Below are 115343 nucleotides of genomic sequence, written 5' to 3' on the forward strand. Positions count from 1 at the left end.
AACGGCGGCAGGTCCTGGGTCAGCGAGCGCACGTGATGCTCGATGATCTTGCGCTCGGGTCGGCTGCTCTCCTCCCACTGCGACTCGAACTCCTTGGCCAGCTTGATTAAAACGTCGAGCAAGTAGGCAATGGAGCCGCGGGTGGTGCCGATATTGGTCATGAACAGCACGGTGTTGCGCGAGGTCTTGTTGATCTGAATACCGTACTTGTTCATCAGGTATTCGTTTTTGAAGGCGTCGCCATCAACCCCGGTCGCGCCGATGGCGATGGTCACCCGGGAGGGGTCGACCACGAACTCGTCGCGGGCCCACGCCTCCTCCATCTTGTCCCAGCCGGTCACTGGATCGTAGTAGGACTCGACGCCGGATTCGCGGTAGGCCGCCGGCACCATGTCGCTGTTCTTGAGCACCTGGAAGTACTTCTGCAGCAGCGGATGGGTATAGAGCTGCTCGCGCAGCGACAGCGCCGCCTCCACCTGGGCATGGACCAGCTCGAAGCCCTCCATCTCGGCCTGCATGCGCCCGACATCCAGTGACGCGATGATCTGATAGTTGGGCGAGGTCGAGGTGTGGGTCATGTACGCCTCGTGGAAGGGCGCCTCCACCTTCTGGCGAAAATCCTGATCGTAGACGTGGATCATCGAGCCCTGGCGCAGCGAGGTTAGTGTCTTGTGGGTGGAGTGGGTGGCGTATGCGCGGATACGCACCGTCTCGGGGTCGGGCATCAGGCGCCGGTCGAGCCAGGTGGCGTCGTCGTCGGGGTCGAGCTTGTCGAACTCCGCCTTCCAGGCCGCGTACTCCTCCTGGTAGGCCTCGCCGCGATAGGTGTCGCGCAGCGTACGGGCGGCGTGCATGGCGGTACGCGGGCGATAGGTGGGGTTGAAACCGGCGAAGGCGAACCACGCCTCATCCCACAGGAACACAAGATCCGGCTTGATCGCGAGGCACTCCCCCATCACCCGGCGCACGTTGTAGACGATACCGTCGAAGGTGCAGTTGGTGAGCAGCAGCATTTTGACTTTGTGCAGCTGGCCGGCGCGCTTGTAGCCCAGCAGGGTTTTCTTGATTTCGCGCAGCGGCACGGCGCCGTACATCGAGTAGTCATCCAGCGGGTAGGAGTCGAGATAGCTCACGTGGGCGCCGGCCAGCACCATGCCGTAGTGGTGGGACTTGTGGCAGTCGCGGTCGATCAGCACGATGTCCTGGGGCTTGACCAGCGCCTGCACCACGATCTTATTGGCCGTCGAAGTGCCGTTGGTGACAAAGAAACTGTGGCGCGCGCCAAATGCGCGAGCGGCGTACTCCTGCGCCTTTTTGATCGGCCCGTAGGGCTGCAGCAGGGAGTCGAGCCCGCCGGAGGTGGCCGAGGTTTCAGCGAGAAAAATGTTGATGCCGTAGAAGTCGATCATCTGCCCCGCCCAGTGGGAGCGGGTGATCGATTTGCCCCGGGAAATGGGCATGGCGTGGAAAACCCCGGTGGGCTTTTTGCTGTATTCGCGCAGCGCGTCGAAGAACGGCGTGCGGTAGCGATTATCAATCGCCCGCAAGATGGTGTGGTGCTGCTCGATGTAGTCCGTTTCGCGGTAGAAAATGCGGTTGAAGTGGCGAATATCGCGGCTCGCCGTGGCCTCGACGTCGCCACTGGTGACCAGGAACTGATCGATCTCGGGGCGCAGCTCGTTGATCATTGAACTCAATAGGATGCTGCGTTCGGCTTCCGTCTGATGATCAAGGTGGCTCTCGGAGAGCCCCTCCAAGTAGTTGCGCAGCGCGCTCAAGTTGTACTTGGACTTGTAGGGGAACTCGTAGCGGATCAGGCAGGCCTGGATGTTGGGATTGACCAGCACCGCGATCAAGGCGTCCTCGAAGCTTCTCACCGTCACCACGTCGTAGACGAACTTGTCCTCGGGGCGGCGCATGTTATAGAACGCCTCGCGCACCACCTCCTCTTCCTGGGCCGAGAGATTATCGACGATCAATAGCTCAAAGTAGGGCTGGGCCGAGCTATTGGAGGCGGGATGGCCACGCCTAAGCTGGTTGAGGGCATCCAGGGTTTCAAGATCCTCGGCGTCGGCGTCGCTATCGGAGAGATCGACGTGACGGCGCCGGTAGGATTCGCTGATCAGCGCCCGCACCAGACGTTTGACCACCTTCTCGAGCAGAACGTACTCGCCGTGGTTGAACAGCGACCAGAGGTGGCGAAAATCCTCCTTGGAGGGGAAAGCGTGGTAATCCTCGATAATTTCCAGACGCGTCAGTTTTACGTCGACGGCCTTGACCAGATTCCTGACCCGGGCATCGTCTTTCATGCGCACCAACTGGCCGAGGTCGCGTTTGAGCGCGTTCCAGGTGTCGGCTCGCAGCTGGGAGATCTTGTGGTAAAAGCCCAGGGCCGTGTAGGGCGTTTCAGTGTGATTGCTCTCTTGCATGGCGACACCCCTGTGTGGTGATAACGAACGATGCTTGGCGTTTGGCTTTAGCCTGCGTTCAAATTGCGCACGCCGTAGCGCACCCGTATCTGTTCCTCGGGAAAGTGATCGAAGCTCAGATCCAGCCATCTGCCCGGCCAGTGGAACTGAGCGCGCCCCTCGCGGGGGCGATAAACCGCGGTATAAACGGTGCCCAACCCCCGGGCGTAGTCGTGGCGAAAGAGCGGTGGCGACGAGAAAGCGTCGATCAAACGCGCCTCGGTGGTCGCTTCGTCGTCCACCAAAATTGATAGTTGGCGCTCGCGGATCAGCGTCTCCGAGGCCAGGGCGTGGGCATACCACTCGATTTTTTTCTGATGGTTGGTGGCCACCGGCACCCGCCGGATACTGGCGCGCTGATCGGGGGCGATCATGGCCGTCACGTAGCGTTCGCAGGCGTCGGCCACCGTGATGTTGTACGCCATGTGCGTGGGCACCCGGGAGAGCACCGCGGCGGCTTCGGGCACCGTTTCGCAGAACTCAAGGAGGTAGCGCAGGATGATCGGCGCGCCGAAGCCTTCGCCCACCACCTTGCGGCCACCAAAGGCCAGCGACACCGAAAGCCCCGCGTCGTTGATGCCGTCGAGCACGCCCCACAGGCAGTCGGACATGGCGATCACGCCACGACCGTTCCAGCGCGTGTAGAGAATCGTGCCCTCGCAGAGCTCCGGCGGGTAGTCGTAGTTGCGCGCCAGCAGCGTCGAGCCCGGCCTTGTGAGCACCGCTTGGGAGCAGCCGGTGATGTAGGGGGGCGGCTGATAGAGGCTAAGCAGGCGCGCGGCAAGGTCGCCCCCACCGGCGAGCTCGCAGAGCTGCCGGTAGGTGCCGAGCAGCTCCGGCATGTGGTGGCTCATCGCGTTGTAGCACGCCAGATACGCCGGCCGCTCGCGCTCCCCCTCCGCCAGGTACCACTGGGCATAGGCGGGCCAGTGGTAGTGAAACAGCGACTGCCACTTGGGGCCTGGAAGCGCCTCCTCAACGCTACGAAACGTCAGCGTCTTGTCCACCTCAGCTCCCTGCCCGGGGCCCGAATTGAGCCCCGCGCCGTGCATGTTCACAGAATTTTGAAGTTGCCACCGCCAATGGCGTGACTGACGGCAACTTCCTCTACGACAGGATCGGCAAGCGCCTGGCCGGCATACTCGCCGCGAATGCCCTCGATCCAGGCTTTGGCGCGTTCGTTGAGATTGAAGTCGTCGTCCATGAGACGCCCGCGGGTGATCAAAATGCCCAAATCCGCGCCTTCGTAACGGAAATCCCCCGCCCCACTGATGCGCAGGAAGAAGGCCTCTTTCTCGTTTTCGGCGGCGTGCGGATGGTAGCTGTAGTGGTCGTAGCTGATGCTGCCATTATCGCTCATGCGCCATACGCCGGTCTTCGGCGCCTGGGTCAGCAGATCGACGCTCTCGTCGGTGTGCTTGATCACCAGCTGGCTCCAGCTATCCACGCTCTCGGGATGCGACCAGCGCTCGTTGATGTCGTCGATATCGAGATCGAAGTCGAGATCCGAGAACTCAAGCAAATGGAACAGGAACAGCGGAATGTCGGAGTGGGCGAACGCCGCCACATTGGTTAGCGAGCTCGCACCGGTGACGCGCGGATTGAGTTCGCCGAGATAGACTTCGTCGGTCTCCATATCGATCAGGAAGTCGAGCTCGAAATAGCCACGATAGCCCTCATCGCGCAGCGCCTCGCCAAACTGGAAGGTGTACTCCCGCGCCTTGTCGCGTACTTCCTGGGTGAAGGCACCGGCGAACATTTCGTTGCCGCACCAGCCGCCTTTGTAGGGTGTCAATGACTTGAAGCCCACAAGCTCGGTCATCAGCGGACCCACGACCGTGCCGCACCGGGTCGCACACGCCTCGATGGCCGAGCCGCGGCAGTTAATGCGCTTCATGATCTTGACCTCGGGCTCGGCCTCGATCTCCTCGGCATGCTTGTAGTAGTCATCTTCGCTGGCGATGAAAAAGGTGGTGTGGCCCGAGTCACCGAAGGCGGTTTGCACCACCAGGTCGGTACCGAGATCCTTACTCACCGAGCAAAGCTCCTGATAGCTGCCCACTTTGGCCAATACGTTGGGCACGCTGGGGACCCCAGCCTTGTTGCCGATGCGCACGGTCTCGATCTTGTTGTCCATGCGTTGGCGCAGCGCCGCCGGCGGAAAGGCAATGTTAAGCCCCAACTGTTTGCAGATCGCTTCGGTGTGCTCATCGAACATCAAAAAGGCGGCCGTGCCGGCGCTTTCTCCGTCGGCTCGCCCCTTGAGGAAGTCGATGACCTCCTTGTGCTCAAGCAAGTAATTGTTGATGTCCTCAATGCTCTCGAAATCGCGCGGGAACTTCTCCTTGGGCACAAAGACGTTGCGCTGCTGCCCCTCAAAGCAGTCGATATAGTTGATATGGCGAAAGTTGCTCACCCAGTCGCCAATTCCCAATAGATTGAAATTGGTGGCCGAGATGAAATAGATAGGCGCTTTGTTGTTGCGAAAGTGACGACGAACATCGGCAATGGAGGTAATGCTGCTCATGGCTGAGACTCCTTGGGTGGCGGACAGGGGCCGCGCCCCTTCCCGGGTACCTTCATGGGCCCTTTCCCGGGTTTTCTGCGCAGCAGAATCCCGGGGACTTGCCGGCGCGCCAGAGTCGCGCGCGGCTTTACTATCCTGCCCCAGCCCCAGAAGCCGGCGCAGCAGATCCAGCAGAAATTTCATCGCTGCCCTCCTTGTACCGCCCTCGACCGGATTACCGCGCCGGGGGTGTTTACACGTCGGCACGCACCGGCTTGGCCAGCGGTCCTAGGGTGTCTAAGAAGGGAGAGGAGCCTGTCTCGCTTTGGTAGAGCGTGAAATCCACTTGCCGGTCGCGAAAGCTCTTGAGCGGTTGGCCCAGGCCACGCAGGCCGGTCTCGCGCTCGCGCCGCACCCGGTTGAGGTCGATCTCGATGGGCATGACTTCCTCACCGATACCCGCTTGATGAATGACATCGCCAGACGGCCCCACTACGATGGAGCGACCATTGCCTAGCGCGCCGGCGCCGTTGATGTCAAAGAAGTAGCACTGGTTAACCGCGGCATTGGTACGCGCAATGGAGAGTTCCACATCGCGATCGATGGTATCGGTCATGGTGGGGTGCAAAATCACCTCGGCCCCCATGGCCGCCAGTGTGCGCGTGGTCTCGGGGAACCACATGTCGTAGCAGATCGACACCCCGAAGCGCCCCACCTCGGGAACATCAAAGAGGACAAACTCGGTGCCGCTCTCCACCCCGGCCTCGTAAGGCCGAAAGGGAAACTGCTTGCGATAGCGGGCGATGACTTGCCCTTGCGGATTGATCACCGAGGTGGTGTTGAAGATGCCCGCCTCGGTCTGTTCGAACATCGAGCCGGGAATCAGCCAGATACGGTACTGCTCGGCCAGGGCGCAAAAGCGCTGCTCGACGTCGCTCGGCAGCGGCGTGGCGTGGTGCGGTGAAGCGCCCAGCGGCAGAAGCTCGCTAAAGAGCACCATCTGCACCTGGGGAAAACGGTTCATGAGCGCATCGACGCGATGGCGCATGGCATCGGTATTGTCGCCGTGGTGTAGGGCATGCATCTGAACACCGGCAATGGTGAAGTAGGACATGGTCATCTCACTGTTAAAGCACGTCAGGCGGATACGGCCATCTTCTGTTTTTGGTGTTGTGATGTTTATGGCGTCTACTTTCATATTCGATCGTTTAAACGTTTAAGTCCAGAATTACGCGGCGGCTGCATCCTGAACATCAGCGCGACGCACGCGGCGAAAGTGGTTAGGCTGAAGGTATCGCCGCGACAATTTTCCGGGAGATTGCCTTATGGGGTCACTCAAAGCGGGCCTAGCCCAGGGGTGGTATCGCTTTAGTCACAGGATGTCGCCGCCTGTCTTTATTGGCTCGGCGCTGTGCGTCATTGGCTTCTGCATTTTTGGCGGTTTTTATACCGCCACGGCAAGTGATGCCTTTTCTCAACTGCAGCAGGCTATTTCACGCACCTTTGGCTGGTACTACGCCCTGATCGTCACCCTGTTCGTGATCTTCACGCTTTGGTTACTGGTAAGCCCCTATGCCAAGCTGCGCCTTGGGCCGCCGGATTCACGCCCCGATTTTAGCTATCGGGCCTGGTTCGCCATGCTGTTCAGTGCCGGCATGGGCACGGGCCTGGTGTTCTGGGGGGTAGCGGAGCCGCTCTATCACCATGCCAACCCGTTTTTGGCCGAGGGCGGCACGCCCGAGGCGGCCAAGGAGGCCATGCGTTACACCTTTTTCCACTGGGGGCTGCACCCGTGGGCCATTTATATTCTGTTTGGCGCCTCCATTGCGTATTTCCATTTTCGTCACGAACTTCCCCTCGCCCCAAGATCCATTCTTCACCCCCTGATCGGGCGCCATATCAACGGGCCCATCGGCCATGGCGTGGATATTTTGTGCACGGTGGGCACGCTGCTGGGCGTGGCGACCTCCCTGGGGCTGGGGGCGATGCAGATCAACAGCGGTCTCGCGCAGTACCTCGACCTGCCCCAGCAGACCAGCGTGCAAGTCGCCATCATCGGCTTGATCACCCTGGTGGCCACGCTGTCGGTGATCTCCGGTATCAGCGCGGGCATTCGCCGGCTGAGCCTGATCAACCTTTCGCTGGCGTTTGGTTTGATGCTGTTCGTGTTTTTTGCGGGAGAGACGATCTATATCCTCGAAACCCTGGTGGGATCGCTGGGGATGTATCTGCAGAAATTGCCGGAGATGAGCCTTTGGGTGGAGTACACCGAAAACACCGACTGGCAAACCTCCTGGACCATGTTCTACTGGGGGTGGTGGATCTCCTGGTCACCGTTTGTTGGGGTGTTTGTGGCCCGGATCTCCAGGGGGCGCACCCTGCGCGAGTTTATTCTTTCGGTGATGCTGGCCCCCACGCTGGTCACCTTCGTCTGGCTGTCCGTCTTTGGCGGCTCGGCGATTCATATCGAGCTTTTCGGCAGTGGCGGGCTGGGTGAGGTCGTGCAAGAGGACGTGTCGCTGTCGCTGCACGCGCTGCTAGGGGAGCTGCCGCTGGCGGGGGTGACCATGATGGTGGCGACCCTGGTGATCGTGCTGTTCTTTATTACCTCCTCGGACTCGGGCTCGCTGGTCGATGACATGGTGACTTCCGGCGGCCACCCCAACCCACCGCGCGCGCAGCGGGTGTTCTGGGCCGTCTCCGAGGGCGCCGTGGCGGCGATCTTATTAATCGTGGGCGGGCTGCGGGCGCTTCAGGACGCCTCGATCTCCCTGGGCTTTGTGATGTCCTTTTTGCTCATCGCGATCTGTTTGGCGCTGTATCGCGCGCTGCGCTCGGAACGCCCCTTGACGCGCGCCGACAGCCAAGCGCAATTCGCGACCATGCCCTGGAGCCAGCGCTCTTCTGGCTCGGAAAAGCACCGGTCATGACCGTTGGCGTTTCTGACACTCACTGATGTTGAAAAACATCGCCGGTTGCGACAGTTTGATTGTCAGCTACGATGAATACTCAGCACCGGCCATTCATCAAGGTGTGCAAAAGCAGCACCCTAATGAGGAGGAGAGCGTATGAGCATCAAAAATACCGCAACGGCACAGTGGAAAGGTGGCCTGAAAGATGGCGGTGGCAGCCTGTCGACCGGCAGCGGCACGCTAAAGGATGTTAGCTACGACTTCCGCAAGCGTTTTGAAGGCGCCGAGGGCACCAACCCCGAAGAGTTAATTGGGGCGGCGCATGCCGGCTGCTTCTCCATGGCGTTCTCGATGATGCTGGAAGAGGCGGGCTACCGCGCTGACAGCATTGATACCGAGGCGACCGTTACGTTGGACCCGGAAACGCTCGCGGTCACGAACGTGCATCTCGTCACCCGCGGCAAAGTGCCGGACGCCGATCAAAGCGCGTTTGAAGAAGCGGCCAACGGCGCCAAAGAGAACTGCCCGATCTCCAAGCTTTTAAACGCTGAGATCACCTTGGAGGCGACACTGGAAAACTGATCGCCCGATTAACCCGTCAAGCGTCGGCACAACACCCTGCCCCTTCGACACGCTCAGGGTGACCGGGGGTTGTGCCATTGAGTCGCTAAGCGGATGACCGGGGGTTGAGCCCTTGGCTGTGAGTTGTCTCGTACAGCTGCCAGTCGTTTGAGGTAATAGGCTTGGCGCCCTGCTCGGTGACGACGACCGTATCGCTGAGCCCCACACCCCACTGCCCCGGCACGCGCAGACAAAGCGGCAGGTGAAAGACCATATTGGTTTCAAAAGTGCGCTTTTGCCCTTGGGCAATGTAGCCGGTGCCCTCTACCCAGCTGGGCGGGAACTGTGCCCCCACCGCGTAACCAAACACCCCCGAGAAAAACAGCCGCTCACGCTGCGGCGCGAGCAGGGCATCGGCGGCGCGCGCGGCGTCATCGAAGGTATTGCCGGGACGCAGGGTGCTGCAGAGCGACTCAAACAGGGCACGGCAAAGATCACGGGTGGCCACCAAGTCAGCGTTGGGGCGACCTGTGACGGCGGTGCGCATCATGGGTGCGGTATAGCGTTGATAAGCGGCGCCGAACTCCAAAAATACCGGCTCATTCGGCTGAATCACGCGCCGCTTATGGTTGACGTGAATGATCCCAATTCGCGGCCCGCTGGTGACAATCGGCTGCAGGCTCATAAACTCGCTGCCGTTTTCCAGCAGCGCTTGCGCGCCGGCGGCGGCCACCTGGTTATCGCTGATGCCAGGGCGGATTACCGCCATGGCCGCCTCCAGTCCGGCGGCGGTGATGCGCGCGCTCTCTTGCAGCATGTCGAGTTCGGCCGCGCTTTTGACGATGCGAATCGCATCCAGCAGATCACCCGCCTCGCAGAAGCGCGCTCTGCCTAACACATTCGCCAACGCCTCCATCACGCCAACGCGAAGGCCGCCGCTGCCGCCATCGATGCCAATTCGCCCACACGCCGCCAGCATGTCGGCGAGAGGCGTGGTGATTTCATCCGGGCTTTCCCAGCGATAGCCGATAATCTCGTCCACTCGGGCGGTGACCACCGCCGCCCCAGTCTCAATCGACGCCACTTGCAGCACCAAGCGCTCCGGGGTGCAGACCAAGCAGGCGTGCACCGAGACCTCAAAGGTGTGATAGCCGCTTAGGTAGTTGATATCGGCCGGGTCGGTCAGCAGCAGCGCATCGAACCCGCGATGGGACATGGCTTGGCGTACCTTCGACACGCGCTGTTGATACTCTGAGGCAGCAAAGGGCAGCTCGCTTTGGGCTAACGACGCGGCCAGGGCGTCACGGTACTGGTGGTAGTCCATTGTCATTACCTCCGAGAGTGGTCAAGTCCGTATAGGCGCCCTCAATGGCCCCAAGCGTATCCGTTTCGCGGGGTTAGCTGGTCACGGTAATCGATGTCCAAGGCGGCGTTGGGCAGGGGGCATTCATAAACAGGAAAGGCCGACTCATACAGCACCGCCTTCGCCCCCTGATCTCCGCTGAGCCGTTTTAATCGCGGGAAACTTTTGCGCCCGAAGATCGCCGGCACGCCCCGTCTCCCCTGATAAAAAGCGCAGACAATCGCGTGCCCGTCGCTATTGTGTTGGTTGAAGGTGGCCAACAAGCGCGCCAGGTCACGGCGCTCAAGCGCGACCTGATCCGCGAGTAGCACCAGCACGGCAGCGTAATCGGCTTCCAGCGCGTGAATGCCGGTGACCAACGAGGCCGCCAGCCCATCGGACCAGCGGTCGGCGTAAAGGAAGGAAGCGCCGGATAGCTCCCCCCTCTCCTTCGCCGCCATGAGCGCTTGATGCCAAGCGCCGCTCACCACGTAAACATCCTCAGGGAGCCATTCGCCAGCCTGGTCGATGCGTTGCTGAAGCATGGGGCGACCGCCCACGTCCGCCAGCAGCTTGCAGCCGCCAAAGCGTGAGCTGGCGCCAGCGGCCATGATAAGGGCAGCCATGGGTTTCATAGCTCTGAAAGCGCCCGCCCTCGTCTTACCCGCACGATATCCGCCATGATGGCCAGGGCGATCTCTACCGGCGTCTTGCTGCCAAGGTCCAGGCCGATGGGCATGTGAATACGCGCGATCTCGGCGTCGGTCAGCCCGCCCGTTCGGCGTAGCCGCTCGGCCCGAAGCTGCGTCGTTCGCCTTGAGCCCATCACGCCAATATAGCGGGCGGGGGTTTTGACCGCCTCCATGATGGCCAAATCGTCGATGCGCGGGTCGTGGGTGACGGCCACCACCGCCGTTGACGGCGTACAGGCATCGGGGGTGGCGATGTAGCGCGAAGGGAGCTGGGGAATAAAGTCGACCCCCGCCGGGAGTGACATCTGCCGGGTGACCTCCTCGCGGGGGTCACAAAGCACCACTTGGTAGCCGAGGCTAAGGGCAAAATCGGCACAGGCCGCCGCCACCGTCGAGTAGCCTGCTAGGATCAACTTGGCGATGGGGCCAATACGCACCTTAATGACCTCTTCGCCCTCCTGCCACGCCACGCGCGGCCCGGTCGGCTCAATCTCCGCCAGCCAGCTTTTGCCATCGGTCAAGCGGATATGCCGCGCGCGCTCCTGCTCGCCCGAAAGCGACGCCTTGAGTTGCTCAAGGTGAGTCAGGTTTTCGGGCGTCGCGGCCAGCCGCTCCACCAAGACATCGAGAATGCCGCCGCAAGGCAGGCGAACCGGCGCACCCTCGACGGCATCGTGTTGGTCGCCATAGCGGACGATGACCGCCGGCAGCTCGTACTCGCCGGCGGATAGGCGCGCCAGAAAGTCCTCCTCAACGCAGCCCCCCGAGAGCGACCCTACATGCTCGCCTTCCGCATTAGCGACCATGAGCGAGCCGGGCTCCCGGGGAGACGAGCCAAAGGTGGCAATCACGGTGCAGAGCCATACCGTTTCGCCGCGTTGCTGCCACTCAATGGCTTGCTCCACCACCTGATAATCCAGACGCTGCATGGGCATCAGCTCAGCTGGTTGCCAACGGGAAGGCGCCGGATACGTTTCCCGGTGGCGGCAAAGAGGGCGTTGCAAAGCGCCGGCGCCACCGGGGGAAAGCCCGGCTCACCGACACCGCCCATGGCCTCGTTGGGGTTATCGATCAGGTGCACATGGAGCTCTTTTGGTGCATTGGGCATGCGGGGTATCAGGTACGTATCGAAGTTGTCCTGCTGGGCGACGCCATTTTCGAAGGTCACTTCGCTTTGCAGGGCGACGCCAATGCCCATCACCACCGAGCCCTCCATCTGCGCCCGGATACGCTCGGGGTTCGCTTGAGGGCCGCAGTCGAAGGCGATGTCCGCCCGGTGGATGGTCACTTCCCCTTCATTGTTCACTTCGACGTCAAAGACAACGGCGGTGTAAGAGACAAAGCTGTGGTGGAAGGCAAGACCGAGACCCCGTCCGTCGCCGGTTTCGCGCCCCCAGCCCGCTTCATCGGTGGCGCGCTCGATCACCCGGCGCATGCGGGCCACGTCAATGGGATAGAGGGCAGGGTCTTCACCGTAGTTCCAGCCATCGCCCACGGTCAGGTTGTGTATCTCCCGATCCGGCCCCAGCAGTTCCAGCACATAGTCCCGGTGGTCCCTACCGGCCTCGACGGCAAGCTCATGGGCGAAGCTCTGAATCGCCCAGGCGTGAGGCAGGTTATACACCGAGCGGAACCAGCCGATACGCACATGGGCCGATGCCGGCGGGTTCTCCAGCCGAATCGCCGGAATATCGAACGGCATGGTGTTGAAGCCCATCCCCAGCTCGAACTCCTGCTTATGCTCGGGGTCCGGGGCAAACAGCGAGGCGATACTGGGTGAGAGGGTGCGGTGGCGCCAGCTGGTCGCTTTGCCCTCGCTGTCCAAGCCCGCTTCCAGGTGGTCGACGGAGACCGCGTGGAAGTAGGCGTGCTGAATATCGTCTTCCCGCGACCACTGCAGCTTGATGGGCCGGCCCTCGAACGCCTTCGCCACTCGGGCTGCCTCGATCACGAAATCGGGTTTCGACTTGCGCCCGAAGCCCCCGCCGAGCAGGGTTTGGTGAACGGTGACGTTCTCTACGTCCATCGCAAGCTCCCCCGCGATGCCCTCTCGGGTCGCCCGGGGGTTCTGAACCGGCGCCCAGGCTTCGGCCTTGCCGTCCTTGATTCGCACCACCGCCACCGGCGGCTCCATGGGCGACTGCGCCATATGGGGCATGTAATAGGTGGCCGACACCCGTTTGTCAGCCTCTTGCAGAGCGGTCTCGACATCGCCGGTCTGACGAACGACCTTACCGGGGGATTGCGCCACCTGCTCCAGGGCCTCACGGTAGGCATCGGAAGTGTAGTCGGCATTATCGCCCGCCGCGTCCAAGTCCCACTCGATCTTAAGCGCCCGGCGACCTTCCATGGCGGCCCAGGTGTTGCTCGCCACCACGACCACGCCCCCGAGCGGGTTGAACGCCCCGGGCGGGTCGACGCCTTCAATGCGCAATACCTTGTTCACGCCAGTAACGTTCAACGCCTCGCTATCATCGACGCTTTTGACCTTCGCGCCATAAACCGGCGGACGGGCCACCACCGCGTAGAGGGTGTCCTCTAGGTCCACATCGGCCCCGAAAATCGCCTGGCCGGTGACGATGTCTTCGCCATCGATAGCTTTGGGATAGGCGGATTTGAGCTCGCCGTTGATCAGGCCGGACTCCTTGCCGATAAAGCGCAGTTCGCTATCGGCCTTGAGCACCAGGGCGTCGCGATTGGGCACTTCCAGCTCGCGCGCGGCGCTGGCAAGTTCGCCAAAGCCAAGCTCACGGCCCGAGGCGGGATGCACCACCTTATGGACCTCGGCCCGCACCTCGTGGACCGGCACCTCCCACTGGTTGGCCGCGGCCTGCTCAAGCATCTGTCTTGCGGCGGCGGCCGCTCGGCGCATGGGGTCATACCAGTGGCGCATGCTGCGGGAGCCATCGGTATTCTGGTTACCGTACTTCTCCTGATTCGCCTCCGCCTGCTGCGCCCGCACCTGATCCCAATCCGCGCCTAGCTCGTCGGCCGCCACCATCACAAGGCTGGTGCGGATGCCCTGGCCCATCTCGGCCCGGTTATTGACGATGGTGACCACGCCATCGGTGTCGATATGGATAAACACATTGGGGTCATCCACCCAGCCCCCGGGCATGGCGCCGGCGCCAAACTGCGCCTGTTGATTGGCAAAGCCGAGATCCCAGCGGGCGGCGAGCAGCAGGGCCGAGCCCGCCGCCATGCCTTTCAAAAGATTACGGCGGCTGACATTGGCGAGCAGCAAGGTATCGTTTAACGGCGTCTCGTTTGATCGGCTCATGAGTTGGCCTCCTGGGTTGAGGCACGCTCAATGGCCGCCAGAATGCGGTTATAGGTGCCGCAGCGGCAGAGGTTGCCTGCCATGGCCTCGACAATTTCCTGGGTTTGTGGCGCCGGTGTCTGCTTCAAAAGCGCCGTGGCGTTCATGATCTGGCCGCCCTGGCAGTAGCCGCACTGCGCCACGCCTAAGTCCAGCCACGCCTGTTGGACTCTCTTGCCGACGGCGTCATCGGCCATCGCCTCGATCGTGGTGATATCGCTCCCCTGGACCGTGGCAACGGGCGTCACGCAGGAGCGTGTCGCCTCACCATCGACATGAACGGTGCAAGCACCGCACTGGGCGATACCGCAGCCAAACTTGGTGCCTTTCATTCCCACCACATCGCGAATGGCCCAAAGCAGGGGCATATCGCCGGGAATATCCAGCTCGTGCTGCTCTCCATTGATAGTCAGGTTAATCATTATTATCTCCGATCCTTCATTTGAATGGGTACATGCCTGATCGGGCCATCCCGCCAAATATTCTTGAGTCTAGTCGCGGTGCGCGCGCTCTACCATTTTTCACCACGACGCGGACATAAACGCGTTCGTTTTTGCCGCCAACGTCAAACGCCACTCCCGCACAGGGCGGCAAAAATTGAACTAAGGTGAGGAAACTAGTTGAGAGAAAGCGACTAAATCGCCATCCGATCACCTGCAGCAGATAGGAGAACAATTTGAGCCATTTTTTTACCCTCTGGCATGAAGCCGCCACCACCAGCCTCGGCTTTTTCTGGATGGCGCTATGGGCGTTCGTGCTCGGCTATATCATCAGCAGCCTCATCCAAGTACTGGTGACCCGGCAACGCATGCAGCAAGCCATGGGTAAGGAGGGGCCGCGCAGCATTGCCCTGGGCACCTTCTTTGGTTTCCTTTCTAGCTCCTGTAGCTTCTCGGCGCTGGCCACCACGCGGGCGATTTTCAACAAGGGCGCCGGCCTGGCGCCTTCCCTGGCGTTCATGCTCGCCTCCACCAACCTGGTCATCGAGCTTGGGATGGTGATCGCCGTTTTCCTCGGTTGGCAGTTCGTCGTCGGGGAGTATGTCGGCGGTATTCTGCTAATCCTGGTGACGTGGCTACTGGTGCGTATTACCCGGCCCCGCCGGCTAGAGGCGCACGCGCGTAAAAAAATGGAGGATGGCGATACCCAGAGCGACGGCGAAGGCAAAAGTTGGAAAGAGAAAATCACCACCCAAGCGGGCTGGCAGCAGATTGGCCAGACCTACATGATGGAGTGGCAGATGGTCTGGAAGGACGTGCTGATCGGCTTCACCGTCGCCGGGATCATCTCCGCCATGGTGCCCCAGAGCTTCTTCGAGGCCCTGTTTATGGGCGCGGGCGGCGAGAATGCCGCCAACCCCGGTTTTATCGCGGTACTGGCGCAGACGTTGGTGGGGCCGCTGGCGGCTTTCTTCACCTTCATCGGCTCCATGGGCAATATCCCGCTGGCCGCCGTGCTGTTTGCTCAGGGGGTGAGCTTCGCCGGCGTGATGGCGTTTATCTTTTCCGACCTGGTCGTACTGCCCGTGCTCAGAATTAACGCCTCCTACTACGGCTGGAAAATGGCGCTGTATATTCTCGCCCTGATGCTGGTCGGCATCGTCAGCGTCTCCCTGGCCATGCATTACGCCCTGGCGCTACTGGGCCTTCTGCCCGACTTCAGTGGTCAGATGACAATGGCAGAGCGGGAGTTTTTCCAGTGGAACTACCAAAGCGTTCTGAACATCCTCTTCCTGGCCGCGACCGCCGTGCTGGTTGGGTTCTGGCGACAGGGCCAAAAACAGCACGCCCATCACCATGAGCATCACGACCACGATCACGGGGGCGCCTCGATGACCGATAAGGTGCTGCGGGTGTTGGTGGTGATCGCGCTGCTCTGGTTGATAGGCGGTATCACCATTCCCCTGCTGTAAAACGCAAAGCGGCGATCTTAGGACAACGCCACGGTACGCAGGCGCGCGGTTAAGCGCTGCAGGAGGCCGCTGCTGTGGCGCCACGTGTGCCAGTAGAGCGGCACGTGGAGCGCTTGGTCGACGACGCTAATAAGACGACCTGTGCAAAGATGATCCTCCACCTGCATCTGCGGGATCATCCCATACCCCACGCCGGCGAGGGCCAACCGTACAAAGCCTTCCGATGAGGGGCAGAGGTGATAGGGAAAGCGCCCGTGGTAGCCACACTGGGCCAGGAAGCGGTGCTGCAACTGATCGTGCGGGCCGTAGACGATGGCCGGCGCTCGCGCCAGGGCGGCATCGTTGACGCCGCGGGCAAAGTAGCGCTCACGGTAAGCCGGGGTGGAGAGCGGGTAGTAGCACATCTCGCCTAGCGGCTCGCAGCGCGCGCCGGCCATCGGCTGCGGTGTGGCGCAGAGGCAGGCGGCCACGTCGCCGGCGCAGAGGCAGGCGGCCACGTCGCCGTCGCGCATCCGTTTAAGGCCGACCTCCTGATCCTCCACCACCATATCCAGCAGCACGCCCTCCTCCTGACACAGCGGCGCCACGGTATCGGCCCACCAGGTGGCCAAACTGTCGGCGTTGATGGCGATCCGCAGCCGCGTGGCCGGCTCGTCAAGGGTGGGCAGCGACTCACGCAGATCGCGCTCCAGCAGCACCACCTGCTGGTAGTGGGTCAGCAGTTTCTGCCCCGCCGGGGTAGGGGCAAGGTGCGGATGGCGTACCAACACCGGGTGCCCGAGCCGCACTTCCAGGGTTTTGATGCGCTGCGAGATCGCCGACTGCGAGATGCCGAGCACCTCCCCCGCGCGTTCAAAGCCGTCGCACTCCACCACCGTGGCGAGCGCCTGCAGCAGCTTATAGTCGAGCACTGCGTCTCCTTTTCATAAGCAAAGCTAATACAGCATTAGTATTATGATTTTTCTCCATACATGCCAGCCGGTAAGCTGCGCCTTCGACAACCTGACGGCACACGGAGGCGTTTTATGTGGGAGAGCTATCTCACCGGATTAGTGGTATGCGGCGGTATCATCATGGCGATTGGCGCGCAGAATGCGTACGTGCTCGGCGTGGCCGTTAGGCGCGAGCACCACTGGTGGTCGGCGGGGCTGTGTATCAGCGCCGATATTGCCCTGCTGAGCTTGGGTATGTTCGGCGTGGGGGCGCTGCTCATGGCGCTGCCGAGCGCCATGGAAGTGATGCGCTGGCTGGGGGTTGCCTTTCTCAGCTACTTGGCCGCGCTGGCGCTCTACCGCGCCGCCTATGGTCGCCAGGGGCTAGACGCCGACACCCAGCGCGATCGCAGTGTCGCCCAGGTGCTGCTGGCCACGCTCGCCGTCACCGTGCTCAACCCGCAGGTCTACCTGGACACGCTGCTGCTTATTCCCGCCATTGGTGCCCAGCAGGAGAGCGCCCCGACCTTCGTCGCCGGCGCCGTGACGGCCTCCATTGGCTGGTTCTGTCTGCTCGCCTGGGGCGGGGCGGCGCTCTCCCCCTGGCTCTCCCGCCCGGTCGCGTGGCGCACGATCGACGGCGTGATCGGCGTTATGATGGCTGTGATCGCGATAAAGCTGGCACTGGGGAGCACGCTAATGGCATAGAGCGTAGGCGTAACGATGGCAAAAAATCCTTAGGGCGGTGCTTGTTGTAGTATGGGGAGAGAACGTTCAGGCTGGTCATTCCCACTGGCGAATCCACCTAACAGCTTAAGTCTTTATACCCATAAGGATTGTCGATGAACGATGAAGTGCGTCAGCTGGAAGCCCAACAAGATATCCACCGACTCATATCGCAACGCGCCCCATTGCCCGAAACGCTGGACGCCATCGCCCAGTGGATAAAACAGCGGCTACCCGATGCCATCGTGACGTTCATGCTTTACGACGCGCAGGACGGCACGTTAAGCCTGTTACCCAACCCGCGCTTTTCCGCCCACTACCATAAAGCGTTGCAGAAGGTTCGCGTTGCACCCGATGTGGCGTCCTTCGCCACGGCGGCCCATGAGCGCAGCCCGGTGTTCACGGTGGACATCGCCGCCGACCCCCGCTGGGAGGGTTTCCGCGACGCCGCCCTTGCCGAAGGGGTTCGCGCGTGCTGGTCCAGCCCCGTGATCGCCCCCGACGGGGAGCTACTCAGTACCTTTAGCGTCTACTACGCTACGCCCAGAATACCCACGGCGGATAGCGAGCAGCGACTGCATCAAGCCGCGGCGCTGATCTCGTTGGCCTTCCTGCGTGAACGCGATACCCAGCACCACCGTGAGCTCACGCAGTGGTACCGGTCGCTGTTCACCCACCATCCCGATGGCGTCTATGAGTTCGACCTGGAAGGCCGTTTTTTGCGCTGCAATCCGGCGCTAGAGCAGATGACTGGTTACCCCGAATCCCACCTGCTCGGCCAGCACTTAAGCCGCTTCATCGAACCTGAAGACCGCGAGATGACCTTGGTGTATTTCAACATGGCCGCCCTCGGCGAGGCGGTGACGTATGAAACCCGCGTCACCCATGCCGAGGGTTACACCTGTTACCTGGAGGTGATCAACTTTCCCGTGGTCTTGGATGACGAGATCGTCGGCGTCTACGGCATCTGCCGCGACATTACCCAGCGCAAGCGCCAAACCGATGCCTTGAGACGGCTCAGTCGCGGGATCGAAGCCAGCCCCAACGGGGTGTTAATGGCGGATGCGCGCGAACCCGATATGCCCATCGTGTACGCCAACCCGGCCTTTTTGACCATGACCGGCTACGACCTCGATGAGGTACTAGGCATCAATTGTCGTTTCCTGCAGGGGCCGGAGACCGACCCGGACGCCGTGGACAAGATCCGCACGGACATCCGCCAGCAGCGCGATGTCCGCGTGACACTGCTCAATTATCGCAAGGATGGCACGCCGTTCTGGAACCAGCTGGAAATCAGCCCGGTATTCGATGACGACCAGGTCTGCAGCCACTTTATCGGGACTCAGCAAGACATCACTGAGCGAAAAACGCAAGAAGCCCATATCGCGCATCAAGCGACCCACGACCTGCTGACCGGGCTGTACAACTTAACGGCCTTTACCCGTCTGTTAGATGATGCCTTTCAGCGTAGCCTGAAGAAACCGGAGCTGCTGGCCATGATGTACCTGGACATGGACGGCTTTAAGGCCATCAATGACGGGCTAGGGCATCATGTCGGCAACCAGGTGCTGAGCACCATCGCGCAACGGCTGGAAACGCTGCTGGGCTCGGACGACGTGTTGGCACGCCTGGGTGGGGATGAATTCGGTATCTTGCTGGTCAATTATGGCAGCCGTGATCAAGTGATTCAGCTGGCCGAGCGTATTCTCGTGGCCTTGGCACAGCCCGTCGAGGTGGACGGTCAGCTCATTCAGCTCAGCGCCAGTATTGGCATCGCCTGCAACTGCGTCCCCCTAGAGCAGTCCCACGAACTCGTCCAGCACGCCGACCTGGCCGTGGAGCAGGCCAAGCGTCAGGGTCGCAACACCTGGCAGTGGTACGCGGGGCGCCAGGCAGAGAGCTCTCGGCATAGCGTGATGATGCGCCACGAGCTGAACACGGCGTTACTCGAAGAGCAGTTCGAGCTTCACTATCAGCCCCAGGTGGATGCCTCAAGCGGCGAACTCCGTAGCGTCGAGGCGCTGGTGCGCTGGCGCCACCCGACGCGGGGCATGGTGTCACCGGGGGAGTTCATCCCCTTGGCCGAACAAACGGGGCAGATCATCCCGTTAGGGCGTTGGATCCTGCAACAGGCTTGCCGCGACATCGCCGAACTTCGCGCCAGCACGGGCCGCGAACTGCCGGTGGCGGTGAACATTTCGTCGCTGCAGTTTTGCCGCAAGGGCTTTTTTGAGGAAGTTGAAGAGGCCTTGTCGCGTTCGGACCTACCGCCGGCACTGCTGGAGCTGGAAATTACCGAGAGTGTGCTGCTGGACGGTGCCGAACCGGTGATCGAGCTCATGGAGGCACTCAATACGATGGGGGTACGGGTCGCGATTGATGACTTCGGCACCGGCTTCTCAAGCCTCAGTTACCTGTGCGACCTGCCCGCGCACAAACTCAAGCTCGACCGCAGCTTCGTGCAGAAGGCCCAGCAGGACCATCGTATCGCCGCTATCGTGCAGGGCGTGATCACCATGGCGCACCATATGGAGATGATCGTGGTCGCCGAAGGCATCGAGACCCGTGAAGAGCAGCAGGATATGGTACGACGCCGGTGCGAGTTGCTGCAGGGCTTTCTGTTCTCGCGGCCCATTCCCTTGAACGACCTGACGACGTTACCGGAACAGCTTCCCGCTTATGCCTGACCACATCGGCCTGACCAACCGTCATGGGCTCGGGCAGCAACTCGGTCAGCCTTGGTGCTGGGCACCGATACCTTGGAACATCTGGCGAAGGTCGACCGTTGAACGCTCGCCGATGTCGGCGAAGTTCGCCTCCAGCCAGCGGGTGGCGGTGGTTCGTCCCATGTCGCGTAGCTTAACGAGAAATTCCCACTCGGCATTCATCTTCGACGACGCTCCCAGGGGGTTCATCTCCGCTTGGTTTTCCACGATATGCACCCGCACCTGACGATACTCATCGGGTGAGAGCTTGCCCTGACAGATCAGCCGGTCGACAAAATCGATCGCCCGCAACTCCTTGAGCAGGCTGCTATTAAAGCTGATCTCGCTCATGCGGTTCTGGATCTCTTGGGGGGTCTTGGGGACGCCCTTGCGCTCGATGGGATTGATCTGAACCACCAAGATGTCGTCGGTGTCGGTCTCGCCGTGAAAGGGAAACAGCGACGGATTGCCCATGTAGCCACCGTCCCAGTAGGGCACCCCATCGATCTCGACCGCCTGAAAAAGATCGGGCAGGCAGGCGGAAGCCATCACCATGTCCGCTGTCAGCTCCTTCCGCGGGAAGACCTTGACCTTGCCGGTTTCCACATTGGTGGCGGAGATGAAAAGCTTGAAGGCAGTGCATTGGCGTACCATGGCAAAATCGATGCTCTCTTCTACCAAGTCGCGCAAGGGGTTGATGTTCATCGGATTGAGCTGATACGGCGAGGCCACGTGGGCGAGCGCGTTCATGGCGTGATACACGGGGTTGTTCTCCAGCCCCCAGTGGCCCATCAAGAGATCGATCGGCGTCCGTCTTAGCGGACTGTGCCGCGCGCTTTCGCTCATGCTCCGCCAGAAGTGATCGAGAGCCGCACGCGCTCCATCGGGGCCGTCGCGGGTGAAGCCATCGGCCAGCGCCACCGCGTTCATGGCGCCCGCCGAGGTGCCCGAGATCCCCGTAATCCGCAACCGTCCATCCTCCAAAATCCGGTCAAGAACCCCCCATGTAAAGGCGCCATGCGCACCGCCACCCTGAAGAGCGAGGTTAATGGGTTTGGATGTCTCTGCCATGTTATCGGTCCTGTCAGGTGTGGATGTGGGAGATGGATGTATCCTGCCATCTGTTGTTCGGACTCAGCATCAATGGCATTACGCCAAGTGCGGGGTTTTTGCGTTATGGCGCGGTGGGCGCGCCACGATAAGCACAAAATAGCTTATTTCAGCGCCTCCAAGGTGGTCGCGACTGCATCAAAAAGCCTCTCCAGCTCGGCCTCGGTGGTGCCAAACGGCGGGCCGAATTGCAGCGTGTCACCGCCATAGCGCACATAGAAACCCGCCTCCCACAGCGCCATGTGCGCATCACGGGGCCGAATGGTGGGGTCACCGTCGCGCGGGGCAAGCTGAATCGCCCCGGCTAAGCCGTAGTTGCGGATATCGACAATGTGGGGGCTGCCTTTTAGAGCATGCAATGTCTGCTCGAAGGACGGTGCGATGGCACTGACCTGGGCGGGAAAGTTCTCGCGCTCCATGAGTTCAAGCGTGGCCAACCCTGCCGCGCAGGCTACCGGGTGCGCGCTGTAGGTGTAGCCATGGGAGAACTCAATGGCGTGCTGGGGGCCACCAGCGTGCATGAAGGTATCGAAAATTTCCCTTGAAGCAATGACCGCGCCCATGGGCACGGCGCCGTTGGTGATCTGCTTGGCCACGTTCATGATATCCGGCGTCACGCCAAAGGCTTCAGCGCCGGTGGTCGCCCCGCTGCGGCCGAAGGCGGTAATGACTTCGTCAAAAATCAACAGGATATCGTGGGCGGTGCAGATTTCGCGCAGCCGCTCTAGGTACCCCTTGGGCGGCACGATCACTCCCGCCGAGCCGGACATCGGCTCGACAATAACGGCCGCAATGCTGGAAGCATCGTGCAGGGCGATGTGATCAAGCAGTGCATCGGCCAGTTCAGCGCCGCTTTCGGCCTGGCCACGGGTAAAGGCGTGCCCCGCCTGAAGGGTATGCGGCAGGTGCGTTACGTCCATCAGCTGGCCGTAGTGTTTGCGGTTGCCGCCGATACCGCCCAGGCTGGTACCACCGATGTTCACGCCGTGGTAGCCCTTGGCGCGGCCAATCATGCGGGTTTTCTCGGGCCGACCTTTCAAGCGCCAGTAGGCTTTGGCCATTTTGACCGCGGTATCCGCCGCCTCCGAGCCTGAGTTGGTGAAAAACACGTGATCAAGCCCGGTGGGCGTAAGGCTTGCGACCTTTTCCGCCAGCTTGAATGCCAGCGGGTGACCCATTTGAAAACCTGGGGCAAAATCGAGCGTACCCAGCTGTGATGCCACGGCTTTTTGAATCTCTTCGCGGTTATGGCCGGCACCGCAGGTCCATAGGCCAGAGAGCGAGTCAAACAGCTTACGACCCCGATTATCGATGTAGTACCGCCCTTCGGCTCCGGCTATCACGCGCGGGTTGGCACGAAAATCGCGATTGGCGCTAAAGGGCATCCAGTAGTGCGAGTTGAGCGCGCTTCCCGAGCCGGTTTCGTCTTTTGAAAGCCCCTGTGAAGCTTGGGTTGTTTGGCTGCTTGCTCTCAGCATGATGTCCGCTCCATCCTAGAAAACCGTGTACTCGGCCTATTGATCAATAGTGTATGGACTATCTGAGAACGTAAAGGGGCGGGAGGGGCAAATCGCGTGGGCTAAAAAAAACAGGCAATGCCCTACCAGGATGGAAAGGCATTGCCCTTAGTTCTAAAAAAAGCGTTACCCCTTAGACGTAAAAATCCAAATCCTCCTGGGCTTTCAGCAGATCCCGCATCTTGATGGGATCATCACCGAAGAAGAAGACCAAGCCCCAGTGCGTGCCGAAGGCTGAGCGGTCGGGCACCGTTTCTTCAGTCGGTGCGACCAGTTCGTGCGACTCGAAATAGGGGTGCTCGATGCACTCTTTGGGCATTTCCAGTTTGCTCACCACACGGCGGCGTGGGTACACGCCGAAGCAACCTGCGTACCCCTTGGCATCGACCACTTCGCGGGGGAAGAAGGCCTCCACTTCCTCTTTCGTGCTTTTCGGGTCGAACACCAGCATGGAGGCCTGATAGGCGTTAAAGCCGTAGGCTCTCTCGATCAGCTCGAATGCTTTAAAACCGGGTGGACGATAAGCGACCTCGCCAAAGTACATCTCTCCGTCAGCCGTGACGAAGTACTCGGGGTGAATCAAGCCGAACTGAATATCAAACGTTTTGATTAACAGCTCAATCTGCTTGGTGATCGCATTGCGCCAGCTCTCAAGCTCGTTGGTCGCGGGAACAAAGACCGAGTAACCCAGCGTCACGTATTCGGAGATATTGAGGAACTGGATTTTGCCATCGTGGATCCACGCCTCGACCGCGAACTCCCAGCCATCGAGGTGACTCTCCATCAATAGGGGGTACTCCTCATCCGGAATCAGGTCAATTTCTTCCAGCGTGCGAATCATCCGGTGGCCGAGGCAGCCGGCCTTGTCGAAGGCCTTGACGTGAATCGGGTCGTCCGGGTCACCGTCGAGCTTGAGCAGTGTCTGATTGACGCGTTTCATAAAGCGAACGACGTCTTCTTTCTCGTGGGCCTCCTCGAAGATGCCGACGCGAATACCGCCAAGCTGGGCACGCCGTTTCATCAAGGCCTTGTCGCGAAACAGAATAGACTGCCCGTACATACGCGGGTTATCGAGGAGTACCGAGTTAATGGCACCGGACCACTCGACGGTTTCCTCAAAGAGCGGTATCGCCACATCGACGCCTTCCGCCTTCAGCTTTTCGGCGATCTCCATGGAGCGATCGTTCAGCCGGATAAAATCCCACTGGATATAGGGGATATTGTTGGCGGTACAGAAATCCTCGGCCCAATCAGGGGCCACCACAACGTAGCGGCGATCAAATTTTTGTGCTGCCTTGATCGCGTTGAGGCTCCAGCCCAGCAGGGCGATATAGCCTTTGTTCGGATCCTTGGGGGTCTCGGTGCCTTTTACCGAGTCCAGCTCAGGATCACGCCAAGAGGCGACGGCTTCGGATAGTTGCTCGGGTAATTGCTTTTCTGATGTTATCGACATTCGATGCTCTCCTTTGCTGGTTAGCCCAAGCTGACGGCACCGACAACTTAAGGCGCCCTGGATAAACATAACCGCCGTCAGTGGTGTGCAGAAACATTGCTCAGAAGCGGTTGAGTCAGCCAGCATGAGGGAAGTTTTCAGCGCGCCCACCCAATTAAAGCTAGTTTATCCCCTGACAAATGGCAATTTAGCGCTAGCGCACCTAATGCAGGACAACAGAACATCATTCAACGCTCTGATTCAGGAGGTTACATGGAACGACAAGATCCTATCGTGCGCCGATCGACGCCGGTGGTCACCCAGCTTTTGATACTCAACGGCCTGGCCTTTCTTGCCTTGAGCACCGCGCCTCAGCTTCTTATTGAGCACTTTGCGCTCTGGCCCATTGCCGACCCGGCCGCTATCCAACTACCCGATCGCCTACCGCCAGGGGAGTTCAGACCCTGGCAATTGGTCAGTTACGCCTTTATGCACGGCGGCTTTTTGCATCTCGCCATCAATATGTTCGTGCTGTGGATGTTTGGCCGGCCCATCGAGAGCCAGTGGGGGCCGCGCTACTTTCTTGCCTTCTATGTCACCTGCATCGTCGGCACCGGCCTTGTGCAGCTTTTCATCGCTTCAAGCGGCCTCATGCCCCCGGCGCCCACGGTAGGCGCTTCCGGGGGTGTTTTTGCCGTCCTTCTGGCCTTCGGTCTGAGGTTCCCCAACCAGATGGTGATACTGCTCATTCCACCCATTCCCATGAAGGCGAAATACTTCGTGATCTTCATCGGGCTTGTTGAGCTTATGGCCGGCGTCTTCGGGACATCCCCCGGCGTTGCCAACTTTGGGCATTTAGCCGGCATGGCTTTCGCCGGCTTGTTTATCCTGCTATTTCGTCAGCGCCTGAACCGGCCGGACTGAGTACTGCCACTGCAACGATCCTGTCCACGGTTTTAGGCGCTCGATATCCGATTTAGCCGGTCAAAAAATGGCCGTTAAAACTCTTCCCAATCGTCCTCCGCGGTTGTTGCCACCGGACGCTTGAGTTCGGGGCGTTTGTGAGGTACTTGTTCTGACCGCGATGTGGGTGCGGGGCTGGAAAGGGCCGGCTGATGTTGGAGTGTAGCCGCGCCACGACTGCTCAGAGCATTGCCATCCAGCACGAAGCTACTGATGATCTGCGAGAGCTTCTCGGCCTCCTGGCGCAACTTCGTCGCCGTGCGAGTGGATTTCGACACCATGCCGGCGTTTTGCTGGGTCATGGTGTCCATCTCCCCAACGGCGGAATTGATTTGATGAATCCCGGCACTTTGCTCCTGAGCGCCCGCCGTGATCTCCCCGATCACGTCGTTGACCTCGCTGACACGCGTGAGGATCTCCTTCATCGTCTGTGTTGCGCTGTCGACGATTTTCTTGCCGTGACGCGAGTGCTCCACCGAGGCATCGATCAACCCGCGGATCTCCTGCGAGGCATCCGCGCTGCGCTGGGCCAGCTTGCGCACCTCTTGCGCCACAACAGCAAATCCTCTGCCATGCTCACCGGCGCGGGCAGCTTCCACCGAGGCGTTAAGGGCGAGAATGTTGGTCTGGAAGGCAATCGAGTCGATCATCTCGATAATGTCGCCAATGCGTGAGGACGAGTCGTCGATTTTCGTCATTGTCTCCACGACCTCTTTCATCGCCGCATCGCCTTTGCGCGCAACGTCCGCCGTGTTATCGGCGATGCGGCTAGCGGTCGTGGCGTGCTCGGCGCTGTGCGATACCGTCGAGGTGATCTCCTCCATCGCGGATGAGGTTTGCTGTAGATTCGCCGCGGCCTGATCGGTACGGGAGGCGAGTTCTTCGCTGCTTTGAGAGATGTCCGCCGACGCCCGATCTACCGCTAGCGCCGTGTCCCGAACGTTAACGAGTGTGTGCTGCATGTTCGAGAGAAAGCCGTTAAACCGCGCCGCGAGATCGCTAATTTCATCATTGCCGACCACCGCAAGACGGCGCGTTAAGTCCCCGCGCCCTTCTGTGACACTTTGGGAAATATCGGTGATGTCGGTTGCCGCGTTACGAATGCGCGTCACGATGCGTCGCGTCGACCACAACACGCCCGCGATCACCAAAAGATTGATCAAGGAAGCAATCACGAACGTCCGTATTAGGTTCTCTCTCAAGTTGGCCGCATACTCCGCTCCGATAGTGGCGATCGTCGCCTCGATATCGTTAGCGTAGACACCCGCACCAATCACCCAGTCCCACTCGGGCACTGGCACCACGTAGCTGTATTTGGTTTCCTCCTCGCCGGTCACCGGATGGGGCCAGGCGTACTGATGTTCTCCGCCCCCCTGTTGCGCCACGTCGCGCATATCGCGCAGCGGCTCTTCCCCATTGGGGCCTTTCACATCCAGCATATACGTGCCTTCCAGCGAGGGCTTGGGCGGCTGGACCCGCATGATGCCCTCATAGGTGTAGGCAAAAACATAGTTATCATCATCGAAACGCATGCTACGCAAGCGCGTTGCGGCCAGCTCGCGGGCTTCGGCTGTATTGCCTTCTGTTTGCATGATGCTATCGACCAGCGAGTGGGCCATTTGCACTACATCTTTCACGCCTTCTTTGCGCGACTCCAGCAGTTGCTCGCGCTGCTCAGCGACCCGTTCACGGTTATCCCGCACCTGCTCCATGGCGACCAACCCCAGGATGCACCATCCCGAGATTAGCAATGGAATGATTGCCAGCAGCAGTATCTTTCCCTGCAGGTTGAGAAGTCGGCGTTTATGTGGTGAGCGTGACATTTGTCATCCTTGTTATTTTGTTCGTTAAGACATTAAAAGGGTATTAATGGCCCATTTTGATGGCTGTAGCAATAACAGCAATACGACGGAAGTGGTGTGCTCTACGGGAGAAGCAGGTGAGCGCTAAAAAAGCGGCAGTGTGGCGGGGCATACGTCCGTTTAAACGGTTCACCATCGCAACGGCTATCGCGGGGTTTCATTCTACTGGACACTTCACGAGATGGGTAACTATCGCTGCGAGCTCCCCTCTCTGCCAACATCTGACGTCACCCTGGATAAGCTCTTTGAGAGTTCGCTTTTGCAGCGCCAACGCCTGAAAGCCAAAGCCAACCAGCAGCTGGCTGAATGGATGGGAGTGCACTGACAACTTTTGTGTCAAACCTTGTGCCAAAAAATAAGGGCCTACGCATTAACGTAAGCCCTTGAAATCATTGGCGCGCCCAGGCAGGATTTGAACCTGCGACCCTCGGCTTCGGAGGCCATTTTTGGAAGCTACAATTTTTCCGCCATCACCGGCAAAAACCTTAAATAACACAATAAAATCATAACCTTAAAGAAAAAATAATCGTCAAACGATTTTCATCTTTAAGCCAATTAACACCAAGATGTGCCCATTGGCGACAAAAAGTTGGCACATAGCGTGACTTTTTCGCGTCTTGTTTTTGACCACATTTGACCCTTGGCCACCAAGCCACATGTGACCTGAAATCTGATCTTGCTGTGCGTTAAACACACATAGCTCTTCCACTGAAAAGCTACGCATCATACGCACCACCTGCCCTACTTGCCACCGTGCTAAACTCATCGCCAACGACACAAGCGAACAGGTTTATCATGGGAGACCTCAATGTCATCTGCTCAACGCCGTAAACTTCCCATTGGCATTCAGTCCTTTGAGAAGCTGCGCAAGGGTCAGTATTACTACGTCGACAAAACGCCCTTGATTCACACCATGGCTGAAACGGGCGGTTACTATTTCCTCTCCCGCCCGCGACGGTTTGGTAAAAGCCTAACGCTGGATACGTTGCGCTGCCTGTTTGAAGGCCATGAAACCCTGTTTGAAGGACTTTATATTCACGATAAGTGGGACTGGCAGCAGCAACACCCGGTATTACGCCTCAGTTTCTCCAACGGTGTGGTTAACAGCCGCCAGGACCTGGACGCCAACATTCGTTATCAGCTGCAACAGCAGCGAGCAAACCTGAAAATTGAGACACCGCCGCCTGAGCGAATTGCCGACGATTTCGCCAACCTGATCGAGCACGCCCACCATGTCCATGGGCAACGCGTCGTGGTGCTGATTGATGAGTACGACAAGCCCATATTGGATAATATCCTCGACGCTGACAGGGCTCGCGAACTTCGCGAGGGGCTGAAAAATTTGTATAGCGTGCTCAAGGATGCCGACCCACACCTGCATTTTGTGTTGCTGACGGGTGTCTCTAAATTCAGCAAGATCAGCCTCTTTTCGGGGCTGAACAATCTGCGCGATATCACGCTTTCATCTGACTATGCCGCCATCTGCGGCTATACCGACCACGATGTCGATACCGTCTTTGCACCGGAGCTGCCCGGGCTTGACCGTGAAGATATTCGCCGCTGGTATAACGGCTACCGCTGGGGTGGGCAGGAAGTCCCCAGCGTTTATAACCCCTTTGATGTGCTGCTATTACTAGAAGAGCGTAAATTTAGCCCTTACTGGTTTGAGAGCGCTACGCCCACGTTTTTGGTGGACTTGCTGAAAGCACGCGGTGTGTTTACCCCGCAACTTAGCACCCTTCAGGCCAAGGCACAGTTGTTGGGCCGCTTTGATGTCGATGACATCGCAACTGAGGCACTGCTGTTTCAGACCGGCTACATCACCATCAAGGATATGCAGGAGCCGATGGTGGGCTACCAGCTGTACTCGCTGGGGTTTCCCAATCGGGAAGTGGAAAGCAGCCTGAACGAGTTTCTGTTGCCCGTTCTGGGTATCCCAGACAGCGAAGCGCAAACCTATCAATTGGCGCTGTTTAAGGTACTGCATGAGCATGATCTAGCAGGGCTGGAAGCTCACCTCAAAGCCCTCTACGCCGGCCTGCCCCACGACTGGTATCGCAACAACCCCATTGCCCAATACGAAGGGCATTATGCCAGCGTGTTCTACAGCCACTTCGCGGCACTGGGCGTGGGTGTGACAGTGGAAGATGCCAGCCACCGGGGTAAAGTCGATATGAGCGTCGACTTCTGCGGGCATATTTACCTTTTCGAGTTCAAGGTCGTGGAGCAGCAGCCTGAGGGAAAAGCACTGGAGCAGATCAAAGCTAAAGGCTATGCCGACAAACACCGTGCCAGTGGCAAGCCCATTCATCTCATTGGCGTGGAGTTTTCCAGCATTGAGCGCCAAATCGTAGCGTTTGAGGTGGAAACGCTGACCCCCGACGCAGGCTAAGCTCCACTTCATCACCTGTCGCAAGTCGTAAGCCATTCACGCAGGGAGGCCTCAATATCATCTGCTCATTGTCAGACACTGCCCAGTGGCATTCAGGGACTGGTGCATATTCCGCCCTATCATGACCGCCCATTCCGTTTGAACGTGACCGCATGTTCCGGGCGATGGTGACCGCGTATTCCGTTTTATCGTGACCGATTTTGGGTAGTTTTCCGGAATACTCGGTCACGTCCCCCCTGGAATCACATCTAACACGCTGGAATTCTTCAACTTAATTCGGCATACCTTTCTTTTTTATCACGAGGAAGTGCGAATGCCGGCTGCGAGGATTTCCATGCGACAGATCATCGAGGTCTTGCGCCTCAAGCACGACGTAGTCCTGAGCCACGACCGCATTGCTCGCGCTTGCGGTCTCTCCAAAAGCGTGGTCGGCAAGTACGTCAGCCAGCCCCAGGAAGGGCATCACCTGGCCGTTGCCCGTGGGCGCGGATGAGGCCCGACTAGAAGCGTTGCTGTTCCCCGTCAAGACTCCACCCTCACGCTTTGCCGAGCCGGATTACTTCCAGATCCACCATGCACTCAAGACCAAGGGCGTTACCCTGCAACGGCTCTGGGCCGAGTACACGGAATGCCACGGTGACAAGGCCTACCGCTATAGCCAGTTCTGCCACCACTAACGTCTCTGGCGGGGACGGCAGCGACGCACCATGCACCAGGTTCACCGGGCCGGTGAGAAGGTCTTTATCGATTAATGCGGACCGACCGTGCCGGTGGCGAACCGGAGCATCGGCGAGATACGTAAGGCCCAGGTCTTTATCGCCGTGCTTGGCGCCTCCAGCTACACCTTCGCCGAGGCCACCTGGAGCCAGAGCCTGCCGGACTGGATCGCCTCCCTCCAACGGATGCTGAAAGCAATAGAGCCAAGATGACAATCAGTGGCAGGCTGATTGCCAATTGGTACAACTGCCACCCAAGGGGTGCAGCCAATAGCAGCACAGTTAGCATCGTTAGCCGCAATTACTTCAGGTAGGAGGGGGCTACAGGCTGGAAATTCGCCTCCTGCAGAGGAGTAAAACGGTCTGGTTCAAGTACAGGGTTTGCCTGCTCGGTCATCAGCGATTCTGCCATTTCGTGACTATCTGTGGGCTATCGCACCCAGGTCATCAGGTGCTGGAACTGATCGCCAGCGAGAAAGCTAGCTCAAGGGTTAACCGGGCTGACGCTTTCCGCTTGCAGCAGGCGGCCCGTTTCTCGCGAGAAGCTGAATTGGCCTTCCACTTCCACTTCCTTGCCCAGATGCGGGGCAATCAGTTCGTGCGGTTTGATTTCCACCCGGTTGAGATCAACATCTTCGATCCAGTAATGCAGCGGCTCATCAAACGAACGCACCCGGCCCGAAGTGACCACATTTTGCGTATCATGGGCACTGATCCTGCCCAGTAACAGTGGACACCTCAAGAATGTCATACGCTACGATGAGGTGAACCATGGCAAGATCGACAACATCAATGAAGAAAAAACCATATACCCGTTACTCAGATGGCTATCGGCAAGAAGCATTAGCGCTTGCTGATCGCATTGGCGTTGCAGCAGCGGCTCGTGAACTGGGAATACACGCGAGTCAGCTCTATCAGTGGCGATCTAAAGCACAGCTGCAGCAAGACACATCTGAGCGAGAGCGGTCGTTGGCAGAAGAAAACGCCCGCTTGAAGCGTCAACTAGCCGAGGCGAATGAAGAGCTGGCCATCACAAAAAAGGCCGCGGTGTACTTTGCGAAAAGCCTGAAGTGAAGTACGCCTTTATCCACCGTCATCGTCAGGCTTTCAGTATTCAGCGTATGTGCCATGTTGTCGGGGTCGCTCGAAGTGGCTATTACGCTTGGCGGCAGCGCGGAGGAGCATCGTCCCCAAAACGCAGCCAGCAAGCCATTATCGATCAGCACGTGGCCAAGGCTTATCACCAACGCAAGGGGCGCTCAGGCGCTCCGAGATTAGCACTGGACCTGCGCGATGACGGGATGCCGATCAATCGTAAGACAGTAGCTGCCAGCTTGCAGCGTCAGGGCTTGCGCGCTAAAGCAGCCCGTAAGTTCAAGACCACCACGAACTCACGGCATTCGCTGCCAGTCACACCGAATCTACTAGAGCAAAACTTCACGGCCTCAGCCCCTAATCAAAAGTGGGTGGGTGACATTGTGCGCCACGAGGCGCTTTGGAAACGTGCAGTGATGAAAGAGCACTGCCATGGGTCTGTCGCAGCAGACCCATAGAAGCTGAGGGCAGCTCGACCTCCGGTACGGGAGTAAGAGCGGCAAGCAGCCCTGACAACGCGGAGTCGTGCTGGTACTGCCAGACAGCGCGGGCTCTGCTAGCGAGACAGGACGGTGTACGAGAGAAACCCGTGTCATAAAGCCCCTCAAGAGAGACCCACCCGCTCCAATCTGGCGGATATGGGCGGGGTTGCGGTGCGCATTCCTGAAGTTCAAGCTCAGGGAGAACTCGCCTTCCGAAGTGTGTCGACGGTTGGCGAGGCCATGGTGAAGGCCTGCGGCGTAACCATGGCGAAACCGCTGGGGCATAGCGGGGCACCAAGCCTGACAAGCGTTTCCAATGTGAACGTGGGAACCCCATCGTCGGTCCCTCGCCGTCATGCGATGGCAGGGAAAGCGCGTAGCCAGCCGAGGCCGACGATGGGGGGCGGAGGATCCGTAGTAGTCCGAGGACGCGAAAGCCGTCTACATGGCGAAGGGGTCCAGCAAGGTTGCATGCCTAATGAAATTCAAGGAGGTCGTTGGTGAATACCGATGCACTGTGGCCCAGCCTGATGTTGGCGGAATCACGGGTACTTGGACTCCAGAAGAAGCTGCACCAGTGGGCACTGGCGGACAGCCAGCGTCCCTTTGATGATCTGTTCAACCTGGTATGCGACCCGGCCTTCCTGAAGGTGGCCTGGCAGCGCGTCAGGGGGAACAAAGGAGCGCGAACCGCCGGTGTGGACGGTGTAACCCCCTGCAGTATCGGGGATGATGCCATTGACCTGTTGAAATCGCTACGAGCTGAGCTCAAGGCACAACAGTTCAGGCCACTGCCAGTCCGTGAGAAACGGATTCCCAAAGCCAACGGCAAAGTTCGGCGGCTTGGGATACCGACAACACTGGATCGTGTGGTTCAAGCTTCCCTAAAACTGGTACTGGAGCCAATCTTCGAAGCGGACTTCAAGCCATGCTCCTATGGCTTTCGCCCGCATCGACGAGCTCAGGACGCGATTGCCGAGATTCACTTCTTCACCACCGCTCAGCGGAACTACGAGTGGGTGTTCGAAGGTGACATTCAGGCATGCTTCGACGAGATCGACCATACGGCTCTGATGGAACGTGTGCGTCGACGCATCGCCGATAAACGTGTGCTGAGGTTGATCAAAGCGTTCCTGCGGGCTGGCATTCTCCAAGAGGATCGCCAAGCACGCGCGACCATTACCGGTACCCCTCAAGGCGGAATCTTGTCACCCGTCCTTTCCAATATTGCCTTGTCTGTACTGGACGAGCACTTCACTCAGAAATGGGAAGCGCTCGGGCCTGAATGGACGCGGGCCAAGCGTCGTCGAGCGGGAACCCCCGTGATGCGGCTGGTTCGCTACGCGGACGACTTTGTCGTGTTGGTTCATGGACACCGCGAAGACGCAAACGCACTGTGGCAAGAGGTGGCAGAGGTATTGGCTCCGATAGGGCTTCGGCTCTCACCGGAGAAGACAGGAATCTGCCATATTGACGAAGGGTTCGACTTCCTTGGCTGGCATATCCAACGCCGGCGCTGGCGAGGTCGCGGCGAAAAGCGAGTCACCTACACCTATCCGTCTAAGAAAAGCTTACAGACGGTAATAGCCAAGGTGCGCTCTCTGACGCGTCGGAACAAACATCGAACACTTGCCGACCTTCTTCATGCTATCAATCGCGTGATGCGAGGCTGGTGTCAGTACTTCCGGCATGGCGTGTCCGCCAAGACATTCAGTTACCTTGATTACTTCGCTTTCTGGCGAGTGGTTAACTGGGTGCGTAAGCGGCACCCCAAGCAGGGATGGGGAAAATTGATCCGTCGCCACCTACCCGGGTGGGTACTGCGCGACGGACGAGCCGAGATGTTCCGCCCCGGCCGGGTCGAAGTGACTCGATACCGGTACCGGGGAGCTCGGATCCCGACACCTTGGGCAAGCGACAAACTGGCATAACCTTGTGGAGAGCCGGATGCGGTGAGAGTCGCACGTCCGGTTCGGCGGGCGGGCCGGGGAAACCCATCAGCTGAAAAGCTGACAGGGCGTCCCGGCCCGACCCAACACCTACTTGGCGACGGGCGAAGGCTGGCGTTACCTGGCAGTGCTCATTGATCTTTACTCTCGTAAAGTGGTCGGTTGGGCAATGAGTGAGCGTATGACGGCCGATCTTGTTTGTGACGCGCTACAGATGGCGCTATGGAAACGCAAAATGCCCAAAGGCGTGATAGTCCATTCGGATCGAGGTAGTCAGTACTGTTCCACGCGTTACCAATCGCTGCTTACCCGGCATGAGCTTACGTGCAGCATGAGCGCCAAAGGCAACTGCTATGATAATGCCTGTGCCGAAAGCTTCTTCCACAGTCTCAAAGTTGAAGCGATCCATGGGGAGCAATTTAAAACGCGAAACGATATGAGGCGCCAGGTGTTTGAGTACGTCGAACTGGACTACAACAAACAACGGCGGCACAGTGCTATTGGGATGATCAGCCCAGAGGCCTTCGAAGCCCGAATGATCGCTTAAACCAGTGTCCACTGTTGCTGGGTAAGATCAGTCATGAGGTAGGTCTGTATAGAGGGCTTTGAGGGGAGTTTTCAGGGCACTGAAGTCATGGCGTTGCAGAGTACGAAACAGCGTCAATCGTTCTCTGGGTGGCTCTCGTACGCCGAGTACCGGTAAAAGGGCTTGATTGAGGCTGGTTTCCACTCCGTGGTTGGGGTAGCCGAGAGTATAGAGCCAGTAGCCGGTCATGGGCTCTTCGACTGCATGCACGTTGAGGTAACCGGTCTGGAACAGCAAAGCTTACGTAGCGATATGATCGACATCGAAGCGCCCCAAGAGCTCGGCTTCTGTCTGCAATTGACTCAACGCCGGCGTGAAGATGCCGCGTTGCTTAAGCAAGTCCACCAGAAAGGTCGGCGTGGCGCTCTCAAACCAGTAAATGTTAAATTTGCGCTTTTCTAACAGCAACAGCACGTCAAAAGGGTTGTAGACGGCTTCAACGTCCTGCCCACCCCAGCAGTAGCCATTGTACCTGCGGCGAATCTCTTCCCGGTCAAGACCAGGTAACTCTGGTGCAAATACCGCACCAATATCGTGGTCGGTGTAGCCACAAATAGGCGCGAGGGGCGCATCCAGCGTAATGTCGTTCAGGTTATTCAGCCCTGAAAGCAGGCTGAACTTGGAAACGCCGGTCAGCAATATGAAATGCAGATGCGGGTCGGCGTCCTTGAGTACGCTATAGAGGTTTTTTAGCCCCTCGCGCAGTTCGCTAGCCAACTCAGCGTTGAGCAGGTTATCCAGAATCGGCTTGTCGTACTCATCGATCAGCACTAAGACGCGTTGCCCATGAACACGATAGGCGTGCTCGATCAGGTTGGTAAAATCGTCGGCAATCCGCTCGGGTGGCGGTTCTTCAATGCCCAAGACGTTTCGCTGCTGCTGCAGTTGTTAGCGGATGTTGGCGTCCAGGTCTTGACGGCTGCTGACCACACCGTTTGAAAAACTGATCCGCACCACGGGATATGTGGACTGCCAGTCCCACTTGTCGTGAATATAGAGATCCTTGAACAGGGCTTCACGGCCTTCGAATAGGCAGCGCAGGGTATCCAGCAGCAAGCTTTTGCCGAACCGCCGTGGGCGGGAAAGAAAGTAGTATTTGTTTTGGTTCGCGAGCTTCTCAATAAACGGCGTTTTATCGACTTAGTAATAATCGCCTTCGCGGATATCTGAGAACGTTTGAATACCAATAGGCAACTTACGCCGATGACATTGAGGCCTCCCATGATATACCTGTTCGCTTGTGTCGTTGGCGGTGAGTTTAGCACGGTGGCAAGTAGGGCAGGTGGTGCGTATGATGCCTCAATTTTCAGCTGAGGCGATATGTGTGTTCAACACGCAACCAGAGCAGTTGCCAGTGTCAATGGCGAGTTGGCTAAGGGGTCAAAATAGGTCGCGGAAAAATCACGCTATGTGCCAACTTTGTATCGCCAATGGACGCATCTTGGTGGTAATTGGCTTTAGGATGAAAATCGTTGAGTGACCATTTTGTCTTTAAGATTATGATCTTATTGTATTATTTAAGGTTTCACCGGTGGCTCGCCCGAAAAATTAATCACTAGGAATGGCCTACGAAGCCAGGGTCGCAGGTTCAAATTCTGCTTTTTTTTATTTTTTGTTATAGGTCTTTTGTAACACTTGTTTACTCATACTCAGCATTTTGGATCACTTGCCTAAGCGTCGTGGCGTAATGGGGGTCATGTGCTTACTGTAGCGCTGTTTTTCTTTGCCAATATCCTGTTTTGCCTGGCGTATATGGTGCGCGATATGGCTTACCTGCGCGCGATTACGATTCTCGCCGCGATCAGTACGCTACCCTATTTTTATTTTCAAGCCACGCCTCTCTACTCGGCGATGGTGTGGCAGGTCGCCTTTATCGTCATCAATGCCTTCAACCTAACCGTTCTGCTGCTGCAGCGTCGCCCGGTAAAGCTCAGCGACGAGGAGCAATGGCTTAAGCACACCACCTTGCGTTTGCTCAAGCCGCGCAAGATTCGGCGCCTGATGCAGCGGGCTGAGAGATATGAGGTGCCTTCTGGCGAGCACCTTATCCATCAAGGACACGAACTGAATGCCCTGCTGCTACTGCTCTCCGGCGAAGCCAGCGTCAAGGCCGATGGACAGCGACGGGCGATGCTACAGCCGGGCGATTTCGCCGGTGAAATGAGCTTTATCAGCGGTAAGCTCACCAGCGCCGATGTCGTCGCCGAAGCCCCGGTGCGCTATATCGCCTGGCCGGCATCCACCCTAGAGCGGCTTTATCAGCGCGACCCCGAGCTGAAAGACGCCCTGCAGGGGACGATAGGCATGGACATGGCCAACAAGCTGACGCGCTAACCGTACCAAGGCGCTTTGCACTGAGGAAATATTGTTGCCCATCCTATTAGGCATTAACACGAATAAGCCTATATGCTGAGTGCAGACAAGCGTAATTAGGATGCTTTATGGACAAGACCGCTTGTGACGGTGACATTACCCGGATTCGTCAACTCAACGAAATCGGCATTGCGCTCTCCTCCGAGCGTGACCATGACGCCTTGCTTGAGCGCATTTTCACTAGCGCGCGCGAATTAACCGGGGCGGACGCCGGCACGCTCTACACCGTCAATGCCGAAAAGCAGCAACTCTCGTTCGCGATCGTGCAGAACGACACGCTAAATATTCACCTCGGAGGGCTTAGCGATCCGGTAGGCGATCAATTCCCCACGATTTCGTTGCACCAAGCCGATGGCTCGCCCAATGAGCATCTCGTCGTCGCCTATACCGTCTTAAACGACTGCACCGTCAACATTGAAGACGCTTACGCAGCGGAAGGGTTCGATTTCTCGGGCACCCGGCAATTTGACCAGGCCACGGGGTACCGTTCGCGCGCCTTTCTCACCGTGCCCATGCACAACCACGAAGGGGATGTCGTGGCGGTGCTGCAGCTGCTCAACAAACATACGGCTGATGATATCGATGGCACCTTCAGCCAGGCGGATCAGCATATCGCCGAATCGCTGGCCTCTCAGGCCGCCGTCGCCATCACCAACCAGCGCCTGATTGCCGAAATGCAGGCGCTGTTCGACAGCTTTACCCGCGTGATCGCCACGGCGATTGATGCCAAATCCGCGCACACCGGCGCCCACTGCCGACGCGTGCCAGAAGCCACCCTGCTGCTGGCGGAAGCCACGCACCGCTCAACGCGCCCTGAAGTCGTTGACTTTCATCTCAGTGACGGGGACCGCTACGAACTCAAAACCGCTGCCTGGCTGCATGATTGCGGCAAGGTCGTCACGCCCCACCACGTGATGGAGAAGTCGACCAAGCTTGAGGGGCTATTCAGCCGCCTGCCCATGGTCGAGGCGCGCTTCGCCGCGAAACAGCAGGCACTTGACGCGGCGCAGCTACGCGCCGAACTTGAGGCTTATCGCCAGAGTCAGCCCTTCGCCGACAGAGAACGTCAGCGTTTTGCCGCTCAACAGCAACAACTTACCGATGACATAGCGTTTATCCGCCAAGCCAATACCGGCGGTGAATTTATGCATGACGAGGATATCACGCGCCTCCAGGCCATCGCTGGCAAGACCTGGCAAGACGCCGATGGCCAGCAGCAACCGCTGCTGACCGCCGATGAGCTAGAAAACCTCTGCATTCGCCGCGGAACACTCAATAAGAACGAGCGCAAAATCATTGAGGGCCATATGACCGCCACGCTCGACATGCTCAATGAATTGCCATTCCCCAAGCATTTACAGCGCGTGCCCGAGTACGCAGGCGGCCACCACGAGCGCATGAACGGCACTGGCTACCCCAAGGGGCTCACCCGCGAGCAACTGTCCCTACCGGCCCGCATGATGGGCATTGCCGACGTTTTCGAAGCGCTCACCGCGCCGGATAGGCCCTACAAAGCGCCGATGAAGCTCTCTCAAGCGCTAACCATCATGGGCCGCATGGTCGAAGACAACCACTTGGACCCTGACTTGTTCGCCGTGTTTGTCGAGGAAGGCGTGTACCTGGATTACGCGCGTGAATACCTTGCCGATGACCAGTTTGATACCGTGGATACGGCGTCGCTACCGGGATTGCCTGCCACACTATCCGTCTAGGTCTACGATTCACGCTTATGCAAAAACACTAACCAAAGATACTAACAACGCTATGCACATTCATTCTCTTGGCGCCAGCGGCGGCCTGGAGCCACAGCAAGGCACCAGTGCGTTTTACCTACCGCCCCATACGCTCATTGACGCGGGCACAGGGGCTTCGCGGCTTAGTGACACCGCTCTATCCTCACTGAGCAGCATCCTAATCACGCACGCGCACCTTGATCATATCGCCAGCCTCCCCCTGCTGATCGACACGCAGTTTGAAGCCCTTGTCGAGCAAGAGCGCACTCTAAACGTCTATGCGCTGCCGGAGGTGCTGGACGTGCTGAAAGCGCATATTTTCAACGGGCATGTATGGCCTGACTTCACTCGCCTACCCTCGGCCGATACGCCGGTCGTTCGTCTTGTGCCTATCCATTTATGGCAGCCGTTTGCCTTGCCCGCGGATGCTGGCATCACCTTGCACGCCACCGCTTTTCCCGTGACTCACGGCGTCCCCACCTGCGGCTACTGCATTAGCGATGGCACCTCCCAAATGGCCGTTTCCGGCGATACCGGCTTAAGCGAGACCACTATTGCCTCGCTTAACCGCTTAGGCGCGCTGGATCGTTTGGTTATTGAATGCGCATTTAGTAACCACCTGGATCACCTGGCAGAAATCGCCCACCACCTAACGCCGCAGCGACTCGCCACCCTGCTCGATGGCCTGGATACGCTGCCGAAAGCGCTATGGATCACTCACTTAAAGCCCAAACAGCGGGAACGTATCGCCACCGAGCTACGCCAATACCTTCCCCCCACCCTAAACTGGGTACTGCCATCATGAGGAATGCTATGCCGCTCAATGTCTCCCGACTCACTGGCCGCCGCTTTTTTGGCACTCTGTTGAGCATGTCATTCGCCTCTTTGGTCTGGGGCTACCAAGCCGAACTCGAAAGCGCCCAACAAGCCCTCGCCCAAGACGACAACCAAGGCGCTTACGCGCAACTGCAAGCGCTTGAAATCGAGCACAGCGGCGCCCCTGAATTCGATTACTGGCTGGGCGTGGCCGCCCTGCGCGCGGGCGAGCCCAGTCACGCGCTGATGGCGTTGGACCGGGCGATTTTACGTCAACCCAACCACGCCGGCGCCCGCATGGAGCGGGTTGCCGCGTTACTACAACTTGACCAGCGCCGCGCTGCCGAGCGTGAAATCGAACAGCTGCAAGCGCTTTCGCCACCGCCCGAAGCGCAAGAGGCCATTGCCCGGTTTCAAGCTGTGATTGAGCAGCGCCGCCAAGCGGAAAGCAGCCCGCAACACCAAGCCCGCTTAGGGGTGGATCTCGGCTATGACAGCAATCCACAGCGGTTTCCTGACGAAATCGCCATCGACCCGCTGCAGCCTGATTTACGCCAAGTGTTTGACGAGCTTATCGAGATGGGCCTTGAACCCAATGGCGACCCCTCGCAGTTCGACGAGCGGGTATTCAGCAGCGACGCCAGTACCTATCAACGCCTACAAGGCAGCTACCAGGGTGTTTTCCCTATCGATGAACAGTCCCGCTGGCGAGTCAGTACCACCGGCCAAGCGCAGCGCTATACCGAAGAAGCCGCGCAAGATTACGATCTCACCCTCGCCCAAGCCCAAGTGGGCTATCAGCGTGATTTAGAAGCGCAACGCGTGTTGACGCTGCGCGGCTCGGCGCTACAGGGGTGGAGTGGTCAACAGCAAAGCCGCTTGCTCACCCGCTGGGGTACCGCGGCCGATCTACGCCAGCCCATCGGCTTAGACAGCGAACTCACCTGGCAGCTCGGCGCGCAACATAACCGCTTTAGCGCTTCCAACAATAATTACGATGCTGGCCGTATGGGTATTCAATGGGCGACCAACCACGCTGATTTCCGCACGCGTTTAAGCGCGCAATTTGAGCACGAGTGGGCCGATAGCGACCGCGATGGCGGGGACCTTATTCAAGTGCGCCTTGGCGCCGGCTTGGATTACCCCATTAATGACCAACATCTGATTCGCGCCGATCTCAACCACCGAATCCGCACCTATCAAGATGACGGCTTCGCGCTCTACAACGACTTTTCGCCCACTGAGCGTCGCGACCGCATTTGGCAAGCGCGGCTGGCATGGCTTTACCAGCTCAATAGCGACTGGCTAGTGGAAGCCAGTGCCGATGCTGAACGCCGCCTTTCCTCGATCGAGTTCTTTGACACGCGCCGCTACCAAACACAGCTAGGGCTTCGCTACCTTTTCTAACGGGGATTGTTATGAGTTTATTTCACAAGCGCCCACTGGCCCGCGTCACCTCGCTAAGCTTGGGTAGCCTGGCGCTGCTACCCTTCCCTTCCTTTGCCGACACACCGGCTGGGCGAGTGATGTTCGTTCACGGCGACGCGACCATCGAGCGCGACGGCGAGCGCATGCCCGCCGAGCGCGGCGCGGACTTTTTCGCCGGCGACACCTTTCACACGGCCGACGCCAGCACGTTGCAGCTACGCTACAGCGACGGCGGCACCAAGGCCATTCGCCCCGGCAGCACCTACACCCTTGAGCGCTACGAACTCGACGAAGACTCACCGGAAGACTCAGAACAAAGCGGCGAGCTGCTGCGTGGCGGGTTGCGCGCGATTACCGGCGCCATCGGCCGCAACGCCCCGGAAAACGTGACGCACAGCACCCCTGTTGCCACCATGGGCATCCGCGGCACCAGCTTTCAAATTCTGCACATACCCGAAGGCGGAAGCGACGCCCTGCCCGGCGTCAACCCAGGCAGCTACCTTTACGTCGAAAGCGGCATGCTGGCCATGTCGACGGATGCCGGCGAAACCTTGATTCGCCCCGGGCAAGTCTTCTTCTCACCATCGCGCGATGCTGCGCCACAGCTAGTGCCTGGCGGAATCAACATCTTTGAGCAGCTTGATAACAACATGCCGCAAGGCAGCGAAAACGAGAGTGAGGAAACACCTTCAACAGATGCCGCCCAAGGCACCGAACCACCAGCAAGTGACACCAGCCCTACGACAACAACCTCCACGGAAGGCACGTTTTTTGACAACGCCGAGCTAACCTCCGTCGACACAAACGAGTTGCAGGAGACCCAAAGCGAAACCGAAATTGACGTGTCACTGGCAGAAACAGAACAAGACGCAGAAGACGCCATAGAATCCGCGCCCGAGCCAGAACCTGAGCCGGAACCAGAGCCAGAGCCAGAACCAGAACCTGAGCCGGAACCAGAGCCAGAGCCGGAACCAGAGCCGGAACCAGAACCAGAGCCGGAACCAGAGCCAGAACCAGAGCCAGAGCCGGAACCAGAGCCAGAACCAGAGCCAGAGCCGGAACCAGAGCCAGAACCAGAGCCGGAACCAGAGCCAGAGCCGCCAGCTCAGCAGTTAGGTTTCGAGCCCACTGAAGAAATGGGGGCCACTGAAGCCATGCTCACCCAGGGTGCGAGCGGCAGCGACCCGACCGTGCTGGGAGAGGCCGGTGAACTCTTACTCACCACTGGCGGAGAGAGCAGTTACGCGCCGCTCTCGGCAAGCAATACCTATTGGAACGACCAAGAAAAAGAGACAGAACAGCCAAAAGCGCTAACCGCTGCGGAGATTTCCACTACCGAAGGTGAGTTGGCAGAACGCCTGCAGACCCAGGTCGGCGCCGCGCCCGCCAACTTCCAGACGATCTCGCTGGGTGAGCGTGACGCCACGAACGGCAGCGCCACCGACATCTACTGGGGCCGGTGGAACAGCAATGATATAGCCCGCTTGAGCGGCGACTACGAAAGCTTCGTGAAAGAACTGGGCGAGGTTGGAGATCTACACTACGTCGGCAGCAATCAAATACTCAACATTAATGAAGTCGAGCCGCTGACCGCGCAAAATAACATCAGCTTCTCACTTGTCACTCCCGGTGAATTGACTACCAAGGGAGAAGGTGAGTATGAAGATTTAAAGGTACTTAAGGACTCAAAATTCTTGCTGGTGGATGAAGGTTCTGAATTGCAGGCCCAAGCTCAGTTCTATCTGGGGAGTGGTGTCGAGAACAGTGGCGGTGTCTATTCAGCACGAGCAACCAAATCATGGATGGATTTCAAAGACGAACAAACGTTAACATTCCCCACCCCAGCAAGTGATGGTCAAGAAGTCGAGACTGGCACACCGCAATTAATCAATGATGGGGAAAGCGATACTACTTTTGCTAATCCCGTTCATGGTGGCCACTTCACCTCGCGCTTTATAGGCACGCGTGATGCTCAAGAAGGCAGTGTCGACGGCGTGATTGGCAACCTCTACGCCGAAGTCGACGGCGGTGACCGCAGCGCATACGGCAGCCTGGGCTTCGGGCGTGAGCCAGCACCCGAGGCTTGGATCGACTTTCCGCCCACTTACAGCAACAGCTTAGCCCCCGAAGCCTACAGAGAAACTTTAAACAGTTTTTATCAGCAAAATATCGCCCCCACCGAACAAGGCAGCCAAGTCGTGACCAATGGCAACGTGGTATGGGGCTACTGGGACCAGCAAACGCCTGAACCTTCTGCGCCTGATGGCAACACAGTGAGTCAAAACATTCCGTTTATCAGCGCGTCCGACGAATTAGCCAGTAGCACAACACTGAGAGAACAGGCGCTCACTGCCCTCAGCGACTCGCTCACCGGGGGTGTCACCTTTAAATGGAAAGGCGGTACCGGCCTAGTACCTAACAGTGGTGATGATGATATTATCCACATTTTAACCGACGACAGCTTTATCAAGGTAGACAGTGACGGCCCTAAAGTTGAGATTCACCTGAAAAACTACGGAGTACTGCAAGGGTATGGCTCGCCCTATGACTCGTCCGAAGAAGAAACCTACCCCCTCAATAATATATCACTGGATAAATTATCCTGTGGCAGTAATGGCTGCTTTGATGGCGGTGAATTCAACGGCAAGTACATCGGCAAAGAAGCCGCCGGTGTCATGAGCTTAATTGAAGCATGGGAGGGTGGTATAGAAAATAAAACCAACGAGCATATCGGCACCGGCGTGTTTGAGCGGTGAGAAACACGCCAGCACCCTTCGACAGGCTCAAGCACCCTTCGACAGGCTCAGGGCGATCGGGTCTGTTGAACCTCACTTCTCCGTATGCGTCCAGACGCCGTCCCAGTCTGCCGGGGGCGGCTCGGTTTTAAAGTGTTCGATCCGTTCGAGGTACATCTGCGTGGGGGCGTTTTCCAGATCGGGTAGTGCCTTGAAGGCGCGCTCGGCGGTTTAGCGCTGCCGGCTGGGGTCTTGTGAAGAGGCTTGCTACGATTACGCCTACTAGCGGCCAGTCGGTCAGTCATCCGCTTTACGTTGGCTGGCGACCGTCTATCTGCTGCCGCCGGCATAGTGATAAGAGCTGATGGCTTAAATGTGACAAACTATGTTGTCCGACATCAACAGCCAGAAAGAGGCGCGACGTATTTTGAGTAAGCACCTCAGTTTCACAACTGAGTCGCATCAGACGCGGAAGCATCGAGCATGCCCCACCACCAGCCTTCGGTAGCACCACCGCGGATTTGGCTGCTCCCCATCGCATCTGCGGTGCCACGTACCTGGTACGACTACCTTGATGCTCAAGAGCGTGCGCGCGCTGATCGTTTTCTAAACCCTGCGGATCGATCGGCGTTCATTGCTGCGCATGTGATGTTGCGCGCGCTTCTCTCATCATGCGGCACGCGTGCGCCGTCGGATTGGACATTCACCGTTGACGCTAATGGCAAACCACGGATTGCCGACGACAACGCTCGCAGCTTTCCTTCTTTCAACATAAGCCATACCGCAGGGCTTGTCGCTGCCATCGCGGATCCCGCCGGGCGAGCGGTTGGAATTGATGTCGAGCCGTCTCACCGAGTTATCGACCCAATAATGACGCCTTGGGTATTGTCTGGAGAGGAACGCAAGCACTTTACCCGGCTGGACGAAACCGCTGCTGGCGATGAACTTCTGCAGCGCTGGGTGTTGAAAGAAGCGCTGGCAAAGGCCACAGGCCAAGGGCTTGCTATGGATGTTACGCGCATCGAGATCATACGCTTGTTCCCTCCAGCCGTGTTTTTTGAGCCGGATGAAGTGCTAGGACATGCCGATACGTGGCATCTTGAAAATTGGCGCGCTGAGGGCAGGCATCAGGTGGCCGTAGCGGTTCAATGCGTTCAGGGGTCATCACCGACCCTGACCAAGCGAATGCTGAGCGAGGATGCGCTGAGCCACCTACTGCACTCTTATAGTTAATACCGCCTGGCGAGATCAAGTCTATTGGTCTATTGGGTTTCAGTTACGAGCGCCGGGATGTAATACCATTCATCAGGTCTCCGCTCACGGTTGGAGCACCAATACCCGCGCGTAGTATGCGAAAGAACAAATCGGGCGTAAAAAGCTCACGTTTGGTGATATTGCGTGCCCCGTAGGCAAGCAAACTGTCGGCAACCACGGGGTCGCGGGTGGCAGCGGCATAAAACAGACGTTCTAGCAATTTGAAGCGGCGACCCTGTGCGTAATCGACCATGTGGTGTTCGTAGCCGCTTAAGCGGTCACCGTGATGCTGACGATAGGCCATTACGCCGGGCATTGGGTCCAGCCCTTTCTTAAGCGCTACACGGGTTGCATCCACCAGCCATTCGGCAGACTGAAAGGCAAAGCTGAGTCCGGATCCCCAGAGCGGGTCCGTGACCATACCCGCATCGCCGATGAGGGCGACCCCGTCTTCAAGAGGTGTGCGATTGTGGCTCACCAGCCGCTTGGCGACTATCGGCTTTCCGAGGGGTTGGGCAGCGCTGAGGTCGGGAGCATCGGGCAGACGTGAGAAAATCTGCCGCAGATCATGATCGGGGCGCTCGCCGAGGTGTAGCGGGGAGTCTCGCGTTGGCAGCCAAGCCAGCACCGTGATGTCATCTTCGTTAGGAAAGGCATACGCGCAATCTGGGTCGAGGAACCACATCTGCGATTCGGTGCCTGTTTTCATGACGACACCGCGATAATACGAAAAGTATCCAATGCGGTTATTCGGGTATACCCTGGCATCAACCTCGGTAAACTGAGCAACACGTGAGTTCATGCCATCAGCCCCCACCACCAAGGGCGCGCGCGCTTCCACCGGAACGCCGCACTCATCGGCACGAACGCCCGTTATGCGACCCGCTTTGCGCAATAGGGCTTTGACTGGGCAACCTAGCCAAGCTTCGACACCCGGCGTAGACAACGCCGCTTCCCGCAGTATAGGGTCAAGGCGTTTACGACGAATGCTGTAGCCGCATGCTGCTTCGTCAGCGTGGCGTTTTCCTGATTCGCGTATCCACCCCCAGCGTGTCCACATGCGGACGCTGTTGCGCACAGCGCCTTCTTCTTCTAGTGCATGCGTGAGGCCGAGTCGATCCAGTGTCGGCTTGGCACTCGACTGGATAAAGTGGGTGCAAAAATTTTTGCTTGCATCAATATTTTTGCGACGTTCGAACAGCGCAACATGCAGGCCCGCTCGCGCATACATTATCGCTGCCGCACATCCTGCAGCACTGGCACCTACAATAATGACGTCATGAGTTCGCGACTCCATACAATCAATTCGCCTTGTCTCTATCTTTAAGCTTTCTGTGATATCTTGTAATTTAGTACTTTAATCTTAAAACCGATTTTGTTACCACTGCAACGGGCACACGTCAACATCAACCTGCCATTTGACATGTCATGGATAGAATTGAATCGCAATACCCACCACCGGCTGCACTCGGAACAGAGTTATCACTTTGGGTAACGCCATATGGCACACTCGAAACGCAACCGCCGGACAATCAACCAGACGCCCAGCCGGTGGTTACGCTTCCTCCTGTTTATCCTGAGTGGCTAGGCAGCCCGAGTTTTCGTAAACGCCACGGCAGCCGCTTCGCTTATGTGGTGGGTGAAATGGCCGGCGGCATTGCAGGCCCTGCGCTTGTTACGGCAGCGGTTCTCGCGGGCTGTGTAGGGTTCTTGGGGGCGGCCGGCCTGCCGTTGAACGCCATTGCCGACGCCATTCGGCGAATTCGATCCGAGCTTGGCAGTGACCAGGCTTGGGGCGTTAACATCATCCATGATCCCGGTGCTCCACATGCCGAGGAAGCCCTGGTTGACCTGCTGCTTGACGAAGGGGTGACCTGTGCGTCGGCGTCGGCATTCATGACCCAAAGCGACGCCTTGATTCGCTATGCAGCCACCGGCCTCACCCGCACGGCTGACGGGCGCCCACAGCGTCATAACAGGCTAGTGGCGAAGGTGTCACGGCCCGAGGTCGCTAGACACTTTCTGGCGCCCCCTGACAAGGCCCGTTTAAAAGCATTGGTCGAGGCAGGACGTTTGAGTGCCAATGAGGCTGCCATCGCGGCCGAACTACCGTTGGCGTCCGACCTTACCGTCGAGGCGGACAGCGGAGGTCATACCGATAATGGTTCGCTACCGGTGCTACTCGCTTCCATGTTGCAGCTACGCGAGTCGATAGCAAGAGAGTCCGGGATAAGCGAACACGTATGCATTGGAGCTGCTGGCGGCTTGGGGACACCGGATGCGGTGGCCGGTGCTTTCGCGGCGGGCGCCGATTATGTCGTGACCGGCTCGATCAATCAGGCTACCCGCGAGGCGGATACATCTGATCGCGTTAAAACCATGCTCTGTGACGCCGATATTCAAGACGTGACGATGGCGCCAGCCGCTGATATGTTCGAACTAGGGATACAGGTTCAAGTGCTCCAGCGGGGAAGCGTCTTTCCTGGCCATGCTCGTCGGCTTTACCAGCTTTATACCGAGTACGGCGGGATCCAGGATATCCCCGCTACCGAACGTGACTACCTGGAACGTCATGTTTTTGCCGCGCCGCTGGAGACCATTCGCCAGCAGACAGAGGAGTATTTCGCTGAGCGTGATCCCGTTCAGAACGAGCGTGCTCGACGAGACCCTCACCATCAGTTGGCACTGGTACTGCGCTGGTACCTTGGCCGTTCAGTACGATGGGCTCGCAGGGGTGATGACGAGCGCCGCGCCCATTATCAGATCTGGTGCGGGCCTTCCATGGGGGCCTTCAACCGTTGGGCGGCTGGCTCGTTTCTTGCATCGCCTGATGGCCGGACGGTCGGACAGGTGGCATGGAACATCATGGCGGGGGCCGCTCGAATCACGCGGTTGATGCAGCTACGTTCTATGGGCGTTGACCTCCCAGCCAATGCATTCGTTGTCCTGCCCCAACGCTATCGACTGGGACAGGCCATTCATAAAAAAAACGAATAAGAGGGGGAAGTATGTCGCCAATTCGACGTCCAGCTGCTGCTATTGTGGGAATTGGCAGCCTGTTTCCCGGTTCATCTGATACGGGCGGCTTTTGGCGAGACGTCGTGACCGGCCGTGATTGTTTCAGGGAAGTACCATCGAGCCACTGGCTGGTTGACGATTATTTTGATGCGGATCCGTCGGCCACGGATAAAGTCTATGCTCGACGTGGTGCCTTCATTGAGCCGCAACCTTTCGAGCCATTGGCATTCGGTATTCCTCCGTCCATTCTATCCTCTACCGACAGCGTTCAAGTGCTGTCGCTGATGGTTGCACGCCGCGTGCTTGAAGAAGCAACGCGCGCTGGCGCCGAACTGGGACGTGACCGCATCGGTGTTATCCTTGGTGTCACCGGGACAACGGAGTTATGCAACCACAGCAGTGCACGCCTCCAGCGTCCGATCTGGGTGAAGGCGTTGCGTGAAACCGGCATGCCAGAGGATCAGGTACAGGTCGCCGCCGATCGCATCGCTGAACATTACATTCCATGGCGCGAAGATACCTTCCCTGGTTTATTGAACAATGTCGCGGCGGGCCGGATTGCCAATAAACTTGACCTCCACGGCACCAACTTCACCACCGACTCGGCTTGCGCCAGCTCTTTTTCGGCGTTGGCCGCGGCAGCAGACGAGCTCGCTATGGGTCGCGCCGACCTGATGATTGTCGGCGGTGCCGATACCATGAACGATGTCGCTTCGTTCGCTTGTTTTTCTGCCACCCCTGCCTTATCACCGACGGAGGGTTGTCGACCGTTTTCCGTTAACGGTGACGGTACATTGCTCGGTGAGGGTGTGGGCTTGATTGCGCTGCGTCGCCTGGAAGAAGCCGAGGCGGAAGAACAGCCGATTTATGCCGTCATCCGGGGGATCGGGTCAGCATCGGATGGCCGCGGGGTCAGCGTTTACGCGCCTCACTCCGAGGGCCAGGCACGCGCGCTGCGGCGTGCTTATGATGAAGCGGGCTTTAGCCCACGGACGGTTGGTCTAGTCGAAGCCCATGGCACGGGCACTCGTGCGGGTGATGCCGCTGAGTTCGCTGGCTTGCGAACGGTCTTTCGTGAGGAAGACCTTGACGGGAAACAGTGGTGCGCGCTCGGCTCGGTCAAGTCCCAGATTGGTCATACCAAAGGCGCTGCAGGGGTGGCTGGGCTGATCAAGGCTGCGCTTGCGGTCAACGCAGGAATCCTGCCGCCCACGCTCAAAGCAAAACCCGTCAACCCGGGTCTTGAACTCGACCAATCTCCGTTCCATATCGCGCATCGGCCACGTCCATGGATCAGTGATGGCTCGACACCTCGTCGGGCGGGCATCAGCAGTTTCGGTTTTGGGGGCAGCAATTTCCATGTTGCGCTCGAAGCTTATCATGGCCCTCGGGGCCGGCAACCGCGAGTACGTGCGCTTGGCAGTGAGCTAGTTGCCGTGTCATCCCATTCAGCCGATGCACTCGTGGAACACGTAAGAGCACTGGCAGCACGGGAGCGCCTCGACCCCGCTTGCATGGCCCGCGAAACGCAACGGGCTTTCCATTCAAGTGACACTGTCAGGCTGACGCTGATCGCGCGTGGCGATAGCGATGCCATCCGCCAACGGCTGGAGCGAGCAGCATTGCGCGTAGAGGAGGCACCTAACACGTCCTTTGAGCTGCCGGATGGCACGCATTATGGCGCCGAAAAAAGAGAGCCTGGAAAGATTGCTTTCTTGTTTCCCGGCCAGGGCAGCCAGTATCTGTACATGGGGGCCGGAGCGGCGATGCATTTCGATGCGGCTCGCGCTGTCTGGGAGGATGAGGCCAAACGTGCCACGGCAAGGGAGGAAGAACGCATTGATGCGTTTGTATTCCCACCACCGGCTGACACCGAGGACGGCGAAAAAACTCAAGAGGCTGCTCTACGCGATACACAGCGCACGCAGCCGGGCATTGCCGGTGTGAGCATGTCGCTTTTAGCACTGCTGCGTGCGTTGGGTCTTCAGCCTGACCTTGCCGCCGGCCACAGTTTCGGCGAAATTACGGCGTTACACGCTGCTGGCGTTCTGTCGGCGGCCGATACCTTTGCTCTGGCCCGAGCTCGGGGCAAGGCAATGGCAAGCGCTGCGACGGCAAGCGGTGAGACCGGTGCCATGCTGGCGGTGCAGGCCGACGCAGCCAGCCTGGAAGAAGCGCTCACTCAGCAGGGTGCGGTCGATATCACAGTGGCCAACGTCAACTCCCCAACGCAAACGGTGTTGGCTGGCCCAGAAGCGGCTATCGACCATGTGGCCGCATTCTGTGCGGACCTGGGCATGAATGCCGTGCGGTTGCCGGTTGCCGCCGCTTTTCATTCGCCTCAGGTGGCCCCGGCGAGCGATCAACTCGCGGCTGAACTGGCCTCCATGGACATACATTCGCCGACACTACCGGTGCTTGGTAATGCGGACGCCGACGCCTACCCTGACGCGCCTGATGCCATCCGTGACCGGCTGGCGAAGCAGCTAACACAGCCGGTGCGTTTCGCCGACCAAATCGAAGCGCTCTACGAGGCAGGTGCCCGCACCTTTGTCGAGGTCGGCCCCGGCCAGACCCTTAGCCGGTTTGCCGATCAGTGCCTGGGGGAGCGCCCCCACCGTAGCATTACGCTGGAACGCCGCGATGATACCGACATGGAGGCTTTCTGGATCGGTGTGGGACGCTTGCTGACCGCCGGTGTCAATCTCGACCTTGACGCTTTGTGGGAGGAATACCACGAACCGGAGGCTCCGCCTGTTTCAGGGCCGGGGAGTGTTTTCGTCTCCGGTACCTTGTATGGGAAGCCCTATCCACCAAAGGACGGTGCGGCGGGTATTCCCGGCCCAAATGCCGCTGCCGACCAGCCAGGGCTTTCCACCCCGACGACTCACACCGAGCCAAAAAACCACCCAAAAACTGAGCCAAACGCCGCAATAATGGATCCAATTTCATATACGGAAGATGATCACCGTGCTGGTTCTGCCGACACCTCGTCCCGACCTTCATACCCGCCGGGGGATGCCGCTCAAGATGTCTCCCCTCCTCACTCGGCACCTGCCTCGCGAGATGCAAGCGCCAGCACTATCGGGGCGGTTCACCGGGAACTGCTGGCGGCGCATACGGCGTATCAAGAGTCGACCGCAGCGGCGCACGAGGCTTTTCTGGCCATGATGGAGCGCAGCCTAGCCGGCGCACCTGCGCCATCTGCCGCTGTGTCGCCCACAGCCCCTGCACCAGGCAATGAACCGCCACCCCGCCATGCTGCCGTTAACCACTCAACAGCCGAGGAGGCGAATGCTCCCCGTGAGCGCGCGGATACCGTACCCACGGAACCGCACCTGGCGCCGGCCGCACAGGCGAATACGCCGGCCCCTTCATCCACAGAGGTGGCGGAAGCGCCAACGGATGCCATGGCGGTTCTGCGGACCGTCATCGCCGAGAAGACCGGTTATCCGGAAGACATGCTCACTCCCGAGCTGGAGCTTGAGGGCAGCCTGGGGATTGATTCCATCAAGCGCGTGGAGATCTTTGCGGCACTGCAACAGCGACTCCCCGGCATGCCAGCGGCGGAACCTTCGGAAGTGGCCGGTTTGCGCAGCCTCGCCGAGGTCGAGGGGTTCTTATCGGAACGCATGGGTACAGCCCCCGTAAACGAGGCTGAATTCACAGCGGCGGTGGAGGCGACGCAACAAGCACAGGGGCCATCAGCGGAACCCACGACCAGCGGCGCGGGCGCTGTGATGGATACGCTACTTGCCGTTATCGCTGAAAAGACCGGCTATCCGGTGGACATGCTGGAACCAACGCTGGAGCTGGAGGGTAGCCTTGGCATTGATTCGATCAAGCGGGTGGAGATTTTTGCGGCGTTACAGCAACGATTACCCACCATGCCGAGCGCGGAACCCAGCGAAGTGGCGGGGCTGCGTACCCTGGCCGATGTCGTGAGTTTTCTTGAAGGGGGCGCCAGCGACGGTGAGTATAACGCTGACACAGCAGCATTGGCTTCGTCGCCGGCGTCATCCACTGTTCCTAATACAACACCCTCGGCATCGCCTTCGCCCTCTATTCCTGAACCAACGCTGCCGACGCGCGCCGTCCCTACTCTGACATCAGCGCATGCGTCAGGTGAGCCTATGCCCGCTCTGGCAACGGCTAAGACGTGGCTTATCCTGGCCGACCATCAAGGCGTCGCCTCAGCCTTGCAACGGTTAATCGAAGCTGAGGGCGGCAGCGTGCAAATCATCGACCTGGACACTGAGTCACTTCCCGAGCACCCCCCATCGGCGATGGTGTATCTGCGAGGCATCGAGACGTTAGCAAGTCCCTGGGAGGCGAGCCAGGAGCTTCAGCAAGTACTAGCGTTGGCGCGCAAGCTCGCTGCTCACCCAGAGTCGCAACGCTTATGGGTGACGGTTCAAGACACTAATGCGTTCGGTCTTGGCGACAGCTCGAACGCTGGGAGCGCGCTTCAGGCGGGCCTGGCCGGTGTCAGCAAGACGGCTGCTAGCGAATGGCCGAGTGCTGGCGTCAAGAGCCTGGATATGGCGACAGACTCCGCCGAACCTCAGGTATTGGCAGCTCGTCTTTGGTCGGAAATGCAGACTGGCGGTCGCGACGTCGAAGTTGCCATCAATGGGAATGGAGACCGCTACACCATACGCGCAGCGTCCAGCCCTTCACCAGTGGCTGATAAGCTTCCGCTGAGCGAGGGGGAGCTAGTGGTCGTGACCGGCGGTGCCCGGGGCGTAACCGCAGAGTGCGTGCTGGAACTCGCGGGTCGGGTGCCGGCGCACTTCCTGCTGCTCGGCCGAACCGAACCGATCGAGGAACCGGCCTGCTGTGCGGGTATCAATGACCTCGCCGGTCTTCGCCGTGTGCTGGCCGAAGCGGCCAGTAAACGCGGAGAGCCACTCTCTCCTGCAGCAATTGACCGTCAGGCACGTCATATCCTGGCCGGGCGCGAAATTCTGACCAACATCGACCGTATCCGCGCCACAGGTGCCCATGTGGAATATCAGGCTGTCGACGTCACGTCATCGGAGGACGTTCAGGCGGCCGTCAACGCGGCCAGGCGCAACCACGGTCCCGTTCGGGGCGTTATTCATGCGGCTGGGGTAATCGCCGACCGGGCGCTTGCCGATAAGACGCCAGTTGAAGCCGCGTCGGTAATCGATACCAAGCTGCAGGGCTTCGCATCCCTGCTAGCCGCCACCGGTGACGATGAACTGCGCTTGCTGGTTGTCTTCTCTTCGGCGGCCGCGCGCTACGGAAACGCTGGCCAAGCTGATTACGCGGCAGCCAACGAAGTGCTCAACAAATGGGCTCGAATTGAAGCGGCAAGCCGTGGCGATGACTGCGTGGTCAAGTCTTTTAATTGGGGACCCTGGAATGGCGGTATGGTTGATGAGGCGTTAGCCAGGCATTTCCGCGAACGCGGCCTAGCGCTGATCGAGCCTGCTGCGGGGGCGCGTCTCATGGTGGACGAACTGGCCGCTGGTGATGCTGACATTGAAATCCTGGTCGGCGACGCAATGCCGAATCAAACCCATTAATGGTCATAGCTCATGTACGCTGAACCGATCGCTATTGTTGGCCGGGGGTGTGTGCTTCCAGGAGGAGCGCATGATCCTGAGACATTCCATCGGCGACTGATGAAGGGAGCCGTCGATATCGGTACGGCGGCCGCTGCCGTTAGCGGAGCCGATACGCATTCCGGCCATATTCATGGTTTTCCGACCGCAGCGCTATCGCCGGGTGCCGACGAACTTGCGCGTATCGATCGCTCTGCACTGTGGGCGCTGCATGCGCTGCGTGGTGCCATGGCGGAGGCCGGCGGGACTGCGGAAGGGAGAGGACGCAGCGGGCTTATCCTGGGCCATCTGGGTTTTCCAACCCGCGCCTTTGCGGATTATGCTACCCAGATTTGCCTGGGAGAAGCGCCTGGTGATCCGCTGCGGCGCTTTACCACGGGCCTTGTGACACGCCTTCTGGCCGAACAACTTGGGCTGGATGGCGACACGGTGTCACTTGACGCTGCCTGCGCGACCAGCCTGTATGCGATTAAACTTGCCTGCGACCGTCTGCGCGACGGTAGTCACGACATGGTCCTGGCTGGGGCGGTTAACGGCGCAGACGACGGGGTATTATTGGCGGGTTTCCGGGCGCTGGGTGCGCTCAGCGCAGGCGAACGCAGCCGCCCGCTAGACGGTAATAGTGACGGCCTGCTGCCGGGTTATGGCGCAACCGTTTTTGCGCTGCGTCGGCTGCGCGATGCCAAAGCCGATGGACAGCCCGTGCTCGGCGTCATTCGAGCGATTGCGCTGTCCAACAATGGCAACCGCGGCAGTATGCTGGCGCCTGTAGAACGCGCACAGACGCAACTGCTCACTACAGCGTTGGCCCAGGCGCAACTATCTCCCAAGGATATCGGCTATGTGGAGTGCCATGCCACGGGAACGGAGCTCGGCGACCGCATCGAATTACAGGCGTTGGGGAGTGTCTATGCGAAAGACCGTGCACTGGCAGTCGGGTCGGTAAAGGGCAATATTGGGCACCTGATGACCGCCGCTGCCGGTAGCTCCCTTATGAAAGTGCTGGGCGCTTTCGAGCATGGTGTGCTGCCCCCGGTTGGGGGACTTGAATCCCCCCTCGCAGCGGCACAGGAACTCGGCCTGAATGTGGTCGATCGTGCCCGCGACTGGCCAGCCGAGCAACCTTTTAGAGCGGGTGTGAGCGCTTTCGGCCTGGGCGGACCGAACGCACATCTGCTGGTGGAAGCGTACGGTGCCGAGCCCGCCACCACAAGCGTTGCGGTGCCCTCTGCGCCAGCGGCTCGGGCGCCGGTGACCATCACCAGCCTTGGGGTGGTGACAGGAGGCGCCGAAGGCTGCGACGAGTTCGCGCGGATGCTGTTCGAGGAAGCGCCGGCACAGCCAGCGACGACCGTTGACCGGATTCGCTTACGCCGTGAAGGTTTACGTATACCGCCCGCTGATCTCGACAGGGTATTGCCACAACAGCTGGCCATACTGCAGGCGGCAGAGCAGGCACTGGCGGAAATGCCATTGCCGGATCCAGACCGTATTGGCATCTACGTCGGCCACACCTGTGACGGCGAGAATGCCCTTGCACCAGCACGCCATTTGGGCCGTACGCAGCAAACCGACCGTAACCGGATTGAGGTGACGGCGGCGACCATTCAAGGGCTGATTCCGAATCTTGCTGCCAACCGACTGAACTTCCAGCTGGGTGCCAATGGTCCGGGGTTTTCTTTGTACGACGAGGAAAGTGCCGGTCTCCAGGCCCTGGAGACCGCTTGGCGGGCACTCGACGACGGGGACATTGACATTGCCTTGGTTGGCGCTGTCGATCTCGGTGCCGAACCGGTGCACGACTCGGCGGCAAGGGCGTTATTGCCGGCGCATTTGCAGCCCGCCGGTGATGCCGCCGTGATGTTGGTACTTCGTCGGAGCAGCGATGTCCAGGGCGATGCCTGGGCGCGGCTCGAAGATGCGCCCCCTGGGTCTTTGAGTAGCGATGGGGAGTTATCTCCTCTGCGGCTTGCCCTTGACATGTCCGCATCTGGGGCCACGTCTGATTCGGATCACATCACCTCACGCATCGGCCATGCTCATGCCGCCAGCGGTCTACTACAGATCGCCACGGCGGCCGTATGCCTTGCCGCCCGACGCACGCCGGGCGGTGCTCCATGGGTGCCGCCGCCAACCGGCAGCCATGCGGAGGTAAGCGTTCAGGGACTGCGTGACAGCAAGCAAGTCTGGTACCTGAGTGTCGGCGGTGCTCCGCGTGCACTTGCGCCACCGCCACGCCATTGCGTGGAGCGGTATGCTGCCAAGGATCGCGCGGCGCTGGTTGATGCTTTGTCACGGGGTGCCACGGGTGGCGAGGGGGAGTTTCGCGCCGCTATCGTTGCGCCCTTAGAAGCGCTGGACAGCCGCCGTCGAGCATGGATAGATCGCTTCGCCGAATCGCATTCCCCCGCTGCGATAGACCTTGCATTGCCCGGTTGTCATTATGCCGAAGGCCCGATTCACGGCAAGATTGCCCACGTCTTTACCGGCGGCGCCTCTGCTTACCCTGGCATGGGGGCCGATCTACTGGCGGCATTTCCAACGCTTGCTGCCAATGCCGGCAAGACGCCGCTAGTCACCGGTGGGGCCATGAGCTTTTATGGTCCGGAGGCCGAAAACCGGGCATTCTCGTGTGAAGAACAGCTAATGGGCACGATCTGGCTGAGCCAGGCGCATTCATGGATGGTACGCAAGCACCTTGGTTTGCGTATGGACGCGGTACTTGGCGTTTCTTCGGGTGAAACCAGCGGGCTGATTGCGGCCGGTATATGGCGCGACGAAGACGGCATGTTGAAACGCATCCTTGATGCGGGCATGTACGGCCATTACCTGAGCGGCCGCTTTGATGCCGCCAGGCAGGCCTGGGGACTCCCTGAAGGTACGATGGTCGACTGGCGAAACTGGTTGATCCTAGCGCCGCCAGAGAGGGTCGCCGAGGCTTGTGATGGGGAACCGTATGTCTACGTCACCATCATCAATAGCCCGCAAGATTGTGTCATCGGCGGCGACGCCGCTGCTTGTCAGCGGGTTATCGAACGGCTGGGGCGCTGGCGCGCAATGCCACTGGGCCACGACCTAGTCGTTCATTGTCCCGCCGTGGAACCTGTCGCCGAGCTTTGGCGTAGCCTACATGATGTGCCTGTCGGTGAGGCTTCTGGCATTGCCATCTACGGGAATGCGTGGAACACCCGTTATACGCCGACGCGTGCTCATTGTGCAGAAGGTTCCATGCGCCAGGCCCTGACCACGATTGATTTCCCTACGACCGTTCGCCAGGCTTGGGAGGATGGCTGTCGAGTGTTTATTGAGCATGGCCCGCGTGCGGCACTGACCACGGCGATAGACCGTATATTGGGCACGCGTAAACATCTTGCCGTATCGGTGGATGGCGGTCCAGGCAGCGATATCAATCACCTCTTGAACAGCGCAGCACGGCTGTGGACGTATGGCGTTCCGATGAACGAAAACGCTTTTACGTCTGAGCCTCTGAAAGCCGAACCTGAACTGGCCGCGGCACCTTGGGAATCGTTGCATGAGCTACCCGTGCACAAAGCGCTTCCCGTAGCCCATAGCGAGCTGCTGGCTATGCCACCACACCATCGATTCATTCGGGCGGGCCAACGCGCACCGATACACCTCGACCATGAGCGAGAGATCATGCTGACGCCCCCCAACCAGACAGCCCCCGATACTGACGACGGTCTTGATGCGTCGGCTTCTGCCAAGCCATACCCGTCTACCTGTGACTCGCCCAGATCGCATGCGCCGCCATCGAATCCTTCGGTAGAAGACGCGCGTGCAGCCACTCTCGTCGAACTCGCACGGTTGCATACGGCTTTTCTGCAACGCCGCCAGCAGTTGCATGAAAGGACACTGGCGATCAGTGAAATGCTGCGCGACCGCATGGATACAGCCACTTATGACGACATGCAGCATGGTTCGGGACCGTCACAGGAGACCGCCACGGCTATCGAAAGTGTACCTGAGGATATACCTTGCCCCTCTAGCATACCATCAGCACCGGATGCATCGCGGCAGGATACTAAAGCCCCATCCAGGCCAGCTGCTGACGCGCAGGCATTATCCAGCGAATCGCCAGGGCCCCGAGCGATCGACAGGGATCGTTTGCTGGATCATGCCTATGGTCGCATCAGTGATGCCTTCGGCGAGCCCTATCGTTTCCTGGATCGTTATGAACGACGCGTGCGGTTACCTAACCCGCCTCTATGCCTGTTAGATCAAGTGGAGTCCATCGAGCAGACTGAGCTGAAGATGGACTTGGGCTGGATCATCAGTTCGATTACTCCACAGCCCGACGATTGGTATGTTCATCAAGGGCGGATGCCTATTGGCATGTGTATTGAAGCCGGCGGTCAGCCTGCGCTAGTCCTGCTTTCTCGTGCGGGCGTTGATCAGCAGAATGCAGGGCGGCGAATGTTCCGCCTACTCAATTTCCGTGGTGTCCTTCATGCGGCGCTGCCAGCAGCCGGGGAACGATTGGAGTTTCGCACCCAACTGACGGGGGATACGACCTTTGGTTCTGCACGGTTGATAACGTTTGCATCCGAGGCGTTACGTGATGGTTGCCCCGTTATGGAGGTGGACTGGGCAAAAGCGGGGTTCTTCACCGAGGAAGAGCTTGCCAGTTCCCACGGGGTCGGTTGGCATCCAAGCGATCACGCGCTTTCTGACAAGGCAAGGCGGGAGCCGACGCCAAATGCCAGTCAGCGGCGGACCTTTGATCGCAACCAGGTACGTGCTCTTGCCGAAGGCCGTCCGTCAGATTGCTTCGGGGCCGACTTTGGGGCGCCTGAGACACCGGCACCCCTGCACCCAAACCCCGACGGTCGCTTCTGGCATGAGGTCAAGGCTTTCGAACCACACGGCGGCGCTTTTGGTCATGGCTTGCTACGGACTATTGGTTATTATGATCCGTCTGACTGGGTGTTCGACGCTCACTTTTTGAACGACCCCTGCCTGCCGGGAACGTTGATGTCCGAGGGCTGCATGCAGGCCGTGGGCTTTTTGATGACCGCGCTTGGGCTGACTCATGATTACCCCGGCGCTCGTTTTGAACCGGTCAGAGGACAGGGCTTTGAGTGCGTGTGCCGCGGTCAGGTCACGCGAGACACTCGGTGTTCGGCCTATGAAGTTCACGTTCAGGAAATCTATCATGACCCGTTACCGGTGGTGCAGGTATCTCTGATCGCTTGGGCAGATGATCTGCCAATCTTCATGTGTGAGCGTTTTGGCATGACGATGGTTTACGACGATGTCCAAGCAGCCTTGGCCCCTCAGCTGTCAACTCCCGGTGCTATGGCAGGCCTGCGTTTAATTCACCATCGACATGCTAGGCACGGTCAGGCACCGTGGCGTTCAAGGCATGCGCCACAACTGCTACCACCTAGCAACGTCGTTCAGCCTGTTACGGATTCGGGGGTATGCGGACGCGTTTCGTGGCTACCCAACGATACTGTTGCCGCAATAAACCGGCCCGAGGCCATCGCATGCCTTGCCGCGCGTGATCATGTGGCCGCCCACCTAAACCTTAATCCGGCAGCACTGGCGCTTCACCGGGGACACGAGCAGCGCTGGCTGGTGCGGAGTCGTCATTTCGCCTTCAATCATCTTGATGTCATGGTGACGCCAGAAGCGAACGGCTGGCGGGTGACGGAGAGGCCCGCCGATGGCCCGTATAACTCACGCTTGCGCCGTGAGGCCTCGACGTTGATGGGTGAGGATGCGCGCACGCCGGTCAATGAGGTCTTGCAGGCGCTGGCACGCCGTTTCGTCGGAAATATCGTCAGCCATGCGCCGGATGCCTTCATCGGCGGCCGCCATCGTCCAATGCTGATTCTTGCCAACCATCAAACGGGGGTTGAAAGTGCCCTTGTCTCTGCGTTGGCGGGTATTCTGACCGGTCTGCCTGTGACGGCGGCAGCCAAGGACGATCATCGCCATTCGTGGTTGGGCACGCTCGCCGAACTGGCCCGCAGCGAAACGGAACGTCCGCTAGTCGAGCTGGCCTTCTTCAAGCGTGCCGATCCTCAGGCCATGTTGACATCAATGCAGGCGTTGCTGCAGCGACTTCATACTGAAGGGCGCTCACTGATGGTTCATGCCGATGGCACGCGTTCACTGCATTGCCGGCAGCCCCCTGTCAGGCAGGTAAGCGGTGTTCTGCTCGACCTTGCGGAAGCCGCCGATATGCCCATCCTGCCGATACGCCTTGTTGGTGGGCTGCCAATTGAGTCGCCACCCGATGATCAACGCCTGGAATTTCCAGTAGGGCTTGGCCGTCAGGATATACATATCGGACGGCCGATAGAGCCTTCAGAGCTGGCAGGCCTTCCCCTGGCTGAGCGACGCGAGCGTGTGTTGTCAGCGTTATGCGATCTGGGTCCGGATTGGCGCGCCGAATGCCCCACACCACCCGCAGAGGCCGCCTTTGCCGAACGCGTCGACAGGATCCAGCGTACAGCAGGTCTGCAAACGGAACGTGCCATCACGTTAGCGGCCGTATTGGAAGCGGATACCGGAATGCCTGAGCTGGAGGAGGTTCTCCATGCCATGGCGGATGGAAAATCCGCCGGCATTGCGTCACCCCATAACCTGTCGGCGCTTCGCGATTGGTTCACTGCAGGCTGCCGCACGGCTCAACTAAATAAAGGAAGCTCATGAGTAAACAGCCCGTTTGAATTCATGCCGTCACAACAAGTATCGGAGAACTTTATGTATGTCCGTGCCTCTAACCTGCTACTTGCCTGGCTGCTGTTTGTCAGTGTATCGGCGCACGCCAACGTTATCGCTGAGCTTGCCAACAGCGCACGCGTAGAGCTTTCCAGCCACGCCGATTATTTTACCGAAGACCCGCCGTCTTCGAGCCGTGATGTAGATGAGCGTCGTCTTTTTGTATTGAATCGTCTTGAGGTAGACGCCTCGACATGGGTAGGTGAAAACTGGGCCGTCGATGTTGGTGCTTATGTGGATGTGAGCACGCCTCGTCAAGGCGAGCGTTTCAGTAATTCACCCACAGACGATGATCCGACCGTTCCCTATTTTGACCTTACCAGACTGGCGGTTCGTTACGACACCTACGAATACGCTCTGTTGCTCGGCAAGTCGGACGTGTCGGTGGGTGCAACAGACCTTTACAGCCCGGTCGATCGCTTCGAGAGTACGAACTTCAGTAACCCTCTTCATGCGATCGACAGGGGGCGGTGGCAGCTCAGCTATACGCGCTACCTTGAGAACAGCCAGTTACGCTTCTTTGCACTACCGATCGCAGAAGCGGGTATTGGTCCTCCTGAAGACTCCCGCTGGCGAAGTGCGGCGGGCAGCGACGTGTTCTTTGATCAGACCACCCAGGGCGAGATGCAGCTGAGGAACAATCACCCTCAACATTGGGATTACCTGCTTATGTGGGACTGGAGCATGGCCGGGGCGGATTTCTTTATGGGTGCGCACCACGGCAGTTCTGCTTATCCGGTGGCACGACAGCGTCAGGCGCCGACGCCTGTCAATCCGCAGCCAGATCTGATTATCGAGTACCCCAGCGCCACATCAGGCATGGCTGGTTTTGTTGCGACCTTCGATAGTTTGAGAGTACATGGCGAGTTGCTGCATCAGAACGTTGAGGGGGACCGCGACCAAAGCCTTTCACGCTATGTGCTGGGAGGGTCATACCGAGAAACGGAGTGGGCCAACAGGCTTGACCTCAATGAAGTCAAACTGATGCTTGAGTACTCCGATGAGGTGATTCACGACGAACAGGATGCCGAAGGGTATGTGCAAGATAGCCGGCCTGCGCGCCCTTTCCCTCAGACGCTGTTGGCGCGCCTGGACGTTATTGTCGACGGTGAACTCACCTTCTGGGGGGCTATCAGCGACAATTTCCGCGAGGGTGATGGTAGTTATATGCTCGGGGCCACTTATGATTGGTCGGACGCTTTGCAGCTTGATCTGCGTGCGGTCAGCTTTTCGGGGGATGACGGTACCCAATTTGGCCGCTGGCGTGACAACGATCACATCACCGCGGGGCTGCGATATACGTTTTAGATTAAACGTCGACACTAGGCGGGTGGCCTACCCTATGGCTACTCAATGCCTTGTGCCTTAACACTGTGATTGACGACAATGCCTTACTCTATATTGGTTAAAAACCGATCACCATCAAGCCGCCATTGACCCGGGATGAATCCCCCCGCCAGGGGCACGGCATCACCCATTAAATGGAGACCGTCTTCGCTGATCGTTACGTCGGTCAGTGGCATGGGCCGACCAAACCGGTCGGGGCGATAATCTCTGGGGGTTACGGTGCTGACCCAGCCACCGCCACGCGCATCGATCAGCGCCGGCAGCGGCCTGAGACCGTGGCGGTCGGTAATGTGGCGCCGCCATTCGCTGTCCACCGTTTCGCCGGGGCACACCAGTTGCTCCAGAAACCGGAAGTCGAGCGGATCTGCCTGTTGGCCCATCCCACGCAGCGTCTCGGTATCGATCAGTGCCGTATGCACTCGCTTCATACTGAGTTCGCCTACCAGACGACTGCCCGTCAGGGGCTCTGGCATGAGGACAAGTCGGCAACCACAGAGTATTGGCAGCAGCATACCACCAAGCAGACCGGCAGCATGTGTCACTCCGTAAGAGGTCAAGACGGCATCCGGTGGGTTGAACGCCAGACATGCCGCCATGCGAGCACGGTTCGCGAGCAAATTCTGATGCGTCAACACCATAGGTTGGCCATCATTACCTGCAAAAGGCAGTACGAGTGCGGGGCTGCTTGGGCCTTGAATGGCGCTACGCCTTGGTTTTGATGAAGCAGGCAAGGCGGGATCAATATCGTGTGGGGTCAGACCGGCCTCTTTAAGCGCTTCATGCGAAACTAATTGCGGAGTCTTTGCTGATAACAGAATATCCTTTGCAGCCGCCGCCTGACAGCTTTCGATCCAGATATCTATACCGTCATCCGGATCAAGCGGCACCACCGCCCTGCCCTCACGCCAAAGTGCCATTACTGTAAGAATAAGCGCGATACTTGGTTTCATTGCGACGGCAACAGCGGAGCCGGAACCTGTGGGCAACCCGGCGATACCCCGCCGCAGGCAACGGCGTATGCTGCGCACATCGATACTGAGGTCACCTTCTTCCACCAACACTTGTTTTGGCCGCAATACGTATCGACACAGATGCTCGAAGTGGGTCGTCAGATTCTCCTCAATATGGGTGCCAATAACTTGCGCCTCCAGCATGGCATCTCCAATAAAAGATTTAAGCGCGGCGCGGCGTGCCGAACCGCGAAGGTCTTTCGGCAGATCGGGATATCTTGGCGGAAGAAATGTCAGACGCAGCTTGGGGAAAAAGTGAGAGCGGACTCTGCCCCTCAGGTGACTGAATGGGCTGTATTGTAGCCCTTGTGCATAAACAGGCAACACCGGCACTTTTTCCTGCTGGGCCAGCACGGCCGCCCCGATATAAATGCGTGACAGAGACCCATCTCGCGTCAAGCGACCTTCGGGAAATATCTGACAACTGGCACCTTGGCGCAGTGCCCGTGCCATATCACGGATCGCAAAGGATTCGTTGGTATCAATAATAATGACCCGATGACGCTTTGCCAGCCAACCGCCATAGCCGCGCCTGCCCATCTGACCATTGATGGTGGTGATCAGCTCGGGCGGGAACAGGCAGCCATAGAGAGGGCCATCCAAGAACGACACGTGGTTAGCCGCAAGCACCATCGGTTCGCGTGTCACTTGCTCCATATACTGCGCACCACGAATTTCTGTGCGCCAGCCGTAGAAGATGAGCATACGGATGACCCAACGATGAACTCGCGCACTGAGCCCAAGGGGGAATCGTGATGGCGACATTTAAGCCTTACCTAATCTGGTTAAGTGTTGCTGCCAAACGCTGGCCAAGCACTCTGCTGATATTGCGGAATAGTTTTAACGAAATATGGGGGTAATGACGCAAACGCTGCTGCGTGGATTCCTGCGTAAACACAAGGACGGTAATATCCGTGGCCGCTCCCACCGTTGCAGTTCGGGCGCAACGATCTACGAATGCGATCTCTCCCACGATGGCACCTGGGTGGATCGCCGAAATAAAGCGAGGATGACCTTCTTGGTTGCTGACATACACCTCTGCCCGCCCTTCAAGCAGAAGATACATCTCTTGTCCCTCGGCGCCTTGCTCAATAAGTTGAGTACCCGCCGGTAGTTCGTGCAATTCGGATAGCAAAATGAGCTTCTTTATCTGCCAGCGACTCATTCCCTGGAGTAGCGGGCTGTTGTACAACACGTCCTCTCCAACCCGCAAGCTGAGTATCTGCCAGAGGCCAACTGGGCGGGTGTGGCGCAAGATCATTGGCATCAGTAGTAGATCGGTGAGCATGGCGGTTACCATGGCGGTCGCGGCCATCAGGCCGAACGTGACGATAATCGAGAACTCCGAAAAAGCAAACAGCGCGAAAGCTGCACCAAGAGCAAGCGTCGAGGACACCACAGGCATGGCCTGGGATTGCATGGTGCGCGCAACGGCAACGTCTTCATTATCGGTCCTACGGCACTCTTTTGAGTAACGTATCAACATGTGCATGGTATCGTCGACGGCGATGCCAATGGCGAGCGCGGCCACGATGGCAGTCGAAATAGTCAGGGGGGCCTCAAGCAGTGCTAATCCGCCGTAAGCAACAAGAATAGGGAAAAGGTTTGGAATAAGGGATAGCAAACCCGCGCGCAATGACATGAACAACAGGGACATGACGCCAAACACAGTGACCAGTACCAGCAATAGCGCCCAGAACTGACTCAGGATCAAATCATCCGCAGCCTGATTAACCATCAGCTCAAGACCGACAAAGTCCACGTCTATATCATCATGCCCTGCCAGCACTTGGTCGACCTTGTCCTGCAGATCTGCTATCGCCCGATTGGCCGCGGTCGACTCCGTGAGATTGTGCCTGACCACGATATTGGCCATCGTACGATCGTGATTGATATAGCGCTCGATATCTCCGCGCTGGAAAAACAGTAAAAACTGCTGAATCAGTGCATCGTTGTCCGGTACTGTGAATGCATCCGGATCAGCACTCATCTTCTGATTGATCAGGCGTATTAGTTGGGCCAGTGACATCGTTGCGTCAAAACGGTCGTCACCCTGAACGACATCCACCACATCTGCGCTCGCCTGAAGCAGTTCGGCTGAATCAAACTGACCATTGCCATCGGGTATATCCAGGGTGATGAAAAAGGTCTGTGCGCCGCTTAATGTCTCGTGGAGTTTTTGTGTATCTTCGACGATGGCCGCATCATCGTGAAAAAAGCCGAGCGGGTCGTTATTCACTTCGAGTCGAGGCAGATTCATGACGGCGGCTACCGCTACGGCAATAAATGCCGTTACCATGAACCGGCGACGTTCTCTTCCAATACGCACCATGGTTTGACCGATCCAGTCACCGATTAGGCCCGTTTTGGTGGAGCTATCTTCATTTTGGCAGTCCCCGCCGTTATCCACCCTGGGCGTCATCTCACGGGTTCGAACAGGACGCCGTGGCCCAAAGGTGCGCAGCAACATGGGAACCAATAGGGCCGTGACGAAGATATTGAATAAGATACCTGCGGATGAGGCGATCGCAAACTGACGCAAAATGATGGTGTCCGATACTAACATTGCCAGGAAGCCAACTGCTGTCGTGCCGCTGGTTATCAGTACTGGGGTGCTCATGCGTTGCGCCATTGCAGCGACTGCGCCAGCACGTCCCCCTTCTGGATGCTCATGCAGACGTTCGAGATACGCGGAGACGAGGTGGACATCTTCCGTAGAACCGATGACAAGCAGCAGCGCCGGAAGCATGGACGTCAATAACGTTACCGGGATGCCCATCCAGCCCATGAAGCCAAAGGTCCAGATCACGCTAACCAGCGAAGTGATCAACGGAAGCAATGCAAACCCCGGATTACGCAGGAACACTAGCACGCTGAACATCAGGGCAATGACGGAAAGACCACCCAGAACAACCATATCCCGGGACATACCGTTTTCCATTTCATAAGCAATGCGTGCGCGCCCGATCTGGAACAGGTCGTCGTAATCTCCTTTCAATGGCTCAAGTAGTTCGCCAATTTGCTCGTGCGATCGAGCGGTAACATTTTCGTTTGTATTGTCCGCCACGCGAACGCGTACATTGATCGCCATTGCTGGGCGGTCTGCACTGATATAATTACCCACAAGTAGCGGGTTATCGCGTGCGATATCCCGCTGCCGCTCAGCCTCGGCCACCGTCTTCGGGAGCTCGGCAATCGTGGGCCCGGTTTCCAGTGCATTGTTTTCATCGCGTACGTTGGACACGCTAAAGAGGCTATCAACCCGCTCGACGGTATCTAGCACGGCAATGTCATCAACGAGATTGCGCAACCGAGCAATATGTTCAGGGGTGAAAAGATCAGCGTCCTCTATATAGAGGACAGTAGTATTGTCTGAACCGAATATTTCCGTGACTTCGTCATAGCGCTGCTTATCGGGACTGGAGTCACTTATCAACAGCGTGATCGCCGTATCAAACGTGACCCGCGGTAAGCCTGTCGCCATGAGAGCAGTAAGCACGGCGAGGATGAACAAAGTAGCCTTGCGATGGGCGGCAGAGAACTGCATCAAGAAATTCATCTAAAGGAGTATCCGGTCTTGGGCGAGTCGCTAACCCTGAACGACATATTCAGCGCATGTAACGTCCACTGGTCACAAAACGCTTCTCAAAGGTCCTGTTGGGCACATCTTCAGGATCTAGTGACCGCTCTAGGCTTTCCACCCTAGTTTGATGATCTTCCCGGAAATTTTCCATCAGTGTGACATCTGGCCGCCACATTTCATCGCGACCTTCGACCTTGTGTTGTTCCTCAATGGTCATGCGTTTAAGGTGCTCGCCAGTGCGCTCTTCGTAGTAGTCGACTTGGACCACCGTGAAGTTGTCCTGATCGATACGAATCTCACGTGATTCGTATCCAGTGTTCACACTGTCATCAACGGGTGTCACCCGCAGAACAAAAAGGGCATTGCCATTTTCGTCACTTTCGTCATCTAACCGTTGGTATTGGAAATTGTCCATATCTTCCGAAACCAAGTCTTCGTAGGTGAAATCGGTACCCATGAAATAGTTTGAGCGTCCGCCTGATGATACTCTGCGCAATTCTCTTCCCATGGCCGGTAGGCGAGTCCACTGTTCATCATCCGCGTTACTGTGTTGCCATGTCAGCAGTGCGGTACCACGCACCGACGCTGGCTCATCAAACACAACCAGGTATCGGTAATTCTCGTCTTCTTGGAGACGAGAATATCGGCGCACACGGCGCTCACTCTCGTTACCATTGGCATCAATCAGCGTCATGCGCTGATGTTCAAGCTCATGGTCAGCATCATGTCGATCACGCACTTCATCCATGACTTCTCGCCCCGTCATTTCGGCCGCGTTGGCCATGACAGCGGCTGGTGTGGCTAGCACAATAGCCAGAAAAATGCTTATCAGTAGTTGAGACCTGCCGATGGCTATCTTGATTTTGCTTGTGCTATAAGTCATTAAAATTCTCCCGATGATCTACTGATAGTATCCTGAGCCCTGTTGGCCCACATCACAACAAGAGCAGATAAAAGCGACAGAGATGAAGTGAACATAGCCAAAGCAAATAGAACCCGGGGTATATAAGCCGCAGGAGACATGACTACTCCTTGCGCAGCTAGCGCCCCCACTAGCGTTGGCAGCGCCCCCATAAGCGCACCGGCCGCTCCTCGATCCATTTCTCCAACTGCCTCAATAATAGCAGCCTGGGTATAGGGAAATGCTATGCCAACACCCACCACGGCAATGCTGACGGGCGCAAAGTACAAAGCGGGGTGACCAGCAGGCAGTAACATCTTTAACAACGGTACCAATACCATTATGGCTAACAAGGCTAGCAAAGATCCCGATACGATGGCCCGGAGCGGCGCTACCTTATAACGCCCGAAGACGGCCAAGCCAATGCCCAGGGTCATTGTGAGTATTGGCACCAGCATGCCAATTCCAAACGTGGTGGGTGGCTCACCATTTATTGCCAGAATGTGAGGAAGGGCACTGACGAATGCCATGAGCCCACCATAATGCAATGAGCCGTGTAATAGCCAAGTCGCCACTGTTGGGGCTCGCAAGACACGGACAAACGCTGCAATGCCCGGCCGGTCGCGGCAATCGACTTCCATGGTACACTCTTGCTCTGGCAACCATTGCATGGTCGCGAACATCGCCATGAAGACTAGAATGGCTTGAAGCCAAAACAAAGAGCGCCACCCTAAGTAATCGACCATCCAGCCTCCCACCGGCGGCCCTAGCAGAAGAGCCAGTATGCAGCCGATGGTCACCACCGAAACAGCTAGAACAGCAGCCTTGCCTGAGAAACGGTCTCCGATCACGGCACGACTGATCACAAGCCCCGAGCTGGCCGCTGCCGCCAGCAATGTACGCCCAATAATCAACCAAATAACAGAGGGTGCAAACAGGCATATCATGCACCCTGCGATACACAGCACCTGCGACACGACCATGACGGGTTTTCGGCCGATCGCGTCGGCCGCTGGCCCCACAATGAGACTGGCTACGACAACCCCTAGCATTGCCAGACTGATACTCAATTGCACCAGGCCTATGCTGCTTTCAACATCAATGGCGACAGAGGGCAGTGCTGGCAAAAAGACAGTCAGCGAAAACGGACCGAGAAAGGCTAGAAACGCCAGCGTGACCATGATGCTGACATTTATAGCTTTCATCCCATCACCATTTGGACAGAATAGGCAAAAACGCCCAACGGTACAGCGAACATCAGGCTATCCACTCGATCTAGCAGCCCGCCGTGACCTGGTAGCAGTCGGCCAAAATCATCAACGCCGACGCTACGCTTGATCGTTGATGCGACAAGGTCGCCAATGATACCTGCACCCACCAGCAGTGCCCCTAAACCGATAGCGATAGCAATACCGACACTCTCCAGGCCGTTGCTCAATAAGAGAGAAACTGTAATACCAGCGGCTAATCCACCGATCGCTCCTTCAACCGTCTTGCCTGGGCTGAGGCGCGGCGCAAGCTGATGCTGGCCAAAATACCGACCAAAAAGTAATGCGAATGCGTCTGATATTTGAGGAACCAGAATGATCAGTGCAGTCAGTAGGTAACCATCTGGATACTGTCGCATAACCCCCAGCAGCATCGCGGGCAGTACGATCAGGATCAGTCCTGCAGCCAGTGCGACTACAGAGCTGGCAACTGACACACTGTAGGGCGGGCGAAGCGCGAATAGTGCACTTGGCAGCAACGCTAGGGATAATGCCGCCATCGCTGCCATGGGACCAAGCGGCGCAAAAAAAATCGACAACCCTGCTGGTAATGCGAGCAATAATGCGTGCCGCTCGCCGACAACCGTCAGCAATTCTGCTACAGCGACTGTCGTACACACCGCAAGAAACGCAAAGTACACCCATCCGCCAGCGGTAATAGCGATACCGAGCGTAAGTGCCAGTACCCCAAGACTCACAAACCGACGATGCAGATTGCCCTCATCTCGTCTCTTTTCCCGATTGACTGCCCTTGTACGCATGACACGCACTAGGACAGCAGAAAGGGAAAACGCGCCGATTAACGTTCCAAAAACTGCTGCTGCCTCTTGCGGAGGCGGCAAATCAAGCAGGGGCGTGGTGACTGAAGCGACCAAGGTCATGTCGCGCGTTGCGCAATCAGTGCATACATTGGATAAAACCCGACATATAACAATAGCGCAATGGTTAACAATAGCCTTGTCGGATCAATCACTATGGCAATGCAAGCGATCACGAATGGCCAGCGGGGTATTTCTCCTCGCAGGAGTCGTTTCGGCAAGTCGTTATAAGGTATGCGACTGACCATTAGCAGCCCTAACATCAACAGGACAAGTGAGAATAGTGATGTTGCATACCCGGACGCTATGTCTATGCCCGTCTGCCCATGGACGACTAAAACAAGGGCAGCCACCAACATGGCGGCAACAACACTTGGCAGGCCTGAGAACATCGCATCGCCATTCTCTTCGCTGGAAAACCGCCCTAGACGCAACAGGCCACACATTGCAAAAATACCTGCCGCCACAAGGACCAGCGGGTCTCCATTCGCCTGTGCAAGCACGAGTAATGTCGGCAAGACAACAAAGCATATGGCATCGGCCAATGAGTCGAGGGATTGACCGAATTTCGACGTGGCTCGTAACAAGCGTGCAGCCAGGCCATCAGCAATGTCGAATGCCCAACCAACAAAAATGAGACCAGCCGCAATTGGCAGTGCCGACTGGCCGGCCAGTACCAGTACGGCAAGACCAACTATTCCACAGCCAGCATTGATCAATGTCAGTACAGTGGGGAGTTGATTGCGGATACTACTCACCTGGCTCACTTAGTTCACCTGGCTCAATTAGTATGTCCCATCGGCTCATAGAGATAATCCTTCAAAGTCGGAATATTGCTATGCATCAATAATTTACCCTCTGAATGGCAAAGGCTTATCACCATCTATTCCTGACGACTTTTTCCGTGCTTACTGTAGTGCGACAGGGTGACTGGCTTTGGTATTTGATTGTCGGGTTGATCAAACACGCCACGGACTTCAGCACAAGCCCAGCGTTTCTGACATCCAATACAGGTCGGGAACCGATGCATAGGGGAAAGGTTTTCAGGCAGTTCGCGGTTCACATCACGGAATGCCAGGATGTCTGTAAAACGATCTTCACGTTCAGGGGTGAAACCGTAAAGTTCGGGATGATCTTTCCGGGGATTATGGAAAGTACCAAAAACCATATCGAAGATTGGCAAGTCCGCAAAGTTACACGTCTTACCCTCACGCTCATGATGGTGCATGCGATGCAGCTCAGGCCTGGGAAAAAAGCCAACGAATCCCAACCAGTATGGTGTGCGCACATTCCAGTGCTGAAAAAACGACAGCCCACCACGGAGGAATACATAAAGAGCACCAGCAGCTGGTGAGCAACCCAGCAGAAAATAGACAATGATCGCGTTAAAGAATTGAGCAAAAAGTTGTTCAACAGGGTGTCTATATAGGGCCGTCACTAACTCTACCCGGCGCGGAGAGTGATGAAGCTGATGAAAAACACGCCATAAAAACGCATTTCTATGACGCCATCTATGCCACCAATACTCCCAGGCAGTGGAAATAAAAAAGGCGACGAGTAACTGGACGATCAATCCGCCAGGGTCATTGCCGACCCATTGGGCAAGTGAAAACATCGATGCGCTCTGTGTCCAGGCTATCCATGACATGCCCATCAACCAAGCAATCATAGCGTTACTTGCAACAAGCAAGATAAGCCGAGGCCACCAGGCTCTTACCCGCGGCAGACCGTTTGCAGGCCATAATCGCTCACAAACCAATAGAGAAAGAAAGGAGACAATAGCGAGTACAGTCAGCATAAATCAGTCGTTAGTTCAGTGAAGACGTAAAAAAACATTATTTGCCAATGTAACCTAGCAGGTGACTTAATTTTCTGTCAATGATGTGTTACCAACTGCCAAGTCAGTTAGAATTGTGTTTTTTGGGCTTTCATCAAATGTCTCAAATGTTTTTTGGTCGTATAAGCTGATAATGCTGGCACAATGCTGCTGCTTCGCATAACCTCATTTCCCCTTATGCGTCCAGACGCCGTCCCAACCTGCCGGGGGCGGCTCGGTTTTAAAGTGTTCGATCCGTTCGAGGTACATCTGCGTGGGGGCGTCTTCCTGATCGGGTAGTGACTTGAAGGCGCACTCGGCGGATGCAAAATCCGCTGCTTGATAAAGATCCATCGCCTGCTCGAAGGCGGTGTGCCACTCGCGTTGTGATTCGCTAAGCGAGTCCCAGCGGCTAATCGGTTCTAAAATCCATAGCGGGGTGCCACGCCCCTTCACGCGGACTTTATCGAGGCGGCGATAGCACCACCCGGGCGCCTGCTCGGCGGTGGTGTCGCTGACGATCACGCTCACGCCATACGCCTTGGTCAACCCTTCCAAGCGCGAGCCGAGATTGACGTTATCGCCCATCACCGTATACGCCATGCGAAAGCTGGAACCCATGTTGCCCACACTCATCGGCCCGGTGTTGAGGCCCACACCCATTGCCAGTGCGGGTTTGCCCTCGGCGGTAAACTCGTGATTGATGGCTTCCAGGGCTTCTAGCATCGCAAAAGCACCCTCAAGCGCGTGTTCTGCATGCTGTTCATCGTGCAGCGGCGCGCCCCAGAACGCCATAATGGCATCCCCCATGTACTTGTCGATGGTGCCGTTGTGCTGATGAATCGCGCCGGTCAACGGCGTTAACAGCCGGTTCATCACCTCGGTCAGCTCTGCGGGGGGAATGGACTCAGAAAACGCGGTAAAGCCGCGCACATCGGAGAACAGTACAGTGAGCTCGCGCTCCTCGCCCTCTAGGCCAAAGCTTTCGCCACTATCCACCATGTCCTCCACCAGCTCGGGAGGAATGTACTGGCCAAAGCGGTCAGCGACCCAGCGTTTTTGCTGTGTTTCACGTAGAAAGTTCATCGCCAAATGCCATAGCATCTGCGCCACCAGCAGCACCAGCAGGCCCGCGATAGGCAGTGCAAGCCCTTGATACCACGCCCAAAGGTTGCCGCCTACCGCGGTGGCCAGCAGCACGCCACTCAACAGCAACAACAACGGCGCATTTAAGCGGGGATATAGCAGCACCATGATAAGCCCCAGCACACTCAGGCTAACCAGCTCAAAGCCAAGCACCCAGGGCGGCTGCGCCTTGAAGCTCTGGTGCAGCATGCCGGCCAGCAGGCTCAAGTTAATCTCCGGCCCGGGGAAGACCGCCCCGACCGGCGTGGAGCGCAGATCCATCAGCCCCGGCGCGGAGGCACCGAGTATCAACGTTTTTCCCGCCAGCGCTCCCGGCTCAAGCCGGCCTTCCAGCACATCCACCGCCGAGATGTAGTCGAAGTGCCCGCGCGGGCCGTACCACGGCACCAGCCCCGCCCCCCGCGCATCCACGGGGATTTCAAAGCCACCCACGTCCAGCGCTTCCAGCTGAGCGACTCCCGCGCCTTCGCCAATCATGGGGGTAATGGTGGGCTGACCCAGCATCGCGAGTAGCATCGCCAGCGGTAAATTGGGGTATAGCTCTCCCTCCCAACGCTGCAGCATCGGGACACGACGAAAGACCCCGTCATCATCCACGCGCGGGTTATCGAAAAAGCCCGCGCCGAGGGCGCTCTGTTGCAGCATGGGCAGGTTGGCGGTGTAGCGCTCAGGCGTGGGGAACGGCAGTTGCGAAGAGGCCTCCACGGTAGCCGGCGGCGGTAGTTGCCCCACCGGCGGCGGGTCACTCGGTTGACGCGAGGCCTGAAAATAGTAACCCAGCACCACCGGATAATCGGCCAGCGTGCTGGCTAACTGCTCATCCCCGTCCGCAGGCGGCGACACATCGCGCAGTTCCGGGTAGTCGCGCGTCAGCGCTTTCCAGTGCTCCCGCCACAGCGAGGCCTCAGGCTCGGCAAACACCACATCAATGCCCAAAAGTCCCGCGTCATACTCGTTAAACAGCGTCTCGATCAACTCGGCGAGCGTGGCGCGCGACCACGGCCACTGCCCCACTTCAAACAGGCTGCGCTCATCGATATCGATAATGGCCAGCGAGGGGTCCTTCTGCCCGGAGAGCGTGCCACGCACCTTAAGGTCATACGCCTGCCACTCTAGGCGCTCCAGCATAGGCAAGGGCATCCACCCCACTCTTTCCGCCAGCAGCAAGACAACAATCAGCGCACCGCCAAGATATTGTAGCCAACGCCAATAGCGGCTCTTGATGGAACGGTGCTGTTGAGAAGAGCGCTGTTGAAAAGAATCAGTCGACACGCCAAGGACCTCGCTGCCAATGTAATGACAACCTAGCACGCCGGGCGCGTTAAAACGCAAACGCCTCGACCAAAGGCCAGAGCAATCGCACGGGAATAAGGTTCCACGCACCAGCCAACTTCTATCTGAAGGGGATCTCCACCGGCGACTACCAAGAGGCATTGGCCGCGCTGCTGGGTGATCAGGCCAAAGGCCTTTCGGCGAACACCGTGTCTCGGCTCAAGAAGCAGTGGGAGGACGAGCGGCAGAAACGCGACCTATCAGAGCAGCGCTATGTCTATTGGTGGGTCGACGATATCTACAGCAAGGTGCGCATGGATGACAGCCTGTGCCTGCTGGTGATCATCGGTGTAACCGAGCATGGTCGTAAAGAGCTGGTGGCCGTTGAGGATGGACGACGGGAGTCGGAAGCCAGCTGGGTAAAACTGCTCACGGGACTACGGGAGCGCGGACTCACCCAGGCCCCCAAGCTGGCGATCGGCGACGGTGCCATGGGGTTCTGGGCGGCGTTGAGCAAGCTCTATCCGGAAACGGATCACCAGCGTTGCTGGGTGCATAAGACGGCCAATGTACTGAATAAGCTACCGAAATCCGTGCAGCGCAAGGTCAAGGCTGACCTGCACGAGATATGGATGGCCGAGACACGCGTTGATGCCCACAAGGTGTTTGATTGCACTGTGAAACGCTTTGACGCCAAGTACCCCAACGCCATGGCGTGCTTGGTGAAAGATCGGGAGGCACTGCTGGCGTTCTACGACTACCCAGCAGAGCACTGGTTGCATATCCGCACGACTAACCCGATCGAATCAACCTTCGCCACGGTTCGCCTGCGGAGTAAACGCGGCCGGAACTGCGGTTCTCGAGCAACGACCTTGGCGATGGTGTTTAAGCTGCTTCAGAGCGCCCAGAAGCGCTGGAAGCGGATAGCAGGGTTCAACAAACTGGAACTCGTCGTGAATAACGTGAAGTTCCAAGATGGTGAGCCTTTAACCGATCAATCAGACAGCAACGCCGCCTAAATGGCCATACACAAACATTGACGATAACTCGCTCGACATGAGCCGTGTATTTTCGCTCGATATCGGCATCGATAACCTTGTCGCCATCACCTCCAACCAGCCGGATTACCGTCCTGTTCTGATTAAGGGCAAGGTCATCAAGTCGATTAACGCGAAGTACAACAAAGATAAGGCGGCATTAGCCAAGAAAGGCAAAAAGCGTCACATCCGCTCGAAAGTCGGGAAACGCCATGCGCGCATTCACGACTATTTTCACAAAGCCAGTCATTGGATGGTGAGCGAGTGAGTACGCACCCGCACGGGCAAACTGGTCATTGGCAAAAACCCAGGGTGGTAACAGGGCGTGAATATCGGTCGCGTCAATAACCAGAAATTCACCGCGATCCCCTACACCAAGTTGATCGAATTGATCCAGTACAAGGCGGAGGAACGGGGCATCGAGGTGGTATTGATGAACGAAGCCTACACCAGCAAAGCCAGCGCCCTGGATCTCGACCCCATCCCCGACTATGACGAAGCACGCAAGCGCAAACCGACCTTTAGCGGTAGGCGCATCAAACGAGGCCTCTACCGTACCGCCTCGCGTCAGCAGATCAATGCAGACGTAAACGGTAGCGCCAATATCATGCGAAAAGAAATCGGCAACGAGTGGATCACCGATCACCTCCGAGCAGATAAGGGCGTTGTGGACACGCCCATGACAATCACGCACATCGATGCGCGGTTGTCATTAGAAGTTTGCCACCGCGCAAGCGAAACCACGTCTAACGGCTTAGCCGCGTAGGCGTGGTAGTTCATGATAGGTTATTATTATCAACGATAAGTAATCGATTAAGCTGTTGTTTTAATATTTTAGAAGGCTCATGACCTTGCGCTGACGCTTCTCTCAGCCAATTGTAAGCGGTGTATATTTCACCTTGGAATAAATATCCGCTGGCAAGTTGGAGCTGCGAAGGAATATGTCCGAAAGTGGCGGCTAGTTCACGCCATTTTTTCGCTGACACATGGTCAACAAACTCAGGATATTCACCCTCGAAAAAAGTGGCTAACCGTGCCATGGCGTCGGGTTGCTCTTCTTTTGCGGCTTGAGATAAATACCAAATACCATTTTTGATATCTCCATGCGACGCATTTGATGAAAGGCAATAGATACCTAAGTTATAAGCTGCTTCAGATGACCCCAACTGCCGTGCATAAACAAAAAGTGACAATGATTTTTCACGATCTTGTTGCACTAAATCCCCCCACCAATAGTGACAACCCAGTCGGTTAATTGCACCAGGATGATGTTGACTGCACGCATCATAAAGTAGGGCAATCGCCATAGACGGTGAGTGATCGACCCCCTTGCCTTTGAGATACAGTAATGCGAGGTTATAAATAGCATCCAAGTGCCACTTTTTAGCTGCTTGCTGCCAGTACTCAGCGGCAACGGCTACGTTTGGTGGCTTATCGGCACCATTGTATGCACGAAGCCCCAACATGAAGTTCGCCTCACTATCTCCCTCTTCCCCAAGCGCTTTTAGCTCATGAAGAAATGACTGCTTGAGCTGATTCACGTTTGTTACCTGAGGACCTGAAGAGCTAGGCTCAGGGTTGATAAAATTCAAACGGTTTAAGTCACTAAAGTGCATAAAAAAGCTCCAGCTACTTCGTCGGATTCTGCGCAAGATACCCGGAACTTTGAGTGCCGGGAGGGATAACGCATTGCCCATAGGGCGACTGGGTTACGCCACTGCCTGTCCCGCTCCTCCTGTTGTTGGCTAATGGATGAATAGTATTAGGTGATAACCATAGCCACCATCCTGCTGAATCTGAGTGCAGTGCATGTACGAAATCCCTGACACGTAGTCGTGTTCTGTCTGGATGTCATAGCTGTCATTTTTACGCACCGCGATACGGATGTCGAACTACTGGCGCTTGTACTTGGTGCGGCTACCACTAGCCCCTGTCACCACGGTGGCTTTGAGCGCAATAAATAGCGTCCAGCGCGTGTCCTTGACCGCATTGTCATCGGGAAAGGGTTGCTTGAGCTGGCGCTGTAAGCACTCCAGCTGTACGTCTGCTGACAAGCCGTTGGCCTTGAGGCGCTTTTTCAGCGCTTTGCCGATGGCGTAAAGTCCGCCGACGGAAACGCTTCTTGGCCTGGTTGCTAACGCGTTTTGAGCCACCGCGCGAGCTCCTCACCACGTGCTCTAATTCTAGTGGCATGTCGGAGGCTCCAGAGAAAGCACTCTCCCAGTCCCATTACTCGCGAACCCCGTAGCCGAGCAGAGCGCCTTGCTAGTATTCAACGCCTCTGATCTCGCGGTTGTCGTTCAAACCGCACCAACGCATAATTGATCGCAGTGATCAGCGCCTGCTTGCCTAGCCGCTCCATCCTCGCCATGACGGTATCCATGATGCTGTATGCCGTGTGGCAACCAGCCGGTTTTGTGCGTCCGGTTGTCGAAACGCAGCGTTCGGTAGCGCAGGTTCTTTGACCGGCGACGGCGGCGAAAGCCACGACGCTGCTCCGATGCTTTTTGGGTCTGGAAGCAGCGATGCACCAGATCAAACAGATACAGCACATGGCGCTGGCCATCGTACGGTTCACGCATCAGCGCCAGTCCGGTCGTTTTGATGCCAAGGTTAATGCCAAAGCAAAGAGCTTGTGTGTCAACGCCCACCCAAGCTTGGAGCAGAATCACCGGCAGCGTTTACGCACCACGTCGCTCCCACGCGGCAGTAGCAAGCTTGCGCGCTTTTCGCTACACGGCATTAACGGCTGCTTGTGTTTATCTAGTACGAAAACCGTCATGCGATTTCCTCCTTAACCGTACCCTTACGGGTCTCGTGTCGCGGGGCGTGCGCCCCGTCTCCCCTCGGGAATGTCGATAACCGGCTCCTGCGTTTCCGCAGCGATCAAGACCTTCGGCGTTTTACCTTGCGCCAGCATGATCCCGACCTTCCAGAGCGGCAGGCTGAGGAAGCACCTGCCAATGGGCTTTGACGACCTGTTATCAACGTAGCGGCTATACCGCCCGCTCTCCCTGGTCAACTAGGCTTGTTGTCACAAGCCTCTCCTTTCAGAGAGGTAGTTGACAGCATTCAACATTGCACGACGTCTATTTCGTCCTCTGTGATAAACGGATAATTCGCCTTATCGTAATTTTTTCATGAGGATGAGACTTTGATGTATGTGCGTTATCGCACAGACGTCACTTACTTACTAACAGTTAGCGGTTTTCCCCGCTGTTTGATAATGAAACGTCAACAGGTCCTAGTCCATAAGGAATCTTTTCTCGCTGTCGGCATCGCCCTCTGTCTGACGCTTGAGCGTTTCAGCGAGGCCTTCTAGCTCACTGGACGTATCCGACAGCTCCTCAGCCAGATTGGACGAATTTTGAGCAACTTGTTGGAGTTCGTGGTTCGAAGCACTAATCTGCTCAATTCCATCTGCTTGCTCTTTTGTGCTGGTAGACACGCCCTGAATCAAGGTCGAAACGCTTTCAATCTGAGGAATCAGCGCTTTAATGCGATCCGTGGCCTTGTTGGCAATCTCGATTGAAGCATTCGATGTCTTGGAGATGGTTTCCGCAGCTTTTCGGCTTTCTTGCGCTAGTTTTCTGACTTCCTGTGCCACCACGGCAAACCCCCGTCCCTGCTCGCCTGCCCGCGCCGCCTCAATAGACGCATTCAGTGCCAACAAGTTGGTCTGGAAAGCAATGTTATGAATCAGAACAATTTTGTCCGTAATGTCTTGCATGGCTTCACGGGTTTTCTCAACGTCCTGGCTGCTCTCAGATGCTTCTTTGACTAGCTGACTGGCCACAGACTCTGTCTGCCTTGCACTGTCGGCGTTTTGGGAGACAGAGGCTGTCAGTTCTTCAAGCGATGATGAGGTTTGCTCAATCACCGAGGCCTGCTGAGCAGTCGACGACGACAAATTGCTCGACGCTGACGATACATTGACGCTGAGGTCAACCACCTTGCCGGTGACGCCAGCAATTTCCTGGAGAATGTCTTGCTTTTGATATTGGAGTTTTTTCTTCATCTCTTCGCTTGCTGTCAATGCTGTATGCGCATCCGTGAACTGCCGTGCCATGCCGTTGACAATCAGGATCAGAATAACGGTTTCAACCACCAGATACGCAGCATGCAGCATGATGATATTGAAGCTGGCTTCAGGCAGCACCCAGACACCGGCACCTTGTGACTGCATGAACCAAAAGCTTAGATGGTGGACGGTCGCTGTTACCGTGCCTGCTAAAATGACCCGCCAGTCCTTGTAAATCAGCAGGAAGGCGAGAAGCACAAAGAGTCCGAAGTGAAACTCAATAATGCCGTGCATTTGATGGATATGCAGGCCTGTCAGCACCATGAATGATATGCCGATGTATAATCGAGTCATCAGCTGGTCAGCATGAGCGTATACGAGATACACACCGAGCAAAGCGGTAGGCAAGCCAATTAAAACAGCCTCCCACCAAGTGTTGTTAACGGGCGCGAGGCCAAATCCAAGGGCAACAAGCAGGCCGAGCACCCAAAGCATTTTGCGGCTAGAGCGCGCCCAGTCATCGCTGAAGATGGCAGGATTAAGAGGGGTTAAGTTAAGCATTACTTTTGCTGCTCTCAGTAGGAAGGACAAGGGAATTTTCGGATTTTAAAAGTGCGACTATATAGACGGCCAGTCGCAGTAACAGCCGAAGCTGGAAATGTTCAACCATGGCACAACAGATTCTTTCGCTATCATATCTTCGAGAATAATATCGACAGGGCTATCGTTGTCAGCAGTGCAAAGCGCCCCATCACTAAAAGGACCAGAATAGATCAGATCATGGGTCTCGTCGGTAATAATGGCAGAAGGGCTGCTGATGCCATTTATGGTGTTAACCACCATTGCCTCAGCGACCCCTGGGAAGGTATTGAGTGCATCTGCTTTTTCGTTTTCGCGGGGCACTGCGACAACAAAACGAATCCCTTCCGGCGCATATTCAGCAATAATATCTTTAATGTGTTTGATACTGAATCGGCTACAGGGGCAGCCCTCATCCCAAAGAATGACGAGGTGCTCTTGTGTAACAGGAACGTCTGCAGCCGGCAGGTTATCTGCGACCTGTTGAGCAATGTCTGCTGAGAATTGTGCCAGGGTTTCAGCGTCGGCCCCTTCACCAAACGCGCGTAGATCCTTGAACATAAAATACCAAAACAGATAGACCATCGTAATGGCCCAGCAGGTCACAAGGAGCGTTAAGCCCAGCGTTCTTTTTGATGGGGTTTGCATAGGCTGGCTGATCCAAATGACGATGATAAATAAAGACGAGTATGCTCTATTGTCGGCTTATAGGTCATAGTGAATTGATTTAAATTTGCGCATCAGGCCCATGAAATAGAGCATTGCATTTTGCTGCGCCTCTTTTGGTGGTTCACAAAGCAGCTATTAGCTGTCGGCAACTCTATCGTTCAATACATTATTATTGTTTTCTATCTTTGCATATCAAGCATTCTACTTATTTTTCTTTTAAAGCAATCACTTGTTCGACGGCAACTGGCCACGTTGTGCCAATAGACGTTTAAACGTCTCCGCTCTTAACGGCTTACTATAATAATAGCCTTGTCCAAAAGGACATCCCAGTTCCCGCAATGCTTCCCCTATCTCGGCAGACTCGATACCTTCGGCTAAGACATCAGCGTCCAGCGGAGCTGCCAGCATGATCACCGCTTTTACAAGATCACGACTGAAGGCATCGTCAAGAAGATGAAACACGAAACCTTGATCAATTTTAATCTCATCAACCGGGTATTGTTGCAGATAGAGCAATGAAGAATAACCGGTACCGAAATCATCTAATGACAACCGTACGCCCATATCGCGTAATGCATTCATTTGTGAAAGTAGGGTATCAGAGGCTTCACTGAAAACACTTTCCGTCAACTCTACCACTAGCAATTCCGATGCTATGTCGTACTCTTTTAATACATGCCTAACTCGCTCTGGCAAATCGCCATTTTGAAACTGGATGAGTGATACGTTAATAGAGATGCTGACCGGATCAAAGCCTGCATCACGCCACTGTTTTAAATGCTGGCAAGCATTGCGTAATACCCAGTCACCAATGGGAGCAATCAACTGACTCTGTTCCGCAATAGGAATAAAAAGGCCAGGCGACACAAAGCCTTTCACGGGGTGATGCCAACGTAACAACGTCTCGCAGCCCATAAGCTTCTGATTTGCTAAATCCACCTTCGGCTGAAAATAAAGCTCAAACTGGTTTTCTTCGAGCGCTTGACGCAACTCACGAGTTAACTGGATACGTAGCTGGCTCGCTCTTTTGAACTGGTGATCATAGGCGACCCAAGGGGCAGACAGTACTTCTCGGTGTTGGAAAAGCGCGCGCTCCGCTTCACGTAAAAGCTCTTGGATAGAGCGCTGAGATGTATCAAGCCGCGTAAAGCCTACACGGACCGACAGCTCAATAACGGTTCCCTCCAGCTCGATTGGCATCGTCAGCGCATCAATCAACTGCTCAAGATTTTTTTCTAACGTAATCTCGCTTTTTCCATCAATAGGCAACGGTAAGTACAGCGTAAACTCATCCCCTCCAATGCGACCGGCAAGCCGCTGTTGAGCACTTCGTTGCATCAGTCGACGACTGAATTCAATCAGCAGGGCGTCACCAGCATCATATCCATACGCATCATTAATATCACGCTGCCCCATGATATCGACCATCACGACCACCCCTTCAGGCTGCCACCCTTCTTTTTCTATATATGCTTGCAGCTCTCGGGCAAAGCCAACACGGGAATAAAGCCCTGTTAATGGATCCTCAAAGGCAATACGGCTAAGTTCTTTCTCAGCTCTTTTAATAGCCGTGATGTCTTGCTTGATCGCGACGAAATTCGTTATTACCCCAAGGTCGTCTTTGAGAGGCGCGATCATTTCTCGCTCCCAATAAGGCGTGCCATCTCGACGGCGATTTTGTATCTCCCCCGTCCAAACATGCCCCGCTTTGATTGTCTTCCACAAGTCGCGATAGGTTGCTTTTGATGTATGCCCGCTCTGGATACGTGCTGGCGTGTCGCCTTTCAACACATCGCGCGAGTAGCCTGACACCTGCTCAAACGCCCGATTGACATATTCAATATGGCCATTGAGATCAGTAACCGTGATAGGTGCCGGACTTTGTTCTGTGATGTAAGCCAGTCGGCGCAGCTCTTGCTCTCGCTCACGTCGTCGAGTGACATCCTGAAGCGCGCCCCTTACGCCAATAATACGCGCGTCCACGCCCAAAATAGGTTCACCAAGCGTACGAACCCACACACGCTGTCCATTAGCCGATAAAATCTGCAGTTCTTCATCGTAGGGTATGCCCTGCTCAACACACGCAGTGAAACACTGGCGTATTCTTTCGCGATGCTCAGGAATATAGTATGCAAGGGCTTGACTAAAAGAAGGTGAATAGCCGTGCGGCATACCGTGAATGTCGGCAACAACATTCGACCACTCAATGCGATAGGTACTGAGGTTGATAAACCAACCGCCAAAACGAACGGTCTTCTCGGCCATTTTGAGCAACTCGGCCTGACGCGTGAGTTCATCCTGGGTGACGGAAATATCGGTAATGTCGTTTTGCAGGGAGATATAATGCGTCACGCGTTGCTGCTCATCGCGAATGGGGCGAATACTCCAGCGCACGCGATAAGAAGAGCCGTCCTTACGGTAATTAACGGTTTGGCCATCGAAAAAATCCGACTGTACAAGTGATGTGCGCAGGCGGCTCAACACGCTACGGTCCGTCTCAGGCCCTTGCAATATTCGTGGCGTTTGACCAATCAGCTCATCTTCTGCATACCCCGTCTGCTTACAAAATGCCGCATTCACATACACAATTTCAGGACCGGGCGGCTCAAGTTGCGCCGTCGTCATAAGCACTGCACCGTAGGCTTGGTCGATAGCGTGACGGAATAAGGTATCTTGCAAGGCCAGCATATAAGCTCCATCTGCTGCTTAGTCCACCACGCGCCTAGCGCAGCCGACGTCATGATTAGGCTGCTAAGGTGCGACGATGATCGTATCTCGTCCTAAGTTTTTTGCGCGGTATAGCGAGTCATCTGCGCGCTTGATGAGTGTGTCGTTGCTCTCTTTTGAGCTAGGGTCACATCCGCACTGCGCCACACCAGCGGAAAAGGTAAGCGTCAGTCGACGAGGTGAAAAGCGCATCACGCGTATTTCTTCACATACACGCGCTATCGCTTGGCGTGCTTCTTCTTTGTCAATTCCCGGCATTATTAGCATGAACTCTTCACCGCCTAAGCGCACCGCACTGTCGCTGTTACGCAACCCTTGCATGAAAAAGTGGGCAAACTCCACCAAGACATCATCGCCCACATCGTGACCGTGGGTGTCATTAATGCGTTTAAAATGATCGATATCTAAGATGGCAATACACAGCACAGTACCATAGCGGTGACAACGCTTTTTTTCAGAAGTGAGTCTTGCAAGCCCTGCTCGACGGTTTAATAGCCCGGTGAGTTCGTCGTGGTGTGCCAAATAATCCAGCCGGTTTTCCAGGCGCTTACGGTCAGTAATATCATTAATGTACGTGATTTTATAAGGCTTTCCATCTTGCCCCGCAATAATGGTGGCATACGCCAAGATGGTACGGCGACTGCCGTCTTTGCGTTGAACTTCCCATTCTTGTCCCGACGTTTCTGCTGCTAAGTCGCGAAAACACTTGTCATGCAGTGCCGTTAACGCCTTCCGCTGCGGTGTGGTCACCACCATGGTAAAATGCTGACCAAGGAGTTCCTTTTCCTGGTAACCGTAAAACTCACAATAAGCCTGGTTCACCATCATAAAATACCCGTCGGCATTTGTGGCGCACACGCCAATCGGCGCCGCATGAATCATACGACTCATGTTGTCATCGGCAGGCAAAAAGTCTGAGATAGTATTCATTAGCGGAGGCATTACGAGGCACCTGTTACATCGGGATCTGATACAAACAGCGTGCTGCCTATTGGTGGCAACGTCACTGATGGTAGGCGCTCCATTGCAGCGAATGCATGCTCAATATCCGCGTCTGTTAATACAGCTTCAAAAGCGGGCCGAGCAAAAAAGAAACCTTGCTGCAAGGGAATCCCCGCTTGGTATAACCACGTTGCCTCTTCAGCGGTTTCCACTCCTTCTGCTACCAGTGTGATGGGCAAGGCAGCCGCTAACTGAATTAACGACGTCAGCAGGACCTGGCGCCTCTTATCGGTATCACATCCCATGACCAGCGACCGATCAATTTTTAGCTTATTGGGGTATAACGTTGTTAGCAGATCCAAGTTAGCGTAGCCGTTGCCAAAATCATCCAGTGCCACGCCAAACCCCATCGTTTTATACGCGTCAATAATGTCGCGGATATGATCACGGTTCGGGACCTGCTCAGTTTCAGTGATCTCGAAAACTAAGTTATCAGTGGGCCAGCCCACCCGGCGTGAAACCTCTAAAGTCGCTTGAATGCAGGCCTCAGGCTCATACACCGCATTTGGCAAAAAATTGATGGAAAGCGGTGTTTTCATGCCCAACTCACTCGCAAGCTCTATGGCTTTAACACGGCACGCTTGGTCAAAACGGTAGAGTAAATCGTCTGTGACAAGGCCAATGATATGCCCCGCGGACTCTCCGTTGATGCCACGCACTAATGCTTCATGGGCGTGAATCACACGCTGTCGCACATCCACAATCGGTTGAAACGCCATGGTAAACGCAAAAGGCAGTGCACCCTCGCAGCGCTTGCAACGTCCTTGTACCCTTGCACATTGGCTCATGACCTTTATCTCCTAGAACGGTGTCATCCACAGTGGCGCCATAAGGCATCTGCTAATCCACTCAATGAAACTGCCTCGTTAAAAGCGCGACCACATAAGCAAAATGGCTTAGCTCAAATCTATACAAAACCTTTACATAAAGAAAGCGTTTTCCGTATGTCGAGGGTATGATTTGGGGTAGTCTAAGGCGTTAAGCTTATTTATACCATTATAGTATGAGCATAATGCTTAGTAGCATAAAGGGTGCCATTTTTAACTTTATTCATCACGGCAACGGTAGCGCCATTATTTAGCGCTTTATGGCACGTAATGCGCGTTTTTGGCTATCTGACGTCTTTTTGACGGTTAATGAGGCAGTATTGTTTTTAAGCGCTTATTTTTTATCGCGTTTTGACATAGGTAGCGACCTCTTGCCCACGACCTGTCCTCGGCTTTTATCCGATGATTGTCGTACGCCGGTGAAGTAACTGAGATTAGTTGGAGAGCGGCTGCAGTCGTCGGATGCGTGAAGTAAGCGAGGCCACCACGTATTGGCTGCCACGCCAATACGTATACGGGTTTGGCGAGCTTTTACCGTGAAGGTCGCCGCCACGTTCAATACCTACTCACGTCTAGTATCTCCCCCACTTTCCACAGCGAATTCTATAACTACTTGAGTGGATGATCGTTGTTGGTCACGAGTAGCACGTATGCCCGTTGCTGGTGACGTCGCGCCCGGTACGTGGACGCCCCAAGGCGAGCGGATAGCACAAGCTTACTTAGATCGCTGGGCCTGCGAGGAGAGGTACCGGGTTCACTAAGCAGGGCTTTGACCTGGAGGGTCGCTTCACGACACTGCAGAATCTAGTGGCGCTGGCGCGTTTGGCCTGGGCGTTGCTAGCGGCCTATCAGGGTCGAGCACCGGCGTTGGTGAAGCACGGTAAACGCCAAAAGCGACCTAAGCGGCTGACCCTCCCGTTCTACAGCCGGCAACGGGGCTCGCAACATTTGTTTGCTAGGTAGAACCATCTACTACCACCTGTGGCAAAGCCCCTCTGGGACCGAAGAGCAAATACCGAGACTGTTCTCAATTTCTGGGAAGTTATACCGATGACGCGACAAAAAATGGGGAGGCGCTGGTCAGCTTTATTTCTTAAATTTTGCTTTGCAATTACCGCTCATGCACATAATACAGTAGTGTTTCCTGTCCTCGTGTTTGGTACCTTTAGCGATAGCAATGCCGCAGCTGTTACAGAGCAGGGTGCCAATGCCTTTTTCAAATTTTACAACTGCATGTTCGTAGCTCATATAATGCTCCACGAAGGCCGAGAGTAATAGCGTGTCGGAGAATTCCGCCCCTCATCTCACTTCTGATCAGACGGTATTATCGGCCATCAGTTCAACCGCCGCTGATTCTGACGAGTCATCAAAAAATTCGGTGCTATGCGTCACAGAACCTCGCTTTATTCATCACGCCGACGGTAGCATCGTCATTTAGCGCTTTACGAGTACGTAATTCGCCCACTTCTACTAATAGACACATTAAGGATAATGGCGCGGGTTATCGAAGCGTCGCTTTGCCGACATAAAGATTTCGGTGATTTTCAACCCAGTTGTCCAAATAGCCGCGCTTATGCGACTTGTTTATTGCGCTCGATACGACGCGGCCACTTTCAGAGAATTGATCAGCTTCGCCAGCAGCCCCTCAGTACTACAGCCATAACTAAATCAATTACATACACTATAGCTTATTTAGCTACGGCTGCAGTACCTAGAGTTATTTTTAACGTAAGTATATTTGCCCCTGCTCATGAAGAATGCGGCAATCGTTGGCGTCATGATAACGATCCTCAGATACATTATTAGAATTTACGCCTGGCCCATCAAAACGCGGATCATCGCACTCACCGTCATTGGCCCAACGGCTGGTGTTATCGCCCCATTCAATGCTATCAGCTGCTGCTGATGAAATATCGAAATCTGGCGTCCTTTCGGAAATATACAAGGTAGACTGAAGATAATCACCAGAAGCTACATAATTTCCCAACCAGATATTGTAGTTACCTGAAGGAGGGTTTTGCCATTGAAGCGCTGGGTTAGTACCAGAAAAATCATCATTGCAGTGCCAATTACCCGCTGCATCAAATACCACAAGCGTAATATCATCTTGTGATTCCGCAAAAATTGAGAGCATATGGTCGCCTGCCTGATAGTTAAGATCCAAGTCAGGCGAGTTGCTCACGTATCCACGGCAATGTGAACCCACCTCACTCGCAGAACGGCTTCCACCCGCAACTAACGCAGTGGCGTGCGGATCTGGATAAAAGTTTGCAGACAAATTGATAGTGCCAGAAATAGGCTCCTCCTCCCAATTTAGCGCCAAAGCAGGTGACGCTAACGCTAATAACAACGACACGAGTACGACCGAATCAATACACTGACTACCCATAATGCTTCCTTCCATATCTCGAGTTTTGATTGGCAATTTTCCTTTTTCAGCTGGCGCTGCGCCCTGGTCTTGCTGGGCATCGTTTCAGACAAGCCTTCGTGAAGCAGCCCGCCATCAGGCATTATGCGACGCATAGCGCTAAATTCGTAGGGATACGCCAACCTTAACTTAACACCTAAACCTGATTATTTGCTGCAAAGCACATGTACTCGCCTAGAAAGTGTCTTTCATTTGAAAACTTACTGTCCTTCAAATGAAACAAGCCTCTGTTGAAATGCTCCTCACTATCCGGCGACGGGTGGTTTTTCGCCTTAGCCACCGCCTCAACACTCATCGATGGAGCAGATCATGTTGCGTAAAACAATCGTCACAATGGCCTTGTCAACGATCGCCATGCAGGCACAGGCCGCGCAGGAAATCCAGTGGTGGCATGCGCTGGGAGGACAACTCGGCGAAACCGTCGAGAAGATGGTGGCCGAGTACAATCAGTCCCAGGACACCTATGAGGTAAAGCCGGTCTACAAGGGCAACTACACCGAAACCATGACCACCGCCATCGCCGCCTTCCGCGCCAACGAGCAGCCACATATCGTGCAGGTGTTTGAAGTAGGCACCGCCACCATGATGAACGCGCAGGGCGCCATTTATCCGGTCCACAAACTGATGCAGGACGCCGGCAACCCAGACTTCTCTTCCGAGCCTTACCTGGATGCGGTTGCGTCCTACTACACAACGCAGGATGGCAAGCTGTTGTCGCTGCCGTTCAATTCGTCGACACCGGTCATGTTTTACAACAAGGACGCCATGAAGCAGGCAGGGCTGGATCCGGACCAGCCGCCACAAACATGGTCTGAGCTAGCGGACATGTCACGGCAGATTATCGACGCCGGTGGCGCTACGTGCGGTTTCACGACCGGCTGGCCCTCCTGGATTCAGATCGAGAACATGTCCGCCTGGCACGACAAGCCGATCGCCACCCAGGCTAACGGCTTCGGCGGCCTGAACACGGAGCTGTTGATCAACTCAGGCTTCCAGGTCGAACATTTGCAGAACCTCACCGATTGGCAAGAGGACCGTACCTTTGTCTATGGCGGCCGCCGCGGCGATGCCAATCCGCTGTTCATGAACAGCGAGTGCTGGGTCGTGATGAACTCTTCCGCTTACTACGACACCTTCGCCGAGGGCACTGATTTCGACTGGGGCGTGGCCATGCTGCCCTATTACACCAACGAAGTGGAAGAGCCCCAGAACTCCATCATTGGTGGCGCCACGCTATGGGTGCTCAACGGTCACGACGAGGCGGAGTATGAGGGTGTCGCCGACTTCTTTGGGTACCTGTCCAGCGCCGAAGCACAATACTTCTGGCACGACAACACCGGCTATGTGCCGATCACGGACGCCGCCTTCGAACTCGCCAAAGAGCGCGATCTCTACGCCAGCAAGCCCGGCAAGGACGTGGCCGTGCAGCAACTCACGCTGAACCCGCCAACGCCCAACTCAAAAGGCCTGCGTCTGGGCAACTTTGTTCAGATCCGCGATATCGTCGAGCAGGAAATGGAGAACGTCTTCGTGGGTAACAAGACCCCCCAGGAAGGCCTGGATGACGCGGTCACCCAGGGCAACAAGCTGCTGCGTAAGTTCGAACGCGCCAACGATTAAGTCCCTCATCGACGAGGCGGGGAGGCGGCCCTTGACTGGGCCGCCCCTCACCCTTCCGAGAAGACGAAACCATGCACAAGAACATCACCTTTAACAACCGCTGGCTGCCCTACCTGCTGGTCCTACCACAGATGGCCGTGACCATCGTGTTCTTCATTTGGCCGGCGGCGCAAGCGCTTAAGCAGTCATTTCTGGTCGAGGACGCCTTCGGACTGTCGTTCGAGTTCGTCTGGTTCGACAATTTCATTGAGCTGTTTACCGACCCCGCTTACTACGGCGTCATGATCAATACCGCCTTGTTTAGCCTCGGTGTCACGGCGGTCACCATGGGGATAGCCCTGCTGCTGGCCGTCATGGCCGATGGTGTGCTCCGCGGCAAGCGCACCTATCAGCTACTGCTGACCTGGCCTTACGCGGTAGCCCCGGCGGTGGCTGGCGTCCTGTGGCTTTTCCTGTTCAATCCCTCCAATGGCGTTCTGGCCTTGGCCTTGCGCGCCATCGGCTACGACTGGAATCACTACCTCAATGGCGGGCAGGCCATGGCCCTGGTGATCACGGCGGCGGCCTGGCCGCGCATCGCCTACAACTTCATTTTTTTCCTGGCGGCGCTGCAATCCATTCCCCGCTCACTGATTGAGGCGGCCGCTATCGACGGCGCAGGCCCCGCCCGACGCTTTTTCAGTGTGATCTTTCCATTGTTGTCACCGACCACTTTTTTCCTGGTGGTGGTCAACGTGGTCTACGCCTTCTTTGAAACCTTCGGCGTGATTCACACCGTCACTCAGGGCGGCCCCGGCACCGCCACTGAAATCTTGGTCTACAAGGTGTTCAAGGACGGGTTCATCGGCCTCGACCTGGGCAGCTCGGCGGCGCAGTCGGTGGTACTGATGGTGATCGTCATCGGCCTCACCGCCATCCAATTCAGGTACATCGAACGCAAGGTGCAGTACTGATGGTCGAACGACGCCCTCTGTGGGCCTTTTTCACTCATACCGTGCTACTGCTCGGCCTTGTCGTGACAATCTTTCCGATCTATGTGGCCCTGGTCGCCTCCAGCCACGACACCACGACCCTGATCGCCGGCGTCCCGATGACCTTCGGTACCCACTTCGTCGACAATTATACGCGCGTCATCCTCGAAGGCACCGCCGCCCCCGGTGCCGCGCCGGTAGGGCCGATGCTGATCAACAGTGCGGTCATGGCGCTGGGCATTGCGGTGGGCAAGATCGTTATCTCCATCTTGTCTGCCTTCGCTGTGGTCTACTTCCGCTTTCCCCTGCGCATGGTGTGCTTTTGGCTCATCTTCGCCACCTTGATGCTGCCGGTGGAGGTGCGCATCCTGCCCACCTACGAAGTGATCGCCGATCTGTCGATGCTCAACACCCACGTTGGCCTCATCGTGCCTCTCATCGCATCGGCGACCGCCACGTTCCTATTTCGTCAGTTCTTTCTTACGGTGCCCAATGAACTGGTCGAGGCGGCACGTATCGATGGCGCTGGGCCGTTGCGGTTTTTCAAGGACGTGCTTCTGCCCTTGTCACGCACCAACATGGCGGCGCTGTTCGTCATTTTGTTTCTATATGGCTGGAACCAGTATCTGTGGCCGCTTCTCGTGACCACCGACGAGAGCATGTACACCATCGTCATGGGTATCAAGCGCATGATCGCGGTGGGCGATGACGTGGTCGAGTGGAACCTCGCCATGGCGGCGGCCATCCTCGCCATGCTGCCCCCCGTGGCGGTGGTCGTGATCATGCAGCGCCTGTTCGTTAAAGGCTTGGTCGAAGTCGAAAAGTAAACACAAAGGAAGACACGAGAAATATGGCCTCCATCACACTATCGGGCGTCCGTAAGTCCTACGGCACCACCCAGGTCATCCACGGTGTTGACCTGACCATTGAGGACGGCGAGTTCGTCGTTATCGTCGGTCCCTCCGGCTGCGGCAAGTCGACCCTGCTTCGCATGGTGGCGGGGCTGGAGGAAATTACGGAAGGCACGGTCGATATCGACGGGCATGTGGTCAATCGCCTGGAGCCCAAAGACCGCGATATCGCCATGGTGTTCCAGAACTATGCACTCTACCCGCACATGAGCGTGCGTCAGAACATGGCCTATGGCTTGAAGATGCGAAAAATGTCCAAGGCCGACATTGAAAAGCGCGTGACATGGGCGGCGGGCGTATTGCAGTTGACGGATCTGCTCGACCGCCGACCGGGCCAGCTCTCGGGCGGTCAGCGCCAGCGTGTTGCCATGGGCCGCGCCATGGTGCGCAGCCCCGCTGCTTTCCTGTTCGATGAACCGTTGTCCAATCTGGATGCCAAGCTGCGCGTGCAGATGCGCCTGGAGATTAAACGCCTTCAGCAGGAATTGCGCACCACGTCGCTCTACGTCACCCACGACCAAGTAGAAGCGATGACCATGGCCGACCGTTTGGTTGTGATGAATGGTGGAGTGGCTGAGCAGATCGGCACGCCCATGGAGATCTACGAGCGCCCGCGCACGGTCTTCGTTGCGGGCTTCATTGGTTCTCCTAACATGAATTTCCTGCCTGCTCGACTGGATAGCGGAATGCTGGCATTGGGGCAAGGGCTGCGTGTGGCATGCCCCCATGCGCCGGAAGAGGCAAACGGTCGGGACGTGACACTGGGCATCCGGCCCGAGCATTTGGTGGTGGCCGAGCAGGGGGAACCGGCCGACGTCCAATTTATCGCTCACATGGTGGAGCCACTAGGTGCCGAGACACTGCTCCACGGGCGCTTCGACGGCGTCGAGGCCAATGTCGCCTTGCGTCTGCACGGGACGCCGGACGTGCAGCGTGATGCGCGCTTGCCCCTGCGTCTGCGCCCTGATGCTCTCCACCTGTTCGATCCTGCCAGCGGCGTGCGTCTGACTGAATGACCGCGTGCCCTTATTGCCCCAAGCACACATAACCACGGATCCCTTGTCATGCCCTCACCAACATTCACCATGCAAACGCCGCCTGCTGTAATGGGCCATCGGGGCATACCCAGCCTGGCGCCAGAAAACACCTTGGGTGGTTTTCGCAAGGCGGCCGACGTCGGAGTGCGTTGGATTGAATTGGATGTCACCCTCTTGAGTGACGGCACACCGGTCGTTAGCCACGACACAACCACCGCGCGCTGCGGGAATCACGCGACTCGACTCGATCAGCTGACGATTGATTCGCTGGACGGTCTCGACATGGCCGCTCACGTCGAGCATTGGCCTGCCGAACCCTTGCCGCTGCTAGTGGATACTCTGCGCCTACTCTCAACGCTAGGCATGGGGCTCAACCTGGAAATCAAAGACTACGGACTGCCTACCGCTGATGTGGTCGCCGCCGTGGTTAATGCGCTACAAAGCACCGATTTCCCTAGTGAGACCCTGATTATTTCAAGCTTTAGCCTTAACTTACTGGCCGAAACCCTAAACCAAGCGCCGCATGTGCGACGGGGTTGGATTATCACTGATCTACCCAACGACTGGCGCACCGAGGCCGAGCGTTTGGCACTGTTCAGCCTGCATGCGGATTGGCGCCACCTCAACCCACAACGTGTGCAAGCAATCAAACAGGCGGGCCTCTATCTTTATGCCTGGACGGCCAACGCCCCGTCAGAGGTAGCCTCACTCTGGCACTGGGGGCTCGATGGCGTGATTACGGATTATCCTCAGCGATTTATGACGACCCATGAAGCTAAATGACCGACAGGAGCGCATTCTTGCCTTGCTAAGCGCTCAAGGCGAGTTGGGAGTGGACACCCTGGCCGATGAGTTTACGGTAAGCGCGCAAACCATACGCAAAGACCTCAACCAGCTTTGCGAGATGGGGAGAGCCCGCCGTGTGCATGGAGGCGTTAGCTTACCGGCCAACGCCCTTAACCTCTCCTTCAATCGCCGCCAACAGCTCCATGCCGACAGTAAACAACGCATGGCCGAAGCCCTGGCAGCGCGCATCCCGGATGGAGCCACCTTGATGCTGGGAATTGGTACCACGGTGGCCTACCTGGCGCGTTGCCTGTCAGGACATAAGCGCCTTCGGGTGCTGACGAATAACCTAAATGTCGCCGGTATTCTCGGGGAACAACCCGATACCCACGTCCTCGTCATGGGGGGCACACTGCGCCATCACGACCACGACGTGGTGGGGGAAACCGTCACACGCAGTCTGGATCAATACCAGGTGGATATCGGCATTATTGGTGCGGGCGGGCTCGACCCAGACGCCGGCGTGTTGGATTTTGACCCGCTGGAGGCAGACGTCAGTCGCGCTATTTTACGTAATGCTCGCCGACGCGTGTTGCTTGCCGACGCCAGTAAATGGAATCGCCGCCCCATGGCGAGAGTCACCGGCTTTGATAGCATCGACCAGCTCGTATGTGATCGCCTGCCCGATAACGCCATCTATTCCGCCCTCCATGATCAGGGCGTTGACATCATTCACACCGAACCAAACCTATGATGCCCATTGCTGACAACTTCACTTCCATTCGCTATCTACTGACCGATGTAGACGATACGCTCACCACGGATGGTCGCTTACTGCCCGAGACACTCTTGGCCCTATATCGCCTAAGTCATGCCGGCATTGAGGTCATACCGGTCACCGGCGGGTGTGCGGGTTGGTGCGATCAAATGATCCGACTCTGGCCCGTGCCTGCCGTGATCGGTGAAAACGGTGCTTTTTATTTCGACCGCGACCGCATCGGTAAGGTCGAATACCATAGCTGGGATACACCCGAGGCAGGGTTTGCCAGCCAGCAACGATTGCTAAGCATTGCTGAAGACGCCATGGCGCGTGTTCCCGCGCTTCGGTTAGCAAAAGATCAACCTTACCGGCTCTTTGATGTCGCGCTTGATCACGGTCAGGATGTACACGGCATATCAACAGTTGACATCGACAGAGCACTGGCAGCATTTCGTGAAGCAGGGGCGAATGCACGCGCTAGCTCCATCCATATAAACGCTTGGTTCGGTGACTACAGCAAGCAGGCAATGGCGCAGCGCTTACTACAGGCCAAATACGGCTTAGACGAAAACGCCATTCAGCAACATGTCGCTTTTGTCGGCGACTCTCCCAACGATGAACCCCTGTTTGCTTACCTGACATATACGTTTGGTGTCGCCAATATCGGCCGATGGTTAGATCGCATGACACACCATCCACGCTATCTTCTCGCGCAACGCGGAGGAATCGGCTTTACCGAGCTTGCGACCTTGTTAGTGCAAACGCAAAGGGCTGAGACGTAAATCGATATCGTCACGTTAACGCCAATTTTTTTATCCCGCCTCTCTCACTCGGTCACGGCCTTCAGCCTTGGCCTGATAAAGCGCTGAATCGACGCGTTTGATCATAGAGACAATTAGCTCATTTGGACGAGCCTCAATAACACCCACGCTGGTCGTGACATGTCCTACCACCGGAAACACCGTGGCAGCAACCGCCTCGCGTAGCTTTTCCGCAAGCTGTAAGGCTTGGGCAAGCGCTGTCTCGGGCGCCAACACAATAAATTCTTCCCCACCCCAGCGGGCACATAAATCGGTAATACGTAGGTTCTCACGCAACACGTTGGCAAAGCACACCAATACTTGATCGCCGACATCGTGGCCGTGGATGTCGTTGACAGGTTTAAAGTGATCAATATCGAGCATGATCAGCGACAACGGGCGCTGGTAGCGATGAGAGCGCGCCATCTCCAGCTCCAGACGCCGATCAAAACTCAATCGGTTAGCCAGCCCCGTCAAGGTATCCGTATTGGCAATGCGCTCAAGTTCCTGCTCATGCTTAACGCGCCGAGTAATGTCTTTGCCCACAGAAACATAGCGCACAATACGCCCCTGCTCGTCTTTGATGGGGCTGATCGTTTGTTCAACATAGCGATGATCTCCATCCCGCGTTTTATCCAAAAACGTGTCGCGAAAGGTCTCACCGCGCGTCAGGGTATCCCACATGTTGCGATAAAACTGGGCCGAATGATGGCCAGATTTGAGCAGCCGGGGGTTTTGCCCGATCGCCGCGTCGCGCGCATAACCCGTATAACGCTCGAACGCCTGGTTGACGTACTCAATATCCCCTGCAGCGTCCGTAATGACCACGCTATCTGACGACATTTCAATCGCACTGGACAGCAGCCGCCTTTGTCGCTGCTCTTCTACAGAAAGGGTGATGTCCCGTTGGATCGACACAAAATGGGTAACGGACCCCGCCTCATTGCGAACCGGCGAGAGGTTCCACTCCACGTCATAGGGAGTGCCATCCTTACGGTAGTTTACCGTAATGGCGTCAAAAGGCTCACCGGCTTTCAGGGCCTCTCGCAGGCGTTGCAGCATCGCGCGGTCGGTTTTTGGCCCCTGTAACAAACGCGGCGTGGTACCCAGCAGCTCTTCACGCTCATAACCGCTCATGCGCATCATGGCCGCATTAACATAAATAATGGTTGGCCCAGGAAGATCAAGTTCAGCTGTGGTGATCACAACGGCATTGAACGACTGTTCTACTGCGGTTTCCAGTAACTGCAGGTATTCGGTGTCTCTCATAACGCTCTCTGACGTTGTCTCTTGTCACCTGACGGCAATCGGGTTACCGGAGAATATAGGGAGAGCTCCCATTGCGCTGCTTTAACGTCAATATGAAGCTGTTTGCATTAAGTAAATCCGCTGCAAAAAATAGCGGGCATAGCCTCAAGCGGCTTTGGCCGGGCTAACAAAAAACCTTGCACGTAGGCGCAGTGCCGTTCACGTAAAAAGGCCATCTGATCTCGGGTCTCCACGCCTTCCGCCACGACATGCAACTTGAGGGTTTTGGCCAGCACGATCACCGACTCCGTAATAGCAGCATCTTCAACGTCATGAGGTAGGTCACAGACAAAGGCACGATCAAGTTTTAAGGTGTTGACTGGGAAGCGCTTAAGGTAACTCAGCGATGAGTAGCCGGTGCCAAAATCATCAATGGCCAGTTCCACGCCGAGATCGCGCAAGGCCTGCATCGTCTTAATCGCGCTCTCAACGTCGTCCATCACCATGCTTTCGGTAATTTCCAACTCTACTTTCTGGGGCGGAATAGCACTCTCATCCAACGCGGCACGTACCGCCTGAATAAGCCCCGGCTGACGGAACTGGCGAGCAGATAAATTAATGGCAATTCCAGGCACATGACCAAGCTGTTGACCTAAAGACATGGCATCCATACAAGCGCGGCGAAGTACCCACGCTCCCAACGGCACAATCAGGTTGGTTTCCTCGGCCAGAGGAATGAACTCGGCGGGTGATACCATGGTATCGCCACGCGGCCAGCGAATAAGCGCTTCCATGCTAGTAAAGCGGTGTGTCGTAAGATCAAGCTTAGGCTGGTAATGAAGCATGAAAGATTCTTCCGCCACCGCTCGGCGTAAATCGCTTTCCAGCCGCAAGCGGGCGGCACTGTTTTCGTTCATGCGTTCGGAGAAAAAGCGCAGCTCGCCACCCCCATCCGCTTTGGCCCAAGTCAACGCGGTTTCTGCTGACCGAACCAATGCGTCAACGCTCGCGGCATTATCGGGAAAAATACTGATGCCAATGCTAGCCTGGAGAAAAATATCGTCGAGGGTTTCTGAGCCCGCTTGCAACGCGAATGGCTTGCTTATCGCATCCAGCATGCGCAGCGCTGCAAGCGTGGCATCCTCAGGTGTTTTAAGGTTATTGAGAATCACAGCAAAATCGTCCCCGCCGGTGCGGGAGACAACGTCAGGGTCGCGCTCAGAGGCGTGGTGTTGACGTGCAACGAGATCGGTGCGTCGCACCGCGGCAGTCAGGCGTTCAGCGACCTCCATCAGCAGTTGGTCCCCAACGGGGAAGCCGAAAAAATCGTTGACTTGCTTGAACCGGTCCAAGTTCATCAACAAAACGCCCACGCACGTTTTTTGCCGGCGGGAAATCTCAAATTCGTGCTGAAGACGATAACGAAACAAAGAACGGTTGGGCAATTGCGTGAGCGCATCGTAATATTGCAAGCGCTCAATTTCCGCTTCTGAGGCTTTTTGCTGCGAAAGATCGTAAAACATTGCGACGAAATTGCGGGTTTTACCCTCTTCGTCTACTAACCGATCGATACTCATTAACTTGGGAAATACCGTACCATCCTCATGGCGATCCCAGATTTCGCCCTCCCAGTGTCGATCTTTTTCAAGTGCAGCCCACATCTTGCGATAAAATTCAGGCCCATGCCGACCGGACTTGGAGATCGACGGCTTTTTGCCCATCACATGCGATAGCTTAAAGCCGCTCATTTTTTCGTAGGCGGGATTAACATACAGAATGCGGTTATCCGCATCGGTGATCACTACGGCGTGGGAGACACGCTCAACCACGCGGTTAACCAACTCCAGTTGCTCGATGGTTTTCTGGTGGCGTTTAATCTCTTGCGCCAGCGCTGCCGAGTTATCCGTCGTTTCTCTATCCGAACCCGCTCCGTCCATGACGTCCTCTTCTTGCCACTTCATACTTGCTGTTTCTGACCATGATGTGCGTGCTTACCCGCTAGGTATGCATACCCTTAAGCCTAACCTTCGGCGTAGGTGCTTTAGGAAAAGCGTCAAAGAAAAACGCAACGCATTGAAAAAGACCCCAGAAGTGGCGCTGCTTCTTGGGTATTCGTCAAATTTCACCCAACTCACGGCATGAATCGCCAGCACTCTATACCACCCTTGCGGCTGGATACAGTGCTATGTATATAAACATATCATCTAAAAAACGATGGCAGGCTAAGAAAAGCGGACGTTTGCCCAGGCAGTAACGTGTCGTAACAACCCATAAGCAGTTCATTTCCCAGTGGTTGGTGTGGAAAACAGAAACGGCTCATACCGCCCAGCAATACGAGACGCCGTCGTATCGGACTAAGCAAAACATGCACTTCATTTGACTTACATCAAAAAGATGAGGGTCTAGTAACGCTTTTGCACGTTAACAGTGCGCCATTTTTATACAGGCATGAAGACTAGATCAAATAAAGCTGTACAAATACTATACGTTAAGTAATATAATATGCTTACACGACAAACATCTGAACAAACCGCAACAGGATCACTTTCATGCTGAGTTTTGCACGCCTCAAGGTTCGCCATCGTTTAATGGCCGGGTTTGGAGCCCTTCTGGTTATCTTTAGTGCGCTCACCGTTGTCGGCATTGACCGCGTCAACACGATTGACCAGCGGTTGTATATGATCAATGACGTCAATGGCCGGATGATGCGCCACGCGATTAACTTTCGCGGCAGCGTGCATGACCGTGCGATTGCGCTACGCGACATTACCCTCGTCAGTGACACCCAAGAGGTTAATGATCTGGTAGAACTTCATGACCGCCTGGCCAACAATTATCGCCAAGCCGAAAACAGCATGAACGACATGTTCGAGAACTACCCTGAAACCATTTCCGAGCGCGAGCGAGAAATGATCGCCGAGATTGACCGCATTGCTCAGCGTGGCCGTGATCTTGCTCAAGAGATTATTAGCGAGCGCCGTGATGGAGACTTTATCTCCGCGCGTGAAATTGCCGTAGGTGAAGGCGGTGATACGTTTGCCGAGTGGCTAGATGCCATCAATGTTTTCATTGACTACCAAGAAGCGGAAACCGCAGCAGACACCACTATCGCCCGCAGCGTGGCCAATAACTTTAGCCAACTGATGATTACATTAACCTTGATTGCCCTTGTTTTAGGCACAGGGATTGCCGTATTTATTTCCCGCCAGTTAGTGAAAGAACTAGGCGCAGAACCGCGTGAAGTACGTGCCTTCGCGCAGGCCGTCGGTCAAGGAGATCTTTCCATCAAGCCCAAGCTCGCCCCGAACGATAACAGTAGCATTATGGCTGCACTGGCGAGCATGGTAGATCAATTACGTGCTCTTGTTACCCAAGTTCAGCACTCAGCGGGCACTGTGGCGAGTAATAGCCAGCAAATAGCTGAAAGCAATAATGGCTTGGCCTCTAGCATGGAGCAGCAAGCAAGCGCTCTCGCCGAGACGGCCTCCGCCATGGAAGAACTGCACAGCACGGTGGAGCAGAACGCTGACAATTCGCAACAAGCAAGTCAGGAAGCCAGCGGCGCTTCCAGCACGGCTAAGCGTGGCGGTGAATCCGTCTTCCAGGTCACTGAAACCATGAAAGCCCTGAACGAAAGCTCACAGGAAATTGCCGGTATTATTTCGACGATTGACTCAATCGCCTTCCAGACCAATATCCTCGCGCTCAATGCCTCTGTGGAAGCGGCGCGGGCGGGTGAGCACGGGCGTGGGTTTGCGGTTGTTGCCCAAGAGGTCCGCAAGCTTGCCCAGCGTAGTGCCGATGCTGCCAAAGAGATCACCTCTCGCATTACCAGCAACCTCGAACGCGTCAAGGATGGCGATAAACAGGCAGAAGAAGCCAGCAAAGCCACGGAAGAGATTGTCGCCGCCATTGAGCGTGTCACAAGTTTTATGCAAGAAATCAGCAACGCCAGCGTAGAACAGAGCAAAGGGGTTAGTGAGGTCAACGATGCTGTGACCGACATGGACCGTGTCACGCAAAGCAATGCGCTTAGCATTCAAGAAGGTGCTCAATCCGCCACGCAGCTGCAAAGGCATGCAAGCGAACTGTTAAGTGCTATTGAAGTGTTCAAGCTGCCAGAACACGACCAGGCACCTGCGTTACCTAGGCATTGATACGCTTTAGCCCCCTAGCCCTCACTCCAAAGAGTCAGGGCTAGGCTTCTCGAATAGTTAAAAAGTAAGCTATTTAAGCCGTGCCAATAGGTGTTTAGCATTACGGCATCCTGCCCTGAGTGCAGTACTGACTGAGGTGCTATGAGAAATCCTGGCTAAGATAGTATATGCTATGTGTTTAGTAGATTAAGCACTAAGCACTGCTGATCAGAGTGAAATAACCATCAGGAAATACTAAGGATGTTGTATGTTCGTTCGGAAGTATCGCCTTGCATGGATTCATGGCTTTGTTGACGGCGAACAGGGTAAACGTCACCAGACGCTAAAAGGTATTCCCGGCTTTCGCTACACAAATGGCTGGATTGAAGGTCAAGCAAAGCGCCACGGATACACTTACGGTTTAAGCGATGTCACCGAAGGTGAGATAGAAGCTGCCCGTCGCAAAAGACAACCCGAACCGCACCACCCTTGGGACGGTATCAGCGGGACGTTCCTATGAAAAAGTCACATACAAAACACAACCCTGGGTTACAGGGTGGCTTTATGAGCCTCACTCGCTAATATAACTACGTTGTTTCTTTTTAGCCTTGCCTAGGCAAGTTAAAACCGCCTCGTAATCGCCATATTTGGCTTTCACGTCTTCGTCGGATGCGCTTGCAAGAGAGGTGACACTCTGCATAACAGTCCAATCGCCCGGTGTGGCGATGCCGCGCTGCATGGTGGTCTGCAGCGTATCCAGGGCGCGAAGTTCCTCATCGGCATATGTTTTGTTGGCCCCCTTCGTCACTGTTACCCAGGCATGCGGCGTTTTCTCACAGGGGGTATCGCTTGCCATCGTGTTCTTTCAGGACGTAGCTTGATGAGATCCATTCAGCTGACTGGGAAGACTTTTTTATCATGCTACGTTTACGTTCCTACACTACCTTCTTACTGACACTTGCGGTAACAATTAGCCTGCCAGTCCTCGCCCAGACCCATAGAGTTTCTCATGCCGAAGAGAAATGGAGGCAGGGTACCTCTTTTCCTCAACAGCAACTGCCGGATGCATTCGGCAATACCTATCAACTCCCATACCCCGGTATTCGCCATGTGCTTTTCACGGCCGACATGGACGCCAACGACCTGATTGAGCAAAGCTTTGGCGAATTGGGCAAAGGTGATTTTACAGCTGCAGGCCTTGTGTATATAGCCGATATCAGTGGTATGCCCGACCTGGTTGCTCGCCTCTTCGCGATTCCCGCATTGCGTGACTATCCTTTTCGTGTGCTATTGGCCCGCGATGCCGATCAGGTCCGTCTGTTACCGCGGGAAGAAGGCGCCGTCAGCGTGATATCGCTATCGCCGGAAGGTAAAGTTGAACGGCTGCAATTTATCCGTAATGAATCAATGCTTAAGACATTGATGATCCCGTGAATGACCATTGTCAGGTTTTGGATTGTTCTTCCGGCGAGGCTTCCACCAGCTAATCTGGCAACACCTACCTTTCAGCAAAAAATCATGAAAACCTCGCTTAATGCGCGGGCGGGGAGATAAGTAGGTAGCGCGCTAGCGCTGCTCGGGTTGATCTTCGCCACTTATCGATTTTTATGGATATAAATACAGCTAAAAAGCCACAATGCCATTCTAAACGCCACCAAAGTCCGCCTCTACCTGACGTCTGAAAAGGCAGAGTTTCTGAGCGCCTAGTTCAGCGTTGTGCGGTTTATGCACAATATAGCGAGCCCTACCAGGATCAGCCTGTGTATGAAATTTACCACGACTTGCTAGCAAGGGATCTCTCTAGGATCGCTTAGTACGCGGTACAGACAGCTGCCTGACGTCGAGGAGAGCAGTGACCGCCGCCCTCAAGGCGCGCCTCAACACCATGCCGTGCCACGCATCACGGCAAGGGCCGCCAATGAGGCGTGGACGTGGGACATCAGTAAATTGCCCACGCAGCGGCGCGGCGTCTACCTCAATCTTTACGTGGTGCTGGATCTTTACAGCCGATTTATCGTGGCCTGGATGGTCTCCTGCAATGAGAGTTCGGCGCTGGCTCAACAGCTCTTCCAGGAGGCCGTGGATCGTTACGGCATCCCGCATGGAGCGCTGACGCTCCGCCAGGATAGAGGCTCACCGATGACCGCCCGGAGCTATCTGGGCCTCATGGGGGAGCTGGGAGTGACGTGCAGTCACAGTCGCCCGAGGGTGAGTAATGACAACCCGTTCAGCGAAAGCCAGTTCAAGACCAGTAAGTTATCCCGGGCGCTTTGAGAGCATCACGCATATCCAGCAGTGGTACAGCGCCTACGTCGACTGGTATAACCTGCAGCACCACCACATTGGGCTTGCTGGTTTCACGCCCGAGCAGGTCTTCACTGGTCGTTACCACGACATCGCAGAGTTTCGCCAGCAAGCGCTTGATGATAGCTTCGAGGCGCATCCCGAACGGTTCACACGCGGACGCCCCAAAGTGGCAATGCCGCCAACCAGGGCGGTCTCAATGACCAAGTGCAACACATGACCTATCAGGTACGGTGTTGCCATGACCCATTGCTACCGCCATCTCACCGCCGAAGACCGAGCCGCCATCATGATGATGCGAGCTACGCATTCGATCCGGTCCATCGCCACTCATCTGGGCCGTGCACCGAGCACCGTGTCGCGAGAAATCGCACGCCACACGGTCAACCCCATCAAGGGCTACGATGCCAGCCTGGCGGGCTATCGAGCTCGTTTGACGCGACAGCAGCCACATCAGCGTCCCAAGCTGCACCCCGACGGTGAGCTCTTCGAGGTGGTGGTCTACCTGTTGCGCAAGTACTGGTCACCGGAACAGATAGCCCGCACACTGAAGCGCATGTCTCCCAACGATTCCCGTCGACAGGTCTCGCATGAGGCCATCTACAACGCGCTCTATGTGATGCCCCGCGGCAGCCTCAAGAAGGAGCTCATCGCCTGCTTGCGGCAGGGCAACGGCAAGCGTCGGCCACGTAGTCGTGGCAAGGATCGACGCCAGCAGATTCCCGAGCTGGTCAGCATCCATATGCGGCCGCCTGAGATCGAAGATCGCCTGATGCCTGGCCACTGGGAGGGCGATCTCATCATCGGTGCCAACAATCGCTCTGCCGTCGGCACGCTGGTGGAGCGCACCACGCGCTTGGTGATCCTGGCGAAGGTGGATGGCACCACGGCCACCGCTGCGGCCGTCGGCTTCAGTGACAAACTCAATGAAGTGCCACGAGCCCTACGCCTCTCCATGACCTATGACCAAGGCAGGGAGATGGTGAAGCATGCCGAGATCACGCAGAAGACCGGTACGGCGATCTACTTTGCGGACCCACACAGCCCCTGGCAGCGGGGGTCTAACGAAAACACCAATGGACTGCTACGACAGTATCTGCCGAAGGGCACGGATCTGTCGGTCTACAGCCAGGAAGAGCTCGATGAGATCGCCGATTCACTGAACACGCGGCCGCGCAAGACGCTCGACTGGCGCACGCCGTTGGAAGTCTACGCGGAGGTGCTCAAGAAATCAGTCGCCGGCCCGAGCGCCCTTCAATAGCGTTGCGCTTGGAACTTGAGACCGCCCAGTGTCTCGATCAACCCTGTACAGCCCGATGATGACGACCCGCCACCTTATAGTATGGTGAATTTTCCGACGCTGTCGGCAGCAAGCGATGCCGACACAAAATCTACGTTAATTTTTAACGATCTGTCCGATTCAGGTTAACAGGTTCCGAAACGCTCAGCACGGCAAACTGAGAATGTCAGTTCCCGTCCTTGAATTTTGCTTTGCAGTTGCCGCTCATACACATAGTGCAGTAGTGCTCTCTGTCCTCATGTTGGGTACCCTCAGCGATGATAACGCCGCAGCCGTTGCAGAACAGGGCGCCAGTCCCTTCTTAGACTTTCACAATTGCATGTTCATAGTCCATAAAGTGCTCCACGAAGACCCCTTTCCTGTAAGAGCGAGTAGTGGGCTTACCGCTTATCAGCGAAAGCCAGCTGTGATTGCTCCCCGCCCGCCGCGCTACGCGCTTTGGGCGGAGAGCATTCACTCAAGCAAGATATGAGTCGAGCATCCACACGGTTTTCTCTTGCTCACGGATGTAGTCCCCGGCCTGAGCGGCCGTGCCTTCATCGTCAACATCCGAAGCCAGTGAAAGTAGATCACGCTGCAGATCTATTAGTACTTGGTAACCCTGAAGTATGCCACGCACACAGGCTTCACCGTCTTGAACACCTTTATCCTCTTGGATCTTGGCAATTTTGATGTAATCGCTGTAAGCGTGAACGGGCTGATGGCCAAGGGTGAGGATGCGCTCAGCTACCTCATCTACCTTCGTTAGCAGATCAGTGTAGAGTTCTTCAAATTTCTCATGAAGCTGAAAAAACTGCCGACCTTTCACATTCCAATGGTAACCACGCACATTCATGTAGAAAATTTGATAGTTTGCAAGCAGTTCATTTAACTTCTCGGCCAACTGACTAACATTAGCTTCGTTCAAGCCGATGGTGTTAGTTGAGTTCATTCGAATACCTCCTTTAGATTAAATTAATTTAGCAAATAACCGCTGACATATTAAGCATGTCGTCGGCTAAATAAAAATTAATCTTCTATATCAGCTTTCGGCCGCAGCGCACTGGTGCCAACACAGCAGGCATTCAAAGCACACATTAATGCAGCGCTTACCTTTATACTTTATGCTATGTATCTCTTAAGTAAATTTGACACGCTTTTAGTTAAAGACGAATCAATGCGATGGTCCTGGTCAAAGGGCTCAAATCGCAAAATCCTCCAATGTAACCTCATCATCGTCATCTTTATCTAAGTCGTTAAACCAGCTAACTGTACCCGTAAGAAACTCGTCACGCTCAACACGGCCATCACCGTCAATATCGCTATTTTCCAGGCTCATGCCATCAGCTATCGATTGCATCTGTTCTCGTTGCTCAGCTTCGTAATTCGCAACATCACCAGCACGCGCTTTGTCGAACGCCACATACTCATCAGCGCTGAGATAGTCGTTTTGATTTGTATCAAATGCCTTAAAGACGTTCCCTCGCATTTTTCGTAACTCTTCAACTGTTACCATGCCGTTTCCGTCGAGATCCCAGGTTTGCATAAATTGGTGCCCAGGCGATGACTGGGCAAATGTTGTGTTCGTGGTAAGCGCCAAAACGAAACTGAAAAAGAGGCGTTTCATTAAAATTCTCCTTAATTACGAGGTTAAAGTTCGAAAAAAGTTGCTCTTCACGACACTTGCCTCCCTTAATATTTGATGGTTCATGATAGAACAGCCCATCAAACGGCGAGAGTAATTATAAGAGCTTCCTAGGAGTACGAAATCACTTTGGGCCATTAATACTCCCCGAGCAATTTACGAATTAGCGCTAGGCGACTCTTCTTCGTCTTGCGATTCAATGAATTCGTTTGGGCACAAGCAAGCTCGAGCTAGCAACTTTTTAGTTCTGGGACAAAATGTACCTGTTGTTGCACTCAACATAGCATAGAATAGTTATAAATATATAACAATATGAATTATTCGTCACGTCAACGGGAAATCACGCTATGGCCTATCATTCCACAAACCTCAGTCGCCGCCAGTTGCTTAAAATGGGCGCGGGCGTGGGTGCCAGCACCCTACTGACACCCCCGCTATACGCCAACACCGTCGATACCCAAGCACATATCGTCATCATCGGTGGTGGCGCATCTGGCATGGCGATGGCCAACCGCCTCGCGCGGCGTCTACGTGGCGGCACCATCACCCTCATTGAGCCGAGTGAAACCCACCATTATCAGCCGGGCTGGACAATGGTGGCCTCTGGCGTTTGGCCTGCCGCTAAAACCATGCGCCCCAACGCAGAATTTGTTCCGCAAGGCATCAACTGGGTACGCGAACGCGCCGCCGGCATTGATGCGCAGAATCGCCGCGTCGAACTCGCCAACGGCGAAAGGCTGAACTATGACTACCTGGTTGTCGCGACGGGGCTTCAGTTGAACTACCACTTAATTGAGGGAATGTCGCCTGAGTTAGTCGGCCAGCACGGCATTGGCAGCGTCTATGCCAGCATTGATGCGGCGGCAAAAACGCGTCAAACCATAAAGTCCTGGATCGATAGCGGCGGCGGGCAGGGGCTATTTACCATGTCGCCAACGGCGGTGAAGTGCGCCGGGGCACCGCTAAAAATGACCTTCACCACGCTTTCTCATTTGGAAAATAGTGGCCGCCGAAGTGCTTTCGACGTCGACTTTATGGCGCCAGGTTCGGTGCTATTCACCCAGCCCTGGATCAACGATTTTGTTAAACAACGCTTTGATCAGCAGGGCGTCAACCGCCGCCACTTTCACCGCTTGGTGGCCATAGACCCTCAAGCCAGACAGGCTGAATTCCTGCTGGAAGATAGCGATAGCGGCGAGCGGGTAACGCGAGATTACGACTTCATCCATGTCGTCCCTCCTATGAGTGCGCATGACTTCGTCAAAGAGAGTGACTTGATTGCGCTAGGTGGCCCGCATGCCGGTGAGTGGCTGAATGTCGATATTCACACGCTACAGCATAATCACTATCCCGAAGTCTTCGGTATCGGTGATGTGATTGGCGCGCCGATCAACAAGACGGCGGCAAGCGTCAAGGCGCAAGCACCGGTGGTGAAAGAGAACCTGATCGCTGTCATGCAAGGTAAGGAACCGCCCGCCCGGCACCGTGGCTACACCTCCTGCCCCATGATTACCGGCATTGGTAAAGCGATGTTAGTGGAGTTTGGCTATGAGGATAACTTCGCTTTCATGCCCTCTTTTCCGTTTATCGATCCAAAAGAGGAATCCTGGACCGTTTGGGTAATGAAAGACCGCATGCTTCAGCCCGCGTATTACGCCGTACTTGAAGGGCAAGCTTAACCGAGGAGAAACCGCCTGATGTCCATCTACAGCACGCTCACTATCTTAATGTATGCCCTAGCCCCGTTCGCCTGGTGGTTAACCATCGGCACCATCGTACTGATTACGCTACATTTCGTGGCATATTTACGGGGCTATCAAATCACCCGGTACCGCTGCTATCCAGCGGTGGCTATCGCCGCACTGGTGGGGTTGTCTGCACTGCTGTGGATACCCCCCATGACGCACTCCCAGTTAAGCTATATTGCCACTTGGGTTGACTGGTCCGTGCTGGTGAGCGCCATCATAGGTACTGCCGTTATTGCCTATCTTGTGGTGCATCCTTTGAGCTTTTTCGTCCGTGAGAGGACGTAATGTCGCTCGCTGTTGTCTCGCGTTACCCACTGGCCAGTGGGGTAGTATCCATGCTGATCGTCTTGACTGCACTTTTCAGCGCCTACCAGTGGCTCAGCTACGATATTGATGAACGCGACCCATTGGGCAGAACAGCACTATTTCGCGCTGTCGAAGAGCGAAATGCGGCAAGTGTTAATACGCTTATCCAGCAAGGTGCCAAACTTGACCTTGACGACAGCTGTGGCTGGTCACCTCTCATCAAAGCAGCGTCACTCGGCGAAGTAGCGATTTTACGCCGCCTTCATGAGGCGGGCGCAAACCTGGAGCACCAGGATGAAAGCGGTTATTCGGCGCTGATGATCGCCGTGGTCAGCAAAGAGCCAGACTCTCTCGACTACTTGTTGTCTCAAGGCGCAGACGTTAACCATCAAGATGCTCTTGGTTGGACAGCGCTGATTTGGGCTGCTAAGCAGAATGATATTGTCAGTGCCCAAAAGCTCTTGGTACATGGCGCAGATCCCTACCTAAGCGATAGCGAAGGAAGAACTGCCGTTCAGTGGGCCGCCTTAGAGGGACACCAGGAAATTCTTAACTTAGTGACAGCTCCCCACCCTAAGTCGCTACGCGACCAGGGGTGAGGCTTCCCACTTTTCAGACCGCTGCCGGTGCGTGACCGGGCTTACGCAGGCCTCCGTGGGCAAGAACCGATAGTCCTTCGGCTCGTAACATGAAAAGTCCTTGCTGGTGGATGTTGATCGCGGCGTTTACGTCACGGTCAATCGCCTTTGTGCCGCAGCTTGAGCAATCCCAGGTACGGACGTTGAGGGGCAGTCTCGACTTTGTGGCCACAGCCCGGGCAGGTTTTTACACTGGCGAACCACGGGTAGATTTTAACCAAATGCTTGCCCTGCTCCTTCGCCTTATACTCCAGTTTTTCAATCAGGCTATTCAGTTCGCATCGGCAATATGCTTGGCCAGCTTGCGGTTTTTGAGCATGTTTTTGAATTTTAGTGTCTCGACCACCACTTGGTTGTCGTCAATGAGTTGTCGAGACAGTTTGTGCTGGAAGTCAGCACGGGCATTGGCCAGGCGTTCGTGTGCCTTGGCGAATTTAATCCGTGCTTTCGCACGGCCATTGCTGCCTTTTTGGCAGCGTGAGAGTGCTTTCTGCTTGCGACGCAGGTTGGCACGCGGTTGGCACGCGCGCGCTTGAGAAAGCGGGGTTTGGGGTTTTATTGCCACGCGAGTCAATGGCAAGGTGCGTCAACCCCATGTCCACGCCGATGACCGACTGCACGGTTTGCAGTGGCGCCGGAGCATCCGCGCCGTCATCAACCAGCACCGAAGCGTAATATTTGCCGGTGGTGGTTCGGGTCAAGATGATGCTTTTCACCGTGCCTGCGATCTCCCGATAGATTCATGCCTTAATCGGCGTGAGCTTCGGTACTTTGATCCAGTCATCACCGGCTTTAATTTTGCGTGGCGAGTTACAGCTAAACCCAAGCCGGACACTTTATGCGAGCCTCAGCCGTGCCGAACGCGACGCCGATGCCACCGAGCGCTACTTTGCGAAGGGTGACTGGGTCGGCAACCGCTTTGACCGCCGTTTCCGCCATGCTGGGCGCTTTCTTTATATTGTCCGATCCTATTTTTAATGGCCTTGCCATCTCGTTAATCTTTGGCCTTGCGGTTTCCACCTTGTTGACGCTTCTCGTGGTGCCGCTTCTTTACTATGCCAAAGAGTATCGTCAAGAAGGCAAGGCTTAATAATGTCACTAGTTGGGAGTGGCAGCATTAAAGCGGCTCGCTGCGATAAAACGCGTAATTCACCCCTAGCCAGGGACTCCTGCCGGCTTCATTAGCACGCTAAAAGTGGCTATCGTTGTTCTGCAGCCTACAACGGGCTGGCAACATTTTTTCCTAGGATAGAAGTCGTCTTCTAAAACCTGTGGCGAATTTCCTCTGGGGCCGAGGGGCTAATATCGGACCTGTCCTCACCTTCCGACAGGTTATGCCGATAACATGGCATAAATTGAGAGGATGCTGGTGAAATGTTCTTTGCAAAAAACGTACAATGGTTTTCATAAACATATTCGTATAAGTAAGTCGAAAAGCTGAGTGAACACACCCTATATTGCCGCGTAACCGGCACGAGGAGTAAAAATGCGCATGACGATAAAGGCGCGCCTGATCACGGTGATCAGCGTGATGTTGGTATTGATGTTGTTGGTCGGTGCTATGGGCTTTAGTGGCATGGTGACCTCTAATCGTTCGGTCGATACCATTTATCAGCAAAATCTCCTCAATACGCAGCGCATAGCCGCCATCAATCAACACGCTAAGGATATGATCATGGAGTTGGCGCTGTCAGGGCAGCACGACCCCATTCTTCCCGTAAGCGATTTACACAATCACGAAGTGCAGATGCACATGGACAATATCGTGATGAATATTTCGGAAATTGATGCTTACTGGCAAGAGCTGACGGCGGATGATTTATCGCCTGAAATTCAAGAGGTGGCTGATCAGTTCATGGAGGATTATCGTCAGCTTCTGGGTGCCGTGTCGCCTGTTATGCCGATGTACTCCGCCGGCAATTACGATGCCGCCAACGAGAAAGCGTTTACCGAAGCGCTACCGGCCTACCGCCAAATGGATGAAACCCTGACCGAGCTGATTGAGCTTGAGGAGCAGGCCGCCCAAGCCGAGTATCTCAATGCCGAGTCGCAGGCGAACTTTATGCGTAACCTAATGATCGCAGCACTTGTTGTCGCGGTCATCTTGGGCGGTATTATGGGCTGGCTGTTGATTCAGCGTATTACCCAGCCGCTGGCGTTGGCGCGCCGTCACTTCCACGCCATGGCGGAAGGGGATTTGACCCACTCGATCCAGAGCTCACATCGCGATGAAATCGGCGATATGTTGCAGGAACTCGACGATATGCAGTCCAAGTTGCAGTCGTTGATTGGCGAGATCAAGACCTCGGCGGATGCTATCTCGACCGCCTCTTCGCAAATTTCCACGGGCAATATCGACCTCTCCCAGCGGACCGAGGAGCAGGCCTCAAGTCTGCAGGAAACCGCCGCCAGCATGGAGCAGGTGGCCGCCACGGTGAAGAACAACACCCAGCATACCGCCGAGGCGAACCAGCTCGCTCACACCGCCAGTACCTCGGCGAGCCAAGGGGGCGAGAAGGTCACCGAGGCGGTGAGCAAAATGCACGAGTTGACCCAAAGTTCAGAGAAGATCAGCGGTATTGTCACAATGATCGACGGTATTGCCTTTCAGACCAATATTCTCGCGCTTAACGCGTCTGTGGAAGCCGCACGCGCCGGTGAGCAGGGCCGTGGCTTTGCCGTCGTCGCCCAAGAAGTGCGCAGTCTGGCTCAGCGCAGCGCCGATGCCGCCAAGCAGATCCAAGAGCTGATCGTGGAAAACGACGAGATCGTAACGCAAGGGAGTACGGTGGTAGAAGCCGTGGGTGACTCCATGAAACAGATCGTCACCAACATTGGCAGGGTCTCCGACCTGATGGAGGAAGTGAGCCAGGCATCCACCGAGCAGAGTTCCGCGATCGAGCAGATGAATACCGCAATTAACCAGATGGACGACGTGACCCAGCAAAACGCCGCGCTGGTTGAGCAAACGGCCAATGCCTCGGCGTCGATGGAAGAGCAGGCGCGGGATCTGGCCAATGCCGTGGCGTTCTTTAAATTGAGCCATACCAGTACGCGTCCGGCGCTTTCGGCCTCCGCACCTTCCAATGAGATGAAGCGCCCAGCGCTTGACGGTGACAGTGACTCCAATGCGCCTTCCAGCTCAGAAGAGTTGCGCCGTCCCGCATCAAAGCAATCCGCCACGCAGGGCAATGATGATGACGACTGGGAAACGTTCTAGGGCTTGTTGATCTTTCACATTGGTAGTCATAAAAAGCCGCAGGCTAAGAGTAATGCCAGTCAGTTAAGCCTATTCTCAATAAGCTGATCATGAGACCTACCCGTGTCGGGTCCACTTACACGGGTAGGTAGGTCCATGCATTTTAGCGACGACATTGATGCCATCGCCGAGGCAGCACCCGACGATTTCTACAGCCTCTACGAAGTGCTCTTTCACGAACTGATCGACACTCGCCTTGAAAAAGCCGGCGCGGCAACACTGCGCAAGCGTCACTTCGGTGATTTTCAACCCATTTGTCCAAATGGCTGCGCTTAAGCAGCCCGTTTATTATGCTCGATTCCGTGCATTTTTACCGGGTTGAGCGACACTGAACCGGTGACTTCCCAGTTCCGAGTGCTGCCCGACCAGCGTTTTGGATGTCGGCGCTTCGCGCTTTCGTATACCTCTTTACGCTGCTTTAGGCGCTCTTGGTCTACGTCTCGATGACGGTCCGCTGGCTTGACATACTGAATGCCACTGTGCAGATGCTGTTCATTGTAAGCACGCTCGAACGCTAACATCTATTCTCGTACCGCGCTCAGCGATGTAAAACCCTTTGCAGGCCATACCGGGCAATATTTAACGGTTCGGAACAGCACTTCCGAGTAAGGGTTATCGTTGCTCACTCTCGGCCTGCTGTAAGACATCAGCATGCCCATTCTATTAGCTGTTTAGCTAACTCGCCCGATTCCGTGTCGTGGAATTCCCAAGCGATGATTTTGCGGCTGTAGATGTCCATGATCAGGTAGAGATACCAGTGCTGGCCTCGCACGACGGAGGCGCAATAACTGTTGGGTCGGGCCGGGGCGCCCTGTCAGCTTTTAAGCTGATGGGTTTCCCCAGCCAGCCCGCCGAACCGGACGTGCGACTCTCACCGCATCCGGCTCTCCACAAGCTTATGCCAGTGTGTCGCTTGCCCAAGGTGTTGAGGTCCGAGCTCCCCGGTACCGGTATCGAGTCACTTCGACCCAGCCGTGGCGGAACATCTCGACTCGTCCGTCGCGCAGTAACCACCCGGGTAGGTGGAGACGAATCAATTTTCCCCATCCCTGCTTGAGGTGCCGATTACGCACCCAGTTAACCACTCGCCAAAAAGCGAAGGAATCATGGTAACTGAATGTCTTGGCGGACAAGCCATGCCGGAAGTACTGACACCAGCCTCGCATCACGCGTGTTTTGTTCATGCGTTTGCGCACGAAGTAATCGCTGTTGCTTTTCTTCATCAGAGCGGGAGTGCGCGGAAAGAATGGCCTCGCCAAAACCGGGCTGAGAAATCGAGTCCGCGACCTTTCCGCCTAACCCGTCTTTGTGCAATCCAAGCTGTTTGAGTTTTTCTTCCAATGATACCGAGGCGTCCTCTATCACCAGCGTTAACCATTGCTCTTCACCGAGATGGTCGGCGCGATTACCTTGTTGAAACGCAACATCGAGTAAAACAGGAAAAAGCAATTCATTCAGCCAAGGCGTGATATCCACTTCCGCCCTACTGCTGGCTTCTTCTTTTTGTTGGCTCGCCTGAGAAAGGCGCGCTTTAAGATCCGCGTTTCTTTGGAGAGTGTATCGTTTCTATCAGTGGTATTCGTTAATGAAGGCGCCATTCCCAATAACTGGATCAAGGACTGCGCTTTTTCGGACAGGGTAATATCTTTTAGCTGGAGCGATTCACCGAGATATAGTCGGAAGTTGTGTATGGAGGACTGAAGGAAGGGTGGCGTATCCTGCTGATTGATCTCGCCAGATCACAACCAGCAAAGAACGGATACGCCATGACGGATTTTACCCTCCAAGCCGTAACACAGCCAGACAACGACATCACAGACCCGCTGCATGAACTGCTACGCAAGGGAGCTCGAGACTTAATCACCAAAGCCGTGGAGGCTGAACTGGCGACGTGTCTTGAACAGTACGTCGACAAGACGCTAGGCGATGGCCGCCGGGCTGTGGTGCGCAACGGTTATCTGCCAGAACGCACCGTACAGACCGGCATTGGTGACGTTGAGGTCAAGGTACCCCGGGTACGTGATCGCAGTGGCCAAGGAGTCTCCTTCAGTGGCACTTTATTGCCGCCTTATCTCAAACGGGCCCGCAGTATCGAGGAGCTGATCCCCTAGCTCTATCTGAAGGGGATCTCCACTGGCGACTACCAAGAGGCATTGGCCCCGCTGCTGGGTGATCAGGCCAAAGACCTCTCGGCGAACACCGTGTCTCGGCTCAAGAAGCAGTGGGAGGACGAGCATGCTGACTGGCAGAAACGCAACCTATCAGAGCAGCGCTATGTCTATTGGTGGGTCGACGGTATCTACAGCAAGGTACACATGGAGGACAGCCTGTGCCTGCTGGTGATCATCGGTGTGACCGAACATGGCCGTAAAGAGCTGGTGGCCGTCGAGGATGGACGACGGGAGTCGGAAGCCAGCTGGGTAGAACTGCTCACGGGACTACGGGAGCGCAGACTCACCCATGCCCCCAAGCTGGCGATCGGCGACGGTGCCATGGGGTTCTGGGTGGCGTTGAGTTAGCTCTATCCGGAAAAGGATCACCAGCGTTGCTGGGTACATAAGACGGCCAATGTGCTGAATAAGTTACCGAAATCCGTGCAGCGCAAGGTCAAGTCTGACCTGCACGAGGTATGGATGGCCGAGACACGCGTTGATGCCCACAAGGCGTTTGATCACACCGTGAAACGCTTCGACGCCAAGTACCCCAACGCCATGGCGTGCTTGGTGAAAGATCGGGAGGCACTGCTGGCGTTCTACGACTACCCAGCATAGCACTGGTTGCATATCCGCACGACCAACCCGATCGAATCGACCTTCGCTACGGTTCGCCTGCGGAGCAAACGCAGCCGGAACTGCGGTTCTCGCGCAACGACCTTGGCGATGGTGTTTAAGCTGCTTCAGAGCGCCCAGAAGCGCTGGAAGCGGATAGCAGGGTTCAACAAACTGGAACTCGTCGTGAATAACGTGAAATTCCAAGATGGTGAGCCTTTAACCGATCAATCGGACAGCAACGCCGCCTAAACGGCCATACACAAACAATGACGATAACTCCGCAACCGCTACCGGTTGGCCGACGAGTTAGCGTGACGACGACAGCGTAGACACATCCGACGGGCAAAACCGGTACGGCTGCCAGACCAACGCGATTTGTTACCGCCTTTACGAACAGGTATCTTTTATCGAAATTTGGTCAACAGCAGATACAGAGCGTCATAAGGCGTGCCAACAAGACAAAGGCGACATCATTGTCGATACCTGGGGCACCGGCGGTACCGTAAATCTTCTACTGCTGCTTAAGGATACAAACCATGAGTCAAGCCCATAGGGTGCTATTGGTCGAAGATGATCAGGCCGATGCCTACATCACGCAGAAAGTCTTTCGCGATATTGCGACTGATATTGCCCTTTCGCATACGGAAACGGGCGAAAGTGCGCTGGAATGGCTCGTCTCGCACCAGGAAAAGGACACATTACCCGAACTCATACTGCTTGACCTCAACATGCCAAAAATGGATGGTTTTACCTTTCTTGAGAAGTCTAAAGGGCACGAGAAGCTGCGTTCGATTCCTGTGGTGGTCTTGACCACATCGGCATCGCAAGGAGATGTCGATCGTGCCTACGCCTTAGGGGCAGCGGGTTATGTGGTGAAACCCACCAGCATTGATGATTTCACTCACTACATGCAGCAGTTAATAAGCTACTGGTTCAGCTTGGTAAAGCGCCCCCACTAGGAAAGGATTTCTCATAGGTTACCCATGATGCAAACATTATCTGTTGTATTGGTCGAGGATGAACCGGGCGATGCCGGCTTAATCCGCTACGGCCTAAAGTTCAGCGGTGGCGAACACGACGTTGACTGGGTCACCAGCCTGGAAGCGCTCGGTACGCAACTCCAGGCGATGACGGCGGCTCCGGACGTGATTCTGCTCGACCTGAACCTGCTCGACTCTAGCGGGCTCGACACTATCTCACGCTGTAAGGCCATCGCCACAGAGACGCCGATCGTGGTCCTAACGGGCCACGATGACATGGATTTCTCTCTTAAGGCATTAGAAGCAGGTGCCCAAGATTATCTCATCAAAAAGGGCGTTGAAGCGGATGCGCTTTTACGTGCGATGCGCTATGCCATGGAGCGACACCAGCTCGAACAGCGCTTAAAAGAGTCCGAAGAGCGGATGACGGCGGCCATCGAAGGAGGCGGCCTAGGTATCTGGGAGTGGAACTTAAAAACAGATGCCTGCTACACCAACGAGCGCTTGCGAAAAAACGTGGGGTTCGATGCGGAGGACGAAACCGCTCCCCAGACATTATCGGCGTGGATGGCTCGCACGCACCCTGACGACACTGACGCGGTCGATGAAGCGCTCAAGCGCCATGTGAAGGGTGAAGAGAAACGGTATGAAATCGAGTACCGCCTCAAGCACAAGCAAGGGCACTGGGTCTGGGTGTTTGAATCTGGCCATGTGGTCGACCGTGATAGTAATGGCCATCCAGAGCGCATGGTGGGCATCCTGCAAGACATCTCTTCTCGCAAGGAAATGGAAGAGCAGTTGCGCACACTTGCCATGCGTGACCCCCTAACGGGGCTATTCAACCGCCGCAGCTTCATGGAAACCATGGACAGCGAGTACGGGCGCGTCAAACGGCATGACGATTATCACGCCAGCATCTTAATGCTAGATATTGATCACTTTAAGCAGGTTAACGATACCTATGGCCACGCAGCGGGGGATGAAATTCTCAAACACTTTGCCCGCACGATTAGCCACACCCTGCGCGAAAATGACGTATTCGGTCGTCTAGGCGGAGAAGAGTTCGCCATTTTGCTACCGGATACCGAACGAGAGGGCAGCGCTTACGTGGCCGAAAAAGTACGTGCCGCCATTGCGGCTATGCGCGTGCAGGCAGAAGGGAAAGCAATCCGCATTACCACCAGTGTGGGCATGGCCACGCTATCGGCCAACGATAAACGGCCTGACGGTGCCCTCGCCCGTGCGGATGCCGCGCTCTACCACGCGAAACAAAATGGACGCAATCGTGTTGAACAGGCAGAAAGCCCAACCGATGCGTCAACCGCACATGCGTAATATATCGATCTCGTGCCTTGATAGAGAAAAGGACACTTCATGCCCTTGTCTGTTCGCTCTCGTCCGCTGATACGGTGGCTATTGGCTGCAACGCTGTTACTTTCTCAGGCTGCCGTGGCAGCCCCTTCGACCACGTTGGGTGTATTTGCCTATCGCGACGCTGAAACGGTTCGCGAGCAGTTCACTCCCGTGATGGAGGCGATGCAAAAGGCGCTTCCACGCCACGAGGTGCAGATGCAGGTGCTGTCACTTGAGGCATTGGATGACGCGCTTAAAGCAAACGAAATTGACTTTATCCTCACCAATCCGCGTCATTTCCTGGCGGTGCGGCAGCAATACAATGTCAGTGGAGCGCTGGCAACGCTCCAGAAATACCAGGGTGGACGTTCCCTAAGCTCACTCGCAGGCGTCATTCTTACCGCTACGGACGCTAACATAGCAACACTGGCGGAACTTGAGGGTCGTACCATCGGCGTCCCGG

At 56.4% G+C, this 115343-nt stretch carries 93 protein-coding genes, 1 tRNA gene and 5 pseudogenes (2 of these 99 running past the window's edge); 49 read left to right on the plus strand and 50 right to left on the minus strand.

The genetic code is table 11. The annotated features are described in order from the left end of the window. The 4 genes in view from BQ9846_RS06280 to BQ9846_RS06295 are tightly spaced (at most 49 nt apart) and all read right to left on the minus strand, a layout consistent with a single transcriptional unit that may run on beyond the window. Positions 1 to 2429, minus strand: partial view of an aminotransferase class I/II-fold pyridoxal phosphate-dependent enzyme gene (locus tag BQ9846_RS06280; protein ID WP_075879908.1) — the 5' portion only. The gene continues 349 nt to the left of window position 1, outside the view; only the first 2429 of its 2778 coding nucleotides appear in the window; it begins with the start codon at positions 2427 to 2429; its stop codon lies off the left edge, out of view. 47 nt (positions 2430 to 2476) lie between these two features. Further along, complete coding sequence (locus BQ9846_RS06285) at positions 2477 to 3475, minus strand: C45 family autoproteolytic acyltransferase/hydrolase (protein ID WP_235818925.1); 999 nt, start codon at positions 3473 to 3475, stop codon at positions 2477 to 2479. Positions 3476 to 3522: 47 nt separating this feature from the next. Then, a complete protein-coding gene (locus BQ9846_RS06290; RefSeq protein WP_235818926.1) occupies positions 3523 to 5178 on the minus strand; it encodes a biotin carboxylase in 1656 nt (551 codons plus the stop codon). Between the two features lie 49 nt (positions 5179 to 5227). Beyond that, a complete protein-coding gene (locus BQ9846_RS06295; protein WP_210433176.1) occupies positions 5228 to 6088 on the minus strand; it encodes a carbon-nitrogen hydrolase family protein in 861 nt (286 codons plus the stop codon). Between the two features lie 211 nt (positions 6089 to 6299). Here BQ9846_RS06295 and BQ9846_RS06300 point away from each other — a divergent pair, with 211 nt between their 5' ends. Both BQ9846_RS06300 and BQ9846_RS06305 read left to right on the plus strand, forming a co-directional pair. Further along, positions 6300 to 7904 (plus strand): BCCT family transporter, encoded by a 1605-nt coding sequence (locus tag BQ9846_RS06300; protein WP_075879914.1) that lies wholly within the window; start codon positions 6300 to 6302, stop codon positions 7902 to 7904. Between the two features lie 138 nt (positions 7905 to 8042). Continuing rightward, a complete protein-coding gene (locus BQ9846_RS06305) occupies positions 8043 to 8468 on the plus strand; it encodes an OsmC family peroxiredoxin (RefSeq protein ID WP_075879917.1) in 426 nt (141 codons plus the stop codon). 85 nt (positions 8469 to 8553) lie between these two features. On the opposite strand, the gene BQ9846_RS06310 is transcribed toward BQ9846_RS06305, so the two are convergent. Genes BQ9846_RS06310 through BQ9846_RS06330 form a run of 5 tightly spaced genes read right to left on the minus strand, consistent with a single transcriptional unit; the run spans position 8554 to position 14222 of the window. Further along, positions 8554 to 9771: a M24 family metallopeptidase gene (locus BQ9846_RS06310; protein WP_075879919.1), complete on the minus strand. Its 1218-nt coding sequence runs from the start codon at positions 9769 to 9771 to the stop codon at positions 8554 to 8556. 41 nt (positions 9772 to 9812) lie between these two features. After that, positions 9813 to 10415: a nucleotidyltransferase family protein gene (locus BQ9846_RS06315; RefSeq protein WP_159437910.1), complete on the minus strand. Its 603-nt coding sequence runs from the start codon at positions 10413 to 10415 to the stop codon at positions 9813 to 9815. A gap of 5 nt (positions 10416 to 10420) precedes the next feature. Further along, positions 10421 to 11410: an XdhC family protein gene (locus BQ9846_RS06320; protein ID WP_075881669.1), complete on the minus strand. Its 990-nt coding sequence runs from the start codon at positions 11408 to 11410 to the stop codon at positions 10421 to 10423. A gap of 5 nt (positions 11411 to 11415) precedes the next feature. Further along, complete coding sequence (locus BQ9846_RS06325) at positions 11416 to 13761, minus strand: xanthine dehydrogenase family protein molybdopterin-binding subunit (protein WP_075879923.1); 2346 nt, start codon at positions 13759 to 13761, stop codon at positions 11416 to 11418. Next, positions 13758 to 14222, minus strand: a complete 465-nt coding sequence (locus BQ9846_RS06330) for a (2Fe-2S)-binding protein (protein ID WP_075879925.1) — start codon at positions 14220 to 14222, stop codon at positions 13758 to 13760. Before BQ9846_RS06330 ends, BQ9846_RS06325 begins: the two co-directional genes overlap by 4 nt. A 254-nt stretch (positions 14223 to 14476) precedes the next feature. Here BQ9846_RS06330 and BQ9846_RS06335 point away from each other — a divergent pair, with 254 nt between their 5' ends. After that, positions 14477 to 15712: a permease gene (locus BQ9846_RS06335; RefSeq protein ID WP_075879927.1), complete on the plus strand. Its 1236-nt coding sequence runs from the start codon at positions 14477 to 14479 to the stop codon at positions 15710 to 15712. 17 nt (positions 15713 to 15729) lie between these two features. On the opposite strand, the gene BQ9846_RS06340 is transcribed toward BQ9846_RS06335, so the two are convergent. Then, positions 15730 to 16623 carry a LysR family transcriptional regulator ArgP gene (locus BQ9846_RS06340; RefSeq protein WP_075879929.1) on the minus strand — a complete coding sequence of 298 codons (894 nt, stop codon included), beginning with the start codon at positions 16621 to 16623 and terminating at the stop codon, positions 15730 to 15732. A 114-nt stretch (positions 16624 to 16737) separates the two neighbouring features. Here BQ9846_RS06340 and BQ9846_RS06345 point away from each other — a divergent pair, with 114 nt between their 5' ends. Together BQ9846_RS06345 and BQ9846_RS06350 are read left to right on the plus strand one after the other, a co-directional pair. Then, complete coding sequence (locus BQ9846_RS06345) at positions 16738 to 17352, plus strand: LysE/ArgO family amino acid transporter (protein WP_075879931.1); 615 nt, start codon at positions 16738 to 16740, stop codon at positions 17350 to 17352. A 134-nt stretch (positions 17353 to 17486) separates the two neighbouring features. Further along, positions 17487 to 20057 (plus strand): EAL domain-containing protein, encoded by a 2571-nt coding sequence (locus BQ9846_RS06350; RefSeq protein ID WP_075879933.1) that lies wholly within the window; start codon positions 17487 to 17489, stop codon positions 20055 to 20057. A 45-nt stretch (positions 20058 to 20102) separates the two neighbouring features. On the opposite strand, the gene BQ9846_RS06355 is transcribed toward BQ9846_RS06350, so the two are convergent. From BQ9846_RS06355 to BQ9846_RS06365, 3 genes are all read right to left on the minus strand, one after another. Next, complete coding sequence (locus BQ9846_RS06355) at positions 20103 to 21146, minus strand: patatin-like phospholipase family protein (RefSeq protein WP_075879936.1); 1044 nt, start codon at positions 21144 to 21146, stop codon at positions 20103 to 20105. 143 nt (positions 21147 to 21289) lie between these two features. Beyond that, complete coding sequence (aptA, locus tag BQ9846_RS06360; protein WP_075879940.1) at positions 21290 to 22663, minus strand: omega-aminotransferase AptA; 1374 nt, start codon at positions 22661 to 22663, stop codon at positions 21290 to 21292. Between the two features lie 172 nt (positions 22664 to 22835). After that, a complete protein-coding gene (locus BQ9846_RS06365; RefSeq protein WP_075879943.1) occupies positions 22836 to 24155 on the minus strand; it encodes an ATP-grasp domain-containing protein in 1320 nt (439 codons plus the stop codon). A 252-nt stretch (positions 24156 to 24407) separates the two neighbouring features. Here BQ9846_RS06365 and BQ9846_RS06370 point away from each other — a divergent pair, with 252 nt between their 5' ends. After that, positions 24408 to 25058 (plus strand): rhomboid family intramembrane serine protease, encoded by a 651-nt coding sequence (locus BQ9846_RS06370; RefSeq protein WP_075879947.1) that lies wholly within the window; start codon positions 24408 to 24410, stop codon positions 25056 to 25058. 74 nt (positions 25059 to 25132) lie between these two features. Here the strand turns inward: BQ9846_RS06370 and BQ9846_RS06375 are convergent, their stop codons facing one another. Further along, a complete protein-coding gene (locus BQ9846_RS06375) occupies positions 25133 to 26920 on the minus strand; it encodes a methyl-accepting chemotaxis protein (protein ID WP_075879950.1) in 1788 nt (595 codons plus the stop codon). A gap of 220 nt (positions 26921 to 27140) precedes the next feature. Between BQ9846_RS06375 and BQ9846_RS16685 the strand changes: the two genes are divergently transcribed. Next, positions 27141 to 27284 (plus strand): hypothetical protein, encoded by a 144-nt coding sequence (locus tag BQ9846_RS16685; protein ID WP_159437911.1) that lies wholly within the window; start codon positions 27141 to 27143, stop codon positions 27282 to 27284. 68 nt (positions 27285 to 27352) lie between these two features. On the opposite strand, the gene BQ9846_RS16690 is transcribed toward BQ9846_RS16685, so the two are convergent. Next, positions 27353 to 27427 (minus strand) — tRNA-Leu (locus tag BQ9846_RS16690). A gap of 61 nt (positions 27428 to 27488) precedes the next feature. After that, complete coding sequence (locus BQ9846_RS06380; protein ID WP_075879954.1) at positions 27489 to 27686, minus strand: hypothetical protein; 198 nt, start codon at positions 27684 to 27686, stop codon at positions 27489 to 27491. Between the two features lie 81 nt (positions 27687 to 27767). Here BQ9846_RS06380 and BQ9846_RS06385 point away from each other — a divergent pair, with 81 nt between their 5' ends. The 4 genes from BQ9846_RS06385 to BQ9846_RS16960 all read left to right on the plus strand — a co-directional run bounded on the left by BQ9846_RS06385 (position 27768) and on the right by BQ9846_RS16960 (position 30280). Then, the gene (locus BQ9846_RS06385) at positions 27768 to 29351 is read left to right on the plus strand and encodes an ATP-binding protein (protein WP_075879957.1); all 1584 of its coding nucleotides are present in this window, start codon (positions 27768 to 27770) and stop codon (positions 29349 to 29351) included. Positions 29352 to 29685: 334 nt separating this feature from the next. Further along, on the plus strand, positions 29686 to 29844 hold the full coding sequence (locus BQ9846_RS16950; RefSeq protein ID WP_235818927.1) for a hypothetical protein: 159 nt from the start codon (positions 29686 to 29688) through the stop codon (positions 29842 to 29844). Next, complete coding sequence (locus BQ9846_RS16955; RefSeq protein WP_235818928.1) at positions 29831 to 30028, plus strand: hypothetical protein; 198 nt, start codon at positions 29831 to 29833, stop codon at positions 30026 to 30028. The genes BQ9846_RS16950 and BQ9846_RS16955 overlap by 14 nt, the downstream gene beginning before the upstream one ends. Positions 30029 to 30121: 93 nt before the next feature. Continuing rightward, the gene (locus tag BQ9846_RS16960; protein WP_235818929.1) at positions 30122 to 30280 is read left to right on the plus strand and encodes a hypothetical protein; all 159 of its coding nucleotides are present in this window, start codon (positions 30122 to 30124) and stop codon (positions 30278 to 30280) included. A gap of 271 nt (positions 30281 to 30551) precedes the next feature. Here the strand turns inward: BQ9846_RS16960 and BQ9846_RS06395 are convergent, their stop codons facing one another. After that, positions 30552 to 30758 (minus strand): hypothetical protein, encoded by a 207-nt coding sequence (locus BQ9846_RS06395; RefSeq protein WP_083651492.1) that lies wholly within the window; start codon positions 30756 to 30758, stop codon positions 30552 to 30554. A gap of 80 nt (positions 30759 to 30838) precedes the next feature. Here BQ9846_RS06395 and BQ9846_RS16965 point away from each other — a divergent pair. The 3 genes and pseudogenes from BQ9846_RS16965 to BQ9846_RS06415 form a co-directional block, all read left to right on the plus strand. After that, positions 30839 to 31545, plus strand: a pseudogene (locus BQ9846_RS16965) (IS3 family transposase); the annotation flags it as partial. Between the two features lie 599 nt (positions 31546 to 32144). Further along, on the plus strand, positions 32145 to 33575 hold the full coding sequence (gene ltrA, locus BQ9846_RS06410) for a group II intron reverse transcriptase/maturase (protein ID WP_144049389.1): 1431 nt from the start codon (positions 32145 to 32147) through the stop codon (positions 33573 to 33575). Positions 33576 to 33681: 106 nt separating this feature from the next. Then, positions 33682 to 34140: pseudogene (locus tag BQ9846_RS06415) on the plus strand (IS3 family transposase); the annotation flags it as partial. Between the two features lie 27 nt (positions 34141 to 34167). On the opposite strand, the gene BQ9846_RS16970 reads toward BQ9846_RS06415, so the two are convergent. Together BQ9846_RS16970 and BQ9846_RS06420 are read right to left on the minus strand one after the other, a co-directional pair. Beyond that, a complete protein-coding gene (locus BQ9846_RS16970) occupies positions 34168 to 34389 on the minus strand; it encodes a hypothetical protein (RefSeq protein ID WP_235818930.1) in 222 nt (73 codons plus the stop codon). 30 nt (positions 34390 to 34419) lie between these two features. Further along, positions 34420 to 35301, minus strand: a pseudogene (locus BQ9846_RS06420) (ATP-binding protein). Between the two features lie 576 nt (positions 35302 to 35877). On the opposite strand from BQ9846_RS06420, the gene BQ9846_RS06425 reads away from it, so the two are divergent. From BQ9846_RS06425 to BQ9846_RS06450, 6 genes are all read left to right on the plus strand, one after another. Continuing rightward, entirely contained in the window at positions 35878 to 36513 is a 636-nt protein-coding gene (locus BQ9846_RS06425; RefSeq protein ID WP_075879965.1) for a Crp/Fnr family transcriptional regulator, read from the plus strand. A gap of 107 nt (positions 36514 to 36620) precedes the next feature. Next, complete coding sequence (locus BQ9846_RS06430; protein WP_075879967.1) at positions 36621 to 38264, plus strand: HD domain-containing phosphohydrolase; 1644 nt, start codon at positions 36621 to 36623, stop codon at positions 38262 to 38264. Positions 38265 to 38316: 52 nt separating this feature from the next. Continuing rightward, a complete protein-coding gene (locus tag BQ9846_RS06435; RefSeq protein ID WP_075879971.1) occupies positions 38317 to 39090 on the plus strand; it encodes a 3',5'-cyclic-nucleotide phosphodiesterase in 774 nt (257 codons plus the stop codon). An 8-nt stretch (positions 39091 to 39098) separates the two neighbouring features. Continuing rightward, positions 39099 to 40508 (plus strand): hypothetical protein, encoded by a 1410-nt coding sequence (locus BQ9846_RS06440; protein ID WP_075879974.1) that lies wholly within the window; start codon positions 39099 to 39101, stop codon positions 40506 to 40508. Positions 40509 to 40519: 11 nt separating this feature from the next. After that, entirely contained in the window at positions 40520 to 43285 is a 2766-nt protein-coding gene (locus tag BQ9846_RS16810) for a FecR family protein (protein ID WP_210433177.1), read from the plus strand. Positions 43286 to 43747: 462 nt separating this feature from the next. Then, on the plus strand, positions 43748 to 44497 hold the full coding sequence (locus BQ9846_RS06450) for a 4'-phosphopantetheinyl transferase family protein (protein WP_075879976.1): 750 nt from the start codon (positions 43748 to 43750) through the stop codon (positions 44495 to 44497). A 43-nt stretch (positions 44498 to 44540) separates the two neighbouring features. Here the strand turns inward: BQ9846_RS06450 and BQ9846_RS06455 are convergent, their stop codons facing one another. Beyond that, a complete protein-coding gene (locus tag BQ9846_RS06455) occupies positions 44541 to 45815 on the minus strand; it encodes an NAD(P)/FAD-dependent oxidoreductase (RefSeq protein ID WP_075879979.1) in 1275 nt (424 codons plus the stop codon). A 131-nt stretch (positions 45816 to 45946) separates the two neighbouring features. Between BQ9846_RS06455 and BQ9846_RS06460 the strand changes: the two genes are divergently transcribed. Genes BQ9846_RS06460 through BQ9846_RS06475 form a run of 4 tightly spaced genes read left to right on the plus strand, consistent with a single transcriptional unit; the run spans position 45947 to position 61185 of the window. Then, a complete protein-coding gene (locus BQ9846_RS06460) occupies positions 45947 to 47515 on the plus strand; it encodes a PfaD family polyunsaturated fatty acid/polyketide biosynthesis protein (protein WP_083651496.1) in 1569 nt (522 codons plus the stop codon). An 11-nt stretch (positions 47516 to 47526) separates the two neighbouring features. Further along, positions 47527 to 53088: a type I polyketide synthase gene (locus BQ9846_RS06465; protein ID WP_075879982.1), complete on the plus strand. Its 5562-nt coding sequence runs from the start codon at positions 47527 to 47529 to the stop codon at positions 53086 to 53088. A gap of 12 nt (positions 53089 to 53100) precedes the next feature. Next, positions 53101 to 59808: a beta-ketoacyl synthase N-terminal-like domain-containing protein gene (locus tag BQ9846_RS06470; protein ID WP_075879984.1), complete on the plus strand. Its 6708-nt coding sequence runs from the start codon at positions 53101 to 53103 to the stop codon at positions 59806 to 59808. A gap of 51 nt (positions 59809 to 59859) precedes the next feature. Further along, the gene (locus BQ9846_RS06475; protein WP_075879986.1) at positions 59860 to 61185 is read left to right on the plus strand and encodes a hypothetical protein; all 1326 of its coding nucleotides are present in this window, start codon (positions 59860 to 59862) and stop codon (positions 61183 to 61185) included. A gap of 83 nt (positions 61186 to 61268) precedes the next feature. Here the strand turns inward: BQ9846_RS06475 and BQ9846_RS06480 are convergent, their stop codons facing one another. The 8 genes from BQ9846_RS06480 to BQ9846_RS06515 all read right to left on the minus strand — a co-directional run bounded on the left by BQ9846_RS06480 (position 61269) and on the right by BQ9846_RS06515 (position 73038). After that, entirely contained in the window at positions 61269 to 62939 is a 1671-nt protein-coding gene (locus tag BQ9846_RS06480; RefSeq protein ID WP_075879988.1) for a 1-acyl-sn-glycerol-3-phosphate acyltransferase, read from the minus strand. 67 nt (positions 62940 to 63006) lie between these two features. After that, positions 63007 to 65781 (minus strand): MMPL family transporter, encoded by a 2775-nt coding sequence (locus BQ9846_RS06485; RefSeq protein WP_159437913.1) that lies wholly within the window; start codon positions 65779 to 65781, stop codon positions 63007 to 63009. 61 nt (positions 65782 to 65842) lie between these two features. Further along, the gene (locus BQ9846_RS06490) at positions 65843 to 66700 is read right to left on the minus strand and encodes an outer membrane lipoprotein-sorting protein (protein ID WP_083651498.1); all 858 of its coding nucleotides are present in this window, start codon (positions 66698 to 66700) and stop codon (positions 65843 to 65845) included. After that, entirely contained in the window at positions 66700 to 67923 is a 1224-nt protein-coding gene (locus BQ9846_RS06495) for an MFS transporter (protein ID WP_075879992.1), read from the minus strand. Before BQ9846_RS06495 ends, BQ9846_RS06490 begins: the two co-directional genes overlap by 1 nt. Further along, on the minus strand, positions 67920 to 68867 hold the full coding sequence (locus BQ9846_RS06500) for a phosphatidate cytidylyltransferase (protein ID WP_075879994.1): 948 nt from the start codon (positions 68865 to 68867) through the stop codon (positions 67920 to 67922). The genes BQ9846_RS06495 and BQ9846_RS06500 overlap by 4 nt, the downstream gene beginning before the upstream one ends. Further along, the gene (locus tag BQ9846_RS06505) at positions 68864 to 69571 is read right to left on the minus strand and encodes a CDP-alcohol phosphatidyltransferase family protein (protein ID WP_075879997.1); all 708 of its coding nucleotides are present in this window, start codon (positions 69569 to 69571) and stop codon (positions 68864 to 68866) included. The genes BQ9846_RS06500 and BQ9846_RS06505 overlap by 4 nt, the downstream gene beginning before the upstream one ends. Before the next feature lie 116 nt (positions 69572 to 69687). Further along, complete coding sequence (locus BQ9846_RS06510; protein ID WP_083651499.1) at positions 69688 to 70602, minus strand: sterol desaturase family protein; 915 nt, start codon at positions 70600 to 70602, stop codon at positions 69688 to 69690. 204 nt (positions 70603 to 70806) lie between these two features. Beyond that, complete coding sequence (locus tag BQ9846_RS06515; RefSeq protein WP_235818932.1) at positions 70807 to 73038, minus strand: CHASE2 domain-containing protein; 2232 nt, start codon at positions 73036 to 73038, stop codon at positions 70807 to 70809. Between the two features lie 122 nt (positions 73039 to 73160). On the opposite strand from BQ9846_RS06515, the pseudogene BQ9846_RS06520 reads away from it, so the two are divergent. The 3 genes and pseudogenes from BQ9846_RS06520 to BQ9846_RS06530 form a co-directional block, all read left to right on the plus strand. Beyond that, positions 73161 to 74057 (plus strand): annotated as a pseudogene (locus BQ9846_RS06520) (IS256 family transposase); the annotation flags it as partial. A gap of 37 nt (positions 74058 to 74094) precedes the next feature. Next, positions 74095 to 74343: a transposase gene (locus BQ9846_RS06525; protein ID WP_075880006.1), complete on the plus strand. Its 249-nt coding sequence runs from the start codon at positions 74095 to 74097 to the stop codon at positions 74341 to 74343. A 57-nt stretch (positions 74344 to 74400) separates the two neighbouring features. After that, the gene (locus BQ9846_RS06530) at positions 74401 to 74841 is read left to right on the plus strand and encodes a zinc ribbon domain-containing protein (RefSeq protein WP_075880009.1); all 441 of its coding nucleotides are present in this window, start codon (positions 74401 to 74403) and stop codon (positions 74839 to 74841) included. Positions 74842 to 74851: 10 nt separating this feature from the next. On the opposite strand, the gene BQ9846_RS06535 is transcribed toward BQ9846_RS06530, so the two are convergent. The 11 genes from BQ9846_RS06535 to BQ9846_RS16500 form a co-directional block, all read right to left on the minus strand. Then, on the minus strand, positions 74852 to 75691 hold the full coding sequence (locus BQ9846_RS06535) for a tetratricopeptide repeat protein (protein ID WP_075880013.1): 840 nt from the start codon (positions 75689 to 75691) through the stop codon (positions 74852 to 74854). A gap of 276 nt (positions 75692 to 75967) precedes the next feature. Then, the gene (locus tag BQ9846_RS16975; RefSeq protein WP_075880017.1) at positions 75968 to 76228 is read right to left on the minus strand and encodes a hypothetical protein; all 261 of its coding nucleotides are present in this window, start codon (positions 76226 to 76228) and stop codon (positions 75968 to 75970) included. A 147-nt stretch (positions 76229 to 76375) separates the two neighbouring features. After that, positions 76376 to 76747, minus strand: a complete 372-nt coding sequence (locus BQ9846_RS16980) for an RRXRR domain-containing protein (RefSeq protein ID WP_075880022.1) — start codon at positions 76745 to 76747, stop codon at positions 76376 to 76378. After that, positions 76744 to 76857 (minus strand): RRXRR domain-containing protein, encoded by a 114-nt coding sequence (locus tag BQ9846_RS17090; protein WP_075880027.1) that lies wholly within the window; start codon positions 76855 to 76857, stop codon positions 76744 to 76746. Before BQ9846_RS17090 ends, BQ9846_RS16980 begins: the two co-directional genes overlap by 4 nt. A gap of 462 nt (positions 76858 to 77319) precedes the next feature. Then, entirely contained in the window at positions 77320 to 78657 is a 1338-nt protein-coding gene (locus BQ9846_RS06560; protein ID WP_075880035.1) for a methyl-accepting chemotaxis protein, read from the minus strand. A gap of 57 nt (positions 78658 to 78714) precedes the next feature. Further along, on the minus strand, positions 78715 to 79323 hold the full coding sequence (locus tag BQ9846_RS06565) for a DUF6436 domain-containing protein (protein WP_075880037.1): 609 nt from the start codon (positions 79321 to 79323) through the stop codon (positions 78715 to 78717). A 246-nt stretch (positions 79324 to 79569) separates the two neighbouring features. Next, on the minus strand, positions 79570 to 82032 hold the full coding sequence (locus BQ9846_RS06570) for a sensor domain-containing protein (protein ID WP_075880039.1): 2463 nt from the start codon (positions 82030 to 82032) through the stop codon (positions 79570 to 79572). Positions 82033 to 82095: 63 nt separating this feature from the next. Further along, positions 82096 to 83013, minus strand: a complete 918-nt coding sequence (locus BQ9846_RS06575) for a sensor domain-containing diguanylate cyclase (RefSeq protein WP_144049391.1) — start codon at positions 83011 to 83013, stop codon at positions 82096 to 82098. Then, positions 83013 to 83861 carry an EAL domain-containing protein gene (locus BQ9846_RS06580; RefSeq protein ID WP_083651501.1) on the minus strand — a complete coding sequence of 283 codons (849 nt, stop codon included), beginning with the start codon at positions 83859 to 83861 and terminating at the stop codon, positions 83013 to 83015. Before BQ9846_RS06580 ends, BQ9846_RS06575 begins: the two co-directional genes overlap by 1 nt. A 1125-nt stretch (positions 83862 to 84986) precedes the next feature. Next, complete coding sequence (locus tag BQ9846_RS16770; protein WP_165697903.1) at positions 84987 to 85148, minus strand: hypothetical protein; 162 nt, start codon at positions 85146 to 85148, stop codon at positions 84987 to 84989. Between the two features lie 475 nt (positions 85149 to 85623). Further along, positions 85624 to 86289 (minus strand): hypothetical protein, encoded by a 666-nt coding sequence (locus BQ9846_RS16500; RefSeq protein WP_144049392.1) that lies wholly within the window; start codon positions 86287 to 86289, stop codon positions 85624 to 85626. Between the two features lie 336 nt (positions 86290 to 86625). On the opposite strand from BQ9846_RS16500, the gene ugpB reads away from it, so the two are divergent. From ugpB to BQ9846_RS06620, 7 genes are all read left to right on the plus strand, one after another. Beyond that, the gene (gene ugpB, locus BQ9846_RS06590; RefSeq protein WP_075880044.1) at positions 86626 to 87948 is read left to right on the plus strand and encodes a sn-glycerol-3-phosphate ABC transporter substrate-binding protein UgpB; all 1323 of its coding nucleotides are present in this window, start codon (positions 86626 to 86628) and stop codon (positions 87946 to 87948) included. A 71-nt stretch (positions 87949 to 88019) separates the two neighbouring features. Next, positions 88020 to 88901 (plus strand): sn-glycerol-3-phosphate ABC transporter permease UgpA, encoded by an 882-nt coding sequence (gene ugpA, locus BQ9846_RS06595; RefSeq protein ID WP_075880049.1) that lies wholly within the window; start codon positions 88020 to 88022, stop codon positions 88899 to 88901. Then, positions 88901 to 89746, plus strand: coding sequence for a sn-glycerol-3-phosphate ABC transporter permease UgpE (gene ugpE, locus BQ9846_RS06600; protein ID WP_075880051.1), 846 nt, complete (start codon positions 88901 to 88903; stop codon positions 89744 to 89746). Before ugpA ends, ugpE begins: the two co-directional genes overlap by 1 nt. A gap of 23 nt (positions 89747 to 89769) precedes the next feature. Next, complete coding sequence (locus BQ9846_RS06605; RefSeq protein WP_075880054.1) at positions 89770 to 90846, plus strand: sn-glycerol-3-phosphate import ATP-binding protein UgpC; 1077 nt, start codon at positions 89770 to 89772, stop codon at positions 90844 to 90846. Between the two features lie 48 nt (positions 90847 to 90894). Continuing rightward, positions 90895 to 91650, plus strand: a complete 756-nt coding sequence (locus BQ9846_RS06610; protein ID WP_083651502.1) for a glycerophosphodiester phosphodiesterase family protein — start codon at positions 90895 to 90897, stop codon at positions 91648 to 91650. Then, positions 91637 to 92407 (plus strand): DeoR/GlpR family DNA-binding transcription regulator, encoded by a 771-nt coding sequence (locus BQ9846_RS06615; RefSeq protein WP_075880056.1) that lies wholly within the window; start codon positions 91637 to 91639, stop codon positions 92405 to 92407. The genes BQ9846_RS06610 and BQ9846_RS06615 overlap by 14 nt, the downstream gene beginning before the upstream one ends. Beyond that, a complete protein-coding gene (locus BQ9846_RS06620) occupies positions 92404 to 93195 on the plus strand; it encodes an HAD-IIB family hydrolase (RefSeq protein ID WP_235818934.1) in 792 nt (263 codons plus the stop codon). The genes BQ9846_RS06615 and BQ9846_RS06620 overlap by 4 nt, the downstream gene beginning before the upstream one ends. Before the next feature lie 30 nt (positions 93196 to 93225). Here the strand turns inward: BQ9846_RS06620 and BQ9846_RS06625 are convergent, their stop codons facing one another. After that, complete coding sequence (locus BQ9846_RS06625) at positions 93226 to 94482, minus strand: sensor domain-containing diguanylate cyclase (RefSeq protein ID WP_075880058.1); 1257 nt, start codon at positions 94480 to 94482, stop codon at positions 93226 to 93228. Positions 94483 to 94589: 107 nt separating this feature from the next. Next, a complete protein-coding gene (locus tag BQ9846_RS06630; RefSeq protein ID WP_083651503.1) occupies positions 94590 to 96422 on the minus strand; it encodes a putative bifunctional diguanylate cyclase/phosphodiesterase in 1833 nt (610 codons plus the stop codon). Positions 96423 to 97010: 588 nt separating this feature from the next. Here BQ9846_RS06630 and BQ9846_RS06635 point away from each other — a divergent pair. Next, positions 97011 to 98618: a methyl-accepting chemotaxis protein gene (locus tag BQ9846_RS06635; RefSeq protein ID WP_075880065.1), complete on the plus strand. Its 1608-nt coding sequence runs from the start codon at positions 97011 to 97013 to the stop codon at positions 98616 to 98618. Between the two features lie 247 nt (positions 98619 to 98865). Then, positions 98866 to 99117, plus strand: coding sequence for a hypothetical protein (locus BQ9846_RS06640; protein WP_075880068.1), 252 nt, complete (start codon positions 98866 to 98868; stop codon positions 99115 to 99117). Between the two features lie 51 nt (positions 99118 to 99168). Here the strand turns inward: BQ9846_RS06640 and BQ9846_RS06645 are convergent, their stop codons facing one another. Beyond that, a complete protein-coding gene (locus BQ9846_RS06645) occupies positions 99169 to 99453 on the minus strand; it encodes a thioredoxin domain-containing protein (protein WP_075880072.1) in 285 nt (94 codons plus the stop codon). Between the two features lie 62 nt (positions 99454 to 99515). Between BQ9846_RS06645 and BQ9846_RS16505 the strand changes: the two genes are divergently transcribed. After that, a complete protein-coding gene (locus BQ9846_RS16505; protein WP_144049394.1) occupies positions 99516 to 100031 on the plus strand; it encodes a hypothetical protein in 516 nt (171 codons plus the stop codon). A 456-nt stretch (positions 100032 to 100487) separates the two neighbouring features. Beyond that, positions 100488 to 100871 (plus strand): DDE-type integrase/transposase/recombinase, encoded by a 384-nt coding sequence (locus BQ9846_RS16510; protein ID WP_075880077.1) that lies wholly within the window; start codon positions 100488 to 100490, stop codon positions 100869 to 100871. Here the strand turns inward: BQ9846_RS16510 and BQ9846_RS16515 are convergent. Then, complete coding sequence (locus tag BQ9846_RS16515; protein WP_144049396.1) at positions 100840 to 101040, minus strand: hypothetical protein; 201 nt, start codon at positions 101038 to 101040, stop codon at positions 100840 to 100842. The two genes, BQ9846_RS16510 and BQ9846_RS16515, sit on opposite strands and share 32 nt — an antisense overlap. 102 nt (positions 101041 to 101142) lie before the next feature. Between BQ9846_RS16515 and BQ9846_RS06660 the strand changes: the two genes are divergently transcribed. Next, a complete protein-coding gene (locus BQ9846_RS06660) occupies positions 101143 to 102162 on the plus strand; it encodes an IS30 family transposase (protein ID WP_075880079.1) in 1020 nt (339 codons plus the stop codon). Positions 102163 to 102658: 496 nt separating this feature from the next. Here the strand turns inward: BQ9846_RS06660 and BQ9846_RS06665 are convergent, their stop codons facing one another. Together BQ9846_RS06665 and BQ9846_RS06670 are read right to left on the minus strand one after the other, a co-directional pair. Further along, a complete protein-coding gene (locus BQ9846_RS06665; RefSeq protein WP_075880084.1) occupies positions 102659 to 103132 on the minus strand; it encodes a Dps family protein in 474 nt (157 codons plus the stop codon). A 249-nt stretch (positions 103133 to 103381) separates the two neighbouring features. Beyond that, the gene (locus BQ9846_RS06670; RefSeq protein WP_075880087.1) at positions 103382 to 103807 is read right to left on the minus strand and encodes an EF-hand domain-containing protein; all 426 of its coding nucleotides are present in this window, start codon (positions 103805 to 103807) and stop codon (positions 103382 to 103384) included. A gap of 365 nt (positions 103808 to 104172) precedes the next feature. Here BQ9846_RS06670 and BQ9846_RS06675 point away from each other — a divergent pair, with 365 nt between their 5' ends. The 3 genes from BQ9846_RS06675 to BQ9846_RS06685 are packed head-to-tail and all read left to right on the plus strand — an operon-like array spanning position 104173 to position 106478. Beyond that, positions 104173 to 105504 (plus strand): NAD(P)/FAD-dependent oxidoreductase, encoded by a 1332-nt coding sequence (locus BQ9846_RS06675; RefSeq protein WP_075880089.1) that lies wholly within the window; start codon positions 104173 to 104175, stop codon positions 105502 to 105504. An 18-nt stretch (positions 105505 to 105522) separates the two neighbouring features. After that, on the plus strand, positions 105523 to 105858 hold the full coding sequence (locus BQ9846_RS06680) for a hypothetical protein (RefSeq protein ID WP_075880092.1): 336 nt from the start codon (positions 105523 to 105525) through the stop codon (positions 105856 to 105858). Continuing rightward, positions 105858 to 106478 carry an ankyrin repeat domain-containing protein gene (locus BQ9846_RS06685; RefSeq protein WP_075880094.1) on the plus strand — a complete coding sequence of 207 codons (621 nt, stop codon included), beginning with the start codon at positions 105858 to 105860 and terminating at the stop codon, positions 106476 to 106478. Before BQ9846_RS06680 ends, BQ9846_RS06685 begins: the two co-directional genes overlap by 1 nt. Positions 106479 to 106491: 13 nt before the next feature. Here the strand turns inward: BQ9846_RS06685 and BQ9846_RS17220 are convergent, their stop codons facing one another. From BQ9846_RS17220 to BQ9846_RS16825, 3 genes are read right to left on the minus strand one after another with little or no spacing between them, the layout of a single operon-like run. Then, a complete protein-coding gene (locus BQ9846_RS17220) occupies positions 106492 to 106671 on the minus strand; it encodes a zinc ribbon domain-containing protein (protein WP_422821890.1) in 180 nt (59 codons plus the stop codon). After that, positions 106616 to 106738 carry a hypothetical protein gene (locus tag BQ9846_RS17225; protein ID WP_422821879.1) on the minus strand — a complete coding sequence of 41 codons (123 nt, stop codon included), beginning with the start codon at positions 106736 to 106738 and terminating at the stop codon, positions 106616 to 106618. Before BQ9846_RS17225 ends, BQ9846_RS17220 begins: the two co-directional genes overlap by 56 nt. Positions 106739 to 106788: 50 nt before the next feature. Beyond that, positions 106789 to 107097 (minus strand): transposase, encoded by a 309-nt coding sequence (locus BQ9846_RS16825; protein ID WP_210433179.1) that lies wholly within the window; start codon positions 107095 to 107097, stop codon positions 106789 to 106791. 273 nt (positions 107098 to 107370) lie between these two features. Here BQ9846_RS16825 and BQ9846_RS16520 point away from each other — a divergent pair, with 273 nt between their 5' ends. The 3 genes from BQ9846_RS16520 to BQ9846_RS06700 all read left to right on the plus strand — a co-directional run bounded on the left by BQ9846_RS16520 (position 107371) and on the right by BQ9846_RS06700 (position 110052). Beyond that, a complete protein-coding gene (locus BQ9846_RS16520) occupies positions 107371 to 107607 on the plus strand; it encodes a hypothetical protein (protein WP_144049397.1) in 237 nt (78 codons plus the stop codon). Positions 107608 to 108003: 396 nt separating this feature from the next. Continuing rightward, positions 108004 to 109737 (plus strand): methyl-accepting chemotaxis protein, encoded by a 1734-nt coding sequence (locus BQ9846_RS06695; RefSeq protein WP_075880096.1) that lies wholly within the window; start codon positions 108004 to 108006, stop codon positions 109735 to 109737. Positions 109738 to 109872: 135 nt separating this feature from the next. After that, positions 109873 to 110052 carry a hypothetical protein gene (locus tag BQ9846_RS06700; RefSeq protein ID WP_075880098.1) on the plus strand — a complete coding sequence of 60 codons (180 nt, stop codon included), beginning with the start codon at positions 109873 to 109875 and terminating at the stop codon, positions 110050 to 110052. Between the two features lie 620 nt (positions 110053 to 110672). On the opposite strand, the gene BQ9846_RS17230 is transcribed toward BQ9846_RS06700, so the two are convergent. Beyond that, complete coding sequence (locus BQ9846_RS17230; protein ID WP_075880102.1) at positions 110673 to 110999, minus strand: group II intron maturase-specific domain-containing protein; 327 nt, start codon at positions 110997 to 110999, stop codon at positions 110673 to 110675. Then, entirely contained in the window at positions 110881 to 111252 is a 372-nt protein-coding gene (locus BQ9846_RS16775; protein WP_144049398.1) for a hypothetical protein, read from the minus strand. Before BQ9846_RS16775 ends, BQ9846_RS17230 begins: the two co-directional genes overlap by 119 nt. A gap of 290 nt (positions 111253 to 111542) precedes the next feature. Between BQ9846_RS16775 and BQ9846_RS06720 the strand changes: the two are divergent. The 4 genes and pseudogenes from BQ9846_RS06720 to BQ9846_RS16350 form a co-directional block, all read left to right on the plus strand. Beyond that, a pseudogene (locus BQ9846_RS06720) lies at positions 111543 to 112796 on the plus strand (IS256 family transposase). Between the two features lie 287 nt (positions 112797 to 113083). Continuing rightward, the gene (locus BQ9846_RS06725; RefSeq protein ID WP_075880104.1) at positions 113084 to 113506 is read left to right on the plus strand and encodes a response regulator; all 423 of its coding nucleotides are present in this window, start codon (positions 113084 to 113086) and stop codon (positions 113504 to 113506) included. Between the two features lie 27 nt (positions 113507 to 113533). Then, positions 113534 to 114862 (plus strand): diguanylate cyclase, encoded by a 1329-nt coding sequence (locus BQ9846_RS06730; RefSeq protein WP_159437914.1) that lies wholly within the window; start codon positions 113534 to 113536, stop codon positions 114860 to 114862. A gap of 39 nt (positions 114863 to 114901) precedes the next feature. Beyond that, positions 114902 to 115343: the beginning of a PhnD/SsuA/transferrin family substrate-binding protein gene (locus BQ9846_RS16350; RefSeq protein ID WP_083651505.1), read on the plus strand. The gene runs 2528 nt beyond the window's last position; only the first 442 of its 2970 coding nucleotides appear in the window; it begins with the start codon at positions 114902 to 114904; the stop codon falls past the right edge of the window.

Source organism: Vreelandella massiliensis (genome assembly GCF_900155385.1).
Taxonomy (GTDB): domain Bacteria; phylum Pseudomonadota; class Gammaproteobacteria; order Pseudomonadales; family Halomonadaceae; genus Vreelandella; species Vreelandella massiliensis.

What these genes read in the sequence shown, in the direction of transcription:
- BQ9846_RS06290 (WP_235818926.1), bottom strand. Translation starts at nt 5,178, where the DNA reads ATGAAATTTCTGCTGGATCTGCTGCGCCGGCTTCTGGGGCTGGGGCAG.
- BQ9846_RS06295 (WP_210433176.1), bottom strand. Translation starts at nt 6,088, where the DNA reads ATGTCCTACTTCACCATTGCCGGTGTTCAGATGCATGCCCTACACCAC.
- BQ9846_RS06300 (WP_075879914.1), top strand. Translation starts at nt 6,300, where the DNA reads ATGGGGTCACTCAAAGCGGGCCTAGCCCAGGGGTGGTATCGCTTTAGT.
- BQ9846_RS06305 (WP_075879917.1), top strand. Translation starts at nt 8,043, where the DNA reads ATGAGCATCAAAAATACCGCAACGGCACAGTGGAAAGGTGGCCTGAAA.
- BQ9846_RS06310 (WP_075879919.1), bottom strand. Translation starts at nt 9,771, where the DNA reads ATGGACTACCACCAGTACCGTGACGCCCTGGCCGCGTCGTTAGCCCAA.
- BQ9846_RS06315 (WP_159437910.1), bottom strand. Translation starts at nt 10,415, where the DNA reads ATGGCTGCCCTTATCATGGCCGCTGGCGCCAGCTCACGCTTTGGCGGC.
- BQ9846_RS06320 (WP_075881669.1), bottom strand. Translation starts at nt 11,410, where the DNA reads ATGCAGCGTCTGGATTATCAGGTGGTGGAGCAAGCCATTGAGTGGCAG.
- BQ9846_RS06325 (WP_075879923.1), bottom strand. Translation starts at nt 13,761, where the DNA reads ATGAGCCGATCAAACGAGACGCCGTTAAACGATACCTTGCTGCTCGCC.
- BQ9846_RS06330 (WP_075879925.1), bottom strand. Translation starts at nt 14,222, where the DNA reads ATGATTAACCTGACTATCAATGGAGAGCAGCACGAGCTGGATATTCCC.
- BQ9846_RS06345 (WP_075879931.1), top strand. Translation starts at nt 16,738, where the DNA reads ATGTGGGAGAGCTATCTCACCGGATTAGTGGTATGCGGCGGTATCATC.
- BQ9846_RS06350 (WP_075879933.1), top strand. Translation starts at nt 17,487, where the DNA reads ATGAACGATGAAGTGCGTCAGCTGGAAGCCCAACAAGATATCCACCGA.
- BQ9846_RS06355 (WP_075879936.1), bottom strand. Translation starts at nt 21,146, where the DNA reads ATGGCAGAGACATCCAAACCCATTAACCTCGCTCTTCAGGGTGGCGGT.
- aptA (WP_075879940.1), bottom strand. Translation starts at nt 22,663, where the DNA reads ATGCTGAGAGCAAGCAGCCAAACAACCCAAGCTTCACAGGGGCTTTCA.
- BQ9846_RS06365 (WP_075879943.1), bottom strand. Translation starts at nt 24,155, where the DNA reads ATGTCGATAACATCAGAAAAGCAATTACCCGAGCAACTATCCGAAGCC.
- BQ9846_RS06370 (WP_075879947.1), top strand. Translation starts at nt 24,408, where the DNA reads ATGGAACGACAAGATCCTATCGTGCGCCGATCGACGCCGGTGGTCACC.
- BQ9846_RS06375 (WP_075879950.1), bottom strand. Translation starts at nt 26,920, where the DNA reads ATGTCACGCTCACCACATAAACGCCGACTTCTCAACCTGCAGGGAAAG.
- BQ9846_RS16685 (WP_159437911.1), top strand. Translation starts at nt 27,141, where the DNA reads ATGGGTAACTATCGCTGCGAGCTCCCCTCTCTGCCAACATCTGACGTC.
- BQ9846_RS06380 (WP_075879954.1), bottom strand. Translation starts at nt 27,686, where the DNA reads ATGATGCGTAGCTTTTCAGTGGAAGAGCTATGTGTGTTTAACGCACAG.
- BQ9846_RS06385 (WP_075879957.1), top strand. Translation starts at nt 27,768, where the DNA reads ATGTCATCTGCTCAACGCCGTAAACTTCCCATTGGCATTCAGTCCTTT.
- BQ9846_RS16950 (WP_235818927.1), top strand. Translation starts at nt 29,686, where the DNA reads ATGCGACAGATCATCGAGGTCTTGCGCCTCAAGCACGACGTAGTCCTG.
- BQ9846_RS06430 (WP_075879967.1), top strand. Translation starts at nt 36,621, where the DNA reads ATGGACAAGACCGCTTGTGACGGTGACATTACCCGGATTCGTCAACTC.
- BQ9846_RS06435 (WP_075879971.1), top strand. Translation starts at nt 38,317, where the DNA reads ATGCACATTCATTCTCTTGGCGCCAGCGGCGGCCTGGAGCCACAGCAA.
- BQ9846_RS06440 (WP_075879974.1), top strand. Translation starts at nt 39,099, where the DNA reads ATGCCGCTCAATGTCTCCCGACTCACTGGCCGCCGCTTTTTTGGCACT.
- BQ9846_RS16810 (WP_210433177.1), top strand. Translation starts at nt 40,520, where the DNA reads ATGAGTTTATTTCACAAGCGCCCACTGGCCCGCGTCACCTCGCTAAGC.
- BQ9846_RS06450 (WP_075879976.1), top strand. Translation starts at nt 43,748, where the DNA reads ATGCCCCACCACCAGCCTTCGGTAGCACCACCGCGGATTTGGCTGCTC.
- BQ9846_RS06455 (WP_075879979.1), bottom strand. Translation starts at nt 45,815, where the DNA reads ATGGAGTCGCGAACTCATGACGTCATTATTGTAGGTGCCAGTGCTGCA.
- BQ9846_RS06460 (WP_083651496.1), top strand. Translation starts at nt 45,947, where the DNA reads ATGGATAGAATTGAATCGCAATACCCACCACCGGCTGCACTCGGAACA.
- BQ9846_RS06465 (WP_075879982.1), top strand. Translation starts at nt 47,527, where the DNA reads ATGTCGCCAATTCGACGTCCAGCTGCTGCTATTGTGGGAATTGGCAGC.
- BQ9846_RS06470 (WP_075879984.1), top strand. Translation starts at nt 53,101, where the DNA reads ATGTACGCTGAACCGATCGCTATTGTTGGCCGGGGGTGTGTGCTTCCA.
- BQ9846_RS06475 (WP_075879986.1), top strand. Translation starts at nt 59,860, where the DNA reads ATGTATGTCCGTGCCTCTAACCTGCTACTTGCCTGGCTGCTGTTTGTC.
- BQ9846_RS06480 (WP_075879988.1), bottom strand. Translation starts at nt 62,939, where the DNA reads ATGCTCATCTTCTACGGCTGGCGCACAGAAATTCGTGGTGCGCAGTAT.
- BQ9846_RS06485 (WP_159437913.1), bottom strand. Translation starts at nt 65,781, where the DNA reads ATGCAGTTCTCTGCCGCCCATCGCAAGGCTACTTTGTTCATCCTCGCC.
- BQ9846_RS06490 (WP_083651498.1), bottom strand. Translation starts at nt 66,700, where the DNA reads ATGACTTATAGCACAAGCAAAATCAAGATAGCCATCGGCAGGTCTCAA.
- BQ9846_RS06495 (WP_075879992.1), bottom strand. Translation starts at nt 67,923, where the DNA reads ATGAAAGCTATAAATGTCAGCATCATGGTCACGCTGGCGTTTCTAGCC.
- BQ9846_RS06500 (WP_075879994.1), bottom strand. Translation starts at nt 68,867, where the DNA reads ATGACCTTGGTCGCTTCAGTCACCACGCCCCTGCTTGATTTGCCGCCT.
- BQ9846_RS06510 (WP_083651499.1), bottom strand. Translation starts at nt 70,602, where the DNA reads ATGCTGACTGTACTCGCTATTGTCTCCTTTCTTTCTCTATTGGTTTGT.
- BQ9846_RS06525 (WP_075880006.1), top strand. Translation starts at nt 74,095, where the DNA reads ATGAGCCGTGTATTTTCGCTCGATATCGGCATCGATAACCTTGTCGCC.
- BQ9846_RS06535 (WP_075880013.1), bottom strand. Translation starts at nt 75,691, where the DNA reads ATGCACTTTAGTGACTTAAACCGTTTGAATTTTATCAACCCTGAGCCT.
- BQ9846_RS17090 (WP_075880027.1), bottom strand. Translation starts at nt 76,857, where the DNA reads ATGACGGTTTTCGTACTAGATAAACACAAGCAGCCGTTAATGCCGTGT.
- BQ9846_RS06560 (WP_075880035.1), bottom strand. Translation starts at nt 78,657, where the DNA reads ATGCTTAACTTAACCCCTCTTAATCCTGCCATCTTCAGCGATGACTGG.
- BQ9846_RS06565 (WP_075880037.1), bottom strand. Translation starts at nt 79,323, where the DNA reads ATGCAAACCCCATCAAAAAGAACGCTGGGCTTAACGCTCCTTGTGACC.
- BQ9846_RS06570 (WP_075880039.1), bottom strand. Translation starts at nt 82,032, where the DNA reads ATGCTGGCCTTGCAAGATACCTTATTCCGTCACGCTATCGACCAAGCC.
- BQ9846_RS06575 (WP_144049391.1), bottom strand. Translation starts at nt 83,013, where the DNA reads ATGCCTCCGCTAATGAATACTATCTCAGACTTTTTGCCTGCCGATGAC.
- BQ9846_RS06580 (WP_083651501.1), bottom strand. Translation starts at nt 83,861, where the DNA reads ATGAGCCAATGTGCAAGGGTACAAGGACGTTGCAAGCGCTGCGAGGGT.
- BQ9846_RS16770 (WP_165697903.1), bottom strand. Translation starts at nt 85,148, where the DNA reads ATGAGCTACGAACATGCAGTTGTAAAATTTGAAAAAGGCATTGGCACC.
- BQ9846_RS16500 (WP_144049392.1), bottom strand. Translation starts at nt 86,289, where the DNA reads ATGGGTAGTCAGTGTATTGATTCGGTCGTACTCGTGTCGTTGTTATTA.
- ugpB (WP_075880044.1), top strand. Translation starts at nt 86,626, where the DNA reads ATGGAGCAGATCATGTTGCGTAAAACAATCGTCACAATGGCCTTGTCA.
- ugpA (WP_075880049.1), top strand. Translation starts at nt 88,020, where the DNA reads ATGCACAAGAACATCACCTTTAACAACCGCTGGCTGCCCTACCTGCTG.
- ugpE (WP_075880051.1), top strand. Translation starts at nt 88,901, where the DNA reads ATGGTCGAACGACGCCCTCTGTGGGCCTTTTTCACTCATACCGTGCTA.
- BQ9846_RS06605 (WP_075880054.1), top strand. Translation starts at nt 89,770, where the DNA reads ATGGCCTCCATCACACTATCGGGCGTCCGTAAGTCCTACGGCACCACC.
- BQ9846_RS06610 (WP_083651502.1), top strand. Translation starts at nt 90,895, where the DNA reads ATGCCCTCACCAACATTCACCATGCAAACGCCGCCTGCTGTAATGGGC.
- BQ9846_RS06615 (WP_075880056.1), top strand. Translation starts at nt 91,637, where the DNA reads ATGAAGCTAAATGACCGACAGGAGCGCATTCTTGCCTTGCTAAGCGCT.
- BQ9846_RS06620 (WP_235818934.1), top strand. Translation starts at nt 92,404, where the DNA reads ATGATGCCCATTGCTGACAACTTCACTTCCATTCGCTATCTACTGACC.
- BQ9846_RS06625 (WP_075880058.1), bottom strand. Translation starts at nt 94,482, where the DNA reads ATGAGAGACACCGAATACCTGCAGTTACTGGAAACCGCAGTAGAACAG.
- BQ9846_RS06630 (WP_083651503.1), bottom strand. Translation starts at nt 96,422, where the DNA reads ATGAAGTGGCAAGAAGAGGACGTCATGGACGGAGCGGGTTCGGATAGA.
- BQ9846_RS06635 (WP_075880065.1), top strand. Translation starts at nt 97,011, where the DNA reads ATGCTGAGTTTTGCACGCCTCAAGGTTCGCCATCGTTTAATGGCCGGG.
- BQ9846_RS06640 (WP_075880068.1), top strand. Translation starts at nt 98,866, where the DNA reads ATGTTCGTTCGGAAGTATCGCCTTGCATGGATTCATGGCTTTGTTGAC.
- BQ9846_RS06645 (WP_075880072.1), bottom strand. Translation starts at nt 99,453, where the DNA reads ATGGCAAGCGATACCCCCTGTGAGAAAACGCCGCATGCCTGGGTAACA.
- BQ9846_RS16505 (WP_144049394.1), top strand. Translation starts at nt 99,516, where the DNA reads ATGCTACGTTTACGTTCCTACACTACCTTCTTACTGACACTTGCGGTA.
- BQ9846_RS16515 (WP_144049396.1), bottom strand. Translation starts at nt 101,040, where the DNA reads ATGCGCCTCGAAGCTATCATCAAGCGCTTGCTGGCGAAACTCTGCGAT.
- BQ9846_RS06660 (WP_075880079.1), top strand. Translation starts at nt 101,143, where the DNA reads ATGACCCATTGCTACCGCCATCTCACCGCCGAAGACCGAGCCGCCATC.
- BQ9846_RS06665 (WP_075880084.1), bottom strand. Translation starts at nt 103,132, where the DNA reads ATGAACTCAACTAACACCATCGGCTTGAACGAAGCTAATGTTAGTCAG.
- BQ9846_RS06670 (WP_075880087.1), bottom strand. Translation starts at nt 103,807, where the DNA reads ATGAAACGCCTCTTTTTCAGTTTCGTTTTGGCGCTTACCACGAACACA.
- BQ9846_RS06675 (WP_075880089.1), top strand. Translation starts at nt 104,173, where the DNA reads ATGGCCTATCATTCCACAAACCTCAGTCGCCGCCAGTTGCTTAAAATG.
- BQ9846_RS06680 (WP_075880092.1), top strand. Translation starts at nt 105,523, where the DNA reads ATGTCCATCTACAGCACGCTCACTATCTTAATGTATGCCCTAGCCCCG.
- BQ9846_RS06685 (WP_075880094.1), top strand. Translation starts at nt 105,858, where the DNA reads ATGTCGCTCGCTGTTGTCTCGCGTTACCCACTGGCCAGTGGGGTAGTA.
- BQ9846_RS06695 (WP_075880096.1), top strand. Translation starts at nt 108,004, where the DNA reads ATGCGCATGACGATAAAGGCGCGCCTGATCACGGTGATCAGCGTGATG.
- BQ9846_RS06700 (WP_075880098.1), top strand. Translation starts at nt 109,873, where the DNA reads ATGCATTTTAGCGACGACATTGATGCCATCGCCGAGGCAGCACCCGAC.
- BQ9846_RS17230 (WP_075880102.1), bottom strand. Translation starts at nt 110,999, where the DNA reads ATGAAGAAAAGCAACAGCGATTACTTCGTGCGCAAACGCATGAACAAA.
- BQ9846_RS06725 (WP_075880104.1), top strand. Translation starts at nt 113,084, where the DNA reads ATGAGTCAAGCCCATAGGGTGCTATTGGTCGAAGATGATCAGGCCGAT.
- BQ9846_RS06730 (WP_159437914.1), top strand. Translation starts at nt 113,534, where the DNA reads ATGCAAACATTATCTGTTGTATTGGTCGAGGATGAACCGGGCGATGCC.